The 115,343-nt window shown below is 63.0% G+C and carries 105 protein-coding genes and 2 tRNA genes (2 of these 107 only partly in view); 70 read left to right on the top strand and 37 right to left on the bottom strand.

Annotated elements, in window-relative coordinates; all coding sequences use genetic code 11:
• The 3 genes in view from P0M12_RS01170 to P0M12_RS01160 are tightly spaced (each overlapping or abutting the next) and all read right to left on the bottom strand, a layout consistent with a single transcriptional unit that may run on beyond the window.
• A protein-coding gene (locus P0M12_RS01170; protein WP_042446094.1) for a nitronate monooxygenase crosses the window boundary here: on the bottom strand, positions 1–335 show its 5' portion. Its footprint begins 796 nt before the window's first position; only the first 335 of its 1,131 coding nucleotides appear in the window; its start codon is at positions 333–335; its stop codon lies off the left edge, out of view.
• Complete coding sequence (locus P0M12_RS01165; protein ID WP_042446091.1) at positions 332–1,090, bottom strand: CoA-transferase; 759 nt, start codon at positions 1,088–1,090, stop codon at positions 332–334. Before P0M12_RS01165 ends, P0M12_RS01170 begins: the two co-directional genes overlap by 4 nt.
• Positions 1,087–1,935, bottom strand: coding sequence for a CoA-transferase (locus P0M12_RS01160; protein ID WP_277377902.1), 849 nt, complete (start codon positions 1,933–1,935; stop codon positions 1,087–1,089). Before P0M12_RS01160 ends, P0M12_RS01165 begins: the two co-directional genes overlap by 4 nt.
• A 175-nt stretch (positions 1,936–2,110) precedes the next feature.
• Here P0M12_RS01160 and P0M12_RS01155 point away from each other — a divergent pair, with 175 nt between their 5' ends.
• The 12 genes from P0M12_RS01155 to P0M12_RS01100 all read left to right on the top strand — a co-directional run bounded on the left by P0M12_RS01155 (position 2,111) and on the right by P0M12_RS01100 (position 15,363).
• Complete coding sequence (locus P0M12_RS01155) at positions 2,111–2,743, top strand: TetR/AcrR family transcriptional regulator (RefSeq protein ID WP_007733365.1); 633 nt, start codon at positions 2,111–2,113, stop codon at positions 2,741–2,743.
• Positions 2,740–3,786 carry a phosphotransferase family protein gene (locus P0M12_RS01150; protein WP_007733366.1) on the top strand — a complete coding sequence of 349 codons (1,047 nt, stop codon included), beginning with the start codon at positions 2,740–2,742 and terminating at the stop codon, positions 3,784–3,786. Before P0M12_RS01155 ends, P0M12_RS01150 begins: the two co-directional genes overlap by 4 nt.
• A 317-nt stretch (positions 3,787–4,103) precedes the next feature.
• Positions 4,104–4,898 carry an IclR family transcriptional regulator gene (locus P0M12_RS01145; RefSeq protein WP_007733367.1) on the top strand — a complete coding sequence of 265 codons (795 nt, stop codon included), beginning with the start codon at positions 4,104–4,106 and terminating at the stop codon, positions 4,896–4,898.
• Between the two features lie 6 nt (positions 4,899–4,904).
• Positions 4,905–5,309 carry a TetR family transcriptional regulator gene (locus tag P0M12_RS30410; RefSeq protein WP_346772260.1) on the top strand — a complete coding sequence of 135 codons (405 nt, stop codon included), beginning with the start codon at positions 4,905–4,907 and terminating at the stop codon, positions 5,307–5,309.
• Positions 5,306–5,509 carry a hypothetical protein gene (locus P0M12_RS01135; RefSeq protein WP_007733369.1) on the top strand — a complete coding sequence of 68 codons (204 nt, stop codon included), beginning with the start codon at positions 5,306–5,308 and terminating at the stop codon, positions 5,507–5,509. The genes P0M12_RS30410 and P0M12_RS01135 overlap by 4 nt, the downstream gene beginning before the upstream one ends.
• A complete protein-coding gene (locus tag P0M12_RS01130; RefSeq protein ID WP_277377377.1) occupies positions 5,506–5,667 on the top strand; it encodes a hypothetical protein in 162 nt (53 codons plus the stop codon). The genes P0M12_RS01135 and P0M12_RS01130 overlap by 4 nt, the downstream gene beginning before the upstream one ends.
• Before the next feature lie 205 nt (positions 5,668–5,872).
• The gene (locus tag P0M12_RS01125; RefSeq protein ID WP_042923855.1) at positions 5,873–7,051 is read left to right on the top strand and encodes an acyl-CoA dehydrogenase family protein; all 1,179 of its coding nucleotides are present in this window, start codon (positions 5,873–5,875) and stop codon (positions 7,049–7,051) included.
• A 166-nt stretch (positions 7,052–7,217) separates the two neighbouring features.
• On the top strand, positions 7,218–8,897 hold the full coding sequence (gene ettA, locus P0M12_RS01120) for an energy-dependent translational throttle protein EttA (protein WP_007730925.1): 1,680 nt from the start codon (positions 7,218–7,220) through the stop codon (positions 8,895–8,897).
• Positions 8,898–8,901: 4 nt separating this feature from the next.
• Positions 8,902–9,321 (top strand): acyl-CoA thioesterase, encoded by a 420-nt coding sequence (locus P0M12_RS01115; protein ID WP_003944475.1) that lies wholly within the window; start codon positions 8,902–8,904, stop codon positions 9,319–9,321.
• Between the two features lie 99 nt (positions 9,322–9,420).
• On the top strand, positions 9,421–14,268 hold the full coding sequence (locus tag P0M12_RS01110) for an NAD-glutamate dehydrogenase (protein WP_277377376.1): 4,848 nt from the start codon (positions 9,421–9,423) through the stop codon (positions 14,266–14,268).
• A complete protein-coding gene (locus tag P0M12_RS01105) occupies positions 14,265–14,684 on the top strand; it encodes a thioesterase family protein (RefSeq protein ID WP_277377375.1) in 420 nt (139 codons plus the stop codon). The genes P0M12_RS01110 and P0M12_RS01105 overlap by 4 nt, the downstream gene beginning before the upstream one ends.
• Positions 14,677–15,363 carry a hypothetical protein gene (locus P0M12_RS01100; protein WP_030536651.1) on the top strand — a complete coding sequence of 229 codons (687 nt, stop codon included), beginning with the start codon at positions 14,677–14,679 and terminating at the stop codon, positions 15,361–15,363. Before P0M12_RS01105 ends, P0M12_RS01100 begins: the two co-directional genes overlap by 8 nt.
• A 28-nt stretch (positions 15,364–15,391) precedes the next feature.
• Here P0M12_RS01100 and P0M12_RS01095 read toward each other — a convergent pair whose 3' ends face one another.
• On the bottom strand, positions 15,392–16,990 hold the full coding sequence (locus P0M12_RS01095; RefSeq protein WP_030536650.1) for a glycoside hydrolase family 13 protein: 1,599 nt from the start codon (positions 16,988–16,990) through the stop codon (positions 15,392–15,394).
• A gap of 164 nt (positions 16,991–17,154) precedes the next feature.
• On the opposite strand from P0M12_RS01095, the gene P0M12_RS01090 reads away from it, so the two are divergent.
• Positions 17,155–17,589, top strand: a complete 435-nt coding sequence (locus P0M12_RS01090) for a cupin domain-containing protein (RefSeq protein WP_192712948.1) — start codon at positions 17,155–17,157, stop codon at positions 17,587–17,589.
• A 4-nt stretch (positions 17,590–17,593) separates the two neighbouring features.
• Here P0M12_RS01090 and P0M12_RS01085 read toward each other — a convergent pair whose 3' ends face one another.
• Positions 17,594–18,001 carry a globin gene (locus P0M12_RS01085; RefSeq protein WP_003944464.1) on the bottom strand — a complete coding sequence of 136 codons (408 nt, stop codon included), beginning with the start codon at positions 17,999–18,001 and terminating at the stop codon, positions 17,594–17,596.
• Between the two features lie 182 nt (positions 18,002–18,183).
• On the opposite strand from P0M12_RS01085, the gene P0M12_RS01080 reads away from it, so the two are divergent.
• The 3 genes from P0M12_RS01080 to P0M12_RS01070 all read left to right on the top strand — a co-directional run bounded on the left by P0M12_RS01080 (position 18,184) and on the right by P0M12_RS01070 (position 19,758).
• Positions 18,184–18,882 carry an HNH endonuclease gene (locus P0M12_RS01080; protein WP_003944465.1) on the top strand — a complete coding sequence of 233 codons (699 nt, stop codon included), beginning with the start codon at positions 18,184–18,186 and terminating at the stop codon, positions 18,880–18,882.
• Between the two features lie 146 nt (positions 18,883–19,028).
• On the top strand, positions 19,029–19,292 hold the full coding sequence (locus P0M12_RS01075; RefSeq protein ID WP_007730943.1) for a hypothetical protein: 264 nt from the start codon (positions 19,029–19,031) through the stop codon (positions 19,290–19,292).
• Positions 19,279–19,758, top strand: coding sequence for a DUF5130 domain-containing protein (locus tag P0M12_RS01070; RefSeq protein WP_003944512.1), 480 nt, complete (start codon positions 19,279–19,281; stop codon positions 19,756–19,758). The genes P0M12_RS01075 and P0M12_RS01070 overlap by 14 nt, the downstream gene beginning before the upstream one ends.
• Positions 19,759–19,829: 71 nt before the next feature.
• Here P0M12_RS01070 and pepN read toward each other — a convergent pair whose 3' ends face one another.
• On the bottom strand, positions 19,830–22,409 hold the full coding sequence (gene pepN, locus P0M12_RS01065) for an aminopeptidase N (RefSeq protein ID WP_204855911.1): 2,580 nt from the start codon (positions 22,407–22,409) through the stop codon (positions 19,830–19,832).
• Between the two features lie 65 nt (positions 22,410–22,474).
• Positions 22,475–23,710, bottom strand: a complete 1,236-nt coding sequence (locus tag P0M12_RS01060; RefSeq protein ID WP_277377374.1) for an FAD-dependent oxidoreductase — start codon at positions 23,708–23,710, stop codon at positions 22,475–22,477.
• Positions 23,711–23,876: 166 nt separating this feature from the next.
• Here P0M12_RS01060 and P0M12_RS01055 point away from each other — a divergent pair, with 166 nt between their 5' ends.
• On the top strand, positions 23,877–24,500 hold the full coding sequence (locus P0M12_RS01055) for a DsbA family protein (RefSeq protein WP_042923843.1): 624 nt from the start codon (positions 23,877–23,879) through the stop codon (positions 24,498–24,500).
• Here P0M12_RS01055 and P0M12_RS01050 read toward each other — a convergent pair.
• Positions 24,488–25,324 carry a M48 family metallopeptidase gene (locus P0M12_RS01050; protein ID WP_228232720.1) on the bottom strand — a complete coding sequence of 279 codons (837 nt, stop codon included), beginning with the start codon at positions 25,322–25,324 and terminating at the stop codon, positions 24,488–24,490. The two genes, P0M12_RS01055 and P0M12_RS01050, sit on opposite strands and share 13 nt — an antisense overlap.
• 142 nt (positions 25,325–25,466) lie before the next feature.
• On the opposite strand from P0M12_RS01050, the gene P0M12_RS01045 reads away from it, so the two are divergent.
• Together P0M12_RS01045 and P0M12_RS01040 are read left to right on the top strand one after the other, a co-directional pair.
• Positions 25,467–25,940 (top strand): ribose-5-phosphate isomerase, encoded by a 474-nt coding sequence (locus P0M12_RS01045; protein WP_003944571.1) that lies wholly within the window; start codon positions 25,467–25,469, stop codon positions 25,938–25,940.
• Positions 25,941–25,955: 15 nt separating this feature from the next.
• A complete protein-coding gene (locus tag P0M12_RS01040; RefSeq protein ID WP_050654623.1) occupies positions 25,956–26,753 on the top strand; it encodes a DNA-formamidopyrimidine glycosylase family protein in 798 nt (265 codons plus the stop codon).
• Here P0M12_RS01040 and P0M12_RS01035 read toward each other — a convergent pair.
• The gene (locus tag P0M12_RS01035) at positions 26,750–27,526 is read right to left on the bottom strand and encodes a DUF1542 domain-containing protein (RefSeq protein ID WP_277377901.1); all 777 of its coding nucleotides are present in this window, start codon (positions 27,524–27,526) and stop codon (positions 26,750–26,752) included. The genes P0M12_RS01040 and P0M12_RS01035 overlap by 4 nt on opposite strands.
• Positions 27,527–27,719: 193 nt before the next feature.
• Positions 27,720–27,793, bottom strand: a tRNA-Gly gene (locus P0M12_RS01030).
• A gap of 396 nt (positions 27,794–28,189) precedes the next feature.
• On the opposite strand from P0M12_RS01030, the gene P0M12_RS01025 reads away from it, so the two are divergent.
• The 5 genes from P0M12_RS01025 (at position 28,190) to clpX (ending at position 32,880) form a co-directional block, all read left to right on the top strand.
• A tRNA-Pro gene (locus tag P0M12_RS01025) sits at positions 28,190–28,263 on the top strand.
• 115 nt (positions 28,264–28,378) lie between these two features.
• A complete protein-coding gene (gene tig, locus P0M12_RS01020; protein WP_007730958.1) occupies positions 28,379–29,752 on the top strand; it encodes a trigger factor in 1,374 nt (457 codons plus the stop codon).
• Positions 29,753–29,968: 216 nt separating this feature from the next.
• Complete coding sequence (locus P0M12_RS01015) at positions 29,969–30,556, top strand: ATP-dependent Clp protease proteolytic subunit (RefSeq protein ID WP_007730960.1); 588 nt, start codon at positions 29,969–29,971, stop codon at positions 30,554–30,556.
• Between the two features lie 48 nt (positions 30,557–30,604).
• Positions 30,605–31,267, top strand: a complete 663-nt coding sequence (locus P0M12_RS01010; RefSeq protein ID WP_003944539.1) for an ATP-dependent Clp protease proteolytic subunit — start codon at positions 30,605–30,607, stop codon at positions 31,265–31,267.
• A 332-nt stretch (positions 31,268–31,599) separates the two neighbouring features.
• Complete coding sequence (clpX, locus tag P0M12_RS01005; RefSeq protein WP_003944582.1) at positions 31,600–32,880, top strand: ATP-dependent Clp protease ATP-binding subunit ClpX; 1,281 nt, start codon at positions 31,600–31,602, stop codon at positions 32,878–32,880.
• A 134-nt stretch (positions 32,881–33,014) separates the two neighbouring features.
• Here the strand turns inward: clpX and P0M12_RS01000 are convergent, their stop codons facing one another.
• The 3 genes from P0M12_RS01000 to P0M12_RS00990 all read right to left on the bottom strand — a co-directional run bounded on the left by P0M12_RS01000 (position 33,015) and on the right by P0M12_RS00990 (position 37,511).
• Positions 33,015–34,352, bottom strand: a complete 1,338-nt coding sequence (locus tag P0M12_RS01000) for an MFS transporter (RefSeq protein ID WP_042450291.1) — start codon at positions 34,350–34,352, stop codon at positions 33,015–33,017.
• A 190-nt stretch (positions 34,353–34,542) separates the two neighbouring features.
• Entirely contained in the window at positions 34,543–36,765 is a 2,223-nt protein-coding gene (locus P0M12_RS00995; RefSeq protein WP_030536645.1) for a glycoside hydrolase family 3 C-terminal domain-containing protein, read from the bottom strand.
• 71 nt (positions 36,766–36,836) lie between these two features.
• Positions 36,837–37,511, bottom strand: coding sequence for a TetR family transcriptional regulator (locus P0M12_RS00990; protein WP_019749082.1), 675 nt, complete (start codon positions 37,509–37,511; stop codon positions 36,837–36,839).
• 127 nt (positions 37,512–37,638) lie between these two features.
• Between P0M12_RS00990 and aroQ the strand changes: the two genes are divergently transcribed.
• Genes aroQ through P0M12_RS00975 form a run of 3 tightly spaced genes read left to right on the top strand, consistent with a single transcriptional unit; the run spans position 37,639 to position 40,876 of the window.
• Positions 37,639–38,088, top strand: coding sequence for a type II 3-dehydroquinate dehydratase (aroQ, locus tag P0M12_RS00985; protein WP_277377373.1), 450 nt, complete (start codon positions 37,639–37,641; stop codon positions 38,086–38,088).
• Complete coding sequence (locus P0M12_RS00980; RefSeq protein ID WP_030536643.1) at positions 38,088–38,966, top strand: shikimate dehydrogenase; 879 nt, start codon at positions 38,088–38,090, stop codon at positions 38,964–38,966. Before aroQ ends, P0M12_RS00980 begins: the two co-directional genes overlap by 1 nt.
• Entirely contained in the window at positions 38,963–40,876 is a 1,914-nt protein-coding gene (locus P0M12_RS00975; protein ID WP_030536642.1) for a sugar phosphate isomerase/epimerase and 4-hydroxyphenylpyruvate domain-containing protein, read from the top strand. Before P0M12_RS00980 ends, P0M12_RS00975 begins: the two co-directional genes overlap by 4 nt.
• On the opposite strand, the gene fdhD is transcribed toward P0M12_RS00975, so the two are convergent.
• Both fdhD and P0M12_RS00965 read right to left on the bottom strand, forming a co-directional pair.
• On the bottom strand, positions 40,827–41,696 hold the full coding sequence (gene fdhD / locus P0M12_RS00970) for a formate dehydrogenase accessory sulfurtransferase FdhD (RefSeq protein WP_003944453.1): 870 nt from the start codon (positions 41,694–41,696) through the stop codon (positions 40,827–40,829). The two genes, P0M12_RS00975 and fdhD, sit on opposite strands and share 50 nt — an antisense overlap.
• Before the next feature lies 1 nt (position 41,697).
• Complete coding sequence (locus P0M12_RS00965; RefSeq protein WP_030536640.1) at positions 41,698–44,007, bottom strand: FdhF/YdeP family oxidoreductase; 2,310 nt, start codon at positions 44,005–44,007, stop codon at positions 41,698–41,700.
• A 121-nt stretch (positions 44,008–44,128) separates the two neighbouring features.
• On the opposite strand from P0M12_RS00965, the gene P0M12_RS00960 reads away from it, so the two are divergent.
• The 3 genes from P0M12_RS00960 to P0M12_RS00950 all read left to right on the top strand — a co-directional run bounded on the left by P0M12_RS00960 (position 44,129) and on the right by P0M12_RS00950 (position 47,860).
• The gene (locus P0M12_RS00960) at positions 44,129–45,136 is read left to right on the top strand and encodes an iron-siderophore ABC transporter substrate-binding protein (protein WP_064444106.1); all 1,008 of its coding nucleotides are present in this window, start codon (positions 44,129–44,131) and stop codon (positions 45,134–45,136) included.
• A 63-nt stretch (positions 45,137–45,199) separates the two neighbouring features.
• Positions 45,200–45,814: a GNAT family N-acetyltransferase gene (locus tag P0M12_RS00955; protein ID WP_030536638.1), complete on the top strand. Its 615-nt coding sequence runs from the start codon at positions 45,200–45,202 to the stop codon at positions 45,812–45,814.
• A gap of 12 nt (positions 45,815–45,826) precedes the next feature.
• Positions 45,827–47,860, top strand: a complete 2,034-nt coding sequence (locus P0M12_RS00950; protein WP_050654660.1) for a S9 family peptidase — start codon at positions 45,827–45,829, stop codon at positions 47,858–47,860.
• A 71-nt stretch (positions 47,861–47,931) separates the two neighbouring features.
• On the opposite strand, the gene P0M12_RS00945 is transcribed toward P0M12_RS00950, so the two are convergent.
• Complete coding sequence (locus P0M12_RS00945) at positions 47,932–48,633, bottom strand: hypothetical protein (RefSeq protein ID WP_277377371.1); 702 nt, start codon at positions 48,631–48,633, stop codon at positions 47,932–47,934.
• Between the two features lie 172 nt (positions 48,634–48,805).
• On the opposite strand from P0M12_RS00945, the gene P0M12_RS00940 reads away from it, so the two are divergent.
• The 9 genes from P0M12_RS00940 to proB all read left to right on the top strand — a co-directional run bounded on the left by P0M12_RS00940 (position 48,806) and on the right by proB (position 61,266).
• On the top strand, positions 48,806–51,487 hold the full coding sequence (locus P0M12_RS00940) for a valine--tRNA ligase (RefSeq protein ID WP_039973213.1): 2,682 nt from the start codon (positions 48,806–48,808) through the stop codon (positions 51,485–51,487).
• Positions 51,484–52,923, top strand: a complete 1,440-nt coding sequence (locus P0M12_RS00935) for a folylpolyglutamate synthase/dihydrofolate synthase family protein (protein WP_007730993.1) — start codon at positions 51,484–51,486, stop codon at positions 52,921–52,923. The genes P0M12_RS00940 and P0M12_RS00935 overlap by 4 nt, the downstream gene beginning before the upstream one ends.
• A complete protein-coding gene (locus P0M12_RS00930; RefSeq protein ID WP_003944448.1) occupies positions 52,920–53,360 on the top strand; it encodes a DUF4233 domain-containing protein in 441 nt (146 codons plus the stop codon). Before P0M12_RS00935 ends, P0M12_RS00930 begins: the two co-directional genes overlap by 4 nt.
• A gap of 18 nt (positions 53,361–53,378) precedes the next feature.
• Positions 53,379–53,798, top strand: a complete 420-nt coding sequence (gene ndk, locus P0M12_RS00925) for a nucleoside-diphosphate kinase (RefSeq protein ID WP_003944527.1) — start codon at positions 53,379–53,381, stop codon at positions 53,796–53,798.
• Positions 53,799–54,246: 448 nt separating this feature from the next.
• A complete protein-coding gene (locus tag P0M12_RS00920; RefSeq protein WP_277377369.1) occupies positions 54,247–57,492 on the top strand; it encodes a translation initiation factor IF-2 N-terminal domain-containing protein in 3,246 nt (1,081 codons plus the stop codon).
• 319 nt (positions 57,493–57,811) lie between these two features.
• Positions 57,812–58,123 (top strand): 50S ribosomal protein L21, encoded by a 312-nt coding sequence (rplU, locus tag P0M12_RS00915; RefSeq protein ID WP_003944533.1) that lies wholly within the window; start codon positions 57,812–57,814, stop codon positions 58,121–58,123.
• 42 nt (positions 58,124–58,165) lie between these two features.
• Positions 58,166–58,435: a 50S ribosomal protein L27 gene (gene rpmA, locus P0M12_RS00910; RefSeq protein WP_003944532.1), complete on the top strand. Its 270-nt coding sequence runs from the start codon at positions 58,166–58,168 to the stop codon at positions 58,433–58,435.
• A gap of 231 nt (positions 58,436–58,666) precedes the next feature.
• Positions 58,667–60,118: a GTPase ObgE gene (gene obgE / locus P0M12_RS00905; RefSeq protein WP_003944579.1), complete on the top strand. Its 1,452-nt coding sequence runs from the start codon at positions 58,667–58,669 to the stop codon at positions 60,116–60,118.
• A 44-nt stretch (positions 60,119–60,162) separates the two neighbouring features.
• Positions 60,163–61,266, top strand: coding sequence for a glutamate 5-kinase (proB, locus tag P0M12_RS00900; protein WP_003944552.1), 1,104 nt, complete (start codon positions 60,163–60,165; stop codon positions 61,264–61,266).
• Here the strand turns inward: proB and P0M12_RS00895 are convergent.
• Entirely contained in the window at positions 61,239–62,096 is an 858-nt protein-coding gene (locus P0M12_RS00895; protein ID WP_277377368.1) for an NAD-dependent protein deacetylase, read from the bottom strand. The two genes, proB and P0M12_RS00895, sit on opposite strands and share 28 nt — an antisense overlap.
• A 50-nt stretch (positions 62,097–62,146) precedes the next feature.
• On the opposite strand from P0M12_RS00895, the gene P0M12_RS00890 reads away from it, so the two are divergent.
• Positions 62,147–62,668: a VOC family protein gene (locus tag P0M12_RS00890; RefSeq protein WP_346772259.1), complete on the top strand. Its 522-nt coding sequence runs from the start codon at positions 62,147–62,149 to the stop codon at positions 62,666–62,668.
• Between the two features lie 44 nt (positions 62,669–62,712).
• Here P0M12_RS00890 and P0M12_RS00885 read toward each other — a convergent pair whose 3' ends face one another.
• The 9 genes from P0M12_RS00885 to P0M12_RS00845 all read right to left on the bottom strand — a co-directional run bounded on the left by P0M12_RS00885 (position 62,713) and on the right by P0M12_RS00845 (position 72,737).
• Positions 62,713–63,645 (bottom strand): D-isomer specific 2-hydroxyacid dehydrogenase family protein, encoded by a 933-nt coding sequence (locus tag P0M12_RS00885; protein WP_007731007.1) that lies wholly within the window; start codon positions 63,643–63,645, stop codon positions 62,713–62,715.
• Positions 63,646–63,654: 9 nt separating this feature from the next.
• On the bottom strand, positions 63,655–64,053 hold the full coding sequence (locus tag P0M12_RS00880; RefSeq protein ID WP_003944463.1) for an ectoine synthase: 399 nt from the start codon (positions 64,051–64,053) through the stop codon (positions 63,655–63,657).
• 15 nt (positions 64,054–64,068) lie between these two features.
• Positions 64,069–65,331, bottom strand: coding sequence for a diaminobutyrate--2-oxoglutarate transaminase (gene ectB / locus P0M12_RS00875; protein ID WP_007731008.1), 1,263 nt, complete (start codon positions 65,329–65,331; stop codon positions 64,069–64,071).
• A 48-nt stretch (positions 65,332–65,379) separates the two neighbouring features.
• Positions 65,380–65,895: a diaminobutyrate acetyltransferase gene (gene ectA / locus P0M12_RS00870; protein ID WP_003944572.1), complete on the bottom strand. Its 516-nt coding sequence runs from the start codon at positions 65,893–65,895 to the stop codon at positions 65,380–65,382.
• Between the two features lie 160 nt (positions 65,896–66,055).
• Complete coding sequence (locus tag P0M12_RS00865) at positions 66,056–68,155, bottom strand: DEAD/DEAH box helicase (RefSeq protein WP_030536630.1); 2,100 nt, start codon at positions 68,153–68,155, stop codon at positions 66,056–66,058.
• Between the two features lie 39 nt (positions 68,156–68,194).
• Positions 68,195–69,016 (bottom strand): MerR family transcriptional regulator, encoded by an 822-nt coding sequence (locus P0M12_RS00860; RefSeq protein ID WP_054187684.1) that lies wholly within the window; start codon positions 69,014–69,016, stop codon positions 68,195–68,197.
• 53 nt (positions 69,017–69,069) lie between these two features.
• Positions 69,070–69,951 (bottom strand): ribokinase, encoded by an 882-nt coding sequence (locus tag P0M12_RS00855; protein WP_277377365.1) that lies wholly within the window; start codon positions 69,949–69,951, stop codon positions 69,070–69,072.
• Complete coding sequence (locus P0M12_RS00850) at positions 69,948–71,390, bottom strand: MFS transporter (protein ID WP_277377364.1); 1,443 nt, start codon at positions 71,388–71,390, stop codon at positions 69,948–69,950. Before P0M12_RS00850 ends, P0M12_RS00855 begins: the two co-directional genes overlap by 4 nt.
• Positions 71,391–71,633: 243 nt before the next feature.
• Complete coding sequence (locus P0M12_RS00845) at positions 71,634–72,737, bottom strand: NADH:flavin oxidoreductase/NADH oxidase (RefSeq protein WP_277377362.1); 1,104 nt, start codon at positions 72,735–72,737, stop codon at positions 71,634–71,636.
• Positions 72,738–72,955: 218 nt separating this feature from the next.
• Between P0M12_RS00845 and P0M12_RS00840 the strand changes: the two genes are divergently transcribed.
• The 11 genes from P0M12_RS00840 (at position 72,956) to holA (ending at position 84,466) form a co-directional block, all read left to right on the top strand.
• Positions 72,956–74,242: a glutamate-5-semialdehyde dehydrogenase gene (locus P0M12_RS00840; RefSeq protein WP_007731018.1), complete on the top strand. Its 1,287-nt coding sequence runs from the start codon at positions 72,956–72,958 to the stop codon at positions 74,240–74,242.
• A gap of 40 nt (positions 74,243–74,282) precedes the next feature.
• Positions 74,283–75,185, top strand: a complete 903-nt coding sequence (locus P0M12_RS00835) for a MoxR family ATPase (RefSeq protein WP_054187683.1) — start codon at positions 74,283–74,285, stop codon at positions 75,183–75,185.
• 8 nt (positions 75,186–75,193) lie between these two features.
• Positions 75,194–76,657 carry a VWA domain-containing protein gene (locus P0M12_RS00830; RefSeq protein WP_007731020.1) on the top strand — a complete coding sequence of 488 codons (1,464 nt, stop codon included), beginning with the start codon at positions 75,194–75,196 and terminating at the stop codon, positions 76,655–76,657.
• 18 nt (positions 76,658–76,675) lie between these two features.
• Positions 76,676–77,392, top strand: a complete 717-nt coding sequence (gene nadD / locus P0M12_RS00825; protein WP_003944462.1) for a nicotinate-nucleotide adenylyltransferase — start codon at positions 76,676–76,678, stop codon at positions 77,390–77,392.
• A gap of 46 nt (positions 77,393–77,438) precedes the next feature.
• On the top strand, positions 77,439–77,885 hold the full coding sequence (rsfS, locus tag P0M12_RS00820) for a ribosome silencing factor (RefSeq protein ID WP_003944502.1): 447 nt from the start codon (positions 77,439–77,441) through the stop codon (positions 77,883–77,885).
• Entirely contained in the window at positions 77,882–78,556 is a 675-nt protein-coding gene (locus P0M12_RS00815; RefSeq protein WP_058039398.1) for a histidine phosphatase family protein, read from the top strand. The genes rsfS and P0M12_RS00815 overlap by 4 nt, the downstream gene beginning before the upstream one ends.
• On the top strand, positions 78,543–79,325 hold the full coding sequence (gene octT / locus P0M12_RS00810) for a diglucosylglycerate octanoyltransferase (RefSeq protein ID WP_277377361.1): 783 nt from the start codon (positions 78,543–78,545) through the stop codon (positions 79,323–79,325). Before P0M12_RS00815 ends, octT begins: the two co-directional genes overlap by 14 nt.
• Before the next feature lie 4 nt (positions 79,326–79,329).
• Positions 79,330–80,172, top strand: coding sequence for a DegV family protein (locus P0M12_RS00805; RefSeq protein WP_003944515.1), 843 nt, complete (start codon positions 79,330–79,332; stop codon positions 80,170–80,172).
• 81 nt (positions 80,173–80,253) lie between these two features.
• Entirely contained in the window at positions 80,254–81,135 is an 882-nt protein-coding gene (locus P0M12_RS00800) for a ComEA family DNA-binding protein (RefSeq protein WP_054187681.1), read from the top strand.
• The gene (locus P0M12_RS00795; protein WP_277377360.1) at positions 81,132–83,492 is read left to right on the top strand and encodes a ComEC/Rec2 family competence protein; all 2,361 of its coding nucleotides are present in this window, start codon (positions 81,132–81,134) and stop codon (positions 83,490–83,492) included. The genes P0M12_RS00800 and P0M12_RS00795 overlap by 4 nt, the downstream gene beginning before the upstream one ends.
• Positions 83,489–84,466, top strand: a complete 978-nt coding sequence (holA, locus tag P0M12_RS00790; RefSeq protein ID WP_003944476.1) for a DNA polymerase III subunit delta — start codon at positions 83,489–83,491, stop codon at positions 84,464–84,466. Before P0M12_RS00795 ends, holA begins: the two co-directional genes overlap by 4 nt.
• Before the next feature lie 672 nt (positions 84,467–85,138).
• Here the strand turns inward: holA and rpsT are convergent.
• Complete coding sequence (gene rpsT / locus P0M12_RS00785) at positions 85,139–85,399, bottom strand: 30S ribosomal protein S20 (RefSeq protein ID WP_003944567.1); 261 nt, start codon at positions 85,397–85,399, stop codon at positions 85,139–85,141.
• A gap of 197 nt (positions 85,400–85,596) precedes the next feature.
• Here rpsT and P0M12_RS00780 point away from each other — a divergent pair, with 197 nt between their 5' ends.
• Genes P0M12_RS00780 through P0M12_RS00765 form a run of 4 tightly spaced genes read left to right on the top strand, consistent with a single transcriptional unit; the run spans position 85,597 to position 89,922 of the window.
• Positions 85,597–87,222: a circularly permuted type 2 ATP-grasp protein gene (locus tag P0M12_RS00780; RefSeq protein ID WP_277377359.1), complete on the top strand. Its 1,626-nt coding sequence runs from the start codon at positions 85,597–85,599 to the stop codon at positions 87,220–87,222.
• Between the two features lie 56 nt (positions 87,223–87,278).
• Complete coding sequence (locus P0M12_RS00775) at positions 87,279–88,250, top strand: alpha-E domain-containing protein (protein ID WP_003944483.1); 972 nt, start codon at positions 87,279–87,281, stop codon at positions 88,248–88,250.
• 8 nt (positions 88,251–88,258) lie between these two features.
• On the top strand, positions 88,259–89,089 hold the full coding sequence (locus tag P0M12_RS00770; RefSeq protein ID WP_007731033.1) for a transglutaminase family protein: 831 nt from the start codon (positions 88,259–88,261) through the stop codon (positions 89,087–89,089).
• A gap of 59 nt (positions 89,090–89,148) precedes the next feature.
• A complete protein-coding gene (locus P0M12_RS00765) occupies positions 89,149–89,922 on the top strand; it encodes an aquaporin (protein WP_003944482.1) in 774 nt (257 codons plus the stop codon).
• Between the two features lie 30 nt (positions 89,923–89,952).
• On the opposite strand, the gene P0M12_RS00760 is transcribed toward P0M12_RS00765, so the two are convergent.
• Positions 89,953–90,486, bottom strand: a complete 534-nt coding sequence (locus P0M12_RS00760) for a type II toxin-antitoxin system PemK/MazF family toxin (RefSeq protein ID WP_007731034.1) — start codon at positions 90,484–90,486, stop codon at positions 89,953–89,955.
• Between the two features lie 72 nt (positions 90,487–90,558).
• Between P0M12_RS00760 and lepA the strand changes: the two genes are divergently transcribed.
• The 3 genes from lepA (at position 90,559) to P0M12_RS00745 (ending at position 94,448) form a co-directional block, all read left to right on the top strand.
• A complete protein-coding gene (gene lepA, locus P0M12_RS00755) occupies positions 90,559–92,451 on the top strand; it encodes a translation elongation factor 4 (RefSeq protein ID WP_003944564.1) in 1,893 nt (630 codons plus the stop codon).
• Between the two features lie 6 nt (positions 92,452–92,457).
• Entirely contained in the window at positions 92,458–93,387 is a 930-nt protein-coding gene (locus P0M12_RS00750; protein WP_277377358.1) for a nitronate monooxygenase, read from the top strand.
• An 80-nt stretch (positions 93,388–93,467) separates the two neighbouring features.
• A complete protein-coding gene (locus P0M12_RS00745) occupies positions 93,468–94,448 on the top strand; it encodes an ABC transporter substrate-binding protein (protein WP_231783562.1) in 981 nt (326 codons plus the stop codon).
• Between the two features lie 57 nt (positions 94,449–94,505).
• Here P0M12_RS00745 and P0M12_RS00740 read toward each other — a convergent pair whose 3' ends face one another.
• Positions 94,506–96,464 (bottom strand): glycoside hydrolase family 15 protein, encoded by a 1,959-nt coding sequence (locus tag P0M12_RS00740; RefSeq protein WP_063316226.1) that lies wholly within the window; start codon positions 96,462–96,464, stop codon positions 94,506–94,508.
• An 82-nt stretch (positions 96,465–96,546) separates the two neighbouring features.
• On the opposite strand from P0M12_RS00740, the gene P0M12_RS00735 reads away from it, so the two are divergent.
• The 6 genes from P0M12_RS00735 (at position 96,547) to P0M12_RS00715 (ending at position 100,899) form a co-directional block, all read left to right on the top strand.
• Positions 96,547–96,753 carry a hypothetical protein gene (locus tag P0M12_RS00735; protein ID WP_007731042.1) on the top strand — a complete coding sequence of 69 codons (207 nt, stop codon included), beginning with the start codon at positions 96,547–96,549 and terminating at the stop codon, positions 96,751–96,753.
• A 123-nt stretch (positions 96,754–96,876) separates the two neighbouring features.
• The gene (locus P0M12_RS30405) at positions 96,877–96,966 is read left to right on the top strand and encodes an Ms4533A family Cys-rich leader peptide (protein WP_309599318.1); all 90 of its coding nucleotides are present in this window, start codon (positions 96,877–96,879) and stop codon (positions 96,964–96,966) included.
• Positions 96,967–97,162: 196 nt separating this feature from the next.
• Positions 97,163–98,194 (top strand): sulfate ABC transporter substrate-binding protein, encoded by a 1,032-nt coding sequence (locus P0M12_RS00730; protein ID WP_003944569.1) that lies wholly within the window; start codon positions 97,163–97,165, stop codon positions 98,192–98,194.
• A gap of 7 nt (positions 98,195–98,201) precedes the next feature.
• Positions 98,202–99,050, top strand: a complete 849-nt coding sequence (cysT, locus tag P0M12_RS00725) for a sulfate ABC transporter permease subunit CysT (RefSeq protein WP_030536617.1) — start codon at positions 98,202–98,204, stop codon at positions 99,048–99,050.
• The gene (gene cysW / locus P0M12_RS00720) at positions 99,047–99,853 is read left to right on the top strand and encodes a sulfate ABC transporter permease subunit CysW (protein ID WP_003944503.1); all 807 of its coding nucleotides are present in this window, start codon (positions 99,047–99,049) and stop codon (positions 99,851–99,853) included. Before cysT ends, cysW begins: the two co-directional genes overlap by 4 nt.
• On the top strand, positions 99,850–100,899 hold the full coding sequence (locus P0M12_RS00715) for a sulfate ABC transporter ATP-binding protein (protein ID WP_063316225.1): 1,050 nt from the start codon (positions 99,850–99,852) through the stop codon (positions 100,897–100,899). Before cysW ends, P0M12_RS00715 begins: the two co-directional genes overlap by 4 nt.
• A 125-nt stretch (positions 100,900–101,024) precedes the next feature.
• Here the strand turns inward: P0M12_RS00715 and P0M12_RS00710 are convergent, their stop codons facing one another.
• From P0M12_RS00710 to P0M12_RS00680, 7 genes are all read right to left on the bottom strand, one after another.
• Positions 101,025–101,921 (bottom strand): universal stress protein, encoded by an 897-nt coding sequence (locus P0M12_RS00710; protein ID WP_003944544.1) that lies wholly within the window; start codon positions 101,919–101,921, stop codon positions 101,025–101,027.
• Positions 101,922–101,976: 55 nt separating this feature from the next.
• Positions 101,977–102,753 (bottom strand): DUF998 domain-containing protein, encoded by a 777-nt coding sequence (locus P0M12_RS00705; protein WP_030536614.1) that lies wholly within the window; start codon positions 102,751–102,753, stop codon positions 101,977–101,979.
• 94 nt (positions 102,754–102,847) lie between these two features.
• Positions 102,848–103,603 carry a sirohydrochlorin chelatase gene (locus P0M12_RS00700; protein ID WP_070161080.1) on the bottom strand — a complete coding sequence of 252 codons (756 nt, stop codon included), beginning with the start codon at positions 103,601–103,603 and terminating at the stop codon, positions 102,848–102,850.
• A 4-nt stretch (positions 103,604–103,607) separates the two neighbouring features.
• On the bottom strand, positions 103,608–104,894 hold the full coding sequence (locus P0M12_RS00695) for a GTP-binding protein (protein WP_058039406.1): 1,287 nt from the start codon (positions 104,892–104,894) through the stop codon (positions 103,608–103,610).
• Positions 104,894–105,829, bottom strand: a complete 936-nt coding sequence (gene cysD / locus P0M12_RS00690) for a sulfate adenylyltransferase subunit CysD (protein ID WP_007731054.1) — start codon at positions 105,827–105,829, stop codon at positions 104,894–104,896. The genes P0M12_RS00695 and cysD overlap by 1 nt, the downstream gene beginning before the upstream one ends.
• Positions 105,826–106,539, bottom strand: coding sequence for a phosphoadenylyl-sulfate reductase (locus P0M12_RS00685; RefSeq protein ID WP_042924073.1), 714 nt, complete (start codon positions 106,537–106,539; stop codon positions 105,826–105,828). The genes cysD and P0M12_RS00685 overlap by 4 nt, the downstream gene beginning before the upstream one ends.
• Positions 106,536–108,266: a nitrite/sulfite reductase gene (locus tag P0M12_RS00680; protein ID WP_042450188.1), complete on the bottom strand. Its 1,731-nt coding sequence runs from the start codon at positions 108,264–108,266 to the stop codon at positions 106,536–106,538. The genes P0M12_RS00685 and P0M12_RS00680 overlap by 4 nt, the downstream gene beginning before the upstream one ends.
• 502 nt (positions 108,267–108,768) lie before the next feature.
• On the opposite strand from P0M12_RS00680, the gene hemW reads away from it, so the two are divergent.
• Both hemW and P0M12_RS00670 read left to right on the top strand, forming a co-directional pair.
• Positions 108,769–109,995 carry a radical SAM family heme chaperone HemW gene (hemW, locus tag P0M12_RS00675; protein WP_277377355.1) on the top strand — a complete coding sequence of 409 codons (1,227 nt, stop codon included), beginning with the start codon at positions 108,769–108,771 and terminating at the stop codon, positions 109,993–109,995.
• Between the two features lie 35 nt (positions 109,996–110,030).
• Positions 110,031–110,651 (top strand): hypothetical protein, encoded by a 621-nt coding sequence (locus tag P0M12_RS00670; RefSeq protein ID WP_054187696.1) that lies wholly within the window; start codon positions 110,031–110,033, stop codon positions 110,649–110,651.
• Positions 110,652–110,677: 26 nt separating this feature from the next.
• Here P0M12_RS00670 and P0M12_RS00665 read toward each other — a convergent pair whose 3' ends face one another.
• Positions 110,678–111,001: a type II toxin-antitoxin system VapB family antitoxin gene (locus tag P0M12_RS00665; protein WP_003944521.1), complete on the bottom strand. Its 324-nt coding sequence runs from the start codon at positions 110,999–111,001 to the stop codon at positions 110,678–110,680.
• A gap of 157 nt (positions 111,002–111,158) precedes the next feature.
• Here P0M12_RS00665 and hrcA point away from each other — a divergent pair, with 157 nt between their 5' ends.
• The 4 genes from hrcA to P0M12_RS00645 form a co-directional block, all read left to right on the top strand.
• Positions 111,159–112,202 carry a heat-inducible transcriptional repressor HrcA gene (gene hrcA / locus P0M12_RS00660; protein WP_003944583.1) on the top strand — a complete coding sequence of 348 codons (1,044 nt, stop codon included), beginning with the start codon at positions 111,159–111,161 and terminating at the stop codon, positions 112,200–112,202.
• 80 nt (positions 112,203–112,282) lie between these two features.
• The gene (gene dnaJ / locus P0M12_RS00655; protein ID WP_003944460.1) at positions 112,283–113,434 is read left to right on the top strand and encodes a molecular chaperone DnaJ; all 1,152 of its coding nucleotides are present in this window, start codon (positions 112,283–112,285) and stop codon (positions 113,432–113,434) included.
• A gap of 2 nt (positions 113,435–113,436) precedes the next feature.
• The gene (locus P0M12_RS00650) at positions 113,437–114,198 is read left to right on the top strand and encodes a 16S rRNA (uracil(1498)-N(3))-methyltransferase (RefSeq protein WP_003944495.1); all 762 of its coding nucleotides are present in this window, start codon (positions 113,437–113,439) and stop codon (positions 114,196–114,198) included.
• A gap of 123 nt (positions 114,199–114,321) precedes the next feature.
• Positions 114,322–115,343 carry the 5' portion of an Ig-like domain-containing protein gene (locus tag P0M12_RS00645; protein WP_277377353.1) on the top strand. 217 nt of this gene lie beyond the right edge of the window, so the window shows 1,022 of its 1,239 coding nt (coding positions 1–1,022); its start codon is at positions 114,322–114,324; its stop codon lies beyond the right edge, outside the window.

The following is a 115,343-nucleotide window of genomic DNA, read 5'->3' as shown; positions in this document are numbered from 1 at the left end:
AGCGCCTGGTTCGGTGCGAGCGCAAAGGAGGCGATCTTGACCCCCGATCGAATGAGAAGTTTGATTCTGCGATCGATGTCGTCCTGGTTGGCTCGCAAGTTCACGCCGAATGGTTGGTCGGTGCGGTCTTTGACGTAATCGATGGCGCTGACGAGTTCGTCGTAGGTCAGCATCGCCCCGGCGATGATTCCCAAACCGCCGGCTTTGGTTGTGGCCGCCGTAAGTCGGGCGTCCGAGACGTACCCCATGCCGGTCTGCACAATCGGATACTTCACACCGAAGAGTTCGCAGATACGGGTGTGCAGTGGCCCGGTACCTGAGTTCAGCACGGTCATGCCGGTACTTCCTTGTCACGTAGGTTCCGTGGATCGATGACGTTGCGAATCAGGTCGAGTTCCTCGCTTGTGGGGGTTCGAGTAGTGGGTACGGCTTTGGGCAGGTGGAGTTCGAACCCGGTTGCGGCTACTACTTCGTCGACGGTTACGCCGGGGTGAGTCGACACCAGACGCAACTGTCCGCTATCCGGCTCGAAGTCCAGAACTGCGAGATTTGTGACAACTCGTCGTAACTCGTGGTATCGGCTGGCCGACGGTCCGGCCTTGCGTGCATTGTCGTTTCCGACACCGGAAACCATGTCGACCTGTGAAGTGAGGACGCGTGCACTGTGTTTCGGCACCCAGTAACTTGTCGGGTGATGCACGGTATTGCTCGGCGCTCCGCGGACTCCCAAGAGTTGCACTGTCGGCCGCGAATGATCACCTATCGCGGAGATGTTGCAGTTCCCATAGGAATCGAGCTGCGTGGGAATCATCATGATGTGCCGTTTGCCATTCCAGACGAGATTGAAGATCTGGTTGAAGGGCAACCACGATTCGACCTCGCCTGCCGGAGTTCGGTCGACGGCCCACGTGCCGCGCACGGCTGACGCTTCTCCGTCGGACAAAACGAGATCGGGTTCGAAAGTGTGACGCGCCAATCGCACACCGATTGCAGGTATCACGCCGAATGCGCTCGCGATCACTTCACCGTTGCCTCGGTACGCCTCGGCGCACGCGATCGCGCAGACCTCTGCCCGAGTGGCGTCACTCATGCCGGCACTCCTTCGAATTCCGCAGCGACGAGTCTCTGGTAGTCGGCCTCGGAGCCGGACAGATATCGGTCCACGAAGCGTTGCCAAGCTTCTGGATCTTTTGCTGCAGTGGCATATTCGAGTTGGAAAGCCTCGTCACGATCGTATTCGGGTACGCAGGATGTGAAATGCGCACCACCTGGAGCGTGAACGACTCCCGATACAAGCAACCGGGGAATTCGAATCGTCGACGGATGTGCATCCGCGGTCAACTCCGCAGTGGGAACCACTTGTTCGCAAGAGACATAGACCGATTCGGCAGCTAGGCAGAACAGGTCGTCGAAGTACAGGTCCGGCCCGAGGTATTGGGCATTGCCATGCATGTCCGCGCGGTTCATATGTACCAGCGCGGCATCGAGGGGGAGCGCCGGCATCGCAACCAATGATTCGCCCGCATAAGGATCGACGATCGTCTGCAGTTCCGGATTCACCCGGAGGACGTCGGAACCGAGTCCCGCGCGAGTCGGCAGGTAGGGCATACGGATCCCGGCCGCGTACAGGCCCCATTGGAGCATGCCTTCGTCGTATTCGCTGACCTCGATACGACCAGCCTGTCGGGCTGCTCTGAAGTGAGGGTCCAGGGGGATCGAGTCCAGCGAGACGAAACCGAACACAACCTTTCGAACCTTTTCGGCTGCGCACAACAACCCCACATCAACTCCGCCGTACGACACAACGGTCAGATCGGTCAGTTCTGACTTGAGGATCTCTCGGATGAGTGACATCGGCTTCCGGCGCGAACCCCACCCGCCGATTCCGATTGTCATTCCCGATCTCAGTCGACTTACGACATCTGCTTCCGACATTGTCTTGTCCGACACGCGTCCGTCCTCTCCTGGTATTTCACGAGCGCTCAAAGTCTCGTATCAAACGTTTGCTACGCGGTACGGAGCGACTGTAGCAAACGTTTGATTCGCGGTATAGAGTCAAAATTGCAACCTCGTCAGAGGTGACACGTGAAGACTCGTCAGGAGGACTTGAATGGAATGGTCGGATCGTCACGACTTGATACTCGAACAGGCTGCAGAACTGTTTGCCACCAAGGGGATCGCGGGCACCAAAGTTCGCGATATCGCTGATGCGGTGGGAATCCTGTCCGGAAGCCTTTATCACTACTTCCCATCGAAGGATGCAATCGCGAATACGATTGTCACACAATATCTTCAGGCGCTCACGAGCGCATACGGGTCGATCCTGGAATCTGCCGGTGACCCACGTACTCGCCTCGGTTCGCTGGTTCGAGCTTCGTTTCAGGTCAGTCAGGCGCACCCACACGCCTCCGAGATCTATCAGAACAACAGCACCTATCTCCGGAAACTTGACTCCTATCACGACATCCGTGAGGCCGCCCGTAGCACCAAGGACGCCTGGATCGCTGTTATCGAATCCGGAATGAGCGCAGGCGAGTTTCGATCGGACCTGCCGGCGGAGATTCTCTACGGACTGATTCGCGACGCTGTGTGGTTGTCGCTCCGATGGTTCAGCCCCACAGAGGAGTTCGGTCTTTCAGAGCTCGCCGATGCCGTCGTTTCGGTGTTTCTCGACGGCATCGATGCGCCGCTGAAATCAGCATCTGTCGGAAGTGGTCCCGCGCGAGAGGGTGTGAGGTCGTGAACCCGGCACCGCAGGGCGACAACGGTTTGTGTGAGCCCCTGGTGGCGGCGTGGTTCCGTGAGTATCTGCCCGATGCCACGCAAGGATTGCTCGAATTCGAACGGATCGCCGGTGGACGCTCGAACCTGACTTACTCGGTGAGCGACGAGGCAGGTTCTCGATGGGTGCTACGTCGACCCCCGCTCGGAATCAGGCATGCATCCGCCCATGATGTAATTCGCGAAGCTGACATTCTCGAGCGACTGCAGAACGTGCCGGTTCCGTCACCGATCGTTGTAGGCAAGTGCATTGACGAATCTGTGACTGGTGCTCCGTTCTTTGTCATGGACTTCATCGACGGCGCAGTCCTGCGTGATCCGGAGGTAGTACGCGCGAAAATCCCGTACGAAACGCGAGCCGGATTGGCCGCGGAACTGGTTCGCAATCTTGCCGCCCTGCACTCGGTCGACCCTCGTGAGATCGGATGGAATGCTCTGGCCGATCGGACGGACTACATCGATCGTCAGTTGAATCGGTGGTTGCGGAACTGGAAGGGTGATCGTGTGCGAGATAGCCTCGACCTCGAACGCACACATGCCAAGTTGTCTCGAAATATTCCCCCTCAGTGCAGTAGCAGCGTCGTGCACGGTGACTTTCGCCTTGACAACTGCATTGTCGGCGCCGACGGCGTGATCGCCGGAATACTGGATTGGGAACTGGCCACGGTGGGTGACCCCTTGGCAGACCTGGGCCAACTGTTGGTCTATTGGGCCGAACCCGATGACGATGTTTGTGCATTGGAGAATGCTCCGACTCGAATCGAAGGTTTTCCGTCGCGTGATGAGCTGTTGGACGTCTATATCTCTGCGGCCCAACAAGATGCGGACTTCAATATCGACTTCTACATTGCGTTCAACTGGTGGAAGATCGCATGCATTGTCGAGGGTGTGTACAGCCGCACGCTACGTGGCGCGATGGGCGAAATCGAGCGGTCGGCGGAATCGTTCGGCGCCCAGGCGGACAGGCTTGCGGCACAAGCGTGGCGAATGGCCCAACGGATTTGACGGAAATCTTCCGTGCGACTTTCTGGTCTAGTGGAATATGCTGCCGGGGCAACGTATTTCGCCCTTCTCTGTTCATGTTGCGGCGTTAACGTCCACCGTGAGCCTTCTGTGAATGCTCCTGAGGTTTTTCTCTTCACACCCGATGTCAACATGGCACAATTTGTCACACTGAGATCGTTCGAACATCCGACGGTGACGGACGGCCTGGTGTCGCGGTGCTGTTGCAGCGGGCCGTAACCAGTAAGCCCGGTAGCGCTTTTCGGCTCCACGTGCCCCACATGCACCATAAATTGTGGGAATGACTTCAAGGAATTCGCATGCAAGCTTCCGCTCGTGCAGACGCTACGACCCCGGCGGGGTTCCTGGATCGACTGGCGTCGGTCATGGATGCTTTCGAAGTGTCCGGACAGCTCACTCTCAGTCAAGTTTCGCGAATTACCGGCTTGCCTCGTTCGTCGGTGCATCGCATGCTCGAGCAGCTCGTCGCCAAGAAGTGGCTCCGGCGGGATGGCACTGATTACTGCCTTGGAATCAGATTGATGGAGCTGGGAAGCCTTGCAATACAACAGGATCGATTGTATTCGGTCGCTTTGCCCTTCCTCCGCGAGTTGCATCGAGTGACCGGACTGGTAGTGCAGTTCGGAGTGCTGGACGCGCCGGATGTCGTTTACCTCGACAAGATCGGCGGAATGCTGTCCGGTGTAGTTCCTACTCGTGTCGGCGAACGTTCTTCGGCCGACAGGTCGGCTCTTGGACGTGCGCTCCTTGCGTTCGGAGGCTCCCCTGTGGGTGCTGAAGCGCCGATGACTCTAAGGCAGGAACTCAGTCGAATACGTGATACCGGCGTAGCGTACGGCGCGGGGCTGTTGAGTCCCGGCCTCAATTGCGTTGCTGCACCGGTTGGGCCGCAAGGAAACGCGATTGCTGCCGTTGCTGTTTCCGGTCCGTCCGCGATGCTCAAACTCGACTACCGAAGTGCGGTACCTGTCCGCCTTGTAGCGTCATCGATTTGGGGGGCGGTTGGCCAAACTGCGACACATTTCGATGTTCAACGCACCATGCGTGAACTGCGAGCGTTGCCGTCGGCGGGACCCAGGCGTATGCGTTCGTGAACGTCGATGATCCGTAGACTTGGTCCTGCGCTGCCGCCTCGAATCGCGTCAAATGGCGATGGGGGTGAGACGAGGCTGGCCTGGCGTCTCGATGTCCAGTCGGTGGCGGAACTGATCGAAGGCGAAGTGGACGGTTCATGGCTTCCGCAGCCGATGCCAGGGTTCTTCCTGTTCGACTCCGAAGCACGGTGGCGCACCGTGCGATACTGGCATGAGCATGGTTCAGTGTCTAACTCCCCGTCGCTCACCCAACGGCGGAAGGAGCAGGCAAAGTTGGAGATATCACGTTGTGCTGCAGAGCTTTTTGTCCTTCGCGGCGAGAATCCGGTGACTGCCGAGGGCATTGCACGCGCAGCTGGAATCGGACTTCGCACGTTCTATCGATACTTCGGACGAAGGAAGATGCGGTGAGGCCGATACTCGCCAACGGGATCGACGAATGGCTCGGGTATATCGCGTCCAGTTCGCCGGGTACGCCTGTTGTTCAGGTGCTGGCATCCGCCGCCCGCGTCGCACTGAATTCACCTGCTGCAACACCCGATGCGATTGCGTTGATTCGCCGACTTCAAAGGATTGTTCCTGGCGATCCGGCGCTTCGGAACGCGTGGTGAGCTTGGTCAACGACACCGAGACTGCATTGGTGCCCGTACTGCGTGATTTGATGGGACCCGGCGCAGACCCACTGGAAGTGCGTTTGCTTGCAATTGCAGCGAACACGGCCCAGCGGATGGCCGTTGTCGCGTGGGTTGACGGGGACTCCCCGGCGTAGGGCGACGGCTCGCCTGCGGAAGTTGCGATGAGGTGTATTCGCATTCTGACCGCGGGACTGGGGCACGTGTCGACCTGAACGCCACTGGCCTTGTCGCATTCGTATTGATCGGCGCTGAACGAACTGGCCGTTCTACTTCCGCATTTTTCTAGAACGTGTTCTACTTTATTGAAGGTTGGCGGGCTATCAATGGAGGCGGAAGATCATGGGTCAGGTTCTGGACAACATCTCACAGTTCGCCGACGAGATCCGCGCCGACGGGGTCGAGGGCGACAAGCTGATGCGCTTGACGGACGGCAGCGCGAAGCGTTTGCGCGACGCCGGCGTCATCCGGATGTTGCAGCCGAAGGAGTTCGGAGGCCTCGAGGCGCATCCGCGTGAATTCGCCGAGACGGCAATGGCTATCGGTGCGATGGATGGTGCCACGGGCTGGGTCAGCGGCATCGTCGGTGTGCATCCGTGGGAGCTTGCGTTCTTCGACCGCAAGGCTCAGGAAGAGGTGTGGGGAACCGATCCTGATACGTGGATGGCGTCGCCGTATGCGCCGATGGGTGTGGCGAGGCCGGTCGAGGGTGGGTACATCCTCAACGGTCGTTGGTCGTTCTCGTCCGGTACCGATCATTGTGACTGGATCATGATCGGTGCGATGGTCGGTGACGAGTCCGGTAAGCCGTTGATGCCGCCGAAGATTCTGCACGTGTTGTTGCCGCGTTCGGATTACGACATCGACCAGGACAGCTGGAATGTCGTGGGTCTGCGCGGTACGGGGTCGAAGGATCTGATCGTCAAGGATGCGTTCTTGCCGACGTACCGCACGATCGACGCCGGAAAGGTTTTCGACGGGACGGCGTGGAAGGAAGCGGGTCGTACGGAGACGTTGTACAAGTTCCCGTTCTCGTGCATTTTCCCGTTGGGGATCACTTCGTCGTTGATCGGTATCGCCGAAGGTGCGTTGGCGTGCAACATGGCGGCGCAGCGTGAGCGTGTGACGGTCAGTGGTGTTCCGATCAAGGAAGATCCGTACGTGCTGTTCGCGATCGGTGAGGCTGCGGCCGAGATCGCTGCTTCTCGGGCTGCGATCTTGGAGACGGTGGATCGTTTCTGGGACATGACGGAGAAGGGGCAGGAAGTTTCGTTCGAGCTTCGTGCGATCGGTCGCCGTACGCAGACTGCTGCGGCGTGGCGGGCGGTGCGGGCGGTGGACGAGATCTTTGCTCGTTCCGGTGGTGGGGCTTTGCAGTTGAGCACGCCGATGCAGCGGTTCTGGCGTGATGCGCATGCCGGTTTGGCGCACGCGATCCATGTACCCGGTTCCATTTTCCATGCGTCGACGCTCTCGCAGCTCGGTGGCGAGCCGAAGGGCATCCACAGGGCAATGATCTGAGCCGTCCTGGGGACACCCGGAGGTGTCCCCATCGCGGTTTTCGTGGGGGTCGATGAGCATTTCGGTGAATCTGGTCGATGACCTCGGACTGTCCGCAGAACCCGCATCGGAGTGACGGCCAACGCGCAATGTGGGTTATAGGGCAAACACCGATAGGCTGGCGGTCATGGCTGAGTTCATTTACACGATGAAGAAGGTGCGCAAGGCGCACGGTGACAAGGTCATCCTCGATGACGTCACGATGAGCTTTTACCCCGGCGCGAAGATCGGTGTCGTCGGACCGAACGGCGCTGGTAAATCCAGCATCCTCAAGATCATGGCCGGACTGGACCAGCCGGGCAACGGCGAGGCATTCCTGGCTCCGGGCGCGACCGTCGGCATCCTCATGCAGGAGCCGGAGCTCGACGAGACCAAGACTGTTCGCGAGAACGTCGAGGACGGTCTCGGAGAGACGATGGTCCAGCTCAAGCGGTACAACGAGATCGCCGAGCTGATGGCTACGGATTACTCCGACGAGCTCATGGAAGAGATGGGCGAGCTGCAGGAGAAGCTCGATCACGCAGATGCGTGGGAGATCGACTCGCAGCTCGAGCAGGCTATGGACGCCCTGCGCTGCCCCCCGCCGGAAGAGATGGTCACCCACCTCTCCGGTGGTGAGAAGCGACGCGTTGCGCTCTGCAAGCTGCTGCTGAGCAAGCCCGACCTCCTGCTCCTCGATGAGCCCACCAACCACCTCGACGCCGAATCTGTCCTGTGGCTCGAGCAGCACCTCGCTGCTTACCCCGGCGCAATCCTCGCCGTGACTCACGATCGTTACTTCCTCGATCACGTCGCGCAGTGGATCTGTGAAGTAGACCGCGGACGCCTGTACCCGTACGAGGGCAACTACTCCACCTACCTGGAGCAGAAGGCTGCACGCCTCGAAGTTGCCGGCAAGAAGGATCAGAAGCTGCAGAAGCGCCTCAAGGACGAGCTCGCATGGGTTCGTTCCGGCGCCAAGGCCCGCCAGGCCAAGAACAAGGCTCGTCTCGATCGCTACGAGGAAATGGCGAACGAAGCAGAGAAGACGCGCAAGCTCGACTTCGACGAGATCCAGATCCCGGCACCGCCGCGCCTGGGTGACGTGGTCGTGGAGGTCTCGAACCTCGACAAGGGCTTCGACGGTCGCGTTCTGATCAAGGATCTCTCGTTCACGTTGCCGCGCAACGGAATTGTCGGCGTCATCGGCCCCAACGGCGTCGGTAAGACGACGCTGTTCAAGACCATCGTCGGTCTCGAGGAGCCTGACGCCGGTGAGGTCAAGATCGGTCAGACGGTCAAGCTGAGCTACGTCGACCAGAACCGTTCCGGAATCGACCCCAAGAAGACGGTCTGGGAGACCGTGTCCGACGGGCTCGATTTCATCGTCGTCGGCCAGACCGAGTTCCCCTCGCGCGCGTACATCAGCTCGTTCGGTTTCAAGGGCCACGATCAGCAGAAGCCGGCCGGCGTCCTCTCCGGTGGTGAGCGCAACCGCCTGAACCTGGCGATGACGCTCAAGCAGGGCGGCAACCTGATCCTGCTCGATGAGCCCACCAACGACCTCGACGTCGAAACCCTCGGCTCGCTGGAGAACGCTCTCGAAGAGTTCCCCGGCTGCGCCGTCGTGATCTCGCACGATCGCTGGTTCCTGGACCGGACTTGTACCCACATCCTCGCGTGGGAAGGTGGCTTCGGCGACAACGAGGCAGCTTGGTACTGGTACGAGGGCAACTTCGAGGGCTACGAGGCGAACAAGGTCGAGCGACTCGGCCCCGACGCCGCACGCCCGCACCGCGTGACTCACCGCAAGCTCACCAGGGACTGATCCGGTGTCCGACGTATACACAGCGCAGATCCAGGTCCGGTGGGGCGATTCCGACCGGTTGGGTCACGTCAACAACACGCGTTACGTCGAGTACATGCAGGAAGCGCGCATCCAGTTCCTGGAAGCGAAACTGGCGCCGCTCGGCGGCCGGCCGGGATACCTCGTGGTTCGAAAGATGACCGTCGAGTTCCTCAAGCCGGTCACCGATCGGTCCGGTCCCTTGAATGTGGAGATCTTCACGACTCACGTCGGGACTTCCTCGTTCACGGTTCGGCACGTCATCCGTGACAACGCGGGTGTCGAATGCGCTTTCGGCGACGCGTTGATGGTCGGATTCGACACGGTGTCCGAAAAGTCCAGACCGCTGGCGGACAGCGAACGCGCGGTGCTCGAAGCATCGCTTGTTCAGATGACGACATCGTAGATTTCGTTTCTCAGTTCACCCTAGGTACTGGTTGCCGCGGCTAGTCTCGAGTCAGAGATTGGTCGCGGCGATCAGAACCCACAAGGATGTGAGCCAGGAATGACAGACCGTGTACGGCAGCAGGGCACAGGCCTCGACGAAGCGACGTTGTTGACGCGTCTTCGCGAGGCCTTTTTCACGCATATCGACGAGGGTGACAGCGACGACGTCATCAACGGTCGATCGGATCGAGTCCTGCTCGCGCATCTTGCGCTCGGGAGGCAGCGGACCCCGGGCACGGCCGTATGGCGTGTGTACCGCCCGTCAGGATCCGAGGGTCTCGGCGCTGCCGTCCAGATCGTCACCGACGACATGTCGTTGCTCGTCGAGTCCGTTACCGCGATGCTCAACCGACAAGGTGTGGGAATCAGTCAATTCGCCCATCCGATCCTGACGGTTGAACGCGATGACTCGGGCAATCTGATGTCCTTGGGCGACAGCGGTATCCAAGAATCCTGGATGCACGTCCAGTTGGACTCCGAAGTCGAGGATTCCGCTCTCGACGCGATCGAAGCACACCTCGGCAAGGTGCTCGCGGACGTCCGCCAGGTGGTTGGTGACACCCCGGACATGAAGGCATTGCAACTGCGCGTTGCCGACGAGTTGGAGAGTGCTGCAGAAACTGCCTCCGGGAGGATCACCCCCGAAGAATTCTCCGATACCGCTCGGCTGCTGCGGTGGATGGCGGACGGAAACTATGCCGTGCTCGGATACCGGCGATTCGAGGGTACGAAGGACGGTTCACGCACGGTCGCCGGCAGCGGGCTCGGCGTGCTGCGCTCCGACGCGGTCACCGAAGGCCCGATGAGTTTGCCTCCCGTCGCAGATCTCCCGGATCGACCGCTTCTGGTCCTGACGCAGGGATCGTTCCCCGCCACGGTGCACCGCGCTGTCTACCCGTACTTCGTGGGTGTCTCGATCCTCGACGACGAGGGAAACATCGTGGGGGAGCACAGATTCCTGGGTGTGTTCACCGTGGTCGCACTCCACGAGAACGTCCTCGCGATTCCTCTGATCGAGCGCCGCGTTCGCGAAGTCATCGCGCGTGCCGGTGTCGACCTGCATTCGTACTCCGGTCAGGCGATGCTCGAGGTCATCCAGTCGTTCCCACGCACCGAGTTGTTCTCGAGCGACGCCGAGACCTTGTTCGAGACCGTCCACGCCGTGCACAGCATCGGGCTGCGTCGACAGGTGCGACTCTTTGTCCGCGAGGACACGTTCGGACGCTTCGTGTCCTGCTTGGTGTACCTACCCCGCGACCGGTACACGACGCGGGTGCGACTGGCGATGCAAAACCTGCTGTGGCGCGAATTCGGACCAGGCACAGTCGATTACACCGCCCGGGTTACCGAGAACGATCTTGCGCTGTTGCACGTGACGATCCGGCGCGATCCGGACAGTGAGCCGGTTCATCTGGATGTCTCCGAGGCCAACCGCGAGCGAGTTCAGGCTCTGTTGACCGAAGTCAGTCGTAGCTGGGACGACCGCATCAACGACCTTGTTCGTGAAAGTCCGGGTGTGGATCCGGAACTGGTGCAGCGGTATTCGCGGGTGCTTCCCGATGGATACAAGGAGGACTTCGAACCGTCACGCGCGTTGGCCGACATCGCCCGACTCGAGGCGTTGGCGCCAGGCGCGATCGACGTACTGCTCTATCGTGCTGTGGACTCCGCGCCCGGTGCCTGGCGCTTCACGCTCTTCGTCGGCGGCGACGGTATCTCGTTGAGCCAGGTGCTACCGGTGCTGCAGTCACTCGGCGTCGAAGTTCTCGACGAGCGGCCGCACGTCGTGCAGCGACTCGACGGCGTTCAGTGCTGGATCTACGATTTCGGATTGTCGGTACCGGCGGATCTTCGGGCGTCGGTCGAGATCGACCTCGATGCGCAGGTGCCGCTCGAGACCAGTACCGCCCCGCTGACCGAGGTCCAGAAGCGATTCACGGCTGCATTCGGTGCAGTCTGGTTCGGCCGGGCCGAAGCTGACCGATTCAACGAGTTGGTGCTGCGGGCCGGAATGTCCTGGCGGCAAGCCGTGGTGCTGCGTGCTTACGCAAAGTATCTGCGCCAGGCCACATTTCCGTACAGTCAGTTCCACATCGAAGGAATCGCGCTTACACACCCGCAGACCGCGTTTGCATTGGTGCAGTTGTTCGAGGCGATGTTCGACCCCGAGAAGCAGGACGACATTCGCGTCGCCGAATTGGACGAGCAGTTGCGTGCGTCCATCGACGAGGTACTCAGCTTGGATGCCGATCGCATTCTGCGTGGAATGTTCTCCTTGGTGAAGGCGACCTTGCGTACCAATTTCTACGTCGTCGACGCCGATGGCCGCTCTCGCGACTACCTGTCGGTCAAGCTCGATCCCTCACGGGTCAGCGAGTTGCCCAAGCCGCGGCCGGCTTTCGAGATCTACGTGTACTCACCCGAGGTCGAAGGCGTCCACCTGCGATTCGGCGCAGTCGCGCGCGGCGGGCTCCGCTGGTCCGACCGGCGCGAGGATTTCCGCACCGAGGTGCTCGGCTTGGTGAAGGCTCAGGCCGTCAAGAACGCGGTGATCGTGCCGGTCGGCGCCAAGGGCGGCTTCGTCGTGAAGAATCCGCCTCTGCCGACGGGTGATCCGGCCGTTGATCGAATGGCGACGCTGGAAACCGGCAAGGCCTGCTACACCACGTTCATCTCCGGATTGCTCGACATCACCGACAACGTGCACGCGGCTACCGGCGAAGTTGTGACGCCGGATCGAGTGGTGCGCAAGGACGATCAGGATCGCTACCTGGTGGTCGCCGCGGACAAGGGCACGGCGACGTTCTCGGATCTCGCCAATTCGGTTGCCGCCAAGTACGACTTCTGGCTCGGCGACGCGTTTGCCTCCGGTGGCTCCGTGGGATACGACCACAAGGGCATGGGTATCACCGCTCGCGGCGCCTGGGAAAGCGTCAAGCGGCACTTCCGCGAACTCGGGGTCGACACGCAGACCGAGGATTTCACGACGGTAGGCGTCGGCGACATGAGCGGAGACGTGTTCGGCAACGGAATGCTCCTCAGTCGGCACATCCGTCTGGTGGGCGCGTTCGACCATCGACACATCTTCCTCGATCCGAACCCGGATGCAGCGAGCTCGTTCGTCGAACGTCAACGACTTTTCGAGTTGCCACGGTCGTCATGGGCCGACTACGACAAGAGCCTGATCAGTGAAGGTGGCGGCGTCTGGGACCGCACGGTCAAGTCGGTTCCGATCGCCGAAAGCGTCCGGATCGCACTGGGTCTGGCCGAGGGGGTCACGAAGCTCTCGCCGCCGGAATTGATGCAGGCGATTCTGTCGGCACCGGTGGATCTGCTGTGGAACGGCGGAATCGGTACATACGTCAAAGCGTCGACCGAGACCAATGCGCAGGTTGGCGACAAGAGTAACGACGCCGTGCGTGTCGACGGTCAAGATCTGCGGGTCAAGGTGATCGGGGAGGGCGGCAACCTCGGCGTCACTGCTCTGGGAAGAATCGAGTTCAGCGCCAGCGGCGGTCACATCAACACCGACGCCATCGACAACTCGGCCGGCGTCGACTGCTCCGATCACGAAGTGAACATCAAGATTCTTCTCGATTCGCTCGTGCGTTCGCAGTTACTGCCCACGCAGGAACGGAATCCGTTGCTGGCGTCGATGACCGACGACGTGGCGGCGCTGGTGTTGGCGGACAACATTGCTCAGAACGCGCTGCTCGGAATCTCCCGCGTGACCGCTTCTCAGATGCTCGGTGTTCACCGCCGTCAGTTGACGGATCTGACCAAGGCACGTGGCCTTGACCGCAAGCTCGAGGCGTTGCCGACCGACAAGGAGATCGAGCGTCGACTCGAGGCCGGTGTGGGTCTGACGTCGCCGGAATTGGCGACGCTGACGGCGCACGTGAAGCTTTCACTCAAGGACGATCTGCTCGCAACCGAGTTGCCGGACAACGATTTCTTCGCCCAGCAGATCCCGCAGTACTTCCCGACCGCTGTTCGCGATCGGTTCGAAACGGAGATCAAGGCACACCCGTTGCGGCGGCAGATCGTCGCGACGATGCTCGTGAACGAAGTGATCGACAACGGCGGAATCACGTACGCCTACCGCTTGGCCGAGGAGACCGGAGCGAGCAGTACGGACTCGATCCGTGCCTACGCCGCTGTGCGAGAGGTGTTTGCGCTCGACGAGGTGTGGTCGCGAATCCGCTCGGCGGGCGTCAGTGCAGAGATCGAAAACGAGTTGATCGTGGAGTCGTGCCGCTTGCTCGACCGCGCGTCGCGGTGGTTCCTGGCCAATCGGCCCCAGCCGATCGCCGTCGGCGCCGAGGTTGCGCGTTACTCGGCGGCGTATCGGGCTACGGCACCTCTGGTCCCGGGGCTGCTTGCGGGCCATCAACTCGACGATCTGCTGGTGCGGGCTCAATCGGTGATCGATCGCGGGGCTCCGGAAGCGTTGGCGCTGGACGTGTTCCGACTGCTCGACGTCTACTGCCTGCTCGACATCGCGGATATCGCCGACATCGCAGATCACGACATCGCCGAAGTTGCGGAGCTGTACTACGCCTTGGACGCGCATCTGGGAATCGACTGGTTGCTGAGCGCGGTCTCGGGACTCGAGCGCGGCGATCGATGGCACTCGCTCGCGAGGCTCGCGTTGCGAGACGACCTCTACAGTTCGCTTCGGCAGCTGACGATGGAGGTTCTGGCCGGCGGCGAGCCGGGGGAGTCGCCGCAGGAGAAGATCGACGAATGGGAGTCGACCAACGCCTCGCGTCTGAGCCGGGCGAGGGCAGCTCTCGTCGAGATCTTCGAGTCTGGGACGCTTGACCTCGCGACGCTCTCGGTGGCGGCGCGTCAGGTTCGTAGCATGGTGCGCAGCATGGGCACCCGATCGGAGGTAGGACGTTGAGCGAAGGATTCCACGCCGAAGTTGTGGTTCGGTGGTCCGACATGGATGCCTTCCAACACATCAACCACGCACGGATGGTGACGTTGCTCGAAGAGGCGCGGATTCCTTGGTTGTTCGAAGACTCGCGCCCGACGGTCACCCTGCGTGACGGGGCCGTGATTGCCGATCTCCACGTGCGTTATCGCGGTCAACTGCGGCACGACGATTCGCCGCTCGACGTCTTCATGTGGGTGGAAAAGGTGCGCGCGGTGGACTTCACCATCGCGTACGAGGTTCGCCCCCGCGGTGCGGATCTCAGTGTCCCGCCGTCCATCGTGGCGTCGACTCAGATCGCGGCCTTCGATATCGACACTCAACGTTTGCGTCGCCTCAGCGGGCCCGAGCGCGAGTACTTGGAGAACTGGCAACGTGCATGAACGTGTACTGACCGTGCCCGAGGAGGCCGAGCGAAAGAACTTGGCCGGCTTCATCGGTCATGCCTTGCGTTTGGACGAGTCCACGGTCATCCGGATGCGTCGACGCGGAGATGCTCACCTGAGCGTCTGGGCGTCAACGGGTTTCGACGCACTCGCTACGCGAACCGTGGCGGGCACCATCAACCCTGACGACACCTCGGCTGCCGGCGATCAGTTGCTCTCGGCGGTGGAGCAGGCGACAAGTGAGCTGATCGATCCGGGGTTCGCCATGGATTCGGCGTGGCGTGGGGCGTTGCCGCCGATGGACGGCTTCGAGCACCTGGACGACGTACCCGCCCGGGTGCTGATCGAACTGGCGCAGCGGGGCAACGCCTTGGCGCTCGAGCATGGAAGTAGTCACGGTCCGCCGGCGTCGTTGCTCGATCAGGACGTGCTCGAGGTCAGTGGTCCGTCCGGCACGGTCGGGATCTCGATGCGGGTTGTTTTTGCCTTGACCGCAATGGGATTCGTTCCGCACGCCGGGTCCGAGGCGATGACCGCCGACATCGACCTCGAGCAGATCGACGCCTCGGAACTGGTTCGGGTGCGGGCGAGCAAATCCTGGGTGCGGCTCGATGCACGGTTCGGTTCGATCTACCGTCACCGCGGTGGTTCGATACCGCTGATGGTCGCACGATAGGAGTTCAGGTGGCGGGTGCGGTGTTCTCTCAGATCAGCCACGCCGCAGCGTTGACGGGTAGTTGACCGTCGACGAGTGGTGCGCTGCTCAACAGTAGCTGCCCGCTCGGCAGTGCGATCGGCACCTCCGTGGTGTTGAGAGCACAGATCAGACCACCGCGTCGACGGAAAGCGAGGCAGCCGGGGGGACTGCCGTACCAATCGATGTCGGCGCCGGAGAACTCCGGCCTGGCGCTACGAAGTTCGAGGGCGGCGCGATAAAGCGAGAGCATCGAGTCGACGTCCTCGATCTGCGCCTCCACCGTGAGTGTCGACCACTCGCGTGGCATCGGCAACCAGGTGCTCGCACCGGTGGTGAATCCGAACGGGGGTTCGCTTCCTTCCCACGGAAGGGGCACTCGGCAGCCGTCGCGTCCTCGCTCGGCATGTCCGGATCGTTCCCAGACCGGGTCCTGTAGTGCCTCGTCGGGCAGGTCGACGTTCGGCAGGCCGAGTTCGGCTCCGTTGTAGATGAAGCTCGCGCCCGGAAGCGCCAGTTCGACGAGGATCATCGCCCGTGCGCGTTGCGTTCCGATCTCACCCCCGCCGTAGCGCGTGACTTCACGTTCGACGTCGTGATTCGACAGCGTCCACGTGGGCACACCCCCGACCTCGGCGACGGCCGCAAGAGAGTTCTCCACGGCCTCCCGGACGGACTCGGCGGAGAATTCGGTTTCTGCAAGTCGGAAGTTGAATCCGAGATGCAGTTCGTCTGGCCGGATGTATTCGCCGAACTTCTGGTTGTCCTTCACCCAGATCTCGCCGACGGTCATCGCCTCCGGGAACTCGTCCATGACCTTGCGGATGCCGCGGTGGATTTCGTGAACTGCCGGGTTGTTGAACCGCGGGTCGTCGTCGGAATTGCGCATGAGCTCGTTGAGCTCCCAGTCGTGGTCCGGCAAACCGTCGGGCTTGGCCATTCCGTGGGCCACGTCGATGCGGAATCCGTCGATTCCGCGCTCGAGCCAGAACCGCAGAGTCTTGGCGAGGTCGTCGAAGACCTCGGGGTTGTCCCAGTTCAGGTCGGGCTGTTCCTTGGCGAAGATGTGCAGGTACCACTGGCCGGGTGTTCCGTCGGCTTCGGTGACGCGGGTCCACGCCGGGCCGCCGAAGATGCTCGGCCAGTTGTTCGGCGGTTCGTTGCCGTTCTCACCTTTGCCGTCGCGGAAGATGTAACGGGATCGCTCCGCAGAACCGGGCGCCGACGCCAGGGCTGCCTTGAACCACTCGTGCTGATCACTCGTGTGGTTCGGGACCAGGTCCATCGTGACCTTGATTCCGCGTTCGTGGGCTGACGTGATCAGTGAATCCATCGTCGCCAGATCGCCGAACAAGGGATCGATGTCGCGAGGATCCGAGACGTCGTAGCCGTGGTCTGCCATCGGTGACTTCATCACCGGGCTCAACCAGATTGCATCGATGCCGAGCAGTTCGAGGTAGCCGAGTTTCTCCTCGACTCCGCCGAGGTCGCCGATACCGTCGCTGCCCGAATCGGCAAAAGAACGCGGATAGATCTGATAGAAGACCGCCTCGTTCCACCACGGGGCTTCGGGCCGGCTTACAGAGGACGAATCCGCGGGGGTGCTCACAGCAGTTCATAGTGCCAAACGTCTGGCACTCTCACGACTTGGACACGGCAAAAGCGTGACTCTTTACCTAGCCTTGGTGTACTTTGCATTCACGCGGTGACACCATGTGGCAACTTTGGTGTTACTGCCGGGGGAGAAGTATTCGGGAATTCAACCAAGGGGGCTTGGCCTTGACTTTGTCGGCAATCGAAGCGGTCAGTTTGGATCATGTACTGCTCGAAGATGATCCGATCAACCGCGACTGGATAATCTTCGGCACACCGGTTGCACGGTCGGCGCAATGGTCGGCGAGTAAAGACGGGACCACGACTACACACGTCTGGGATTGCACGAAGGGGCGCTTCCGCTGGTACTTCCACGCGGACGAAATCGTGCACATCATCGAAGGGTCGGTCACCGTTCAGGCCGACGGAATCGCCGAGCGAACCCTGAGTGTCGGCGATGCCGCACTCTTCCGTGCGGGCAGTTGGTCGGAGTGGGAGGTCGAAGAGTACGTGCGCAAGCATGCAATCTTGAGTTCGCCCCTGCATCCCACGGTGTCGTTCGGGGTACGAGCAGCCCGCCGGGTCGCGCGCGTGTTCAGGCCGAAGGCTGAGTAGACGGTCAGATAGCGGAGTTCACCATGGACGCGGCAGCCATCTCCATGTAGTCGATCAACTGCTTGCGGTGCACCGGGCTAAGAGTCTTCTCGTCGATGGACGCGATGGCGACGTGCATGCACCGCAGCCACGCATCACGCTCGATCGGGCCGATCACGAATGGATTGTGGCGCATCCGCAGACGCGGGTGTCCACGCTCCTCCGAGTACGTGTGCGGTCCGCCCCAGTACTGCTCGAGGAACATCCGCATCCGCCGCTCGGCCGGGCCGAGGTCGGCCTCGGGGTAGAGCGGGCGTACAACCTCGTCCTTCGCGACTTCTTCGTAAAATCGCGCGGTGAGCTTGTGAAACGTCTCGGCTCCGCCGACGGCGTCGTAGAAGGTCTGCTGCACGTCGTGCTGTACGTCATTCATGGCAAGTTCCATTGTGCCTGACGGCCGTAGTGGTCGGTTTCCGGGTCGACGACGGTTGTATCGAGTCGGAGTGCGTACCCATTCACCGGAAATTCACCGGCCGTCCTGGCAATTTTGTTCGAAATGGGAGTGCGTAACGCGATCATCCGTGGTCAACTTGGGGGCAGTCTCCCGGAGGTCGTATGAAGAACCGACATGCTGCACGCAATCACCGACAACTCCAGCCCACTAGCGCGCGGAACGACCACGCGTTAGGGGCTGTTCTGGAAGTTGTTCCTGACGGGTTCGCGCACACTGCTGACCCACTCTTTTCCGACGAGCATTCTCACCTCGAGATGTTCCCTCCCGATCGCGTCGTCCCCGAGTGGGTGAAACGTCGGGTGCTACTGCTCAACGTCACGTACGAACCGCTGACCGCCCTTCCTGCCAGGCGCGCGGTCGTACTGATGGCCTGCGGCAAGGCCGATACCGTTCACGAGGACGAACAGGGCCCGGTAGTCCATTCCGCGGACTGGTCGGTGCAGGTTCCCTCGGTCATTCGATTGCGCACCTACGTGCGCGTTCCGTATCGCGCCCGCATCCCCATGACTCGTGCCGCGCTGATGCATCGTGACCACTTCCGATGTGCGTACTGCGGAGCCAAAGCCGAAACCATCGACCACGTCGTTCCTCGCAGCAGAGGTGGCGGGCATTCGTGGGAGAACTGCGTCGCGTGCTGTGCCCCCTGCAATCACCGCAAGGCCGACAAGATGCTCAGCGAACTCGGATGGACCCTCCGTGCGGAATTGGTCCCGCCGTCCGGACCTCACTGGCGTCTGCTCGCGGCGACCAAGGAATTGCATCCGGCGTGGATGCCTTATCTCGGCGTGGGCGCAGCCTGAGCTATGTGTCGGCGTGGGCGCAGCCTGAGCTATGTGTCGGCGTGGGCGCAGCCTGAATTGAGTTCTAGCGTCACCGAAACGAAATTGCCCGAGAATTTGTGGCCCTGACGCTTTCCTTCCTGGCGTTCTGGGCTACGTTATCTGGTGTGAGCATTCTCGAGGTAGTACTGATATACGTTGGGATTCCGGCCTTGATCACCGCGTTCTTCGCGGCTGCGTCCTTCCTCGGGAAGAAGACGCCGGGACCGGTTCCGCCGGCGTTCCATCTCGGTGAGTCGTGGGATCACGCTCCCGTGCTGTGGAGTGCTGTCGACGAGGTCACCGTTCGCGGTGGCCATCACGGCAGTGCACACGCAATCGAAGCCGGTTCGGCTGATCTGATCGGAGGGTCCGCAAGTGGCAAGTGGTGATCATTCGACCGCGCTCGCAGTAGCGCCCGAGGACCTGCCCGTCGGCAGCGTCGTCACGTCCAGTGGACGCGTATCCGGTGTGCATCGCATCGGCGAGCCGTTCACCGACGATCTTCCGTTCGAGACCATGGATCTGGTCGCGCTCGACGTCGCGATGACCGAAGCGACGCGGGCCACCAAGGTGCGGTTCAACGCGTACGTCGGTGATCTCGGTTCTGATCCGGCAGCGGGTGCCGACGCATTGTTCCCGACCACGCCCGAAGCCGAGCGTTCCGTCCTGATCGCCGTTTCGCCCAACCAGCGCACCGTCGAGGTTCGCAGCGGTCGGGCAATCGCCGATCGGGTCACCGATCGTGTTACCCAGCTCGGAGCAACGGCAGCTGTTGCATCCTTCAGTGAAGGCAATCTGATCGACGGACTGATCAGTGCCATCCGCGTTATGGCAGCCGCAATTTCAGCGCCGTAACTGTTTGTCAGACACAGGCCGGTGCCCGCGTCGATTCGTGAGAATCGACGCGGGCACCGGCCTTTCGCATGTCAGCTCGCGTCGAACTTTCGTGCTGCGAGTGAACGAACCACGCCGGCCTGGCCTTCGACGACCAGGCGACGCAACGCGGGAGGGATGTCGCCTTCGAGGAACCGGTCTGCTGCCGCTACGGATTCGTCCGAGATCGACCACGACGGGTACAGCCCGATGACGACGGTCTGTGCCACTTCGCTCGAGCGTCGTTCCCACACCGCCGCGATATCGGCGAAGTAGCGGGAGACGAAGGGCTCGAGCAATTCGTCCTGGCCTTCGCGAGCGAACCCGCCGATGATCGATCGCGCGGTGATGTTGGGCACGGAGTCGTCGCCGACGACCTTCGCCCAGACCTCTTCCTTGACAGCGGCCTGCGGACGTCCGGCCGCGGCCGCCGCGGCTTGACGAGCGCCCGCAGCGGTCGGGTCACGCTGAGCTTCGGCGTCGATGAACGGAGTTGTGGTTCCTTCGGCGTCGATCTCACCGGCGGCCGCGAGTGCCCCGACGATGCGCCAGCGCAGGTCCGTGTCGACGATCAGGCCGTCGAGCCCAACGGTGGAGGGATCGGCGTCGAGCAATTCGCGCAGTACCTCGGTGTGCCACGGGGAGAGTGCTGCGCCGGTGAGTGCGTTGACGAATGCCAGCTGGTGGTCGGACCCGGCCTCTGCCTCACGTGCGAGCTCGAGCAACCGATTGGCGAAGCTCGCCGCGCCTTCGGCCTCGGCCCAGGTCGGATCTGCGTAGGAGCCGATGGCGGTTTGGGCTTGGAGCAAGAGACGTTGCACCACACCGACTTCGGTCTCCGAACTGATGCCGCGCTCGACCAGCGCGACGAAGTCGCGTGCCTTCAGTTCGGCTTGACGGGTCATTTCCCACGCCGCCGACCAGACCAGGGTGCGGGGGAGTGAGTCGGTGATGTCGCCGACCCGCTCGATCGCCGTCGCCAACGATTCGGGATCGAGTCGCACGGAGCCGTAGGTGAGATCATCGTCGTTGACCAACACGAGTGCACCGCGGGCGACGCCGACAAGTTCGGGGACATCCGTGCTTTCCACAGCATCGAGGTCGAGTTCGACGCGATGGCTTCGTACCAACTTGCCGTCGACGTCGTCGTAGATGCCGATGGCGATCCGGTGGATTCGCCGCTCGCCGGCGCCTGGTGCAGCACCGTCCTGCAGGACGGCGAAGCGGGTGAACTTTCCGTCTGCGTCGACATCGAAGTAGGGGCGCAGGATGTTCAAACCGGTGGTCTTGAGCCACTGCCGACCCCAGTCGGAAAGGTCACGGCCCGAGGACTTTTCGAGTGAGCCCAGCAGATCGTCGAAGGTTGCGTTTCCGAATGCGTGCTCACGGAAGTACTCACGCAGTCCGGCGAGGAACGGCTCGAGTCCGACGTATGCCACCAACTGCTTGAGGACGCTGGCGCCCTTCGCGTACGTGATGCCGTCGAAGTTCACCTCGACGGCGGCCAGGTCCGGAATGTCCGCGGCAATCGGGTGCGTCGACGGCAACTGGTCCTGGCGGTACGCCCACGACTTCTCGACGTTGGCGAACGTCGTCCAGGCGTTCGTGTACTCCGTGGCCTCGGTCTGGCACAGGACCGAAGCGAAGGTCGCGAACGACTCGTTGAGCCACAGGTCGTCCCACCACGCCATCGTGACGAGGTCGCCGAACCACATGTGCGCCATTTCGTGCAGGACCGTTTCGGCACGACGTTCGTACGAGTAGCGGGTCACCTTGGAACGGAAGACGTAGTCCTCGAGGAATGTCACGGCGCCGGCATTCTCCATCGCGCCCGCATTGAATTCGGGGACGAAGAGCTGGTCGTACTTGCCGAAAGCATAGGGAACACCGAAGTTGCGGTGGTAGAAGTCGAATCCCTGCTTGGTCTCGGTGAACAGTCGCTCCTCGTCCATGAACTCGGCCAGCGAAGCGCGGCAGAAGATTCCGAGCGGGATGTCGCCGTGCTCGTCGGAGTAGTTGTCGGTCCACTGCGCGTAGGGACCGGCGATGAGCGCCACCAGGTACGTGCTCATCTTCGGGGTGGTCCGGAAAACGTGCTTGCCGGGATCGGCGGCAAGGGTCTCGACGACCGCGGAGTTGGAGATGACCTTCCACGACGTGGGAGCGGTGACGCGGACGTCGAACGTGGCCTTGAGATCAGGCTGATCGAAGCACGCGAACATGCGCTTGGCGTCGGCCGTCTCGAACTGTGAATAGAGGTAGACGGAGTCATCGGTCGGGTCGACGAATCGGTGCAGTCCCTCGCCGGTGTGGGAGTAGATGCAATCGGCCTCGATGACCAACTCGTTGTCGGCAGCGAGGTCGGGCAGGCTGATGCCCGTCGACTCGTCGTAGCCGGAGACGTCGAGCGCGGTGCCGTTGAGGACCGCGGAATGGACTCTGGCCGCGACGATGTCGATGAAGCTGCTTGCTCCGGCCGTGGCGGTGAACGTGACGGTGGTCTTCGAGGAGAACGTCTCCTCGCCGGGTGCGTCTTTGCCGTCGGTGAGATCGAGTTCGATCAGGTAGTTCTCGACGGTCAGGATTGCTGACCGTTGCGCTGCGGTTTCGCGTGTCAGGTTCGGTGCGACCACAAAGATCTCCTCGTAGATGGTGCGGATCTATTACGTCCATCCCATCACGAAGAGAACGACTTCACTCAAGCGGACACTTCTGCCAGCGGAATCTCCGGGTCGGCCAACCGCTCCGGATCGACGGGACGCGAAGACGCGACCAATTCCTTGATGGCGTCACCGGCATCCCAGATGTTCACGTTCATTCCGGCGAGCACCTTGTTCGCGGAATCCAGCCAGAATGCCAGGAACTCGCGCTGTTCGACGTCGCCGCGAGTGACGACACGGGAGTAGCCGCCGTGCGGTGCGTGACCTACGTATTCCATTCCGAGGTCGTACTGATCGGTGAAGAAATACGGCATGCGGACGTACTCGGCGGGCCGTCCCAACATGGTCTCTGCGGCCGTCTCGGGTTGGTTGAGTGCGTTTGCCCAGTGCTCCACCCGAATTCGTGCATTCAGAATCGGATGCTGTGCGGCCGCGATGTCACCCACTGCGACCACGTCGGGGTCGCTGCTCTGCAGACCGGCGTCGACGAGAACCCCGTTCTCGACGTCGATACCCGCCTCCGATGCCAACTCGGTGTTCGGCAATGCGCCGACAGCGATCAACACGGCGTCGGCCGGAATCACGGTTCCATCGCTCAAAGTGACGCCCGAGGCGTGACCGCCGTCGACAGAGATTGCAGTGACGTCCGTGCCGGTGCGTAAGTCCACCCCGTTCTGGCGGTGCAGCGCGGCGAAGACCTCACCCATTTCCGGGCCGAGGGTCGATTCGAGCGGAAGGCCGGCATGTTCGAGCACGGTGACCTCGACGTCGAAACCGCGGGCCGACGCGGCAATTTCGAGGCCGATCCAGCCGGCACCGACCACGACGAGCTTCTTGTCGGCGGCCAGGGTGCGCAGCAGCGCGGCGGCCTGATCGACTGTTCGCACGTAGTGAACGCCCTCGGCGTCGGATCCCGGGATGTCGAGGCGCCGCGACCGCGAACCGGTGGCCAAGGCGAGCTTGTCGTAGCTGATCGTGGAACCGTCCGGAAGTGACACGGTGTGCGCAGCGGGGTCGATGGTCGTTGCCGTCGTTCCCGGGCGAAGATCGACATGATGGTCGCGGAACCACTCGCCGTCGTGGACGGTGAATTCGGGGAGCGTCTTCTTGCCGGCGAAGAACTCTTTCGACAGCGGCGGACGCTCGTACGGGAGGTGGTCTTCTTCACTCAATACGGTGATCTCACCGTCGAAATCTCTGTCACGCAGGGCTTCTGCGATCTTTGCGCCCGCGAGCCCGCCGCCGACGATCACGAATCTCCGGTTGGTGCTCATTACTGAACCACTCCTTCGTACTCGTTTCTTTTCGACACTACTGCGATCGGGAGGTGGTTCGGGGGAAAGCGCGGGAAGGATTGCGGGTTCATGATTGTTGGCAGAACGGGAGTATGTCCCCGAACTGATATGACCTGACCGACATGAACTGATAGGGAGTTTCTTCGTGAGCGCAACCTCGAGCAAGACCACGGACACTGCTGACTTCTGGTTCGATCCGCTCTGCCCGTGGTGCTGGATCACCTCACGCTGGATTCTCGAGGCCCAGCAGGTACGCGACATCGAGGCCAAGTTCCACGTGATGAGCCTTGCGGTTCTCAACGAGGGCCGTGACCTTCCCGACGAGTACCGGGAGATGATGGCCAAGGCCTGGGGCCCGGTCCGTGTCGCCATCGCTGCAGCGCAGCTGAAGGGCGACGATATCCTCTTGCCGCTGTACACGGCGATGGGGACGAAGATTCACAACGAGGGAAACAAGGACTTCGCCGACGTCATCAAGTCGTCCCTTGCCGAGGTCGGCCTGCCACCTGAACTGGCCGAGGCCGCCGACACCGACAAGTACGACGAGGCTCTGCGCGAGAGCCACCACAAGGGCATGGACGCCGTCGGACCCGACGTCGGAACCCCGACGATCCATGTCAACGGTGTGGCGTTCTTCGGCCCCGTGCTCTCACGCATCCCGCGCGGCGAGGACGCAGGCAAGGTGTGGGACGGCGCAGTCGCGCTGGCCGGCTACCCCCATTTCTTCGAGCTCAAGCGGACCCGCAACGAGGATCCTCAGTTCGACTGAGCGGCAGTGAGCGCCGGATTTCGGTAGAGCTGACCCGGCCGGAAGAACAGATGCCCTGAGTGCGTGCGGTTGCGAAGCGCAGCCGCACGCCAGGTCAGCACCGGATGCGACGACAAGATGTTGACGAACCACGGGAAGAACCCGGATTCGAGTGTCGCCCGATCGGCCAGTTCGTCGAACCCGACCAGACCCACCAGATACTTTCCCGCGCCGAGGACGCCCATCGCGCCCGGTGCGCCCTGAGGGCGCATGTGAAAGCCGAAGTTGTCCGCCGTGTACTCCATGGAACGCGACAGCGAAGACCCGATCACCGGAATGTAGTTCGACGCGAACTGTCCCCACTGGCGCCAGTACGACGCATGCCCGGCAGCGATGTGGCCGACCTCGTGGCCGATGATGAATGCGAGCGCATCGGGCTCGCGTGCCTGCCCACCGACTTCGAACAGGTCGCTGTAGACGACGACGAAACGGCGAAATCCGTGCCCCGACGCGAACGCGTTGATCCGTCCGTTCCCCAGCACGACGTAGGCATCCGGCGGAGTTTTCATGCCGAATCGTGCCGCAGCCTCGGCAACCAGCTGATACCCCTCCGGAAACTGTGAAGGCGTCATCTTGATTCCGTTGACCTGTTGCGATCCGTACAGCTGACCTCGCGCGAGGAACAGCAGGATCGGAGCCGCGAGCACCACGAGGATCCACGTCGACAGATCACCCGCAGCGATCAGAACGATCGCCACCACATAAGTGACGACCGTCGTCAGTACCGCGAGCACGAGTAGCGGGATTTCCCACGGGTGGCGAACGGCGTCACTGCCCGGTGACATACGAAGGGCGGGTGCAGCGGCCTGGCCGTTGACGGGGTACATGGGCACCACGATAGGTGTGCTCGCGCGGCGATGCGTGTTCCTGAAAGTGTGACGTCGACCCGGGTGCGCCCGGCTGGTCGGGCCTGAGAGAATTGTCGCCATGCGCGTATACCTGGGTGCCGACCATGCCGGATTCGAACGTAAGAACGAGATCATCGAACACCTGAAAGCGAACGGCCACGAGGCCATCGACTGTGGTGCTCACGAGTACGACGCCGTGGACGACTACCCGGCTTTCTGCATCGAAGCCGCAAAGCGCGTCGTCGCCGACGAGGGCAGCCTGGGAATCGTCCTGGGTGGCAGTGGCAACGGCGAGCAGATCGCAGCGAACAAAGTTCCCGGCGCACGGTGCGCCCTCGCTTGGAGCGTCGAAACGGCGAAGCTGGCACGTGAGCACAACAACGCTCAGCTGATCGGCATCGGCGGACGTATGCATTCCCTCGAGGAATCGCTTGCCATCGTCGACGCTTTCCTCGCCACCGCATGGTCGGGTGAAGAGCGCCACCAGCGTCGTATCGACATCCTGTCCGAGTACGAGAAGACCGGCGTCGCACCGGCTCTGCCGCAAGCCTGATCCGAAAGTTGTTCCGTGCCTGAAGGTCATACCCTGCACCGGCTGGCACGGTTGCATGCCCGCAAGTTCGTCGGTTCACCGGTCCGCGTCCTCAGTCCGCAAGGCAGATTCGCCGAGGACGCGCGCCTGGTGGACGGACACGTACTCACGTCCTCGGATGCCTGGGGAAAGCACCTCTGGCACACGTACGACAACGGTCTGACAGTTCACGTACACCTCGGGTTGTACGGAAAGTTCACCGACGCCACCCTGCCGATGGAAGAACCGGTAGGCCAGGTCCGGATGCGAATGGTCGGTGCCGACTTCGGCACCGACCTTCGTGGTCCCACCGCCTGCGAAGTCCTGCTACCTCCTCAGGTCGCCGCGATCGAGGCCAGACTCGGGCCGGACCCACTGCGCCGCGACGCGGATCCAGAGAAGGCCTGGTTGCGAATCTCCAAGTCCAAGACGGCAATCGGCGCCCTGCTGATGGACCAGGCGGTCCTGGCGGGTGTCGGCAACGTCTATCGCGCCGAACTTCTCTTTCGTCACGGAATCAACCCTGAACGACCGGGGAATCTCGTCTCTCACGGCGAGTGGACCGCCATGTGGGCAGACCTAGTCGAATTGATGAAAGTCGGCGTCAGACGGGGGAAGATGCACGTCGTTCGCGCCGAGCACGACAACGGAGATCCGGCGTACGCGAAGGATCGTCCGCGTACCTATGTCTACAGAAGAGCAGGATCGCCGTGCCGCGTGTGCGGCACACCGATCCTGCATTCCGTCATGAAGGCACGAAACCTGTTCTGGTGCCCGGTGTGTCAGTCGGCTTAGAAGTCGAAGCCGCCGAAGTCCCCGCCGCCCCCGAAATCCATTCCGCCTCCGTCGCCACCAGACCAGTCGCTTCCGCCGTCAGCGGTGTAGTCCGTGTTGTCGATACTTCCTTGGTCGGCGCCGGGATCACCGGAGTCCATACCCTGATCTCCCGAGTCACCGGAGCCTGTATCGGCGCCGGAATCGCCGCCCTGTGCGAAAGCCTCTGCGCCGTAAGGAACCCCGGCCATGCCGGAGAACATGGTCGAAAACAGCATCATCGAACCCAGACCCCAGGCGCCGGCGACGAGTGCAGGCTTCCACCAGGGTTCGGAGTACCAGCCGGCCGGGACCGGGCGTCCGGCGACTCGGCCACCGGGGTAGTAGTTGGGTGTGTGCGACGACGGATTGGGTGATGCGGCGACCTTGCGGCCCTCGAATTCGACCTCACGGTCTTCGGTGACCGAACCGGCAGCCTTCTGTCCGTCGATGGAAGGAACTTCCGGTCCCGGATCCATGCCCATCGCCACCCGTGCCGCGCGGATGTAGTAAAGCCCTTCCAGTGCAGTCTGTTTCGCGAGACGTGCTTGGACCGGCGTTGCGGCCTGATCGATCTGCGAGCCTGCGGCGTTGTACCGTTCGGCCGCGTCGGCGAGGGCTTGGCGCGACGCGTCGTCACTGCCGGTCAGGTTGTAGACCTGACCGCCGAGGCGTTCGATCGCCTGCCGGGCATCGGCTTTCGCATCGTCGAGTTGTGTTGCGCTGTGGCCGGAACCGCGTTGCTGGCTTTTCATGACCAGAAATACGACTACGGCCAGAACGACGAGTATGAGAAGAATCGTGGTCACGAGTGGCCTCCCGAGCAGAATCGATCCGGACAACTCCAGGATACGGACCGCAGGGGGGTGGTCTGAGTGGACAAAGTCGGAATACAAAAAATCCGCACCGGCTGGGCCGGTGCGGATCTTTGTGGAGTTTCCCTCCTGATGGAGGGGATGACGGGAATCGAACCCGCGTGATCAGTTTGGAAGACTGAGGCTCTACCATTGAGCTACATCCCCGTGCATACGACAACTCGGGATCGCCGTGTTCGTCGTCTGCGATACGAAACTGTACCCAATGCCCCACCGGATTTCATAATCGGGGGGTCGGAGAAGTTCGAGACCGTCGTTCACCTGGGGAATTGGCGAATTGCTCGGCGAGTCGGGGTGTCTCGGCCGCAGGCGCGGCTTCTGATTCCGGCTCTGAATGGCAGTTGAGGCAAGGCTGTATGTGGCTGCCGTCGGATGACATACTGACGGGGTCGACAGCCGGGCCGTGTACAAATGGCGGTCGGGTTCGTGAGAGAGTAGTGAGCGCGATAGGGTTGTGCGCGGTCACCGATGGTGGCTGCCCTTGGTGGCCCGCTGTCTTAGTGGCCTCGGATGGCCGTATCGTGTGTTTCATGTGATCGGAAACGGGATGTAGCGCAGCTTGGTAGCGCATCCGCTTTGGGAGCGGAGGGTCGCAGGTTCAAATCCTGTCATCCCGACAAGTACGTACATGGCACTTCACCTCCAGTAAGTCCGGGAGTGAAGTGCCGCGCCAGACAGCAGTACCGATTCAACACAAGTTGTGAGCAAGACCAGACGAAGGAGCGAAGTTTCGTGAAGAGCACCGTCGAGCAGCTCAGCCCGACGCGAGTCCGTATCAACGTTGAGGTGCCCTTCGCGGAACTCAAGTCTGATTTCGACAAGGCCTACAAGGCCCTCGCGCAGCAGATTCGTCTCCCCGGCTTCCGTCCCGGCAAGGCTCCGGCCCGCCTCCTCGAAGCGCGTGTCGGTCGCGGCGCTGTGCTCGAGCAGGTCGTCAACGACGCTCTGCCGTCGCGTTACTCCGAGGCTGTCACCAGCGCCGGCGTGAAGGCCATCGGCCAGCCCGAGATCGAGGTCACCAAGATCGAAGACGGCGAGCTCCTCGAGTTCACCGCCGAGGTCGACGTGCGCCCCGAGATCGAGCTCCCTGACTTCAGCTCCATCAACGTCGAGGTCGATCCGATCGAGATCACCGACGAAGCCATCGAAGAGCAGCTGCTTTCGCTGCGTCAGCGTTTCGGCACCCTCACCGGCGTCGACCGCGCAGTCGAGGACGGCGACTTCGTCTCCATCGATCTGTCGGCCACCGTCGACGGCGAGAACGTTGCCGAGGCAACCGCGAGCGGACTGTCGCACGAGGTCGGTTCGGGCCAGCTCATCGAGGGCCTCGACGAAGCCATCATCGGCCTCAAGGCGGGGGAGTCCAAGGACTTCACGTCGACGCTGGTCGCCGGCGAGTACGCAGGCAAGGAAGCTGTTGTCACCGTGACCGTGCAGACGGTCAAGGAGCGCGAGCTTCCGGCTGAGGACGACGAGTTCGCTCAGCTCGCCAGCGAGTTCGACACCCTGGAAGAACTGAAGGCTGACCTCCGTGAGCGCGTCGCACGCGTCCGCAAGGTCGAGCAGGCCGGTCAGATCCGCGACAAGGTTCTCGAGCAGCTGCTCGAGACCGTCGAGGTTCCGTTGCCGGAGGCTGTCGTCAAGGCTGAGGTCGACGCTGCACTGCACGACGCCGTTCACGGTCTCGATCACGACGAAGAGGCACTGAACAAGCTCCTCGAAGAGCAGGGCAGCAGCCGCGAAGAGTTCGACAAGGATGCACAGGAAGCCGCTGAGCGCTCCGTCAAGACGCAGCTCTTGCTCGACTCGATTGCCGATGCGGGCAACGTCACCGTCGGTCAGGACGAGCTCACCGAGCGCATCCTGTTCCAGGCGCAGCGTTACGGCATGGCTCCTGAGCAGTTCATCCAGCAGATCCAGCAGGCCAACCAGCTCGGCGCCGTCTTCGCAGACGTCCGTCGTGGCAAGGCTCTCGCGTCCGTCGTCGAGTCGGCCGGTGTCAAGGACACCTCCGGCGCAGTTGTCGACACCGCAGAGCTGTTCGGCAGCAGTGAGGCCGAAACCGAAGCGGACGAGTCTGATTCCGCCGAGAGCGAAGACAAGTAAAAACGCAGGCGGACGGGTGTTTTCACCACGATCGACTGCACTGAGTTTTCCGCTTTGAGCGAAGTAGGGCGGCACCGGGACTCCGGTGCCGCCCTACTTCGTTACTGTCTGTGTCAGTAGAAGTGTTTCGCATAGACGATCCACCGCACAAGTAGATCCACATAGAAGGCAGGTACCGTGACTTCCAATCACCTGGAGACTTTGCAGAGTCCCGCCATGACTTCAGCGACCGCTGGGTTGAACCTCAGCGACTCGGTGTACGAGCGCTTGCTGCGAGAGCGCATCATTTTCCTCGGTACCCAGGTCGACGACGACATCGCCAACAAGCTGTGCGCACAGATCCTGCTGCTCTCGGCCGAGGACCCGACGCGAGACATCTCGCTCTACATCAACTCGCCCGGTGGATCCGTGACCGCAGGTATGGCGATCTTCGACACGATGCAGTTCGCCGAGTGCGACATCGCCACCTTCGGCATGGGCCTTGCGGCGTCGATGGGTCAGTTCCTGCTCTCGGCAGGCACCAAGGGCAAGCGCTACGCACTGCCTCACGCCCGCATCATGATGCACCAGCCGTCCGCCGGCATCGGTGGTTCCGCCAGTGACATCGCGATCATGGCCGAGCAGTTCAAGCACACCAAGCGCGAAATGGCCGAGCTGATTGCTCAGCACACCGGCCAGACGGTCGAGCAGATCACCGCGGACTCCGATCGTGACCGTTGGTTCACGGCGAAGGAAGCTCTCGAGTACGGCTTCGTCGACCACGTCGTCTCCCGTGCGAATCAGGCCGGCGGCACCGGCAACTGAGCCGGTTCGCCCATCCTTTCGCTGCCCAATTCATACTTTGGAGAACTGATGACCAATCTTTTCGGAGCTAACTCGCTGGGCGGCCAGGCGCCGTCGGGCCCCCAATCGCGTTACATCCTGCCCCAGTTCACGGAGCAGACCAGCTACGGCGTCAAGACGTCCGACCCGTACAACAAGCTGTTCGAGGAGCGCATCATCTTCCTCGGCTCGCAGGTCGACGACGTGTCCGCCAACGACCTCATGGCGCAGTTGCTCGTTCTCGAATCGCAGGATCCGGACCGCGACATCACGATGTACATCAACTCGCCCGGTGGTTCTTTCACCGCGCTGATGGCGATCTACGACACGATGCAGTACGTCCGTGCCGACATTTCCACCGTCTGCCTCGGTCAGGCTGCTTCGGCAGCTGCCGTGCTTCTGGCCGGCGGTACGCCGGGCAAGCGCTTCGCGCTCCCCAACTCGCGCATTCTGATCCACCAGCCGGCTACGGGCGGCATCCAGGGTCAGGTTTCCGATCTGGAGATCCAGGCTGCGGAGATCGAGCGTATGCGTCGGCTCATGGAGAGCACGCTGTCGCTGCACACGGGTAAGGATCCGGAGACCATCCGCGTCGACACCGATCGCGACAAGATCCTCACGGCCGAGCAGGCCAAGGAGTACGGCATCATCGACGACGTGCTGGCTTACCGGAAGCTCAGCGCACAGAAGTAGTCGATTTCCGCCTCGTGTCGAGGATCTGTATCCCGATTCCCGACACGAGGCGGACACGTCGAGAAGTGCCTGGTGGAGCGCTCGCCAGGCTGAAATCTCGACTCTTTTCTTTTTTATCCGCAGACGAAACGCCGAGAACAGGTCGACCCCGTTCGGGATCTGCGGGTACCGTCACTTCACGGGCTGGTTCTCGACCGGCGTTCTGCGATTGTTCGACCAGATTTGTTCGATCAGTTTGTCTGATCTGACAACTACCGAAGTACTGCGGAGCGTCTCGACCGATCGAGTGGCGGCGAGTGCACGTACATGATGGAAAGTAGGGACCTCACGAGATGGCACGCATCGGCGACGGCGGGGATCTGCTCAAGTGCTCTTTCTGCGGTAAGAGTCAGAAGCAGGTCAAAAAGCTCATTGCAGGACCCGGGGTGTACATCTGCGACGAGTGCATCGACCTCTGCAACGAGATCATCGAAGAGGAATTGGCCGAATCGAGCGAGGTCAAGCTCGACGAGCTTCCCAAGCCTGCGGAGATCCGAGAATTCCTCGAGAACTACGTCATCGGTCAGGACTCCGCCAAGCGGACGTTGGCCGTGGCCGTCTACAACCACTACAAGCGCATTCAGGCCGGCGACAAGGGCCGTGACGCGCGGGGTGAGACGGTTGAGCTCGCGAAATCCAACATCTTGATGCTCGGCCCCACCGGCTGTGGCAAGACGTATCTCGCTCAGACTCTCGCGAAGATGCTCAACGTCCCGTTCGCCATCGCTGACGCGACGGCGTTGACCGAGGCCGGTTACGTCGGTGAGGACGTCGAGAACATTCTGCTCAAACTGATTCAGGCTGCCGACTACGACGTCAAGCGCGCCGAGACCGGAATCATCTACATCGACGAGGTCGACAAGATCGCCCGTAAGAGCGAGAACCCGTCGATCACGCGTGACGTCTCCGGCGAAGGCGTTCAGCAGGCGTTGCTGAAGATCCTCGAAGGTACGCAGGCGAGCGTCCCGCCGCAGGGTGGCCGTAAGCATCCGCACCAGGAATTCATTCAGATCGACACCACGAACGTGCTGTTCATCGTCGCGGGCGCTTTCGCAGGTCTCGAGCGGATCGTCTCCGATCGTGTCGGCAAGCGCGGTATCGGTTTCGGCGCCGAGGTTCGGTCGAAGGCCGAACTGGATACGGTCGATCGTTTCGCCGAGGTCATGCCGGAGGATTTGATCAAGTTCGGTCTGATTCCCGAGTTCATCGGCCGTTTGCCGATGATCGCGTCGGTGACCAACCTCGACAAGGAATCGCTCGTTCAGATCTTGTCGGAGCCCAAGAACGCTCTCGTCAAGCAGTACCGTCGCCTGTTCGACATGGACGGCGTCGAGCTCGAGTTCACCGAAGAAGCGCTCGACGCTATCGCCGATCAGGCGATCTTGCGTGGAACCGGCGCTCGTGGCCTGCGCGCCATCATGGAAGAGGTTCTTCTTCCCGTGATGTACGACATTCCCAGCCGTGACGACGTCGAAAAGGTGGTCGTCACCGCGGAGACCGTCAACGACAACGTACTTCCGACCATCGTTCCGCGTAAGCCGGAACGTGGCGAGCGTCGCGACAAGACGGCGTAGAACTTCAAAACGACTGTGGCCCGGTATCTCTCGCGAGATGCCGGGCCACAGTGGTTCGTGCAACACAGTGGTTCGTGCAACACAGTGGTTCGTGCAACACAGTGGTTCGTGCAGGATGTCTGTCGGGTATTCGGCTAGATCGGGTTGCCGAGTTCCTTGAGGGGAGTGCGGAACGTCTCCTTGGCGGTGAACGCCGAGAGCGCGCAGATGACGCAGGCCACCGAAGTCAGAATGGCAACGGGCATCCAGTGTGTCTTGTCGCCGCCCATGAGGGCGTTGCCGATGGCGGGGGCAAAGCCTGCGAGGGCGAAGCCGACCTGGGTGCCGATCGCAATGCCCGAGTAGCGGACCTTGGTGTTGAACATCTCGGAGTAGAACGACGGCCAGATGGCATTCGGGGCAGCGTAGAAGACGGACATCAATCCGATTGCGGCGAGGAAGATCAGGGGAACGTTGCCGCTGGCGATTGCGCCGAAGTACACGTAGATGAACACCGCGCTACCGAGGGCGCCACCGATGAACAGCGGCCTGCGACCGATCCGGTCGGAGAGCATCGCCCAGGCGGGCTGACTGAGCAGGGCTACGGCGTTGGCTGCGATGGCAACCCAGAGCATGGTCGACTTCGGAATCCCCACTTCTTCGGTGGTGGCGAAAGCGAGACCGAAGACGGAGAAGATGGTCGAGACGACGGCGATGAAAGCGCAGCAGATCACGCGAATCAGATTTGCGCTGTGGGTGCGAAGAAGATCGGCAACAGGCAATTTGGCGACGGTCTTGGATTCCTGCTGCTCGGTGAACTCTTCGGGCTCTTCGAGCTTGAGACGCATGATGTATGCCGCGACCAGAACGATCAGGCTGCCCCAGAACGGGATTCGCCAGCCCCACGTGTAAAGGATGTCGTCGGGGAGCGCGGCGATGGGCAGGAATACGAGGCTGGCGAGGATGAAGCCGGCCTGGGTGCCGTTGAGGGTCCAACTGCAGAAGAACGCGCGTCGGCCTTCGGGGGCGTGTTCGAGCGTCAGTGAGCTGGCACCGCTCTGTTCACCGGCAGCGGAGATGCCCTGGGCGATTCTCATCAGGACGAGAAGGATCGGTGCAAGAACTCCGATCGAATCGGCGCTGGGAATACATCCGATGAGGAAGGTGGCTGCGCCCATCAGAATGAGCGTGAGCAGCATGATCTTCTTGCGGCCGACGCGGTCACCGAAATGGCCGAGGACTACAGCGCCGAGGGGACGCGCGACGTACGCGACACCGAAGGTGGCCAGCGAAAGTAGAGCCGCATGCCCGCTGTCCGGGAAGAACACCGTGGGGAAGATGAGCGCAGCGGCGGAGGCGTAGATGTAGAAGTCGTAGTACTCGAGCATGCTGCCGAGAAACGACGACGTTGCGGCGCGCTTGACCTTGGTCGTATCCGGCCTTGCCAAGGATCCCGCCTCGGGCCCGGACGGTGTAACCGTGCTAGCTGACATGCTCATCTCCTGGGTGGAAGCGTCGTGGAGGCTCTACATCCGCCGATTGTGTTCGTATCAAGAACGTCTGTGCGGAGAGCGATACAAGGAATGTAACCGACGCCACAGCAACTACACAAGATTATTAACCAAATAGTTCATAAAAATCTACTGGCGGTCACGCTGCTCGTCGAAACCGCAGTTCAGAGAGTTAGGAGGCCGGCTGTGCTGCGGCCGCCACCAACTGCTCCACCTGTTCCTCGGTGATCCCGAGGCCGAAGGTGGCGAGTTTTCCGAGCGGCATCGAGCCTGCGAGTGCCATCATCTCGGGGCTGACCGCCTGTGCACCGTCGCCCGCTGCGGCAGCCATGGCGGCGCCGAGAACTGCGCTGCCGACCGGATGGGCGAGCCATTCGCCGATGGTCGACATGGCGTCGAGCGTGCCGACGCCGACGTTCCCGGCCAGGGTGATCGTGTCGGTGGTTGCGATGTCCCGAGACGAGAAGCCGACGCGGATCTCGTAGTCGCCGGCCTCGATCGCCCAGTCCTTTTCCGTGACAGACCAATAGGCAAATGCCCTGCTGTCGAGCGTGATGGTCACAGTCGCGGATTCGTCGGGGTCGAGGTGGACCTTGGCAAAGCCTTTCAATTCCTGCGCGGGTCGATCGATGCTTGCCGAGGCGTCGTGGACGTAGACCTGAACGACGCTGCTGCCCGATCGGTCGCCGCTGTTGCGCACGGTGACGGTCACTTCGGCGGAGTTCTCACCGGCCTCGACGGAGGTATCGGTGATGTCGAAGGTGGTGTAGCTCAGCCCGAACCCGAACGGGTACGCCACTTCGCGCAGCGCGGAGTCGTAGTAGCGGTATCCCACGTACAGGCCTTCGCCGTAGCGGACGTGCTGCTGTGATCCCGGGAAATGCAGATACGACGGATTGTCTTGGAGGCGAAGCGGAATGGTCTCCGTCAGGCGGCCGGACGGACTCGTGATGCCGAACAGAAGATCGGCAATCGCCGAGCCGCCCGCCTGGCCGAGTAGCCAGCCCTCGAGGATTGCGGCGGCATGATCCTTCCAAGGCTCGATCGAAACCACACCGCCGTTGGCGAGCACGACGACCGTGTTCGGGTTCGCGCCGTGGACCGCTTCCAGCAGGGCGATCTGGTCAGCCGGCAGTTCGATGTCGGTTCGGTCGAATCCTTCGGATTCCGTGGCGGACGGTAGTCCGAGGAACAGCACCGCGACGTCGGCGCGGCGTGCGGCGTCGACAGCCTCGGTGACCATGTCGTCGTCCGGAGTGCCGTCGAAGGTGAAGCCCGGTGCGAAAGTGACGCGGTCGGCGCCTTCGAGGTCGAGGATCGCGTCCAAGGCATTGTCGAGCTTGGTCGGGACCACCTGTGAACTGCCGGCTCCCTGGTACCGCGGGCTGCACGCGAATTCGCCGATCACCGCGACGGTTTGCCCGCCGGGGGTCAGCGGCAGTAGTTCTCCGTCGTTGGCCAGCAAGACAGCGGACTCCGCTGCAGCGGTCCGTGCCAGTTCGTGGTGACGCTCGACGTCGTACGTGTGGCCTTCGGTGCGCGCGGCGGCGGTGCGTGCCACCAGCGTCGCCAGGCGCTCGGCGGCAGTGGTGAGCACTGATTCGTCCAGGTCGCCGCCGCGCACGGCGTCGACGATCTGGGTATCGGTTCCGGTCGGCGGCATTTCCAGGTCGAGGCCCGCGGCGAGTGCCGCCACGCGGTCGTTGACCGCTCCCCAGTCCGAAACGACGAGGCCGTCGAAGCCCCACTGTTCGCGGAGTACCTCGGTGAGCAGCCAATGGTTCTGGCTCGAGTACACACCGTTGATCTTGTTGTACGAGCACATGACCGTCGTCGGGGCCGCGGTCTTGACGGCGTATTCGAAGCCGGCCAGATAGATCTCGCGCAGTGTCCGTTCGTCGACGTCGGCACTGACTCTCATCCGGTCGTGTTCTTGGTTGTTGGCAGCGAAGTGCTTGAGCGAGGTTCCGACGCCGCGAGACTGGATGCCGGTGATCAGGGCTGCCGCGACGCGGCCGGAGAGGAATGGGTCCTCGGAGACGTATTCGAAATTCCTGCCACACAAGGGTGATCGTTTGATGTTGATGCCTGGGCCGAGGAGGACCGAGACCTGTTCGGCTTTGGCCTCGTCGCCCAGAGCCTCACCGACCTGGCGGATGAGGTCGAGGTTCCACGACGAGCCCAACCCGACCGCCGGTGGGAAACATGTCGCTGGAACGCTGTGGCCGAGTCCGAGTGCATCGCCGCCCTCGGGTTGTTTCCGGACTCCGTGCGGACCGTCGGTCAGGAGTATCGATTCGATTCCGGGAACGGACTGGCTGTGCCAGAAATCCGAGCCCGACGTCAACGACGCCTTCTCCTCGAGTGAAAGCCCGTCTACGTAATTCTCGGTCACGTCATTCCTCCCGGTGGCAGCTGTGAGTTCCACTCACCACCGTAGGGGGATTTTTCGGACTTCGGGGTGGGTCAGGACGGCGCCTTCGAGGTCAAGAACGCAACAACCATGTCGCCGAGCATTGTTCGAAGATGCTCACGATGCGTCGAGTCGGTCAGATCGCGGTCGAAGAGCGCTTTGAAGGTGTAACGATTGGCGATACGAAAGACGCAGTAACTGCTGATCAACATGTGAATATCGAGAGCATCTACGTCGGAGCGGAATGCTCCCGACTGCTGTCCGTCGTGGAGGATCTGCGAGACCAGGTCGGCGGCGGGGGCGCCGAGACCGCTGAGTAGCTCGGATTTCTCGATGTGCTCACCGCGGAGCATGTTCTCGTTGGCTACCAGCCGAATGAAGTTCGGGTGTTGTTCGTGGTGGTCGAAGGTGAGTTCGGCCAAGGCGCGGACCGCTGCGGTGGGGTTCAACCCCTCGAGGTCGAGTTCGCGTTCCTGTGCGCGAATGACGCTGTACGCATGCTCGAGGACGGACTTGTACAGCCCTTCCTTGTCGGTGAAGTAGTAGTAGATCATGCGCTTGGTGGTGTGAGTCTTGGTTGCGATCTCGTCCACTCGGGCGCCGGCAAAGCCTTTGTCGGCAAACTCCTCGGTGGCGACGGCGATGATGTTCACCCTGGTCAGATCGCTGTTTCGGCGTCGTTTCTCCGGCTTCGACACCACGGAGTTCACTGACTGCTCGGAAACCATGTGCTCACTCTATCTGTCAGCAGTTTGTCGACTTTGCTTGTCGAGTCCGCGTCGGGGGAGTAACGTCCAGTGAACTAACTCACTAGTTCGTACATTAGTTTCGAGCGTCAACCCCGAGGTGCCCCTGATGACTTCATCTCTACCGGTTCTGGTCCTCAACGGGCCCAACTTGAATTTGTTGGGCCAGCGCCAACCGGAGTTCTACGGGAGAGACACGCTGGACGACGTGGTTTCCCGCTGTGTAGCGGCGGCCGAGAAGTTCGGGGCGATGGTCGAGGCAAAGCAGTCGAACCACGAGGGCCAACTGATCGATTGGATCCACGAGGCCAGGGGAAACGTTGCGGGCATCGTCATCAATCCCGGTGGGTACTCGCACACCTCCGTTGCGTTGAGTGACGCTCTGGTCACACTCGATGCCCCTGTCGTGGAGGTGCACATCAGCAACATCCATGGCCGCGAAGAATTCCGTCACCACTCCTACGTGTCCGGGATCGCCGACGCTGTCATCTGCGGATTGGGAATCGACGGTTACAGCGCCGCAGTCGAATTCGTCTGCGTCCGAGAAGGGAAGAACTGATGAGTGATTCGATCCTCTGCGGTCTGATCGGCACCGGCATCGGAGCCTCCTTGACTCCGATCATGCACGAGGAGGAAGGGCGCAGACAGGGCCTGCCGTACGTTTACCGCATCCTCGATCTCGATGCGATGGGGATGGCGCCGTCGGACATCGGTGAACTTCTCACCTATGCACGACGTTTCGGGTTCCGCGGCCTCAACATCACTCACCCTTGCAAGCAGTTGGTGATCGAGCACCTCGACGAGCTCTCGCCGGATGCGAGCCGGCTCGGAGCGGTGAACACGGTCCTCTTCGACTCCGGCAAGGCGATCGGACACAACACCGATTGGTCGGGCTTCGGCCGAAATTTCGACGACGGACTTCCCGGAGCACAGCTCGATCGTGTCGTGCAGCTCGGTGCCGGCGGAGCTGGTGCGGCGGTTGCCTATGCCGCGCTCAACCGTGGCGTCGGGACACTGACGTTGGTCGATTCGAGCCTGCCTCGCGCGCAGGAACTTGCACAAACCTTCGCGCAGCAGTTTCCGGCGCAGGTTGTCGAGGCGCGGCACACGAGCGACCTCGCCGAAGTGCTCGGCAAGGCAAACGGATTGATCCACGCGACGCCGATGGGAATGGCGGCTCATCCCGGAATGGCATTCTCGCCGGATCTGCTTCGCCCTGATCTGTGGGTGGCCGAAATCGTCTACCGTCCACTCGAAACCGAACTGTTGCGTCAGGCAAGGTTGATCGGAGCCCCGACGCTCAGCGGAGGCGGAATGACTGTCTTCCAGGCCGTCGACGCGTTCCGGATCTTCACGGGCATCGAGCCCGACAGTAAGCGCATGCTCGCGCACATGACGGAACTCGTACGCGGCGAACAGACTGCGGCAGCGCTGTGAGTGCCCCGGTCCGGACGTCGATCGCGACGGTATCGCTCAGTGGCACTCTCGAGGAGAAGCTCGACGCCATCGCTGCTGCCGGCTTCGACGGCTTCGAGGTGTTCGAGCCGGATTTTGTTGCTTCGCCGTGGTCCCCGAAGGAATTACGAACGAGGGCTGCGGATCTGGGCTTGACCCTCGATCTGTATCAGCCGTTCCGTGACTTCGACACGGTGGACGAGGCCCAATTTGCTCGGAATCTTGTTCGAGTGCAACGCAAATTCGAGCTCATGGATCAACTGGGGTGCGAGACGCTCCTGGTGTGCTCCTCGCCCCTGCCGACCGCAAGTCACGATGACGGTCAGTTGACAGAGCAATTCGGAGCTCTCGCCGAACTGGCGTCCGAGCACGGCAAGAAGGTTGCCTATGAGGCGCTCGCGTGGGGTGCCCACGTCAACACGTACGGCCATGCGTGGCAGATCGTCGAGGGCGTCGACCATCCTTCGCTCGGTACCTGTCTGGACAGCTTTCACATCCTCTCGCGCGGTGACGATCCCGCCGGAATTCGCGAGATTCCCGGCGAGAAGATCTTCTTCCTCCAGTTGGCGGACGCTCCGTTCTTGGCGATGGACATCCTCCAGTGGAGCCGGCATCACCGAAACTTCCCGGGGCAGGGCAGCTTCGATCTCAATGCGTTCGCTCAGCATGTCTACGCCACCGGTTACGACGGACCGTGGTCGCTCGAGATCTTCAACGACGTATTCCGCCGCGCCGACACCCAGCGGACGGCAATCGACGCTCATCGGTCGCTCCTGCATCTGGAAGAACAGGTCGCCGCCGCGAACCCTGCCGCCGGTGGACCCACGCTGTTCACCGCCCCGGAGCGCACGCCGCTCGAAGGAATCGTGTCTCTGCGAATCGCTGCGGGTCCGGCGAAACAGGACCAGGTGCACTCGATGCTCTCCCGCGTCGGTTTTCATCTTGTCGGACGGCACCACGATCACGATTTGCAGTTGTGGCGGCACGGACCGCTCACCGTTGCCGTGGATGCGACTGCGGGCACGGTGTGGACGGCGCCCGGGCTGCCTGCGGATCTACCGGTTCTCACTCAGATCGGCATCCGGGCAACCGAACCCGAGGTGTGGGGAGAGCGCGCTCTGGCTCTCGAAGTGCCGGCGACGCGCGTGCAGTTGCCGGGGTCGAGCGACGAGAACTCCGAGGTACCGGACGTCGTACGCCTGAAGGTCACCGATGCGACATCGATCGACCTTCGTGGCCCCGGCAGCGCTGCAGCGTGGGAATCGGCATTCGAGATCTACCCGCTGCCCGCCGAGCGCAATCGTGAACAGGGCGCAGTGTTCACCGGGATCGACCACGTGGCACTGGCGGTTCCGGCCGAGAGCTGGGACGGCATCATGCTGCTCCTGCGGTCCGTGTTCGAGATGCAACCACACGAGGGGCAGGACGTCACCGATTCTGTCGGCCTCATGCGAAGCCAGGCGCTCACGCTCGTTCAAGGCGGTGACGGACATACCCTGCGCATCTCGCTGAACATGGTGGAGGGAAGTCGAAGCGGGCTGCCGACGGTCCGTCGCGGCGGCGTCAGCCACGTCGCCTTCGCGTGTGAGAACATCTTCGGTGCCGCTGCGTCCATGCAGGACTGGGGATTTGCTCCGCTACCCATTTCCCCGAACTACTACGACGATCTGGACGCGCGTTTCGGACTGAATCCGGAACTGCTCGACCGGATGCGCAGCACCGGAATTCTTTACGACGCAGACGCTCACGGCGAGTTCTTCCACCTGTTCACCCCGACCGTCGGGGGAGACCTGTTCTTCGAGGTCGTGCAGCGGGTGGGTGGATACGAGGGCTACGGGGAAGTCAACTCCGCTGTGCGACTGTCGGCTCAGTTGCGTGCGAGTTCGACGTGACCTCGACTCGGTGCGGGTGCGAGTAGACGTTCATCGAATCGCCGCGGATGAAACCGGCGAGAGTCAGCCCGGACTCCTGCGCTAGTTCCACGGCCAGCGACGACGGCGCGGAGACAGCACCGAGGATCGGAATGCCGGCCATGACGGCCTTCTGGACGAGTTCGAACGACGCCCGACCGCTGACGATCAAGATCGTGTCGTAGAGGGGCACTCGGCCGTCGGTGATGGCCCAACCGATCACCTTGTCGACGGCGTTGTGACGGCCGACATCCTCGCGCAGTGCCAGGAGTTCGCCGGTGGCGGTGAACAATCCGGCCGCGTGCAGGCCACCGGTGCGCTCGAAGATCCGTTGGCTCTCCCGCAGTGTGACAGGCATGGCCGACAGGATGGTCGAGGTGACGGAAGTCGTGTCACCGACCAGCGGATGTCGCGTCGTGGTTCGGACGGCGTCGAGCGAGGTCTTGCCGCACACGCCGCACGCGGAACTGACGACGGTGTTCCGATCGGTGGTGTGGTCGGGCAACGGCACTCCGGGAGCGAGAGCGATGTCGAGGACGTTGTACGTGTTCGCACCGGATTCGTCGACGCCGTCGCAGTAGCGGACGACGCTCACGTCGTCGCGGGTGGCGATGACACCTTCGCTGAGAAGGAATCCGTGCACGAGGTCGACGTCGTTGCCGGGGGTCCGCATCGTCACTGCCAGCACCTGACCGCCCACTCTCATTTCGAGTGGTTCCTCGACGGCCAGCGTGTCGGGGCGCGTGACGACCCGATCACCCGAGATTCGAACGACCGGTGTTCGTGCGGTGACTCGTCCCATCTCAGGCGCCCGATGCTTCGAGTCGAACGGTGACGGCCTTCGACACCGGCGTGTTCGACTTGGCCGCAACGTGTTCGAGGGGAACGAGCGGATTTGTCTCCGGGTAGTACGCCGCAGCATTGCCGCGCGGGGTGTCGTAGGAGACGATGCGGAATTCCGTGACCCGACGCTCTTCGAGTGTGCCGTCGGGTGTTGTCCACTCGGACACGATGTCGACGAGATCGCCGTCACGGAATCCGAGCGCGGTGATGTCTTCGGCGTTGACGAGGATGACTTTGCGTCCGCCCTTGATGCCGCGGTATCTGTCGTCGAGGCCGTAGATCGTGGTGTTGTACTGGTCGTGGCTGCGCATCGTCTGCAGAATCAGGCGCCCACTCGGAGTGGGTATCCAGTGCAGGTCGTTCACGCCGAAGTTGGCTTTGCCGGTGTGCGTGCGGAACTCACGCGAGTCACGCGGCGGGTGGGGGAGTTGGAATCCGTCTGGCTCTCGAACGCGGGAGTTGTAGTTTTCGCAGCCTGGCACTACCCGTGAGATGGAATCGCGGATCAGGTCGTAGTTGCCCTCGAAGGCCGACCAGCGGACGGAGTGATCGTTGCCGAGTAGTTCGCGGGCGAGTTGGCAGATGATGGCGACTTCGCTACGCAGGTAGGGGCTGACCGGTGTGAGGCGTCCGCGCGACAGGTGCACCATGGACATCGAATCCTCCACGGAGACAAGCTGCTTTCCGCCGGCTTGGACGTCGAGGTCGGTGCGTCCGAGGGTGGGGAGGATGATCGCGGTCTGCCCGTGGACCACGTGACTGCGGTTCAGCTTGGTGGACACCTGCACGGTGAGTTCGCATTGACGCAACGCTGTTTCGGTCGCTGCGGTGTCCGGGCTTGCCTGGATGAAGTTGCCGCCCATCGCCATGAAGAAGCTTGCCTTGCCTGCGTTCATGGCGCGGATTGCGTCGACGGTGTCCCATCCGTGCTTGCGGGGACTCGAGATCGAGAACTCGGTGTCGAGCGCGGCCAGGAACTCTTCCGGCATCTTTTCCCAGATGCCCATCGTGCGGTCACCCTGGACATTGGAGTGTCCTCGCACCGGACAAACGCCGGCACCGGGTTTGCCCATCATTCCACGCATGAGCAGCAGGTTGACTGCTTCTTCGATGGTGGCGACTCCGTGTGTGTGCTGAGTGATCCCCATGGCCCAGCAGGTGACGGTTCGCTCGGATCGGGCAAGTGCGGCCGCCGTTTCCTCGAGCTGTGCCATCGACAGACCCGTTGCCTCGAGTACCGTGTCGAGATCGACCGCGCGGATGTGCTTCTCGTATTCGTCCCAACCGGCGCAGTACCGGTCGACGAAGGCACGGTCGACGACCGTCCCGGGAGCGCGATCTTCCTGCTCGAGCAGCAGCTTCCCCAGGCCTTGGAACAGCGCCATGTCGCCGCCCAGCCGGATCTGCAGGAACTCGTCCGCGATGTCGACTCCGTGCCCGATCACGCCGGACACCTTCTGTGGATCCTTGAACCTGCGCAATCCCGCCTCGGGCAGAGGATTGATGGCAATGATCTTGGCGCCGTTGCTCTTTGCCTTCTCCAGCGTCGAGAGCATTCGAGGGTGGTTGGTGCCGGGGTTCTGTCCGGCGATGAGGATGAGATCGGCGTTCTCGAGGTCGGGAACCGTCACCGAGCCTTTGCCGATGCCGATGGATTCGGTCAGTGCGCTTCCGGACGACTCGTGACACATGTTGGAACAGTCGGGCATGTTGTTGGTGCCGTAGCTGCGAATCATCAACTGGTAGAGAAACGCGGCTTCGTTGGACGTGCGACCGGAGGTGTAGAACACCGCTTCGTCCGGCGATGCGAGGCCGTTCAGATGTTCGGCGATCAGTGCGTACGCGCCGTCCCAGTCGATCGGCCGGTAATGGGTTGCTCCCGGCGTCAGGACCATCGGGTGCGTCAGTCGCCCCTGCTGTCCGAGCCAGTAGTCGGTCTTGCCTTCGAGATCGGCGATCGAGTGCTCCGCGAAGAATTCGGGTGTGACGGTGCGAAGCGTTGCTTCCTCGGCAACAGCCTTCGCTCCGTTCTCGCAGAATTCGGCGGGCTTGCGATGTCCGGGAGTCTCCGGCCACGCACACCCCGGGCAGTCGAAGCCGTGTCGCTGGTTGAGTCTGGTGAGCGTTCGGGCGGTCCGCAAGGCTCCCATCTGCTCGATTCCTCGTTGCAGCGACACCAGAACGGCCGGAACTCCGGCGGCGTAGTCCTTGGGGTGCGTGACTTCGAGATCCGATTCGTCGATGTCCTTCGAGGGGCCCTGGCGCGTCATGTCTCCATAGTGGCCCGATCGGCGCGGTACTGCCATCGAATGGGCCGGTCGAACTAGTCGGAATGAAGCTTTCATCGGCTAGCCTTACCTACCGAACCAGCAGACTTTAAGGGGTAGGAACATGGATCGAACGGACGCAGGTCGGCTGACCCGGCGCGGATTTCTGATCGGCACGTCGGGAGCGTTGCTGGCATTCGCCGCAGCCTGCTCCAGTTCGAACGACGAGGACACACCTCCCAGCGGTGACTCTGCGGAATCGATCACCCACAAGTTCGGGGCTACGGAGTTGCCCAAGGATCCGCAGCGGATCGTCAGTGTCGGATACAACGATCAAGATGCGATCCTGGCGCTCGGTGGGACCTTGGTCGGAACCTTCGACTGGTACGGCGATTACCCCTACGGCGTGTGGCCCTGGGCGCAGCCGCTGCTGAACGGGGCGACTCCCGAGATCATCGGAACCGCGGGCACCACCATTCAGATGGAGAAGGTCGCTGCCACGACACCCGACCTGATTGTCGGCACCTACTCCGGGCTCACTCAGGCGCAATACGACAAACTCAGTGCCATTGCACCGACGGTGGCGCAGCCCAAGGAGTTCGCGGATTACGGAATCCCCTGGCAGAACCAGACGACCATCATCGGCGAAGCGTTGGGGCAGCAGGGTAAGGCCGCCGAGCTGATCGCCGGCGTCGACCAGAAGTTCGCCGACGTGAAGACGGCCAATCCGGCGTTTGCCGGCAAGACCGTTCTGGTCGGCGCGTTGAAGGGGCCGGGGCAGTTCGGGGTCTACGGACCGGAAGACCCGAAGGTGCGGTTCTTCACCGAACTCGGATTCGTGAATCCGCCTGTCACCGATCAGATCACGGGTAACTTCGCCGAGATCAGCACCGAGCAACTCTCGCTCGCGGACGTCGACGTACTCGTCTGGTACGCCGGTGGCGGCTACGGCGACAAGCTTCGCGCGGAGCTGGACAAGACCCCGATCTACCAGGAACTCGACGTCGTGAAGGACGGCCGCGCGATCATTCTGGAAGACGCTGCTGCCGAAGCCATGACGTGGAGCACCGTACTGAGCTTGCCGTACGCGCTCGAACAGATTCCGCCGCGGATTGCGGGCTTGCTCGTCTGATCGGTTCAAGGACAGCGCTGTTCAAAGTCCAGTGATTCGGACAGTCGGCGGTACTCTCGCCTCATGGGTGTACACGTACGGCCGGCTGTCCGATCCGATATTCCGGCACTGTCGGCAGTGTTGGCCGAGGCGTTCGAAGATGATCCCTTGATGGCGTGGATGTTGCCGGACGAGGCCACCAGGGCTGATCGCCTGACGAAACTGTTTGCCGCAGAAGCTCGTTACCACCACCTCGCCGGGGGCGGCGTCGAGGTGGCCACCGACGACAACGGCCTGATCGGCGGGGCAACTCTGTGGGATCCGCCGGGGCGGTGGAAGCAGTCGTGGATTTCCGGGCTCGTGAGCCTGCCCGCAATGGTGCGTGTCTTCGGCAGGGGGCTACGACACGCGGCCGAGGTCAGCTCCGTTCTCGAAGGAGCACACCCGAATTCGCCGCACTGGTATCTCGCGACCGTCGGGACCGGCAGCGCGGCGCGCGGTGGGGGATACGGCAAAGCGCTGCTGAACTCTCGGTTGGAGCGTTGTGACCGTGAACATGTCGACGCTTACCTCGAGAGCAGCAAGGAATCGAACATCCCGTACTACAACCGCTTCGGTTTCGAAGTGACCCGTGACATCGTCATGCCAGGCGGCGGGCCGACGATCTACGCAATGATGCGTCAACCGCGGGGCGCGTGATACGAACTAGTGGTGACCCAGATTCCCGAGCTCCACGCAGGCACACCGTTCGACGAACTCGACGACTACATCGCTCTGGCCAGGTTGTCCGGCCTGGTGTTGTCACCTGACGGCTCGCTGCTGATCTGCGCGCGCGCCGTTCTCGACGACAAGAGCGCCGAATACGTGTCCTCGTTGTGGGAGATCGACCCGGAAGGCCGGCGTCCTGCGCGTCGGTTGACCTGGGGTTCGACCAGCGAGTCCGGTGCTGCCTTCGCGTTCGACGGCGACGTGCTCTTCACTGCCACGCGAGCCGTGCCGGGCGAGAGTGATCCGCAACCAGCACTCTGGCGCCTACCAGCGGCGGGCGGAGAAGCTCAGCTGCTGATCTCGCGTCCCGGTGGTGTCTCGTCGGTATCAGCGGCGAAGGCGGCGCCGACGTTCGTGGCCCAGACGTCGGTCATGGCTTCGGCGATCAGCCTCGACCAGGACGATCAGGTGCGATCGGCGCGCAAGGACAAGAAAGTCACGGCGATGCTGCACACCGGTTATCCGGTGCGCCACTGGGACCACGACCTGGGCCCCGATCATCCGCATCTGGTTGTGGCCGAGACGGATTCGAAGGAATCCGTCGAGTTGCGGGACATCACACCGACGGCAGGCGCAGCGCTGCGGGAGACGTCGACCACGATTTCCGACGACGGTCTCTTCGTCGTGACCACGTGGACTGTCGGCGATGCGAGTGCCGCCCGCCGATCGACGTTGGTTCGGATCGACACGGTGACCGGTGACCGAGTCACGCTTGTCGACGAGGCCGACGCGGACGTCTACAACCCGGTGCTCTCGCCGGACGGAACCAAGCTCGCGTTCATCCGGGAGACACTCACCACACCGGAGTCCGCACCACGAATGACTCTGCAGCTCTACGACTTCGGATCCGGTGCCGTGACCGGCGTCGCCGACGGCTGGGATCGCTGGCCTACCTCACTTGCCTGGCTACCCGACGGATCCGGGCTGGTCGTCACCGCTGACGACGGCGGCCGCGGTCCGATCTTCACCATCGACCTGTGGGGCCAACCAGTGCGCCTGACAGCCGACGACGCGGCGTACACCGACCTTCGAGTGGCGCCGGACGGTGAGTCGATCTACGCGTTGCGAGCCTCGTACGAAGCGCCCCCGCACGTGGTGCGGGTCGATCTGCGATCAGGTGAGATCACCGCACTTCGTGGGCCCGACACTTTGCCGGAGCTGCCGGGAACACTGACCGAGATCACCGCGCGTGCCGAGGACGGTTCGACGGTGCGTAGCTGGTTGGCGCTGCCGACGGGCGCCGCGCCGCATGCACCGGTGCCATTGCTTCTCTGGGTCCACGGCGGCCCACTCGGTTCGTGGAACACCTGGTCCTGGCGGTGGAATCCGTGGCTGCTCGTCGCCAAGGGCTATGCAGTACTGCTACCAGATCCCGCGCTCTCGACCGGATACGGCCAGGACTTCGTCCAGCGGGGGTGGGGTCAGTGGGGCAAGGCGCCCTTCACCGATCTGATGGCGATCACCGATGCTGCTGTCGCCCAGCCCGAGATCGACCCCAAGCGAACCGGCGCGATGGGTGGTTCGTTCGGTGGTTACATGGCCAACTGGATTGCCGGACATACCAACCGTTTCGACGCCATCGTCACCCACGCGAGTCTGTGGGCACTCGATCAATTCGGCCCGACGACGGACGCTGCCTGGTACTGGCAGCGCGAGATGTCGCCTGAGATGGCCGTCGAGAATTCGCCGCATCTGTACGTCGCGGACATCACGACTCCGATGCTGGTCATCCATGGCGACAAGGACTACCGGGTTCCGATCGGTGAGGGCTTGCGACTCTGGTACGAACTGCTTGCCGAGTCAGGTCTGCCCGCCGACGACGACGGGAAAACGGACCATCGCTTCCTCTACTTCCCCGACGAGAATCATTGGGTGCTCAAGCCGCAGCACACCAAGATCTGGTACGAGGTGGTCACCGCGTTCCTCTCCGAGCACGTTCTCGGCGAAGATGTCGCGCTACCGGAGATTCTGGGCTGAACCCGCGCGTGCCTCGTTCGGATGAAACACCGAACGAGGCACGAGCGTCTTCGCGTGGATCCGGACCGGAATCAGGCGCCGGGGCAACGAACGGTGTACGACCACTCGGTGTGGTCAGGGCCCGTGACGCGAACCAGAACGGACGACGCCCCACCGCCGGGCACGTTGACGACAGCTGAACCAGTTCCCTCGTTGATGTTGTCGCCGATGTATCCGGTGCTGTGGATCAACCGACCTTCGTAGTACACCTCGATCAGGTCCGGGACGTTCTCGGTCTCGTAGCCGAGCACGAACGAGGTCGGGCCACCGCGGCCGAGTTCGTGCTTGGTGCTGGTGATTCCTGCGCCGCCCGAGACGGTCGAGGCGTCGCAGCGCTGCGTGGGCGCAAACGATCCGCCGCCGCCGCTGCCGCTGGCCAGGCCACTGAGAATGTCCCTGACGTTGCCACTGGCCAGGCCGTTGACGATGTCCGTCGCGCTGGTCGAGCCGGCGTTCAGGCCGCCGAGGACGTCGTTGAGGTTCCCAGTGGCGATCCCGCCGACGATGTCACCCACGCTGCCGCTGGCGATGCCGTTTGCGATGTCGTTCCCGATATCGCCGACGCTTCCGTTGATCGTGGCGCTGCCACTGTCGATGCTTCCTTGCACACTTTCTTCGATGCCGGGGGCAGCAGACGCAGTCGCCGGAAGCACGAGGGCAACCGCGGCTCCGATCGTCGCGGCCGCCGCCAAGGTTCGAACGCCGGGAGGGCGAGAACTCCAGTTGTTCAACATATTTGCTCCACAGGTCGTTGGTCGGTCGTCCTTCAGAGCGATCCTGTCAGCGGAGCGGATCGGTGAATATCGTTTGTTCGGCTGACCCCGGACTGCGGGGCAGTCGTTCGTGTGCGCTGCGGCGGCCGACGGGCGAATTCGTTCACGACGGGGGAGTCATTAGGATCAAGTGGTGACCAGTGCAGCTCCAGAGAACCCCCAGACCCCCGCCGACGCCCTACCCAAGAGCTGGGACCCCAGCGCGGTAGAGGCCGATCTGTATCAAGGCTGGGTAGACGCCGGGTACTTCCAGGCCGACGCGACCAGCGACAAGCCCGGCTACTCCATCGTGCTGCCGCCCCCGAACGTCACCGGCAGCCTGCACATGGGCCATGCCCTGGATCACACCCTCATGGACGTGCTCAGCCGTCGCAAGCGGATGCAGGGCTACGAGGTGCTGTGGCTGCCAGGCATGGACCACGCCGGTATCGCCACGCAGTCCGTCGTCGAGAAGCAACTCGCTGCCGACGGAAAGACCAAGGAAGATTTCGGCCGCGAGCTGTTCATCGACAAGGTCTGGGACTGGAAGCGCGAATCCGGTGGAACCATCGGTGGCCAGATGCGGCGCATCGGTGACGGCGTCGACTGGAGTCGTGATCGTTTCACGATGGACGAGGGCCTCTCCCGCGCCGTCCAGACCGTCTTCAAGCGCATGTTCGACGAGGGCCTGATCTACCGCGCCGAGCGTCTCGTGAACTGGTCGCCGGTGCTGCAGACCGCGATCTCCGACATCGAGGTGAAGTTCGAGGACGTCGAGGGTGAGCTGGTTTCCCTGCGCTACGGCTCGCTCGACGACAACGAGCCGCACGTCATCGTCGCGACCACTCGCGTCGAGACGATGCTCGGTGACACCGCAGTAGCGGTCCATCCCGAGGACGAGCGCTACAAGCACCTCATCGGCACCACTCTCGATCATCCGTTCACCGGGCGTCAGATCCCGATCATCGCCGACGACTACGTCGACCCCGAGTTCGGAACCGGCGCTGTGAAGATCACGCCGGCTCACGATCCCAACGACTTCGAGATGGGCCTGCGGCACAACCTGCCGATGCCCACCATCATGGACAAGACCGGCAAGATTGCCGACACCGGAACCGAATTCGACGGAATGGACCGCTTCGAGGCTCGCGTCAAGGTTCGCGAAGCTCTCGCCGAGCAGGGACGCGTCGTCGCCGAGAAGCGCCCGTACCTGCACAGCGTCGGGCACTCCGAGCGCAGTGGCGAGGCCATCGAGCCTCGTCTCTCGTTGCAGTGGTGGGTCAAGGTCGAGACGCTCGCCAAGGCTGCGGGTGACGCGGTTCGCAACGGGGACACCGTCATTCACCCGGCGAGCCAGGAGCCACGCTGGTTCGACTGGGTCGACAACATGCATGACTGGTGCATTTCCCGTCAGCTCTGGTGGGGTCACCGCATTCCGGTCTGGTACGGCCCCGAGGGTGAAGTTGCGTGCTTCGGTCCTGACGAAACGGCGCCGGAAGGCTGGGTCCAGGATCCTGACGTCCTCGATACCTGGTTCTCCTCCGGACTGTGGCCCTTCTCGACGATGGGCTGGCCGGACAACACGCCCGAACTCGAAAAGTTCTATCCCACCAGCGTTCTCGTCACCGGCTACGACATCCTGTTCTTCTGGGTCGCCCGCATGATGATGTTCGGCACCTACGTGTCCGAGGACGAGTCGATCACCGCCGGTCCGGGTAAGTCCGGCGCGCAGATGCCGTTCAAGGACGTGTTCCTGCACGGACTGGTCCGCGATCAGTACGGCAAGAAGATGTCGAAGTCTCGCGGCAACGGTATCGACCCACTCGACTGGGTCGATCGTTTCGGCGCCGACGCCCTGCGATTCACACTTGCACGCGGCGCCAACCCGGGCAGCGACCTGTCCGTCGGTGAGGATTCGGCGCAGTCCTCGCGCAACTTCGCGACCAAGTTGTTCAACGCGACCAAGTTCGCTCTGATGAACGGCGCTGCTCCCGCGCCGTTGCCCGCTCGAAGCGAACTGACCGACGCCGATCGTTGGATCCTCGACCGTCTCGACACGGTCCAGGCCGAGGCGGACGCCGCATTCGATCGCTACGAGTTCAGCAAGGCGTGCGAAGGCCTGTTCCACTTCGCGTGGGACGAGGTCTGTGACTGGTACCTCGAACTCGCCAAGGTGCAGTTCGCCGCCGACGAGGCCGTCGCCGCGAACACCCGCGCCGTGCTCGGCAACGTTCTCGATGCACTGCTCCGCCTCCTGCACCCGGTCATTCCGTTCGTGACCGAAACCCTGTGGAAGGTGCTCACCGGCGGCGAGTCCGTCGTCGTCGCCGAATGGCCCACGTTGTCCGGTGAGGCAGTCGACGCCCAGGCCGCAACCAGGATCGAAGACACGCAGAAGCTGATCACCGAGGTGCGACGATTCCGAAATGATCAGGGACTCAAGCCTTCCCAGAAGGTCCCGGCTCGTGCGTCCGGGCTATCGGAGGCCGGCATGGACGGCCAGTTCGCCTACGTGGCGGCGCTGGCCAAGCTGACCGAACCCGAAGAGGGATTCACCGCGTCGATCTCCGTCGAGGTGCGCCTGAGCCAGGGCACCGTCACTGTCGACATCGACACCTCGGGCACCATCGACCTCGGCGCGGAGAAGAAGCGGCTCGAAAAGGACCTCGCGGCAGCGCAGAAGGAGCTCGTCACCGCTGACAACAAGCTGGCGAACGAGGCCTTCCTGGCGAAGGCGCCCGACGCCGTCGTCGACAAGATCAAGACACGTCGCCAGATCGCCGTCGAAGAGATCGAGCGCATCACGGGACGTCTGAAGGAGCTGGCCGACAAGTGAGTTCGTACGAGCCGTCCCAATTCGACGCGCAGAGTTCGGTTCCGACTCCGGTCGACATCGCCGAACTGGCGCTGGTGGAAGCAGAACTCGACAAGCGTTGGCCCGAGACCAAGATCGAGCCGTCACTGACTCGTATCGAGGCGCTCATGGATGTCCTGGGCTCGCCTCAGCACAACTATCCGTCGGTGCACGTCACGGGAACCAACGGTAAGACGTCGGTGACGCGCATGATCGATTCGTTGATGACGGCTCTGCATCGTCGCACCGGGCGAACCACCAGCCCTCATCTGCAGATCGCGACCGAGCGGATCAGCATCGACGGTCATCCGATCTCGCCGCGGCTCTACGTGGACACGTTCCGCGAGATCGAGCCGTACGTGCAGATGATCGACGCACAGTCGGAGGAAGCCGGGGGACCGGCGATGAGCAAGTTCGAAGTGCTCACCGCCATGGCCTATGCGGCCTTCGCGGAGGCGCCGGTCGACGTCGCCGTGGTCGAGGTCGGCCTCGGCGGACGCTGGGACGCCACCAACGTGATCGACGGGCAGGTTGCGGTGATCACCCCGATCAGCCTCGATCACGCCGAGTACCTGGGCACCGACCTGGCCGGGATCGCGGAGGAGAAGGCCGGGATCATCAAGAAGGGCCGCGAGGACCTGGTTCCGGTGGACACCGTCGCGATCATCGCCGAGCAGACTCCCGAAGTCATGGAGGTATTGCTGCGGCGTGCTGTCGAGGTGGAGGCCGCGGTCGCTCGTGAAGGCTCGGAGTTCAAGGTGCTTGCTCGCCAGATCGCGGTGGGCGGACAGCAGCTCGAACTTCAAGGCTTGAGCGGTGTGTACACCGACATCTTCCTCCCCCTTCACGGTGAGCATCAGGCGCGCAACGCCGCGCTCGCGCTCGCTGCCGTAGAAGCGTTCTTCGGTGCCGGTCCGGATCGACAACTGGATCAGGATGCAATCCGCAACGGGTTCGCCTCGGTCGTCAATCCCGGTCGCCTCGAACGTGTTCGGAGTGCGCCGACGGTCTTTCTCGACGCCGCCCACAATCCAGACGGTGCTCGCGCTCTCGCGGCCGCACTGGCCGCCGAGTTCGACTTCCGCAAGCTCGTGGGAGTGGTCAGCGTCATGGCGGACAAGGACGTCGACGCCATCTTGACTGCATTCGAATCCGTCTTCGACGAGATCGTCGTCACCCACAACGGGTCACCCCGGGCGATGGACGTGGAAGAACTGGCGAACATCGCCGTCGCGAAGTTCGGCGACGAGCGCGTCGTCGTTGCGCCGGTGCTTGCCGACGCCTTGGAAGTCGCGATCGAAATCGCCGAGCAGGTCGCCGAACCCGGTGAGGCCGTATCAGGGGCGGGTGTGGTGGTGACGGGATCCGTCGTGACCGCAGGCGCCGCCCGCACGCTGTTCGGAAAGGACCCCGCGTGAGTACCCCGTCAGATGCCAATCCCGAGTCCGGAGACCACGAGCCCGGAGACACTGCCGGCGAGTTCGGGCCGCCGACCAAGGACCCGTGGAAAAGCTTCCGCGGAGTGATGGCCGGAACCCTGATCCTCGAGGCGATCGTCGTGCTGCTGGCTTTGCCGGTTGTCGCGGTCGTCGGCGGAGGCCTCACCGCGGCCTCCGCGGGATTCATCATCGGGTTGGCGGTACTGATGATTCTGGGTGCGGGCATCCAGGGCAAGCCGTGGGCGATGGGGTTCAACGTCGCGCTGCAGGTGATTCTTCTGTTCGGTTTCTTCGTCCACCCGTCGATCGCCGGTGTGGCGATCACCTTCGGGATCGTCTGGGGATACCTCGTCTACCTGCAGAGAGACATCAAGCGCCGAATGGACAAGGGCCTGCTTCCCGGTCAGCGGGACTGACCATTTAGGCTGTCCGCTGTGACTGAGCGCACCCTCGTACTGATCAAGCCCGACGCCGTTGCCCGTGGATACGTAGGAGAAATCCTCAGCCGTATCGAGCGCAAAGGCCTGACAATTGCAGCACTCGACCTCCGCGTAGCTTCCGAAGAGGTGGCTGGTAGCCACTACGCAGAACACGCCGAGCGTCCGTTCTACCCGAGCTTGTTGGAGTTCATCACCTCCGGTCCGCTGGTGGCCGCAGTGCTCGAAGGCCCCCGAGCCATCGCTGCTTTCCGTCAGTTGGCCGGCGGAACCGACCCGGTCGACAAGGCTCTTCCGGGTACGATCCGCGGCGACTTCGGACTCGAAGCGCAGCAGAACCTCGTTCACGGCAGCGACTCCGTGGAGTCGGCAGAGCGTGAAATCGCTCTGTGGTTCCCCGCGCTGTCGTCCATCTGAATCTCCGATCGGGCCTCTGGCCCACATGAACGGGCCTTCGGCCCACATCTCCACAGCGAATTCTCGGCACGTATCCCACATCGGTGCGCCCTTTGCAGTTGCAGGCGCGTTGGTGTGGGATACTGCTTTCAGTTGAACCGCAACTTGTTTTACGCACGTTCAACCGGATGACACCTAGGTTCGATGCCCTTTCATCGCTGCTCCAGGTCAACAGGAAATCCCTGGACCTCTGCACGCTGGATGATCAGGCGCTCGCGCACAGGACAACGGCCATCCAGCCAGGCACTTCATGTGCTCGCAGTGAATAACGGGCATTGCGGACCATGCGGAGCGAGACCTTACAATCTCGTACTCACTTCTGAGTGCGAGTACACACAGCACGCTCCCGCGTGGCCGCGTGACAACTCGACTTCTGGGTTGGACGCGCCCGGGGGCTGAGGAGACTTACGTGGCCGATCAATCCCCAACCGAATCAGATTCCAGCACCACCCCGGAATTTCCCGACAAGATGCGCGTACACGCGCTGGCGAAGTTGCTCGGCGTCACCAGCAAGCAGGTCCTTGCCGAAGCCGCAGCGCTCGGTACCGAATTGCGCAGCGCGCAGTCGAGTCTCCACCGTGACGTCGCTCAGCGGATTCATGCCTCGTTGGCTTCCGCGGCCGAGGCCATCGAGCCCGTCGTCGCCGAGCTCGACACCCTCATCGACCCGGTTGTCGAGGCGCCTGTTGTCGAGGAGCCTGCTGCAGAAGCTCCCGTGGAGGCTCCTGTTGCAGAGGCTCCGGCCGAGAAGCCTGTCAGGGCTCGTCGCACCCGCAAAAAGGTCGTCGTCGAAGAACCTGCAGCAGAAGAAGCAGTGGATCCGGCTGTCGCCGAGATCAGCGCTGGACTCGACGCCGCTGCTGCGCTGCAGAGCAAGGAAGCCGAGCAGTCCGATCTGTTCACTTCCTTCGAGGCGCCGCAGACCCATCAGCCCGAGGTGGCTCCCGCCGCGCCGCAGGTCCCGCTGTTCCTGCAGCCGGATCTCGAAGCCGCCGAGGTAGCTCCGCGTCGCCGTCGCGCACGCCGCGAGCCTGCTGCACCGGCGGTCGTCGAAGAGAAGCAGACAACCGCCGAAGCCGAAACCGTCGTTCCCGAGGCAGCGCCGGTTGCAGTTCCTGCCGTCGAAGAGCCGGCTGTGACCGCACCGCAAACCGAGGGCGAGAGCGCCGAGTCCGAGGACGAGGACGACGATCAGCCGCGTCGCCGTCGTCGTGGACGCCGTGGACGTGGACGTGGTCGCGGTGAACAGGGTGGCGAGCAGGGTTCGGACGAAGAGTCGGATACCGCTACCGAATCGGAGCAGGAATCTGCCCCTGCGGCAGTCGAGAAGCAAACCGACGACGCTGCCGGCGAAGAATCCGGTGATAAGTCCGAGTCCACCGCTGATGCGGATTCCGAGAATGCCGACGATTCCGATCTCGATGCCGACGGATCGAGCCGCCGTCGCCGTCGTCGTCGTCGTCGCAAGACCGGCACCGACGGCGCCACCGACGCGACTGCGACGTCCGAGGACGATCCGCCGAACACCGTCGTTCACGAGCGCGAGCCGCGCAACAAGACCCGCGTCAAGGACGAGGTCCAGGGCATCAGTGGTTCGACACGTCTGGAAGCGAAGCGTCAGCGTCGCCGCGACGGTCGTGACGCCGGTCGTCGTCGTCCGCCGATTCTGACCGAGTCGGAGTTCCTCGCGCGTCGTGAGGCCGTCGATCGCGTCATGGTCGTGCGCGATCGGGCAGACAGCGGTCAGCCGCATGCGACTACACAGGTAGCAGTCCTCGAAGACGGAGTGCTGGTCGAGCACTTCGTCACCAACTCGGCGTCCGCGTCGATGGTCGGCAACGTGTACCTCGGACGTGTCCAGAACGTGCTCCCCAGCATGGAAGCTGCGTTCATCGACATTGGACGTGGCCGCAACGGTGTTCTCTACGCCGGTGAGGTCAACTGGGAGGCTGCCGGTCTCGGTGGCAACTCGCGCAAGATCGAGCAGGCTCTCAAGCCTGGCGATCAGGTGCTCGTTCAGGTCAGCAAGGATCCGGTCGGCCACAAGGGTGCTCGACTGACGACACAGATTTCGCTTGCCGGTCGTTTCCTCGTCTACGTGCCTGGTGGTACGTCCACGGGTATCAGCCGCAAGCTTCCGGACACCGAGCGCAAGCGTCTCAAGGAAATCTTGCGCGACATCGTGCCCGCCGACGCGGGCGTGATCATTCGCACGGCGTCCGAGGGGGTCAGCGAAGAAGAGTTGGCGCGCGACGTGACTCGTCTGCAGGCTCAGTGGGCCGGCATCGAGGAGCAGGCCGCGGCTGCGGACACCGGCAAGTCCGGCAACCCGCAGGCGTTGTACGAAGAGCCTGACATGCTGGTCAAGGTCATTCGTGATCTGTTCAACGAGGACTTCTCCAAGCTGGTCATCGAGGGCGAGAAGGCGCACACGACGGTCGAGAACTACATCAACTCCGTTGCGCCCGACCTGCTTCCGCGGCTCGAGAAGTACACGCCGAACAACGGTATCGACGTCTTCGCGGCTCGCCGTATCGACGAGCAGTTGGCCAAGGCACTCGATCGCAAGGTGTGGCTGCCGTCCGGCGGCACCCTGGTGATCGACCGCACCGAGGCCATGACCGTCGTCGACGTCAACACCGGCAAGTTCACCGGAGCCGGCGGAAACCTCGAAGAGACCGTCACCCGTAACAACCTCGAAGCGGCCGAGGAGATCGTTCGCCAGATGCGCCTGCGGGACATCGGCGGAATGATCGTCGTCGACTTCATCGACATGGTTCTCGAATCGAACCGGGACCTGGTCCTGCGTCGGCTCACCGAATGCCTGGGTCGCGATCGCACGCGCCATCAGGTGTCGGAGGTCACGTCACTCGGGCTCGTGCAGATGACGCGCAAGAAGTTGGGCACCGGATTGGTCGAGGCCTTCTCGACCACCTGTGAGCACTGCCACGGCCGCGGCATCATCGTCCATTCCGAGCCCGTCGAGGTGAAGTCCTCGGACGACGGAGGATCGCGTTCGGGCTCGCAGCGCAGTGATTCCGGTACCTCGCGCAAGAACAAGCGTGGCCGCGGAGACAAGTCGGCTTCGACCGAGTCCAACGGACAGGAAGCTCCGGCGCCGGAGGTTCCGGCCGTCGACGCGACGGTCAAGCGGGCTCATCCGGTGGCATTGGCGATGGCCTCGCATCACCACGACGACGACGAGACCGTCGCGGCCGACTCGACCGAGTCTGATTCCGCCGGTGTGTCTTCGGGGGACGATGCATCCAAAAGTGCCGATCGGCAACAAGATCGGCCGATCGCTACTCCTGCTGCTGCTGAGCACCATGACGTTCCTGTTGTGGACTCTGCTGCGGAAGAAGTATCCGCAGTGGACAACGAGTCGGCCGCAGCTTCGACCGAAGCAGCTCCGCGCGGTCGTCGGCGTAGTCGCCGGGCGTCGCGGGCAGCGTCGGCACCGGTTGCCGAGGCAGCTCCCGAGGTGGGCACGGTCTTCGTGATTCCGACTCCGGAACCCGTGGTGGACGCGGTCGCGGAAAACGTTCCGGCTCCGGCCACCGAAGTTCCGGCCGAGGAAGAAGTTGTCGTCGTCAAGAGACCCCGTCGCAGGCGTGCAGCAGCACGTCCCGCAGGTCCTCCGGTAGACGGAGAGTAAGAACTACTGGCTTTCGGTCGGTTGGATGACTTCGCGATGAGCGAGGACATCCAACCGCTATCCGAAGTTTCAGCTGGTAGAAGCAGTACAGAGTAGTAAGCACCACCCCTCGGCGGGGCGGTTTGACCCTGACGGTTGCTTTCCCGTAACCTTGGAGGGTCGCCACCCGGCGGTAGAGATTCCGTGTGCCTAGAGTGCGCGTGAATGTCCCGGTACGTCAGTGCCGAGCCGAGGTGACATAAACCAGACCAGTCGCGATGCATTTGAAGCCTCAGGCAGCAGCGCGAGCAAGTTCGAAGAAGCAAGGGGTAGCCCTCCGATGGCAACGTACGCGATCGTCAAGACCGGCGGAAAGCAGTACAAGGTCGCTGTTGGTGACCTCGTCAAGGTCGAGAAGATCGAGGGTGAGCCCGGCACTGCTGTCTCGCTTGCTCCCGTTCTCGTGGTCGACGGATCTGACCTGACCACCGACGCGGCCAAGCTGGCCAAGGTCGCAGTCACCAGTGAGATCGTCGAGCACACCAAGGGCCCGAAGATCCGCATCCACAAGTTCAAGAACAAGACCGGTTACCACAAGCGTCAGGGCCACAGGCAGCCGATCACGGTGCTCAAGGTCACGGGCATCAAGTAACCAGTTCTTTCTAGCTAATTTCACCCGAGGAGGGTCAATAGCATGGCACATAAGAAGGGTGCATCCAGCTCCCGTAACGGTCGCGATTCAAACGCCCAGCGCCTCGGCGTGAAGCGCTTCGGCGGCCAGTCGGTCAGCGCAGGCGAAATCCTGGTTCGCCAGCGCGGCACGCACTTCCACCCCGGCGTCAACGTCGGCCGTGGCGGCGACGACACCCTGTTCGCTCTCGCTGCCGGTGCAGTCGAGTTCGGCCAGAAGCGTGGACGCAAGACCGTGAACATCGTTCCGGCCGTCGTTGCGGCTGAGGTCTAGTCTTTCTCGCTAGTTGTGCGTCATCGGTTCTACTTCGGTAAGCCGGTTCTGCTTTCGGTAAGAGAGTGACGCGTTCCAAGCTCCCGATAGGGGCGGACCAGGGTTGAAATAACCCGGTCCGCCCCTATCGTTTGTTTAAGCAGTACCCGTTTTGCCCCGAGCAACCCTGCTCACCAGAAGTTCAGCTCATCGCGTGAGACCCGCAATTGACTGAGGAAGGATCCGGCAGTCATGTCCCGATTCATTGACCGTGTTGTGCTGCACGTCAGCGCTGGAAAAGGCGGCAATGGTTGCGCCTCCGTACACCGCGAGAAGTTCAAACCGCTCGGCGGTCCGGACGGTGCCAACGGAGGTCGCGGTGGCGACGTCATCCTTGTGGTCGACGAGAACATCCACACCCTCCTCGACTTTCACTTCCATCCCAACGCGAAGGCGACCAACGGCAAGCAGGGCGCCGGCAGCAACCGCGAGGGTGCAAACGGTGAAGACCTCATCCTCAAGGTTCCGGATGGAACTGTGGTTCTCGATACCGACGGCAACGTGCTTGCCGACCTCGTGGGTGTCGGTTCACGCTTCGACGCCGCTCAGGGCGGTCGCGGCGGACTCGGCAACGCAGCACTGGCCTCGAAGGCTCGCAAAGCTCCCGGTTTCGCACTCCTCGGTGAGGACGGTGTCGAGCGTGACCTGGTTCTCGAACTCAAGTCGGTAGCCGACGTCGGTCTGCTCGGATTCCCCTCCGCCGGTAAGTCTTCGCTTGTGTCCGTTCTCTCTGCGGCCAAGCCGAAGATCGCCGACTACCCCTTCACCACTCTGGTCCCCAACCTCGGCGTCGTCTCGAGCGGTGACACCACCTTCACCGTCGCCGACGTGCCCGGGCTGATCCCCGGTGCCAGCGAAGGCCGCGGTTTGGGCCTGGACTTCCTGCGCCACATCGAACGCTGCGCCGTATTGGCGCACGTGATCGACTGCGCCACCCTCGATCCGGGACGTGACCCGATCTCCGACATCGACGCCTTGGAAGCAGAGCTGGCCGCGTACACGCCCGCGCTCTCCGGCGACTCGGGACTCGGTGACCTCGACAAGCGCCCGCGCGTCGTCATCCTCAACAAGACCGACGTTCCCGAGGCCGCCGAATTGGCCGAAATGGTCACGCCTGAGATCGAAGCTCGCGGATGGCCGGTCTTCACCATCTCGGCGGTGAGCCGAGAAGGATTGCGACCGTTGACATTCGCGCTGGCGAAGATGGTCCGCGACTACCGCGAAGCTCATCCGAAGCCCGAGCCGAAGCGCCAGGTCATTCGCCCGGTCAAGGTCAAGGATTCCAGCTTCACCATCGAGAAGGATCCCGATATTCCCGGTGGGTTCGTCGTCCGAGGCACCCGCCCGGAGCGGTGGATTCGTCAGACCGCCTTCGACAACGACGAGGCCGTTGGTTACCTCGCCGACCGTCTTGCTCGATTGGGCGTCGAGGACGCATTGGTCAAGAAGGGCGCTCAGCCAGGAGCTTCCGTCACCATCGGTGACGTCAGCTTCGAGTGGGAGCCGATGACGCCGGCCGGTATCGATCTGACCCGCACGGGCCGTGGAACCGACCCGCGTCTCGATCAGGTGGAGCGCATCGGCGCCGACGAGCGCAAGCACGCGCGTCGTGTCCGCCGCGGCTTGCTCGACGAAGACGCCTGACCCACGCGATTTCAGGACGAAAACCGAAGAGAGGGAACGGGACTGTGCTCGGGTCCACCAGGGAGTCGATAGCGTCGGCTCACAGTATCGTCGTGAAGATCGGGTCGTCTGCGCTCACCAGTCTGGTGGCGGGACTCGATACTCACCGACTCGATCTGTTGGCCGATGCCATCGAGGCTCGCATGCGTGCGGGTTCCGATGTCGTCGTCGTCTCGTCCGGTGCCGTCGGCGCCGGACTGGCGCCGCTGGGACTGACCAAGCGGCCTCGCGATCTCGCGACCAAGCAGGCTGCGGCCAGCGTCGGTCAGTTGGCTCTGGCTCACGCCTGGGGTACGTCGTTCGCCCGTTACGGCCGTACCGTCGGGCAGGTTCTACTCACGGCTGACGACATCGCTCGACGGACGCAGCACCGCAACGCCCAACGGACACTCGATCGTCTACGGGCATTGCACGCGGTGGCGATCGTGAACGAGAACGACACCGTTGCCACCACCGAACTTCGATTCGGTGACAACGATCGGCTGGCTGCTCTGGTTGCTCATCTGGTCGGCGCCGACGCGTTGATCCTGTTGTCGGATGTGGACGGACTGTACGACGGGGATCCCCGAAAGGGCGATGCCACACTGATTCCCGAGGTCAACAGTCCCGAGGATCTCGACGGTGTGGTTGCCGGTTCGGGTGGCGCCCTCGGTACCGGAGGCATGGCGTCGAAGCTCTCAGCAGCACGCCTGGCCGCTGATTCCGGCGTGCCAGTTCTGCTCGCGGCAGCATCGGACGCTGCGCAGGCACTCAGTGGTGCCGATGTCGGAACGGCATTTGCGCCCCGGCCGACGCGATTGTCGGCCCGCCGATTCTGGGTTCGTCACGCCGCTGACACATCGGGTGACCTCCACCTCGACGAAGGCGCCGTCCGCGCGGTCGTGTCCAAGCGTCGAAGCCTTCTGTCCGCTGGCATCGTCGGTGTATCCGGTGACTTCCACGCCGGCGACGTAGTGTCCCTGATGGGGCCGGGGGAGAAGCCCGTCGCCCGGGGTGTCGTTGCGTTCGACGCTGCGGAGATCGAGGAGATCCTGGGGCGCTCCACCACCGATCTACCGGCCGACATGCAGCGTCCTGTGGTTCACGCGGACGACTTGGTGGCGCTGTAGCTTTCGTGCTCGACGAGGGCGGAAAGTGCTTCAGCGCAACCGACTTCGAGCTTGAGGTCGGCGAATTCGTCGCCGCGAGTCGTGCCTCGATTTACGATGGCGATCGGCTTCCCGGTCTTGGCGGCATGCCGGACGAAACGTAGGCCGGACATCACGGTCAACGACGACCCGGCTACCAACAGTGCGTCGGATTGGTCGACGAGGCTGTACGCACGGGCGACGCGTTCCTTGGGGACGGATTCGCCGAAGTAGACGATGTCCGGTTTGAGTAAGCCACCGCACACGGCGCAATCCACGACGCGAAAGTGTGCGGTGGATTCGATCACGGCATCTGCGTCGGGTGCGATTTCGACTCCTGTTGCAGCAGCGACTGTTTCGGCGAATCCAGGATTGGCTTCTTCCAGTCTCTCCGCGAGAGTGGTACGGGAGATCAGCCGCTGGCAGCTCAGGCATCGAACCTGCGCGTAGGTGCCGTGGAGGTCGATGACGTTTCGCGCGCCGGCCTTGGTGTGCAGGAGGTCGACGTTCTGGGTGATCACGCCGACGGCTCGCCTTGTTCGTTCCAGTGCCGCGACGGCCCGGTGGCCCTGGTTGGGGCGGGAGCTGTCCATGTATCGCCAGCCGATGTGGTTGCGCGCCCAGTAGTGCCGCCGAAACGCCGGATCGCCGATGAACTGCTGGAACGTCATCGGATTGCGCGGGGGTGAATCAGGTCCGCGGTAGTCCGGGATTCCGGAGTCGGTGGAGATGCCGGCGCCCGTCAGAACTGCCAGGCGACGGCCGGCCAGGAGCTCGGGGAGGGCGTCGAGGCGGCTGTTGTCGGTAGGCACCGTTCCAGGATAGGCGCGTGTGCGAGACGGAGGCGCGGAGGAAGTCCGAAATGTTCAATAGAACACGTGCGCGATCGCCAATACTCGTACACATGAACACAGTGAACCCGATCCCTGCTGGTTACCGCACGATCACTCCCTACCTTGCGGTGCCGGACGGCCATGCCGCACTCGACTACTACAAACGAGCACTTGGAGCTGAGATAGTCGATGCGATGAACGCACCTGACGGCTCCCTCATGCATGCGGAGATCCGGATCGGCGATTCGATGCTGCAGCTTTCGCAGGAGATGCCGGACTTCGGTCTCAAATCACCGCAGGACGGCTGGGTGCATTCGTCGATCGTCGTCTACACCGAGGACACGGACGAGTTTGTCGCTCGGGCAGTCACCGAGGGAGGCACGCTGGTCACGGCTGTGGCCGATACATTTTCGGGCGACCGGCATGGAGTGTTTCTCGATCCGTTCGGCCACAGGTGGGCAGTATGCACGAAGGTCGAGGATGTACCTGCCGAAGAGGTCGCTCGCCGGGCGCGGGCGCTCTTCTTTCCGGAGACGCAGTCGCCACAGTAATTTGTGGCATCCGTGGTCCGAGCATTCGAGCTTCGACGGCGTGCTCAGTATCCGGCAACTGGGTCCACGAGGGCAGCCAGCGCCTCACCCTTCGCGAAGCGGGTCACGTTCTTGGAGACGTGATCCGCGAAGGCGGCGGGGCGAACGCCTGGCGGATTGGAATCGTGGGGTGTGATGATCGCATTCGTCAGATCCCACAGTGGGTGACCGTCCGGGAGGGGTTCGGGATCGGTGACGTCGAGACCGGCGCCGCCGATCTGTTCCGACTCGATGGCCTCGACCAGTGCGTCGGTGTCGACCAGTGATCCGCGCGCGACATTGATCACCCAGGAATGGGGTTGCATCGCCGCCAACTGCGCACGGCCCACGAGGTGACGGGTGGCCGGGGTGGCGGGCGCAGCAATCACGAAGTGATCTGCGCGAGAATAGATTTCATCCATTCTGGATGCGGGGTACGTGGAGATCGCCCCGGGGACCGGGCTACCGGAACGATTGACTGCGATGCTGTCCGCCCCCTGCGCGGCCAGCATCGGAATCAGCGCGCGGCCGATACCGCCCGCGCCGATGATCGCAACCGTCGAGCCACGAAGGGTGCCGATCTTGGGAAAGAACTCGAACTGACGCCACGTTCGAGCCTCGATGTGTGCAGGCAAGTGGCGAACTCCGGCCAAGAGAAGCATGAGTGCATGCTCGGCCACCGACGCCGAAAACGCACCGGCCGCCGAGGTCCACGTGATTTCTGTGTCCTTCGGAATCACACCGGAGTCGAACCAATCCTCGATTCCCGCCGACGGAAGCTGCACCCACCTGACCGACGCCGGTAACTCCGACGGAAAGGTCTCGGGTGAGCCCGCCCAGATCAGGGCGTCCGCAGTGTCGATCGGACTGATCAGACCACCGCCCCGAAGCACCGCGCTGTCGAGCAGTGCATCGGGGACGGGGCCGATCGCTACGCGTGGAGAGGTGTCAGTCGCCATGACTAGACGCTACGCGGGGACCTCCACCAGTGGGTAGACACCGTTCTCGTCGTGCACCTCACGCCCGGTGACCGGCGGATTGAACACGCACAGCATGCGCATCTGCGTGTCCGGCTCGACGCGGTGACGCTCGTGGCCGTTGAGCAGGTACATCGACCCCGGTGCGAGATCGTATTCCTTGTTGTTGTCGAGGTCGATCAGCTTGCCGGTGCCCTCGACGAGCCAGACAGCCTCGACGTGGTTGGCGTAATGGAACTCGTTGACCGAACCCGCCTTGATGGTGGTCTCGTGGAACGAGAACCCGACGCGGTCGCCGCCGAGGACGATGCGCTTGCTGCGCCAGTTTCCGTCCTCACTCGTGATGTCGCGGTCGGTGTCGGTGATCTCGGTGGTGGTGCGAACGATCATGGGAGAGTCCTTCCTCTAGCTGCAGACCTTGAGTGTCGCCTCGGCCAGGATGGAGAGGCCGTGCTCGAGCTCGTCGTCGGTAATCGTCAGTGCGGGAAGCAGTTTCACAACCTGGTCGGAGGGTCCGGAGGTCTCGGCGAGCAATCCCTCGTCGAATGCCAACTGGCAGACCTTGCCGGCGCGCTCGGGCTGTTCGAACACGAGGCCCTGAACCAAGCCACGCCCGCGGTGCGAGACCTCGCCGGGGAACTGATCGGAGAGGTTGGCGAAGCATTCGCTGATGCGTGCGCCCTTCTTCAACGTCGTCTTGGTGAGGGCGTCGTCGGACCAGTAGTGGTCGAGTGCCACCTTGGAGGTGACGAACGCCGGGTTGTTGCCGCGGAATGTGCCGTTGTGCTCGCCCGGTCCCCAGACGTCGAGTTCACGCTTGAACAGCGTGAGCGCCATCGGCATTCCGTAGCCGCTGATCGACTTGGACAACGTGACGATGTCGGGAACGATTCCGGCCTCTTCGAAGGAGAAGAACGGGCCGGTACGGCCGCAACCCATCTGGACGTCGTCGACGATCAACAGGATTCCGCGATCCGAGCACAGTGTTGCCAGCGCCCGAAGCCATTCGGGGCGAGCGACATTGACGCCACCTTCACCCTGCACGGTTTCGACGATCACTGCCGCGGGGCGGTTGATTCCACTGCCGGAATCATCGAGAACGCGGGAGAACCACTGGAAGTCCTCGGTGACGCCGTCGAAGTAGTTGTCGAAGGGCATCGGTGTCGTGTGCACGAGGGGGACACCGGCGCCCGCGCGCTTCATCGAGTTGCCGGTCACGGAGAGTGCACCAAGTGTCATTCCGTGAAATGCGTTGGTGAAGTTGATGACTGCCGAACGTCCGGTGACCTTGCGGGCCAGCTTCAGTGCAGCCTCGACGGTGTTCGATCCGGTCGGGCCGGGGAACTGGACCTTGTAGTCCAGGCCGCGCGGCTCGAGGATGTTGCGCTGAAAGGTCTCGAGGAATTCGCGTTTGGCGACTGTCGACATGTCGAGGCCGTGCGTGATGCCGTCGCTCATGATGTAGTCGACCAGTGCGGACTTGAGCACCGGGTTGTTGTGGCCGTAGTTGAGGGCGCCGGCACCGGCGAAGAAATCGAGGTAGTCGCGCCCGTTCTCGTCACGAATCCAGGATCCGGATGCGCTGGTGAACACTGCGGGCCAGTCACGGCAGTAGCTGCGAACCTCGGACTCGAGGGTTTCGAAAATGCTTGCTTCGTTGATATTCATATCTTCTTTGTTCCTCCGGGGCATGCTGTATGCCGAGCGCGAAGTGCGCTAGGCGCCGATCGTGTAAAGATCTTCGGCTTCGTGTCCATCGGGAAAATCGTTGGGCGAGAACAAGGTCTGCCTGGTTATCGGTACTTCGCGCCGACGTGCGAGCGCGGTGAAGAGTGCGATCGAAGCCTCGTTGTCGGGGCTGATCGTGGTCTCCAGATGTGTAACACCCAGTGGGGCAGTGCGATCCATCAAGTCGGACAGCATGCGGGCAGCAATTGCCTTGCCGCGCTGGTCTTCGTCGACCGCAACTTGCCACACGAACAGGGTTTCCTGCGCGCTGGGACGGGTATAACCGGAAACGAATCCGACTACGCGGCCGTCTACCTCCGCGACGATGGACGTCGCGCTGAAATCCCTGCACCACAACAGGTATGCATAACTCGAATTGAGGTCGAGCACCTTCGAATCACGTGCGATCTCCCAGAGCCGGACTCCGTCATCGATCTGTGGGCTTCTGAACAACACCGCGTCCGGCGCGGTGGTCGGGATAGCTCTCGTATCAACAGGCTTCATCGGTCATCTGAACGTAACAATCATTGCTGTCGAAGTCATGCAGATGTCCGTTTCGGGCCGTGTGGAACCCGTTGCGCCCCAGGTGAGGACATGAATGTGATGGTGCTCACATTATGTAACTTTTGCCGTTGTCGGAGCGACTATTTCGGGCAAAAACTCGCTATTTCGGGCTTGCGAGCGCCAACGGAAGTACAGAGTGAGCACCAGCCTGTCGAAGTGCGCGCGCGGCCATCGTGAAAGTCCAACCGGTATCGGCGATTGCGTCGACAAGAAGTATTGGTCCCTGATGGATACTCATGTCCGGGACTTCCCAAACATCGACCAGTCCGGACACGCGGTAGGCGGAGTTCGCTGCCGACACCGGAGGGTGGTCGGGTCGCAAGCGAAGGGTGCCCAGGTCGGTCAATCGCCCGACCTCGGCCAACTTGGCAGCCAGGCTCGACACCAACAAAGGATGCGTCGTGGATTCGAGGGCCATGACACCGGTGGGTCGCTCGGCCCAATTCCAGGCGGCCAGAACGCTGATACACGCGCTGACCACCGCATCGGGTACCTCGGCGTCGGGACCGTCGAAAAGCGCGCGGAGACGTTGACCCCAGCCCAGGTCCGACATCCGTCCGAGAATGCGCCCGGTTTCGGGCCCCTCGGTGATCTTCCCGGACAGCTTGACGCCCAGCTTGCTCAGGCCGGTCGGCCACATCTTGCGCGGCTCCAGGTCGAATCCGGGGCGCTGCAAGCGCGCCCGAGTCTCGTCGAGGGCGGCGGTGTCGACAGTGGTGTCGTAGCGATTGCCTGTGCAGTTGTCACAGCGACCGCACTGTGAGTTCTCCGAGGTCAGACCAGGATCGTCGAGTTGTTCACGCAGGAAGGTCATTCGACACGTCGTGATGCTCTGGTACTCGACCATTGCGGCCTGCTCGGCCTGGCGGGCGTCGTCGAGTCGGCCGTAGCGCTCGGCGTCGTACACCCAGGGTTCGCCGGTGCTGATCCACCCGCCCTTGACGCGTTTGACCGCGCCGTCGACGTCGAGGACTTTGAGGACCATCTCGAGACGCGTGCGATTGAGCTCCACCAGAGGTTCGAGTGCCGGTGTCGACGTGGCCTTTTCGGTGTCGAGGTGTTCGATGACGCTGCGGACCAGGTGCTCGCGGGGGAAGGCGACCGAGGCGAAGTAACTCCAGATCTGCTTGTCCTCGGCGCCAGGCAGGAGGATCACGTCTGCCCTGTCGGTGGAACGACCGGCGCGGCCCACCTGCTGGTAGTACGAGATCGGCGACGACGGTGCGCCGAGGTGGACGACGAACCCGAGATCAGGCTTGTCGAAGCCCATCCCGAGTGCCGAGGTGGCCACCAGAGCCTTGACGCGATTACCCAACAAGTCCTGCTCGAGAGATTCACGTTCAGTGGGATCGGTCTGGCCCGTGTAGGCGGCGACGGTATGGCCGCGCTCGGAGAGCAGGCTTGCGAGGTCGCGCGCGGCCGAAACCGTCAGCGTGTAGATGATGCCCGAACCCGGCAGCGTCTCGAGCATGTCGGCAAGCCAGGCAGCGCGCGCCGTCGCCTCCGGAATGTGGACTACAGAGAGGTGAAGCGACTCGCGTTCGAGCCCGCCGCGAAGGACGAGGGTTTCCTCACCGCCGACGCCGAGTTGGGCGGACACGTCCTCGACGACGCGGTTGTTGGCCGTCGCCGTGGTTGCGAGGACGGGAATGCCCTCGCCGAGTTCGGCGATCAAGGTCCTGATGCGGCGGTAGTCGGGACGGAAGTCGTGGCCCCAGTCGGAAACGCAGTGAGCCTCGTCGACTACGACCAGGCCGGCATCAGCTGCCAGGGCCGGGAGCACCTGATCGCGGAAGTCAGGGTTGTTCAGGCGCTCGGGGCTGACCAGAAGGACGTCGAGATCATTGGCTGCGACGCGGGCATGGATGTCGTCCCATTCGGTGACGTTGCCCGAATTGATGGTTGCGGCGCGCACTCCGGCACGTTCGGCAGAACTGACCTGGTTTCGCATCAGGGCCAACAACGGAGAGACGATGACGGTGGGGCCGTGGCCCGTTGCCCGGAGCAGCTTCGCCGAGATGAAGTAGACCGCAGATTTGCCCCAGCCGGTCCGCTGTACGACGAGCGCGCGTTTGCGCTGCACCACCAGCGCCTCGATGGCCGTCCACTGGTCCTCGCGTAGGCGGGCATCCGGCCCCGCGAGTTCGCGGAGCAGCCGCTCGGCTTCGTCGCGCATGGCTGGGGCAGTGGCGGTGGTCATGGACCCCATGGTGCACGACCCTGCCGACACGTGCGGGCTTCAGGCCTTGGCAACAGGTTCCTGCAGTTCGGTGACCCAGCCGTCGACATCCTCCGGGCACGCCAGCGTCACCTCACGGCTGGGGCCGGCATTGCGGTATCCCGCTGCGTCGATCCATTGGGCCAACGCCTGATAAGCGGGCAGGCAGTTGTCCATCGAACCCTTGTGCAGCAGCGAGGCCACGTGCTCTTCGGCCCGCAGGTCCACCACAGCGAACTCGTAGTCGCCATCGGGATTCGCGTCTACCGGTAGCGCCGCATGGACGACGACGTTCTCGTCGTCACCGGCATCCTCGTAGTAAGCGACAGCGGGTCCGATCGCGGCGATACCGGCACGATCCAAACCGGTACAAAGGCGCTCGTACAACCCGCGAACCACCGGGCCGATCGACGACGGATCCATCGTCTTGGCGCTACCGGTCAACTCCGCGACCCGCAGCGCCGGAACTGACTTGATCACAACCTCGTATGCGGACATCTGTCCCTCACTTTCGATGATCCGTAGGCGCGCCTGTACATGCGCCAGTCGCGCGGTGTCTTCCTGGATTCGGGTTTCGAGTTCTGCTCGGCGAAGCGTGAGCATCCCGCGGATCTCGTCGACGGTGACCGCTGACTCCACCACTTGCTGGACCTGGGCCAGAGTCAGGCCCAACTCCTTGAGAGCGACGATGCGGTTGAGCAGCGCCAACTGGCCCGCGGTGTACGAGCGATACCCGGTGGATGCGTCGACCCTCGCGGGTCTGAGCAGACCGATGGCGTCGTAGTGGCGGAGCATGCGCACCGACACACGACCTGCTCTCGCGAAGTCTCCGATGCTCAACATCCTTGCTCGCCCCGTTTCTCTCTCACAAACCCGATACCTACAGGTTTACGACCTCACACGGTGTCAGAGTCAAGCTGTCGGTTCAGGACTTTTTCGATCGCAGCGCGAGTGGGTGACGACACCGACGCGCCGCGGACCGTCGTCGCCAGACTTCCCGCCGTGGCAGCGAACTGCAGGGCGCGGTCCTGGCCCTGCACCCACTCCACGGCGAAGGCGCCGGTGAAAGCATCGCCTGCGCCAGTTGTATCCACGGGTGTCACGGCCGGGGAGTCGGCGTGGATTGTCTCCTCGCCCGACCGGAGATCCGCGCCGCCGGCCCCGAGCGTCGTGACGAGGTATCGGACGCGACCGGTGACCGCGGCCAACTGCTCCGACTCGGTCAGGTTGACGATCAGGATGTCGACAGACTCGATCAGGGCGCCCGGAAGGTCTTGTACCGGTGAAGGATTGAGGATGACAGTTGTTCCGTTGGCACGCGCGTGCCGGGCCGCTGTGGTGACCGCGTCGAGGGGTATTTCGAGTTGGCACAGGAGAACGTCGGCGTGTGCGATCGCGTCGAGGTCTACTTCGGACAATGAGGTGACCGAGGAATTGGCGCCCGGGACGACGATGATGTTGTTCTCCGCGTCCTCGCTCACGGTGATGGCGGCAACGCCGCTCGGGCCGTCGACACTACGAAGCAACGCGGTGTCGACCCCGGCGTCTTGCAGGGTCTCGCGCAATTGGGTGCCGAAACCGTCGTCGCCGACCGCGCCGACGAACGACACGTCCCCACCGGCCTTCGCGGCGGCGATGGCCTGGTTGCTGCCTTTGCCTCCCGCCGCGGTGGCAAAGGCAGTGCCGAGCAGCGTTTCTCCCGGAGCTGGGAATCTGGATACTGACGTGGTCAGATCCATGTTGATACTGCCGACGACGACGATTCGAGGCGTGCTCATACCTCGAGGTTATCGGCCTTCATTCTCTTTCGACGAACCTTGCGGATGATCCGACGTGCTTCCTCGTCGGTGGCGACGGAGGGCGGAGAGCCGTCGAGTGGCTTGCGTGCGGTCTCGGGGATCATCAGGACTGCGATACCGCCGATCACGGCGGCGATCATCATGTACATCGGTGCGACCAAGTTGCTGCCCGTTGCACTTTCGAGGGCGGTGAGCACCAGGGGAGTGGTCCCGCCGAAGATGGAGACCGCGAGGTTGTATCCGATTGCCAAGCCGCCGTACCTGATTCCGGTCGGAAAGAGTGCGGGAAGCACGGACGGGAACACTCCGACGAACAGCAGGAGCAAGCCGCCGAGAATTGCGAGTCCCAGGAAGACCGTCACGTAGTTGCCGACGCCGATCAGAAGGTAGGCAGGCAGGGACAGGACGAAGAATCCGATGAAACCGCTGAGCAGCAAGGGTTTACGCCCGACGCGGTCCGAGAACTTTCCGACGTAGCTGATTCCCATCATCATCACGATCATGACGATGATCATCAGAACGAGTCCGTGGGATTCGTCGTAACCCAACGTGTTGGTCAGATACGTCGGCATGTAGCTGAGCAGTCCGTAGTGAGCGATGTTGTACGTGGCCACCAGGACGATGCACAGAACAAGCGGACGCCAGTTGTCGACGAGAGTTTCGCGTAGTTTCTTGCCTGTGGATTCATCTGCGAGGGAGCGCTCTTCGGCCTGCTCCATCATCTGGAATGCGGGAGTTTCCTCCAAACGCAGACGGAGGTACAGGCCGATGAGACCCAGAGGTCCGGCAATGAGGAAGGGGATGCGCCAGCCCCACTGGAGTAGGTCCTCGGCACTGACGACGGTCTGGATGATCGTCACGATGCCCGCTGCCGCCACATATCCTGCCAGAGTCCCGAATTCGAGGAAGCTGGCGAAGAAACCGCGGCGCTTGTCCGGTGCGTATTCGGCGACGAACGTACTGGCTCCGCCGTATTCGCCGCCGGTGGAAAAGCCCTGCAGTAGGCGTAGGAGTACCAGCAGGATCGGGGCGGCGATACCGATGGATTCGTAGCTCGGGATGAGGCCGATGGCGAAGGTGCTGCCCGCCATCAGAATGATGGTGGTGGCCAGGACTATCTTGCGTCCGATGCGGTCACCGAGTGGACCGAAGAACAATCCGCCGAGTGGGCGGACGATGAAGGCTGCCGCAAAAATTGCAAAGGTAGAGAGGAGTTGAGCGCTGCCGCTCGCGTCCGGGAAGAACACTTTTCCTATAGTGGTAGCTAGATATGCGTAAACGCCGAAATCGAACCACTCCATGGCATTTCCGAGCATCGTTGCCTTGACAGCGCGCTTGACGGACGCATTGTCGGTGACGCAGACATCGGGTGATTCGGCCACTTCGAGAGCGCTGATCGAGTTCTCTGGTGTAGTCATGACATGCGCTCCCCAGCGCAATCATCGAACCGAGCGGGGCACGTACCTGATGCACGCATCTTTTCGTTGCCCACTCGCCGATGAGCCGGTCGGGAAATCGAGCGTCCGCGTGCCCTGTGGCTCGTTGCGACCCCCGTCGCACGGCTCTGGCCCGCGGCAGTGTCCGGAGCCCTCAGGGCTCCGGACTACCGGCAAGTAAGACGCTTACGCTATCAAAGTTGTGCGCGGGAGCCGATTTTCGGGCTAGAAGGCGCGGGCGTACTGCGACGGGATATGCGGTCCTACCTCGGCGTTCAGTTCCCGGGCCGCCCGGCGCGCCCAGTAGGGATCTCGCAACAGTTCGCGGCCGAGGAGCACCGCCACTGAGCTTCCGTCTTCGACGATCTTCTCGGCCTGCTCGGGTTCGGTGATGAGGCCGACGGCGGCGGCCGGTAGCAGGCTCTCGTTCTGCAGGCGACGGGCGAACGGAACCTGGTATCCCGGCTCCACCGGAATCTTGGCTGCCGGTGAATTACCGCCGGTGGACACGTCGACGAGATCGACGCCGTAGTCGGAGAGGATGCTGGCGAGGGCAACGGTCTGATCCGCGGTCCAGCTGTCGACCTCGAGCCCACGTTCTTCCGTGAGCCAATCGGTCGCCGAGACCCGGACGAAGAGCGGTAGCTCGGCCGGCCACACCTCGCGGACTGCGCTCAGGATTTCGAGGAGCAATCGGATGCGGTTCTCGAAGCTGCCTCCGTAGCGGTCCGTTCGCTTGTTGCTCTCGGGGGAGAGGAACTGATGGATCAGGTATCCGTGGGCCGCGTGAATCTCCACGACCTTGAATTCGGCCTTCAATGCGCGGGTAGCCGCCGCTGCGAAGTCCGCGACGACCTTCTCGATGCCCTCCGTGGTGAGCTCGACCGGATCGGCAAGGTGACCGAACGGAACCGCGCTCGGGGCAACCGTCTGCCACGAGAGTCGGTCGTCGGCGGGCAGACTCTTGCCGCCGCGCCACGGAACCTGCGTCGACGCTTTGCGTCCGGCGTGGGCCAGCTGAATTCCGGGCACTGCGCCGAAGTACGCGAGTTGCGCGTTGATCTCGGCGAAGGCTTGCGCCTGCGTGTCGTTCCAGATCCCCAGATCAGCTGCCGATATGCGGCCTTCGGGATTGACGGCCGTCGCCTCGGTGAGAATCAGGCCGGTGCCGCCGATTGCACGGCTCACCAGATGCGTGCGATGCCACTCGTTGGGCACTCCGACCTGGTCGCCGATGACGTCAGCGGAGTACTGGCACATCGGTGCCATCCAGACGCGGTTCGGGATGGTGACGCCGCGCAGGGTCAAAGGCTCGAACAACACACTCACGGATGGCTCCTGACTCGAAGAAGAAGGTCGGTGGGTGCAACAGTGTCGCGCGCCGGAATTGTTCCCCGGCGGTCCGCCGAAATGTTCGCAGGCGGTCCGCCGAAATGTTCGCAGGCGGTCCGCCTAAATGTTCGCAGGCGGTCCGCCGGAATGGTCCCGGGTGGTCACAGCCTCGTTCCGCCGAGCAGGCCGTCACGGTGGGTGGTTAATGTGTATTCATGACCGCTGTGACTTCCAACGCAGAAACCGTCGACTCGAACGCGTCCGACACCAAGTCCGTCGTGCACGACGCCGCACGCCGAGCCCGTAAGGCTTCGCGCGTCCTGGCTCTGCTGACCACCGCGCAGAAGGATGCTGCGCTCAACGCCGCAGCCGACGCGGTACTCGCGGCAAGTGATCGGATTCTCGCGGCCAACGCTCTCGATATCGACACCGCGAAGGCGGGCGGCACCGAGGAATCGCTGCTCGACCGTCTTCGTCTGACCGCTGACCGGATCGAGGGCATCGCGTCGGGTTTGCGTCAGGTTGCCGGACTACCCGATCCGATCGGTGAAGTGCTTCGTGGATCCACTCTGCCGAACGGTTTGGAACTACGTCAGCAGCGCGTTCCGCTCGGTGTCGTCGGCATGGTCTACGAGGCTCGCCCCAATGTTACCGTCGACGCTTTCGGGCTGACTCTCAAGTCGGGAAATGCTGCGCTGCTTCGTGGTTCGTCCTCGGCAGTCAAGTCCAACGAAGCGTTGGTGGAGGCGCTACGCGCGTCGTTGGTTGCTCAGGGGCTCCCCGAGGACTCCGTTCAACTTCTGCCGAGTGCGGATCGTTCGACGGTCACGCACCTCATCCAGGCCCGCGGCCTCGTCGACGTCGTCATCCCGCGCGGCGGTGCCGGCTTGATCAGCGCCGTCGTGCGTGATGCCACCGTGCCCACCATCGAGACCGGTGTCGGTAACTGCCACGTCTATGTTCACTCGGCCGCCGATCTACTGATGGCCGAGAAGATTCTTCTCAACTCCAAAACCCGTCGGCCCAGTGTCTGCAATACAGCCGAAACCGTCCTGGTCGACGCTGCGATCGCCGAGACTGCCGTGCCGAAGCTGCTCCAAGCGCTCCAGATGCACGACGTCGTCGTGCACGGTGATCTGCCGGGACTGGTTCCCGCGACCGAGGACGACTGGTCGAAGGAATACCTCACCCTCGACGTCGCCCTCAAGGTCGTCAAGGACCTGGACGCTGCCGTCGAGCACATCGACCAGTACGGGACCGGCCACACCGAAGCCATCGTGACGTCCGATCTCTCGGCTGCCCGCGAGTTCACCGCTCGAGTCGACGCTGCGGCAGTGATGGTCAATGCGTCGACTGCCTTCACCGACGGTGAGCAGTTCGGGTTCGGCGCCGAGATCGGCATCTCCACCCAGAAACTGCACGCGCGTGGCCCCATGGGGCTACCGGAACTGACGTCCACCAAGTGGATCGTCTGGGGCGACGGGCATACCCGACCCGCCTGAAAAGTTCACCAGACTTGCCCCACCTCTCAAGGAGTTAACCGTGGACCGAGCACTTCCCGACACGACGCCGTTCTTCTCGACCGTCGACGACGTGATCGAACGGCTGGCCGAAACCGGCTATCTGTCCGACAAGGCCACCGCGACGGCAGTCTTCCTGGCCGATCGTCTGGGCAAGCCGCTGCTCATCGAGGGCCCGGCCGGTGTCGGAAAGACGGAACTCGCCCGCGCAGTCGCCCAGACCACGGGCGCAGAACTGGTGCGTCTGCAGTGCTACGAGGGCGTCGACGAGGCTCGTGCGCTGTACGAGTGGAACCACGCGAAGCAGATTCTTCGGATTCAGTCGGGCGGAGCGAGGGGTGATGTCGCGGTCGACCACAGCTGGGATTCGACGAAGGCGGATGTGTTCTCGGAGGAGTTCCTGCTCGCTCGTCCACTGCTCAAGGCCATTCGCCGCGAGGACCCGACGGTGCTGTTGATCGACGAGACGGACAAGGCCGACGTCGAGATCGAAGGTCTGCTCCTCGAAGTGCTCAGCGACTTCGCGGTCACGATCCCCGAGCTCGGAACCATTACCGCCACCCGCAAGCCGTTCACGGTGTTGACCTCGAATGCCACTCGCGAACTCTCGGAGGCTCTGAAGCGTCGTTGCCTCTTCCTGCATCTCGACTTCCCGGACGCCGACCTCGAGCGTCGCATCCTCGCAAGCCGCGTGCCGGAGCTTCCTGAAGCGATTGCCGAGCAGCTGGTCAACACCATTCGTGTTCTTCGCGGAATGCAGCTCAAGAAGGTCCCTTCGGTATCCGAGACCATCGACTGGGGACGCACCCTTCTTGCTCTGGGCATGGACACTCTCGACGACGATGCCGTTCGCGCCACGCTCGGCGTGATCCTCAAGCACCAGTCGGACCAGGTGCGTGCCGCCGCTGAACTTCGGCTGAACTGAGGTCTGACATGGCTCCCGCAGCATCGACGTCGCCGCTCTCACCTGGCGGCCTGGCAGCGCCGCACGGGATTCCCGGTCACCTCGTCGATTTTGTCGAGGCTTTGCGACGACGCGGAATCATGGTCGGCCCGTCCGAGACAGTCGACGCCGGTCAGGTCATGTCTGTTCTCGACCTGCTCGATCGTGAAGCGCTTCGTGAAGGGCTGGCATGCTCGCTCCTGCGCAGGCCGACCCACCGGGCGACGTTCGACGCCGTCTTCGACCTGTGGTTCCCCAAGGCGATCGGTGACCGTGCGGTCGGCGACGTCGACGTCACACTGCCGCGCAAGCCAGACGGCTCGATCGACCTGCAGGCATTGCGTGAGCTGATCGCCGAACTGCTGACAGACGGCAGTGACGAGGCGATGGAGATGACCGAACTCCTGACCGCCGCGATGGTCGAGGAACTCGGGCAGTACCAGTCGAGCAACGGCCCGTCGTTCTCCGCCTATCAGGCGCTGCGTGACGTCGCCCCGGAGACGTTGCTCAACAAGATCCTGCAGGGCCTGCTCGGCAACCAGGAGGGTTCCGGGTCAGAGGGCAAGGACAACTCCGACTACCAGTCCGAGGTCGCCAAGCGCACGGCAGCGCAGCGCATCGCGGACTTCCGCAAGATGGTCGAGAAGGAAACGCGTCGACGCACAGCCGAGAATTTGGGCAAGGAGCGGGTCGCCACGTACGGCGTTCCGAAACTCGCCGAGGAAGTCGACTTCTTGCGAGCGTCCGATGCCGAACTCACCACGCTGAAGAAGAACGTCGCACCCCTGGCTCGCTTGTTGGCCAGTCGTCTCGCCGTGCGTCGTAGCCGATCTCGCGCGGGTTCGATCGACCTACGTCGTACGTTGCGCAAGTCCATGTCGACGGGCGGAGTGCCGATCGATCTGGTGCAGCGCAAGCCGAAGCGGGCGCGGCCCGAACTTGTGGTGATGTGCGACGTGTCCGGCTCGGTGGCGGGGTTCAGCCATTTCACTCTGCTGCTCGTGAACGCTTTGCGTGAGCAGTTCTCGCGCGTGCGGGTGTTCGCGTTCATCGACACGACCGACGAGGTCACGCGGTTCTTCGACTCGAACGCAGACCTCGGATCAGCGATGTCACGGATGGTGCGTGAGGCCGAACTGATCACCTACGACGGCCACTCAGACTACGGACACGCCTTCGGAGTGTTCCAGGAGAAGTTCGCGCAGTCGATCACCAGTCGCACGTCGCTACTGGTACTCGGCGACGGTCGCAACAACTACCGCGATCCCAACCTTCAGTCGCTGTCGCAGATGGTGGCAGTAGCCAAGCACGCGCACTGGCTCAACCCCGAGCCGAAGGGGCAATGGGGAACGGGTGACTCCGCGGCGAAGGTCTACAACGAGGTCATCAGCATGCACGAGTGCCGCTCGGCCCAGCAGCTTGCCGACGTCGTGTCCCGTCTGCTGCCGGTCTGACCCGTAAGCTCGACACTCGTGCAGAAGGGACTATCGGTGGAACGTGCTCGACGCCTAGGAGTGATGGGTGGCACCTTCGACCCCATTCACCATGGCCACCTCGTTGCGGCCAGTGAGGTCGCCGACCGGTTCGGACTCGACGAAGTGATCTTCGTCCCCACCGGGCGGCCCTGGCAGAAGCAGGGGAAGGGCGTCAGTCCTGCCGAGGACCGGTACCTCATGACGGTCATCGCCACCGCCTCCAACCCGCGGTTTTCCGTCTCTCGGGTCGACGTCGACCGTGAAAAAGTGACGTACACCGTGGACACGCTGCGAGACCTCCGGGCCTACCACCCTGACGCCGAACTCTTCTTCATCACCGGTGCCGATGCGCTGGCCAGCATCCTTTCCTGGCAAGATTGGGAAGAGTTGTTCGCATTGGCGAAGTTCGTCGGGGTATCGCGACCGGGTTTCGATCTCAATGCAGAGCACCTGGCCGGTCACCTCGACACCATGCCCGCCGACGCGGTCACGTTGATAGAGATTCCGGCACTTGCCATTTCGTCGACCGAATGTCGGCGTCGGGCGAGTGAAGACCGCCCCGTCTGGTACCTGGTGCCGGACGGAGTGGTGCAGTACATCTCGAAGCGGAACCTGTATCGACCTGTCGACGCGGAGCGCCGCGACGGAGCTACAACGATGTCGGAGCCCGCACCGGGGAAGTCGGAAGCCGTCCCGGGCGCCGAATCGAGCTAGCCGAGAACAACAAGTACTTTCTGAAGACGAAACTGGAGAACATCGAGTGAGCGCAAACACCGAAGCCATCGACATGGCACGCATCGCGGCCTTGGCAGCCGACGAGAAGCTGGCCACCGAAGTGGTGGTGCTCGATGTGTCCGAACAGCTGGTCATCACGGACTGCTTCGTCATCGCATCTGCGACGAACGAGCGTCAGGTCAACTCGATTGTCGAGAACATCGAAGACCGTCTCCGCGAAGCGGGACACAAGCCGGTCCGCCGTGAAGGCACCCGCGAGGGCCGCTGGGCACTGCTCGACTACGCCGACATCGTCGTCCACGTCCAGCATGACGAGGAGCGCAACTTCTACGCTCTCGATCGTCTGTGGAAGGACTGCCCGACGGTCGAGGTCGAAGGCCTCGGACAGAACCGTCCCGGCCCCGCCGACGCCAACACGGTGTTCGAGACCGACACGGTTTCCGAGCCGGACGCGCAGGATCCCTCGCTGTGACTTCGTCGGCGCCCAGTGCGGCGTCGAACCCTGTCCGCCGGCTCATCCTGCTGCGTCACGGACAGACCGAATACAACGCCGACTCTCGGATGCAGGGGCAACTCGACACCGACCTGTCGGAGTTGGGACGCACGCAGGCCAAGAGTGCAGGTCCGGTGATCGCCGATCGCAGGCCGTTGACGATCGTGTCCTCGGATCTGCGTCGCGCGTATTTCACAGCCGTCGCTGTCGGTGACGCCGCCGGACTGCCGGTCCTCACCGACACGCGTCTGCGTGAGACACACCTGGGCGAATGGCAAGGCCTGACTCATCACGACGTCGACGAGCGCACTCCCGGTGTGCGATCTGCGTGGCGAGCGGATGCCACGTTGGCGCCGCCCGGCGGCGAAAGCCGAATCGACGTCGCGAATCGCAGCCTCCCCGTAGTTCACGAATTGCTCGACACGCACCCGGACTGGGCCGAGCGGCCCGTGGTTCTGGTGGCGCACGGAGGCTTGATCGCGGCACTGACAGCGGCATTGCTCGACCTACCCATCGATCGCTGGGCCGTCCTCGGCGGATTGGGAAACACCAGTTGGGTGCAACTCAGTGGACATGGTGACGTCAAGTCGATCGAGTGGCGACTCGACGTATGGAATGCTTCTGCGAGTGTCGCAAATGACGTCCTCTGAAAGTGCCGACGGGCAGCGCCCCGTCCTCCTCGTACTCGCGGATTCGCTGTCGTATTTCGGCCCCAAAGGCGGCCTCGCGGCAGATCATCCACGCATCTGGCCCAACATCGTGGCCGACGAACTCGGCTGGGACGTCGAGTTGGTCGCCCGTATCGGATGGACGTGTCGCGACGCGTGGTGGGCACTGACTCAGGATCCTCGTGTGTGGGCGGCGGTGCCGCGGGCCGGCGCCGTCGTGTTCGCGGTCGGCGGGATGGACTCGCTGCCGTCCCCATTGCCTACCGCGCTCCGCGAGACCATCCGCTACGTTCGGCCACCCGCGCTTCGACGCGTGGTGCGCGAGGGTTATCAGTGGCTGCAGCCGCGGCTTGCACCTCTCGGCCGCCCGGTCGCACTTCCGCCCAAGCTGAGCGTCGAGTATCTGGAAAGCTCGCGAAATGCGTTGGAGTACATGCGGCCGGAACTGCCGATGATCGCGACCTTGCCGTCAGTGCATCGCAGCGATGCCTACGCGAGCGTGCATGCCGGCCGGCCGGCCGCCGTGTCCGCGATCACCGAGTGGGCTACGGAGAAAGACGTTCCCGTAGTCGACCTTGCAGATGCAGTGCGTGACAACGTCTTTTCCGAGAACGGCAATCCTGACGGCATTCACTGGGGTTGGGACGGTCACCTCGGCGTAGCCCGCGCGATGATCGCTGCGATTCGCGGGGTCGAGGCGCAGAAAGTGGTTTCGCCGGAACTGGTTTCACCGCCGAGCGAAGTCGGGTAGCAGAATGCCGGTCGTCGTCGTCACGGATTCCTCCGCCTGCATCCCGCAGGAGTCGGCCGACGCATGTGGCATTCAGGTTGTTCCGCTCCACGTGCTCCGTGACGGGTGCGACTTGCGAGAGGGCGTCGACGCAATGCCGAGCGACCTGTCGGGAGTGACAACGGCCGGAGCGTCGCCCGCCGAGTTGTCCGAAGCGTATGCCCGCGCCCTGGACATGAGCGACGGTGACGGCGTTCTCGCCGTTCACATTTCACGTCAACTGTCGGGAACGTGGGAAGCCGGACGAGTCGCAGCCCAGGAATTCGGTGGCGCCGTCCGGATCGTCGATTCACAGTCCGCCGGTATGGGTTTGGGCTATCCGGCTCTCGAAGCTGCACGCTTGGCCGAGAAGGGCGCTTCACTCGAAGAGGCGTACGGCCGGGCGGTCGACGTAGCGAGCCGTGGGCGCTGCTACATCGTCGTCGACAAACTTGATCAATTGCGTAGGGGAGGACGAATCGGAACCGCGGCCGCACTGCTGGGCACTGCATTGGCGATGAAGCCGATCCTGCATCTGGTGGACGGCAAGCTCGTGCTCGGCGAGAAGACACGTACCACCACCAAAGCTCTTGCACGGTTGGTGGATTCGGCAGTCGAACGCGCCGGTCTCGGTCGTGTGGCGATAGCCGTGCATCACATGCGCGCGCGAGAGCGTGCGGACGGGATAGCCGAACAGTTGGCCGAGCGCATTCCCGATGTAGCGGAATCCGTCGTCACCGACTTCAGTGCGGTTATCGGAGCGCACGTCGGTGTCGGCGCGATCGGTGTTGTGGTGTGCCCGTTGCCGGAGATCGACACGAGCGCCTGATCGTTTCTCCACAATCCGCGAGTTCTCCACAGATACAAATTGTTCGTCGTTGGCGGCGAGGTCTCTCGTTAGCGTCCAGTCATGAGGATCAGCGAGGAGCGCGAGCGGGCGCGTGATCGCCTCGCGGCGATGGACGGCAACTACCGGCGGCGACACGAGGACGTCGACGAATTCGAGGATTCAGGATCTTTCGAGAGGTCCCCCGAGTGGCTTCGGGACTTCGACGAGGACGACTACGACGCTCAGCCCGACTCGTCACGGTTCGACCGATTGCCCGAACACTGGCGCGGTACACGTTGGCGCCCGAGTCGGTCGGCGACCTGGGTGTTGGCGATCGTTGCAGTTCTGGCCACGGGAATCGGCTTGTTCGCCGTGTGGTGGGATTCTCCGAGCATGCAGGCAGTCCCACCGTTGCCCTCGCCCCAGAATGTCACGGAGAAGAATGTGACTGCCGGCGATGGTGAATCAGCCAGTCCTGTACCGACCGGCGTCGTGGCAGAGCAGCCGCCCGAGGCTGTGGTGGTCAGTGTCGTCGGGCTCGTGCGCACGCCTGGGCTTGTCAATCTTCATTCGGGCTCGCGCATCGCCGACGCGCTTGCTGCGGCAGGTGGCGTGCTCGACGGAGCGGAGACGGTGGGCCTGAATCTGGCTCAGAAACTTGTCGACGGCGATCAGATCGTGGTTGGTGCGGCCGATCAGTCCGGTGGTGTTTCTTCGAGTACCACTGCAGGAGGGACCAGCCCCGCAGCTACGGGGGAATCCGGCGGGGCTGGGCTGGTGAACCTCAATACCGCCACCGAGGCCGAACTGGACGAGCTTCCCGGGGTAGGGCCGGTAACGGCTGCGGCGATCATCTCCTGGCGCACATCCAACGGAAAATTCACGGACATAGAACAATTGGGGGAAGTCGACGGGATCGGCCCGGCAAGGTTGGCCAAATTGCGAGTGCTGGTGTCGGTGTGAACGAACCGGAAGCCTCGCCGGTCCTCGACGCTCGACTGCTTCCGTCTGCCGTCGCAGTGTGGGGGAGCAGTGCGGTGGGGATCCTGTTCGGCCCGGTCGCCGCGTGGGTACTGGCGGTGGCGTGTGCGGTTCCAGCGGCGCTCCTCATTTACGTGGTTGTGCGCCGGACATCAGCGGGGTGGGTACGAATCATGTTGGTTGCATTGCTGTTCGGTGCCGGGTGTAGTGCCGTCGGCGGGTGGCGGGCGTCCGAGGCGGAGAGGCACCCACTGACCCGAGCTTCTCTCGAGGGAGCTTGGGTGAGTGTCGAAGTGGACCCCTCGGAGGATCCGCACGCGGTCTCCGGCGCGGTGGGTCAAGGTCAGGTCGTCTTCAGGGCAACCGTCAATTCGGTGACTGCCCAGAACCGCAGGTACTCCGGAGGCGGCTTGGTCACCATCCGGGCGCCCAGTTCGTCGTGGCTCGAAGTTGTTCCAGGGCAGAGCCTCACGGTTCGTGGCCGGGCGAGTCAGCCATGGCGTAGCGATTCCACGCTCGCCGTGATCATGTCCGAAGGGCCTCCCGTCGCGGTGGGAGAAGTGCCCTGGTATCAGCGATGGGCAAGTGTGGTGCGCATTCGTTTCGCCGCTGCGTGCTCGGCTGCACTCCCGCCGGATCAGGCGGGTCTGCTGCCTGGCCTCGTCGTCGGAGACACGTCGGCGCTGTCGCCGGTGGTGAAGGACAACTTCACCGTTGCCGGACTTTCCCATCTCACCGCGGTGTCCGGCGCCAACATCAGCATTCTGCTCGGGGCCGTTCTGCTGTTGGTCAGAGCCGCGGCGCTCAGTCCACGGGTCGGCGCCGCTTTGGCGGTGGTAGCCCTCGTTGCCTTTGTTGTCGTCGCGAGGCCGTCGCCGAGTGTTCTACGCGCGTCGGTGATGGGCTTGGTAGGCCTGCTCAGTCTGGTCACTGGTCGGCGCAAACAGGCGCTGCCTGCGCTTGCCGCCGCCGTCATCGTTCTGGTAGTCGTGAGGCCCGAGCTGGCCGTCGACTGGGGATTTGCGCTGTCGACTACTGCGACGGGCGCGCTGGTGATCATTGCTCCGGTGTGGGTGGACGTGCTTCGCCGAAGAGGCTGGCCCCGTTGGTTTTCGGAGATGACAGCTGTCTCGGGTGCTGCGTTTGTCGTGACTGCACCGTTGGTGGGCGCGATGGCGGGAACCTTCAGCGTGGTCACGATTGCCGCGAACATGGCGGTGGCGCCGGTGATCGGAATCATCACGGTGTTCGGCGCGGTGATTGCCTTGTGTGCGCTGATCTGTCCACCGATCGCGGTGTTCGTCGCGCCATTGGTGCGGCCGCCGATGGGGTGGCTGCTGTGCGTGTCCGAGCGGGCGGCGGCGCTTCCCGGAGCGTCGGTGGTAGTGCCGTCAGGACTCATCGGTGCCCTCGTCGTCGTGGGAGTCCTACTGGCGACGGCCCTGACGCTGTGGAATCGGATTTCGAGACGGGTGCTCGGCGTTCTCGTTCTGGGAGTTGTTCTGGCCCTGATCTTTCAGCACGTGTTCGGGGGTGGCCGTATTGCTCCGGGGTGGGCACTGGTGATGTGCGACGTCGGTCAGGGGGACGGTCTTGTGCTCTCGACTGGAGACGGCAGGGTGATCGTGATCGATGTCGGTCCTGATCCCACGTCGATGGATCGTTGCCTGAACATGTTGGACGTCAACGACATCGCGTTGCTGATGATCAGTCATTTTCATGCCGATCACATCGGTGGATTGGAAGCAGTCCTGAGTGGGCGTTCGGTCGCTGCGGTCGGAGTCGGGTCGATGTTGTTGCCGGAGTCAGGTTTTCGAGCGGTGAAGGATGCCGCCGACTCGCAGGCCGTTCCGGTTGTCTCGTTGCTCGCAGGTATGGAGTTGACGCTGGGATCGGTGAACGTGGAGGTTCTCGGACCGTTGCTTCCGGCTCCCCGCGATACGGGGGACGGCGCGGACGCCGCGAACGATCAGTCGCTGGTGGTGATGGCGCACACGGGCGCGGGTCGAATTCTGTTGACGGGCGACGCCGAAGTTGCGGGGGAGGAGGCCATCCTCCGATCGGGTACGGATGTGAAGGCCGATGTGTTGAAGCTGCCCCATCACGGTTCTCGGACCACGTCGTCGGCATTTCTGGAAGCGGTGCGTCCGAGGTTGACGATGATCAGCGTCGGCGTCGGCAACAGTTTCGGGCACCCGAATGCGGAGGTTCTCGATGAACTGGATTCATTGGGCGGGGCGGTGGTTCGGACCGACGTCGACGGCACCGTCGCTGTGTACGGCGGGGGCGGCGGGTCTGTGTCGATCGTGTCGGTTCCTCGTGGGACCATCTTCGGGTGAGTAATCCGTCTGGAGTCGATCCGCTGCATCTTGTTCTCGGGGACGACGAGTTCCTGATCGACCGCACGGTATCGCAGCTCATCAGAGCTGTCCGCGGTGACCGCGGCCAGGGTATTTCGGATCTCCCGGTGACCAAGATGCGTGCGGGCGACACCAATGCTCCCGAGTTGGCCGAGTTGCTCAGCCCTTCTCTTTTTGCCGAAGACCGTGTGATCGTCTTGGAATCGGCTGCAGAAGCAGGCAAAGATGCCGTAGCGCTTGTCCTGGAGGCTGCACGCGAGCCGGCAGAAGGTGTGGTTCTGATCGTCGTGCACTCGGGCGGCGGTCGCGCGAAAGCGTTGGCGCCGGCCCTCGAGAAGCTCGGCGCGACGGTTCACAACTGCGGAAAACTGAACAAGAGTCAGCTTGTCGACTTCGTCCGGGGTGAGTTCCGGACCGCAGACGTCAGGGTTGCGCCAGATGCGATCGCCGCGATGATCGAAAGCGTCGGCTCCAACCTCCGCGAACTAGCGTCGGCCTGCTCGCAATTGGCGGCAGATACGGGCGGCAAGATCGACGTCGATGCGGTCCACAAGTATTACTCGGGCAAGGCCGAGGTTTCCGGATTCGACGTGGCCGACAAAGTCATCGTCGGCGATACCCGGGGTGCGCTCGAGGCGCTCCGATGGGCAGATCAGATCGGGACAGCCCATGTTCTGCTCGCGGATGCCCTCGCTGACGCAGTCCACACCATCGCGAAGGTCGGCCCGTTTGCACGGGGCGGTGACCCGTTCCGGTTGGCGTCGGATCTCGGAATGCCGCCGTGGAAGGTCAAGAAGGCGATCAAGGAGGTCGGCGGCTGGGATCCCACGTCGATCGGCGCTGCGATGCAGATCGTCGCCGCCCTCAATGCCGACGTGAAGGGTGCCGCAGTCGACTCGTCCTTCGCCCTGGAGATGGCAGTGCGGAAAGTGTGCGCGTTGCGGAAGAACTGAGTACAACGTGGCCTACTGCGCGTCCGGCCAGAAGCAGTCCGACGACAGTGGCGGCCGTGGCCTCACCCGCCCGGTAGTCGAGGCGTTTCACGCAGGCTTGCTCCAACTGAGTATGCGGAATGGCCTGAGGCCGTGTCGTTGGTTCACCTGTTCTGATGTCGGTCACCCGTAGTGAGTCGTGCGACACCGGATTCACCACACTGCCGCAGACAATGGTTTCTTGGCCGATGCTGTCCACCGGCACCTTCACGGTGGTGAGTAGCGCTCGTCCAACGGCGAGAAACGCCAGAATCGCAACGAGTGAACACATCACGCCGAAGAAGATCCGGAATTCGCTACGTTGCCTGCGCTTACACCATCCGTAGCTTGCGGCACCTCCGACGACTGCAACCGTCAATGATTCCCACCAACGAGGGATTCCCAGGGCGGCCACTACGCCGAAAGCGACGACCGCCCAGAAGACAGTCGTGAACAACCAGCTGCGAGGGCGCTTCCCGTGCCCGTTGATCGCCATCATCAGATGGTTGCAGCCCGCTCCACATATTCGCTGCAAGACATGGATGGCGGGTCTTCGCACTGACCCGATTGAATACGCAAAATAGCCGCCTGGTCTTTCGACCTGGCGGCTATCGAGACGAACCAGTGTGACGGCGAACCGTCACAGTGGAAACGTCAGAGCTTGTTGGCAGCCTGCGAGAGTGCAGACTTCTTGTTGGCAGCCTGGTTGGCGTGAATGACGCCCTTGCTGGCTGCCTTGTCGAGCTTGCGGCTGGTGGAGACGAGGAGCTCGTTGGCCTTGTCCTTGTCACCGGCTGCCGCAGCCTCGCGGAATGAACGGATCGCGGTACGCAGCGAGGACTTCACCGACTGGTTACGGAGTCGGGCCGCCTCGTTGGTACGGATTCGCTTCACCTGGGACTTGATGTTGGCCACGCGTAAAATCCTTGTCGTCTTTAGCTGGTTACGGTCGAGAAAGCTGTGGGCGCACTGATGCACCGACTGGCAAGATTACCAGCCGAGGGCCCAAGAACCCAAACCGTCGCACGTTGCGTCTGTCGAGAAGGGTACACCGAGCGCCCGATTTCTCGCCGCGCTGCCGAATAGCCCCACTTGTAGCAGCATGTTGCCCTATGACGCCGCCGCCTTCGAAAAGTTCGAGTAAAACAGGTTCGATCACCACCCGAGCGCGTCCTGCCGCAGTGTTCGACGGATATTCAGACATCGGTCGCTACGAGTTGGCTTTCGACGAGATGTTCGAGCCCGACGGCTCGGTGCGTGGTCCGTACAAGGGTGTGTACAAAGCCCTGGCGCCGACGAGCAGCGCCGACCTCGCCGCGCGTGCCGACGCACTCGGACGCGCATTCATCGACCAAGGTGTGACGTTCTCGCTGTCCGGTCAGGAACGACCCTTCCCGTTGGATCTGGTGCCACGCGTCATCGCCGCCCAGGAGTGGTCGCGGCTGGAAAAGGGCATCAAACAGCGGGTGAAGGCGCTCGAGTTGTTTCTCGCGGACATCTACGGCGAGCAGCGAATTCTGCGCGATCACGTGTTGCCGCGCCGCCTGGTCACCTCGTGCGAGCACTTCCACCGTGAAGCGGCAGGCATCGTGCCGCCCAACGGTGTGCGAATTCACGTCGCGGGTATCGACCTGGTCCGAGACGAGGCTGGAGAGTTCCGAGTTCTCGAGGACAATCTGCGATCTCCGTCCGGTGTCTCCTATGTGATGGAAAACCGTCGCACCATGACTCGGGTGTTCCCGGATCTGTTCATGTCCCACAAGGTGCGGGCGGTCGGTGATTACGCAACACACCTGCTGAGGGCGCTGCGTGCGGGTGCTGCACTCAACGAAGCGGACCCGACAGTGGTTGTTCTCACACCGGGTATCGCCAATTCCGCCTATTTCGAGCATTCGTTGCTCGCTCGTCAGATGGGTGTGGAACTCGTCGAAGGTCGCGACCTGTTCTGCCGCGACAACATGGTGTATATGCGCACGACGGAAGGCGAGCGCCAGGTCGACGTAATCTATCGCCGCATCGACGACGAGTATCTCGACCCGATGCACTTCCGTCCGGATTCGATTCTCGGCGTCGCAGGCCTACTGAATGCGGCGCGGGCGGGCAACGTGGTGATCTCGAGCGCCGTCGGCAACGGAGTCGGTGACGACAAACTCGTCTATACCTACGTTCCGCAGATCATCGACTACTACCTCGGTGAGAAGCCGCTCTTGCAGAACGTCGACACGTTCCGCTGTTGGTTGGACGAGGAGTGCGAGCAAGTCCTCGACCGCGTCGCCGAACTGGTGATCAAGCCGGTGGAAGGGTCCGGCGGCTACGGAATCGTCTTCGGACCCGACGCGAGCCCCAAGGAACTGGCCGCGATCACCCGCAAGATCAAGGCAGACCCGCGCGGGTGGATTGCGCAGCCACTCGTGCAGTTGTCCACGGTGCCGACCAAGATCGACGATGTTCTCTCGCCGCGCCACGTGGACTTGCGGCCCTTTGCCGTCAACGACGGTGAGGACGTGTGGGTGTTGCCCGGCGGCCTGACCCGGGTGGCACTTCCGGAAGGTTCGCTGGTGGTCAACTCCAGCCAGGGCGGCGGAAGCAAGGACACGTGGGTGCTTGCGAGTCGCACCTCTGACGAAGACCCAGAGTTGTCAGGCGAGGAACTGGTGTCCGAGCCCCCGGAATCCGCGGAGCCGGTGCAGGGTCCCGAACTGAGTACCTCGCAGCAACAACAGCAGCAGCAACAGTGAACACCTCGGAAGTGCCCAGCTACCAAGAACTATCAGTGAACGGAGCGTGGTGACCGATGCTTGCTCGCAACGCAGAGTCCCTCTACTGGATCGGCCGCTACGTCGAGCGCGCCGACGACACTGCTCGGATCCTCGACGTCGCCGTCCATCAATTGCTCGACGACGCCACCGTCGACCCGGACCGAACGTCGCGTCTGCTCCTGCGTGTCCTCGGCATCGAGGCGCCGGAGGGCAAGCTCGACGTGCGCTCGCTCACCGATCTGGTTGCGTTCAGCCGCAACCAGGTTGGTTCGATCGTGGACTCGCTGGCAAGTGCACGTGAGAATGCTCGCGGGGCGCGTGAGGTCACGTCGAGTGAGATGTGGGAGTGCCTGAACACCACGTACAACGGACTGGCCGAGCGTGAACGTGCCTCACGCAGGCTGGGGCCACACGAGTTCTTCCGCTATGTGGAGGAACGCGCAGCGATGTTCGCGGGCCTGGCGGATTCCACGCTCAGTCGCGACGACGGCTATCGGTTCCTTCTGCTGGGCAGGTCGATCGAACGTGTCGACATGATCGTGCGGATGCTTCTGGCGCGCGCCGGTGACCGCCCGTCGTCGCCGGCATGGGTCAGCGTTCTTCGCTCGGCGGGCGCACATGACACGTATCTGCGTACGTATCGCGGAGCACTCGACGCCAATCGCGTCGTCGAGTTCATCTTGTTGGACAGGCTCTTTCCGCGCTCGGTGTTCCACTCGATCAGGCAGGCCGAGAAGTGCCTGCAGGAGCTCGACCCGCAGCCGGGCAGTCGCGTCGGAATCCGGGCGGAGGCGCCGCGGCTTCTGGGCCGCGCACGCAGCGAACTCGAGTTCCTGCCGCAGGGCGTGTTGCTCGAGGATCTGCAGGGACGGTTGCTCGGTTGGCAGGAGACCTGCCGCGAACTGGGTGAGGCAATTGCATTGCAGTACTTCCACGCTGCGCCGTGGGTCGCGTGGACGGATGCCGGCGCCGCGTATGCGGAGTCGACGGTGGAGGGAGAGCTGTGAGCTGGCGGATGAGGGTCGTGCACACCACGGGATATGCGTACGACGCCCCGGTGACGTCGTCGTACAACGAAGCGCGATTGACACCTCGCGGCGACACCAGGCAGACGGTGATACTCACGCGCGTCGAAACCCAGCCGGCAACGCGTTCCTACCGATACACCGATTACTGGGGCACCGCGGTGACCGCCTTCGACTTGCACGCCCCGCATACGGAACTCGAAGTGACCGGACTGTCGGTGGTCGAGACGGAACCGTTCGTTCAGCCCGAGGAAACCGTCGACTGGGATGAATTGTCGGGAAACGCGATTAAAGATCGATTCAACGAACAACTGAGTTTCACGAGATATGTTCCGCGTGATCGTAAGCTGGCGACAATTGCCAAGGAATTGCGCAAAGATAAATCACCTGAAGATGCAGTAGTGGCTGCGTCGCAATGGGTTTACGGCGAAATGTCATATGTTCCGGGTACGACCGGAGTGCATACGTCGGCGGTCGAGGCGTGGTCGGCACGGAAAGGCGTCTGCCAGGACTATGCGCATCTGACCTTGGTATTGCTTCGAACGATGGGAATACCGTGTCGATACGTTTCCGGCTATCTCCACCCCAAACGTGATGCGGCAGTCGGGGACACGGTGGTCGGCGAATCGCACGCGTGGATCGAAGCGTGGACCGGCGCGTGGTGGGGATACGACCCGACCAATGCGATAGCTGTGAATGAACAGCATGTCTCGGTCGGAATAGGAAGGGACTATTCGGATGTGCCGCCATTGAAGGGAATCTTTTCCGGTGGACGCTCCACAGATCTCGAAGTTGTTGTGGAGATCACCAGGCTTGCGTAAAGTCCGGCAAATCTAGGCGCGTGAGCATTACTACCGTTCGATGAGAAGAAGGTGGGAATATGTCTCCAACTGCACAGGAATTGACTGAGATCGAACCGATCTCGGATGTGAAGAAGTATGCGGCCGAAGCGGTGGGAACATTCGTGCTCGTGTTCTCCGCAGTCGGAACTGCCGTCTTTGCAGGTGCGAAAGTCGGCAACCTCGGAGTTGCCTTCGCATTCGGCCTGACCCTGCTGTTCCTCGTATATGCGATCGGCCCGATTTCCGGTTGCCACGTCAACCCAGCCGTGACTCTCGGCCAATTCGTGATCGGGCGAATCTCAGCCGTCAATGCGGCGATTTACGTTGTCGCGCAAGTGATCGGCGGCTTGGTCGCAGGCGTCGTGATCTACACGGTGGCCAACAGTCTCCCGGCGTACAACCGTGCTGCTGACGGTTTGGGTGCAAACGGTTGGGGCGCACACAGTCCGTCTGCCGAGAAGAATCTTCTCGGAAACGTGGTTTCCGACGGCTACGGCATCGGTGCCGCCATGATCATCGAGATCCTGCTGACAGCACTGCTGGTATTCGTCGTTCTCGCGTCGACCGACCAGATCTCCGACGTGCCTCTCGCCGGGGTGTCCATCGGCTTCACCCTGGCCGTCATTCACCTGATCTCGATCCCGATCGACAACACCTCCGTCAACCCCGCTCGAAGCCTCGCTGTCGCGCCGTTCCAGGACGGTGCACTCGGCCAGGTGTGGTTGTTCATCGTGTTCCCGCTCATCGGCGGTGCGCTCGGTGCACTCATCTATCGAGCACTCTTCGGACGGTTCAACCGTATGGACAGCTGATCGACACTGTTTCCATCGTCCGGGTCGGCTTCAGCTCCAGCTGAAGTCGGCCCGAAGTTTTGCCGCGACCGCGTCGAACTTCTTGTGATCCATGACGGCGCCCTCGCGCCGGATCCCGCTCTCGGGAACGTCGAGCACCCGGTCGAGCCGGACCCAGCTGGGCCTTCCCTCGCCGTCCCATGGACCCGAACCGATTGCGAGCCAATCGCGCTCACCCTCGCGTTTACTCTGCGAAGACAACATCAGGCCGAGCAGCGTGTCGCCGTCGCGGCCGACAACCAGCACCGGGCGGTCTTTGCCCTGGGTCGGATCCTCCTCGTAGGCAACCCAGGTCCAGACGATCTCGCCCGGATCGGCCTTGCCGTCGAGGTCGGGGGAGTACTCGACCTTGCGGGCGCGATGTGCGGTCGGAGACGTTCGCGCGGCGATCGGGCGGCCGGTCGGACCCGGCTTCGAGGCAGACGACTGGGACGTGGACGACTGCAGCTGGCGCAGCAACGCAGGGCCCTTCTCCACCGCGAGGGCGCCGAGGGTTCTGCCGATCTGCTTCCACATGCTTGCCATAGCGTTCGAGCATAATCACCCACCCGTGGGAACCCCTGGTACGGCGGCGCCGAGACTTGGATATCCTGAGGGTTGACAGTGGCCCGGATCCGGGCCGGTGCCGGTCCGACTAAGGGGTCTCCCATCAGCAGCTTCGCCGACAAGACGTTCACGGATCCTGCGCAGATCCGGAACTTCTGCATCATCGCGCACATCGACCACGGTAAGTCGACGCTGGCAGATCGCATGCTTCAGCTCACCGGTGTGGTCGAAGAGCGGGCGATGCGTGCGCAGTACCTGGACCGCATGGACATCGAGCGTGAACGCGGCATCACCATCAAGGCTCAGAACGTTCGTCTGCCCTGGACCGTCGACGGCGAAGAGTTCGTCCTCCACCTCATCGACACACCCGGCCACGTCGACTTCACGTACGAGGTCTCCCGCGCGCTCGAAGCATGTGAGGGTGCAATTCTGCTGGTCGACGCTGCTCAGGGCATCGAAGCTCAGACGCTGGCGAACCTCTACCTGGCGATGGAGAAGGATCTCAAGATCATTCCCGTCCTCAACAAGATCGACCTCCCGGCCGCGGATCCCGACCGCTATGCCGAAGAGATCGCGCACATCACGGGCTGCGAGCCCGGTGATGTCCTGCGCGTCTCGGGTAAGACCGGCATGGGCGTCAAGGAACTGCTCGACGAGGTCATCAAGCAGGTACCTGCGCCTGTCGGCGATGCTGACGGTCCCGCCCGCGCGATGATCTTCGACTCCGTCTACGACGCCTACCGCGGCGTGGTCACCTACGTGCGTGTGGTCGACGGTCGGATCCGTCCCCGCGAGAAGATCACGATGATGTCCACGGGCACCACACACGAACTGCTCGAGGTCGGCATCATCTCGCCCGAGCCGAAGGCCAGTATCGGTCTGGGCGTCGGCGAGGTGGGCTACCTCATCACGGGTGTGAAGGATGTCCGCCAGTCGCGCGTCGGTGACACCGTCACCACCACCCGCAACGGCGCGACCGAACCGCTGGTCGGCTACCGCGATCCCAAGCCGATGGTCTACTCGGGCCTCTACCCGATGGACGGCTCGGACTACCCCGTGCTGCGCGATGCCCTCGACAAGCTCCGTCTCAACGACGCGGCGCTGGCGTATGAACCCGAGACGTCGGTTGCCCTCGGATTCGGCTTCCGCTGCGGCTTCCTCGGCCTGCTCCACATGGAGATCACCCGCGACCGCCTCGAGCGTGAGTTCGGCCTCGAACTGATTTCCACCGCGCCCAACGTCGTCTACCGCGTCGTGATGGAGGACGGGGCCGAGGTCATCGTCACCAACCCGTCGTACTGGCCGGAAGGCAAGGTTCGCGAGGTCTACGAGCCCGTCGCCAAATGCACCGTCATCGCCCCGAGTGAGTACGTCGGCGCCATCATGGAGCTGTGCCAGTCCCGTCGCGGTGAGCTCGGCGGCATGGACTACCTCTCCGAGACTCGCGTCGAACTGCGCTACGAACTGCCCATGGGCGAGATCATGTTCGACTTCTTCGACGCCCTCAAGTCCCGCACCAAGGGTTATGCCAGCCTCGATTACGAGGAGGCCGGTGAGCAGCAGGCCGATCTGGTGAAGGTCGACATCCTGCTGCAGGGCGAGGCCGTCGACGCGTTCTCCTCGATCGTGCACCGTTCCAACGCCGGCGCTTACGGCGGACGCATGACGTCGAAGCTTCGTGAGCTGATTCCTCGCCAGCAGTTCGAGGTTCCGATCCAGGCCGCGATCGGCGCGAAGATCATCTCGCGCGAGAACATTCGCGCAATCCGCAAGGACGTTCTTGCCAAGTGCTACGGCGGCGACATCAGCCGTAAGCGCAAGCTGCTCGAGAAGCAGAAGGAAGGCAAGAAGCGCATGAAGACCATCGGTCGCGTCGAGGTGCCGCAGGAAGCATTCGTGGCGGCCTTGACGTCGGAATCGGTCGGCGAGAAGCCCAAGAAGTAGGAGCGCATGGTCACCACCTGGTTGTCCCGAGAGTTCGGAATCGAAATCCCGGTTCTCGGGGCGCCCATGGGTGGTCGCGCGGGCGGCGCGCTCGCCGGAGCTGTATCGGCGGCCGGCGGGTTGGGGCTGCTCGGCGCGGCTCGGTACAACACACCGGAGTGGATCGAGGCCGAAGCCGAAGTGGCCCGCTCGATCGGCGGAAAGTTCGGCGTCGGCCTGATGACGTGGTCGCTGCCCGAGAACGAGTTGATGCTCGACGCCGCGATTGCCGTCGAGCCGACCATGATCACCTTGTCGTTCGGTGATCCCGCCTCGTATGTCGGACGAATCCACGATGCGGGCATTCCCGTTGTGTCACAGATCAATACGCTCGAAGACCTTCGCATTGTCGAGACCGCGGGTGTCGACGGCGTGATCGCGCAAGGCGGTGAGGCAGGCGGTCACACGGGCCGAATCGGAACCTTGCCGCTGCTGCAGGAGATCCTCGAAACGACATCACTTCCAGTACTGGCGGCCGGCGGAATCGGGACCGGCCGCGGTTTGGCCGCAGTCCTGGCAGCCGGCGGGGAAGGCGTGATGATCGGAACGGCGCTGCTCGCCAGCCCGGAGACGGTCGGGCCGGACTATGCCCGCGACCGCGTCGTCGAAGCCGGAAGTGCCGACACGATTTACACCTCGGTGTTCGACCGAGCGCGCAGTCAACCGTGGCCGCAGCGGTGGGGTGGCCGCGCGGTGGCCAACGAGTTCACTGCCGCCTGGCACGGAGTCGACGCCGATGAGGAAATGCTGGCAAAGGCGTACGACCCGTCGGATCCCCACAGCGGAGTCGTCTACGCCGGAGAAGCTGTCGGACTCGTACACGGAACCCATCCGGCCGGCGACGTGGTTCGACGCATCGGCGCCGATGCGGAGCGTCTGCTCTCTCGTTTCGCCTGAAAGCAAGGTCGGACACAACCGGGTCCCATATGAGAAGGTAAGCCTCTGCTAACTAGTGGAGGAGTATTTTCGTGCGTGCGATGAAGTTTTCGGCGGTGGCTCTCTTGGGAGCGCTGGTCGTAGGTATCAGCGGGTGTTCGTCCTCGGACGCCGACGAGATCGCGGGCGGTCGGGTCACCACGATCGACCACAAGTTCGGCGCCACCACGATCACCGGGACGCCGACGCGCATCGTCGCGGCCGACACCCAGTGGCTCGACGCTCTGCTCGAACTCGGAATCCAGCCGGTGGGGTACCTGGCTGCCGGCCCGATGGGCGACGAGCGTGGTCTGTTCCCGTGGGAGAGTGGCGTGGACGCGTCGGCGAAGGAACTCGATCGCTCGGCGATCCAGCAGTTCGGTGTCCCGCTCAAAGCTGAAGAAATTGCAGCCTTGGATCCCGATCTGATTCTCGGCGGGTTCTCCGTCGCCGATCAGAACGATTTCGACCAGTTGAGCAAGATCGCTCCGACAATTGCCGGTCTGTCCGACGTCCAGGTCGATCCGTGGCAGGACCAGGTGGAGATTCTCGGCCGGGTTCTCGACAAGGAGTCGCGAGCCGACGAGATCGTCGAGGCGACAAACGGGCAGATCGATGCGCTCGCACAGCGGTTGCCGGGGCTGAAGGGTAAGACCGCTCTTTTGTCGCAGTACGTCTTCCCGACGTCGCAGTTGGTGATCGTCGCTGATCCCAAGGACGGTGCTTCGGGACTGTTCACGCGTCTGGGAATGTCGTTGCCGCCCAAGCTGGTCGACGAGGCCGGTGTGACCGGTGGCCGGCTGATACTCAGCCCGGAACGGGTCGACGCTCTCAGCGCCGACGTCGTGGTGCTGCTGCCCAACGGCGGGTCGCTCGACGACATGATGAAGCTGCCGGGGTTTGCCGACCTGCCTGCAGTCAAGGGTGGCGGATTGGCCATCGTCGACTATCCGACTGTCGCCGGGTTGAACACTCCGTCGTCGCTGTCGCTGAAGTACTCGCTCGAATCGATCACGCCGCAGCTCGAAGCGGTGGCCGGCTAGACCTGCTGTGCGCCTTTATTAACCGCGGGCGGTTAATAAAGGCGCACAGCAGGGGGTCTAGGTCGCGTTGTGCGCGGGCTGGAAAGCTCCGGCTTCGGCAGCTTCCTCGGCGCGGATCACGTGGACCACGGCGTTGATCAGCGCCAGGTGTGTGAACGCCTGCGGGAAGTTACCCAGATGGCGACCGGTGTGCGCGTCGATCTCCTCCGCGTACAGCTTGAGCGGGCTCGCGAACCCGAGCAGACGCTCGCAGAGATGCTTTGCCCGATCCAGTTCGCCGATCTCGACGAGGGCGGAGACGAGCCAGAAGGAGCAGATGGTGAACGTGCCTTCTTCACCGCTCAATCCGTCGTCGGTGGTGTCGACGCGATAGCGCAGGACCAACCCCTCTTCGGTGAGCTCGTCGGCGATCGCCAGCACCGTTGCCCGGATGCGCGGATCGTCGGCCGGCAGGAAGCGCAGCAGCGGTGCCAACAAGAGCGACGCGTCGAGTGAATCGTGGCCGTACCGCTGTGTCAGAACTCCGCGCGAGTCGACACCGTGCGCGAGGATGTCGGCCTTGATGTCGTCGGCGATGGCGGTCCACTGCTGCGCGAAGCTCTTCTCGCCCTGCATCTCTGCCAGCTTGGCGCCGCGATCGAGAGCGACCCAGCACATGATCTTCGACGACGTGAAGTGCTGCGGTTCACCGCGCACCTCCCAGATCCCGCGGTCGGGTTGACGCCAATGCTTGATCGCTTCCTCGACCTGCTTCTTGAGCAGCGGCCACAACGCCTCGGGGACGCGCTCGCGGGTACGGATGTGGAGGTACACCGAGTCGAGCATGGTGCCCCAGATGTCGTGCTGCTGTTGATCGAACGCCCCGTTGCCGATACGCACCGGACGGGCGCCGTCGTAGCCGGACAGATGGTTGAGTTCGGATTCCTCGAGCGTGCGCTCGCCGCCGATGCCGTACATCACCTGCAAGGGATGCGGCTGACCGTTGTCCGAACTCGACACGTCGTAGATGAAGTTGAAGAAGTCGTTGGCCTCACGGTCCAACCCGAGCGTGTAGAGGCCCCACAGCGCGAAGGTGGAATCGCGAACCCACGCGTAGCGATAGTCCCAGTTGCGTTCTCCGCCTGGTGTTTCCGGTAGCGAGGTCGTCGAAGCCGCAAGCAGGGCTCCGGTCGGTGCGTAGGTGAGCCCCTTGAGGGTGAGCGCACTGCGCTGTAGGTATCCGCGCCACGGGTGATCGGGGAACTTGCCGATCGTCACCCACTCACGCCAGGACTTGGACGTCTGCCACATCTTGTCGGCGGCCTCGTCGAACGTCTGCGGCGCGGGAAGATCCGACCACGAGAGCGCGACGTACACGTTGTCGCCTTCGACCAGTCGCGTCCGCGCTCGTGCTTCACGACCTTCCAGACCCAGTCGTAGGTCGGTGGTCAAGCGCAGAGTGGGATGGTCTCCGGGCTTGGCGGAGCGACACGTTGCCGTTGCTTCCTCGTAGACCTTTCCGGTGTACTCCCAATTCGCCGTGCCACGGTGATAGTCGAACGCGGGCTCACAGCTCATCTCGAGTTCGACGGTGCCGCTGACGCATTTGACCGTACGGAGAAGGGTGTGTTCGGCATCCCAGTCGGTCGGTGTGCGCTTGTGCGTGTTCGATCGCTTGTCGACGTTGTGCCAGGGACCGAGAACCAGGGCGTCGCGGACGACGAGCCAGCCGGTCTCGGTCTGCCAGGTCGTCTCGAGAATGAGTCCACCCGGCAGATAGCGCCGAGCGGCCGGCACGTTCTGGCCGTAGGGGCCGATGCGGAAATGGCCTGCGCTGCGGTCGAGGATGGCACCGAACACGCTGGGGGAGTCGGGGCGGGGAACGCACATCCACTCGACAGATCCGTTACGGGCAATCAGGCACGAGGTTTCGCAATCGGAAAGAAACGCGTAGTCGTCGATAGGGGGAAAGTTGCTTCGATGGTGACCCGTGGAGGCGGGAGGAATCGTCTGCACCACTTCGTCGTCAGCACTCATTCGGCCATCATCCGGCCAGAATCGACACACGTCCAATCCACACGCTGTCGGGACCGTATCGTCCGAAGGATAGGGTGTTGGCGTGGATCGGATAGCGGATTGGTGGGACAGCTTCGAGCTGTGGATGGCGGGGCTCCCGTTCATCCCGCAGGTCGCGTTGGTCCTGATCGTCGTCGTTCCGCTGTGCCGCCTGGTGGCCATCGGTCTGGATCGCGTGTTGGCCGCTGTTCTCGCTCTGCCGCTCTTCGGCTGGTTGCGTAGGAATTCTCGAGAAGTAGAGGAAAGCTGATGCCCCGCTCACGGGTCACTCTCGCCCTGATCGCCCTGATTCTCCTCGTGATCGTCGCGTGGCTTCTCACCCGTTAGTTCTCTCGATTAGAGCGGGCGCCGGTGCTCTGCTAAAGTCCACCGCGTGTCCGAAGCAACAGCTCCCGTAATCCGCCACCAGTTGGCGTTGATTGCTGTCGGCATGCTCGACGTCGCTGACGTCGCCTGTTGTTGATTTCCTGAGTTCGACCTCTCCGGTGGTGCTGCGCACCCCATTCGAACTTCTCTGCGCGTAACTCGCGCCCCCGATTCAGGGCTCATCGCCCGTCGGCTCTCCATGTCTGAACATCCCGATGGAATCAGCCCCAGAGGTCTCGGACTTGTCGTTTGACCAACCCTCGTTTGTCAGTCCTTTCAGGAAGGTATCTGCAATGAAACGCCGTTCCCGCACACTTCTCACTGCTATCGCGACCATGGGGGCCGTGGTACTCACAGCGTGCAGTGGTGGCTCGAGCGACACCGTGGGTGGTGACAGCGCCGCCAGCGACGGTAGCGCCGGCACGATCAACCTGTTCGCCTACGCCGTGCCGAAGCCTGGCTTCGACAAGCTCACCGCAGCCTTCCAGGCGACCGACGAGGGCAAGAACGTCAACTTCAATCCTTCCTACGGCGCCTCGGGCGACCAGTCGCGCAAGGTGAAGGACGGTGCCGAGGCAGACTTCGTCAACTTCTCCGTCGAGCCCGACATCACCCGTCTGGTCGATGCCGGTCTGGTAGATCAGAACTGGAACCAGGACGCCTACAACGGAATTCCGTTCGGATCGGTAGTCACCATCGTGACGCGTCCGGGGAACCCGAAGGGCATCAAGGACTGGGACGACCTGCTTCAGCCCGGCCTCGAGGTCGTCACGCCGAACCCGTTCAGCTCCGGCTCGGCCAAGTGGAACCTCTTGGCGCCGTACGCCGCCAAGAGCGACGGTGGCAAAAACCCGCAGGCGGGGCTCGACTACGTCACCGCCTTGGTCAACGATCACGTCAAGATCCAGCCCAAGTCGGGACGCGAGGCTTCGGAAGCCTTCCTGCAGGGCAGCGGTGACGTTCTGATCAGTTACGAGAACGAGGCACTGTTCATCGAAGGCAACGGCGACCCGGTCGAGCACGTCACCCCGCCCACGACCTTCAAGATCGAGAACCCGGTTGCCGTGATCTCGAACAGCAAGGTCCTCGACAAGGCGACCGCGTTCAAGGACTACCTGTACACGACCGAGGGTCAGACGCTCTGGGCCGAAGCAGGATTCCGTCCCGTTGATCCCGCCGTCGCTGCCAAGTTCACGGACAAGTTCCCCGAGCCGACCAAGCTGTGGACCATTGCAGACCTCGGCGGCTGGAAGGCCGTTGACAGTGCTCTGTTCACCAAGGACACCGGTTCGATCGCAGTGATCTACGACAACGCGACCAAGTAAGACTGACGTGACTGACACTATTGACCCCACCCCCGTGGCTCGTCGGCGAAAACTCGCGCGGGTCACGGGGAGTGTGGGGCCGCTCGGAATCGGAGTGGCCACTCTGTGGCTCTCCGTGATCGTTCTGCTTCCGCTCGCCGCGTTGACCGCCACCGCGTTCGACGAGGGGATCTCCGGATTCTGGGACGCCGTCACCGCACCCGTCGCCTTGGCGTCGTTGCGCGTGACGTTGTTGGTCTCGGTGATCGTGGCATTGATCAACGTCGTGATGGGCACGATCATCGCGTGGGTGCTGGTCCGGGACGACTTCCCGGGCAAGCGCATCGTCAACTCGATGATCGATCTGCCGTTCGCGCTACCGACCATCGTGGCATCGATCGTGCTGCTGTCCCTCTACGGCCCGCAGTCACCGATCGACATCCATCTCAATGCAACCCAGCCCGGACTGATCGTGGCATTGGCCTTCGTGACCTTGCCGTTCGTCGTCCGTTCCGTGCAGCCGGTGCTGATGGAGGTCGACCGCGAAGTCGAGGAAGCCGCCGCGTCGTTGGGAGCTTCCAACTGGACGATCTTTCGCTCGGTTGTTCTCCCGACGTTGGCGCCTGCCGTCATCTCCGGTGCGGGCCTCGCGTTCGCCAGAGCGATCGGTGAATACGGCTCGGTCGTTCTGATCGGCGGCAACATCCCACGCGTGACACAGATGACGTCGCAGTACATTCAGCAGCAGATCGAGATCGATCGTCCGACCAACGCCGCTGCCGTCTCGGTAGCGTTGCTGGCCATCGCATTCGTGACGCTGTTCGTCCTGCGAATCTTCGCATCGCGGGGACAGCGACGTGAGGAGAGTTCCCGATGAACGTGTCCAGAGGATCGAAGATCGGTCTACGGACCATCGCTCTCGTCTACCTGTTCGTGTTGTTGGTCGTGCCGATCGGTGTGATCCTGACTCGAACGTTCGAGAACGGAATCGGCCCGTTTCTCGAATCGATCACGACACCGGCAGCGATCTCCGCGTTGAATCTTTCGCTGATCATCGTGGCGATCGTGGTCCCGATCAACGTCGTGTTCGGTGTGGTCACCGCTCTGGCACTCGTGCGTGGTCGGTTCCCGGGCCGCGGAGTTCTGCAGTCGGTGGTCGACCTGCCCTTCGCGGTCTCGCCCGTCGTCGTCGGTGTGTCGTTGATTCTCCTGTGGGGTGCCAACGGTTGGTTCGGCGGCATCGAATCGTTGGGGTTCAAAGTCATCTTCGGGTTGCCAGGCATGGTGATCGCGACGATTTTCGTGACGCTGCCCTTCGTCGTCCGGGAAGTCGAACCCGTACTTCACGAGATCGGCGACGAGCAGGAACAAGCAGCCGCGACGCTCGGTGCCTCGGGCTGGCAGACGTTCTGGCGGATCACCTTGCCCGCGATCCGTTGGGGCCTGACGTACGGAATCGTGTTGACGGTGGCGCGTTCGCTCGGTGAATTCGGCGCAGTCATCATGGTCTCTTCCGGCTTCCCGGGGGTATCCCAGACACTGACATTGCTGGTGCACTCGCGATACATCGACGACCACAACACCTTTGGTGCGTATTCGGCGGCAACGCTGCTGATGGGCATCGCCATCATTGTCCTGTTGCTGATGACGCTGCTGGACCGTAAGAGGAGCACCACATGATCACAGTGACCGGGGCCCGCAAGAACTACGGTGATTTCGCGGCGCTCGACGACGTGACGGTCAACATTCCCTCGGGTTCGTTGACGGCATTGCTCGGGCCCAGTGGCTCGGGAAAGTCGACGTTGCTGCGTTCGATCGCAGGGCTCGAAGAACTCGATTCGGGAACCATCACCATCGCAGGCAAGGACGTCACCGGCGTCTCGCCGCAGAAGCGTGACATCGGTTTCGTGTTCCAGCACTACGCGGCGTTCAAGCACATGACGGTGCGGGACAACGTGGCGTTCGGGCTCAAGATCCGCAAGCGCCCGAAGCCGGAGATCGAGAAGAAGGTCAACGAACTTCTCGAGATCGTCGGCCTCGACGGGTTTCAGCATCGGTACCCCGCGCAGCTCTCCGGCGGTCAGCGTCAGCGCATGGCGTTGGCGCGCGCTCTGGCTGTGGATCCACAGGTGCTCCTGCTCGACGAGCCCTTCGGCGCGCTCGACGCGAAGGTGCGTGCCGACCTGCGCACGTGGTTGCGTCGCCTGCACGACGAGGTGCACGTCACCACCGTCCTGGTCACCCACGACCAGGAAGAGGCTCTCGACGTCGCCGACCGCATCGCGGTGCTGAACAAGGGGCGGATCGAGCAGATCGGTGAACCTGCCGACCTGTACGACCGCCCGTCCAACGACTTCGTGATGTCCTTCCTCGGATCCGTCGCGAAGCTCAACGGGCAGTTGGTCCGTCCGCATGACATCCGTCTCGGCCGCGATCCGAGCATGGCTCTCGCGCAGGAATCCGGAACGGCCGAGTCGCTCGGCGTCACACGCGCAACAGTCGAGCGCGTCGTGTACCTCGGCTTCGAGGTTCGAGTGGACCTGCGCAACGAGGCAACCGGCGAGCTCTTCTCGGCTCAGGTCACGCGCGGTGACAGTGCAGCGCTGCACCTCGAGGCGGGGGAGACGGTGTACGCGCGGGCTACCCGGGTGCCGGATCTGCCGGAGACCCCGGTGTCGACGCCGGTGCAGGAGCCGGTCACGGTGAGCGTGGTCGGCCAGGTGTGACCCGCTCGCCCTGTTCGACCTGTTGCACCCCCACTCCTGTTTGAGCGAACGGCACTTTCGGACTCCTGATGGCGCCGAAAGTGCCGTTCGCTCAGAGGTGGGGGTCGGGCAACAGCGAGACGAGTTCAGCCCTCTCGGCAGACGAGGACCGGGCACTGGGCGTGGTGGATGAGGCTCTGACTGGTCGATCCGACTATCGACGCCATGAACGGGCTGCGGCCGTGGCTACCGACGACTACGAGTTGCGCTTCCGCCGAGTGCTCGAGCAGTGCCTTCATCGGTCCGCTGCGCTGGACACTCCGGGTGACTTCGACATCGGGGTACTTCTCCGTCCAGCCGGCGAGGCACTCGGACAGCAGTGCATGCTCATGCTGTTCGTACGGTCCCCAGTCGACGAAGCGCCTGGCTTCGGAGTACCCGCCCAGCGAGGCGTGCTCGTTCCACGTGTGGACCGCAACCAAAGGTGCGCCGAGGAACGCGGCAAATTCGAAGGCATGCGCGACGGCGAGTTCGCTGAGCTTGCTCCCGTCGACGCCGACGACGATGGGCCTGGTGTCGGCCATCGCGTGATCACCCGTACCGCGGAATACGGCCACGGGACAGTGCGCGCGGTTGACCACCCGAATGGTGTCGGATCCGAGAAACACGGACTGCATTTCGCTGGTGCCGGCCTGACCCAGTGCAACGATGCGAGCCGACTTCGAGAGTTCGACGAGTGTGGTTGCGGGAGTACCGGTCACGAGGCCACGTTCGACGGTGACGTCGGTGTGATCATCGCGGATGGCGTCCTCGGCCTCGTCGAGCAGTTTTGCACCCTCGACGCGAAGGTGGTGGTCGAACATCTCTTCGTCGGTGACGTTGGTACCGCCACCGGACTCGGGTTGTCCTGGCAGCACGTGGGTCAGGCGAAGTGGTTCGTCGAATCTCTTTGCAGCCGAAGCTGCCCACCTCGCGGCGTTGACCGCGCTTGCCGAGCCGTCGATACCGGCCACGATTCCGTGTCGAACAGATGCACTGGTCATGGAAGTCTCCTCGCGTCGCCTCCTTACCAGTGTGTCCCTGCTCACCCCCGGTTCGCTACAAACCGGTCAGCTCCCGTGGTGCGAGAACGTCGGTGGGCACTGCCGCGCGAGATCGACGCGGGCGCAACGACAACAGAGCGGTGATGAATCCGTTACCGGACAGTGTCAGTTCCACGTTCTTCAACACGGTTCGGCGCATCAACGCAAGCAGGGCCGCGACGCCGGTGACGGCCATCCACATAGGCAGCGGGTACAGCGTCAGGCGTTCACCAAGGCCGAAGGTCAGGGTTCGTCCGAGAAGCAGTACGGCACCTACGATTCCGGTAGCCGCGCACAGCCCCGACCACACTGCGATCCATTTGCTGTGCTTCCAGAATTGAATTGCCATGAGGACGAGAACGGCATGACGTGCGACGAAGCCGGGAAGTACGGCGGTCCAATGAACGAAGGTCCCGTCGTTCGCCGGGAAGAGGCCGGTGGCCGCGGTGCTCAATGCAACGACGACGGCAAGACCGAGAATCCACTTCTTCGCACGACCGTCCGGAATGTACTTGTGCAGCAAGGCTGCACCGAGGATGGTGAGCGCACCGAGGATCATGAAGGCCGCGTTCATCACGTCGTGCATCGGCGAACACGAATCCACGCTGCATGTCGTCACGCCCAGCGAACTGATGGAGTCGCGCGCGAAGCTGTACGGCGTCTTCCATGCTCCGGCTGTGAAGATTTCGACAAGCAGGTAGAGCACCGACAGGACCCATGCGATGCCGGCTGTGCCGAGGCGAAGATTGTGAGTGATGGTGTTCCCTCTCGCGGCGCTCTGAGGGGATTGCACCCAAAGATCTGTTTCGCAGGCGAAGGAGGTACCTTCGCGAGCTGGACAGATCCAACACTACGGTAACAATCTGATAACGGCCTGTGAAACCGGATCAGGCGGAGCGGACCAGACGGTCGGGTAGTGCATCAGCGACTTGTCGGTAACGGTCGATCATCGTTTCGATCAGTAGAGAGTGCCCACCGATCGTGTCGGCGAAACGCGCGCGCGGACATGCAGTTGCTGCGGCAGCGCTGAGTCGATCGGTCAGTAGGCCGGGAGCCAAGAACCACGGTGCGACGACAACACGTTCGGCGCCGTCCTGCTCGAGTGCGGAGATCGCCTGGGCAACTGTCGGTTCCGCGGATGTCGCGAAACAGATTCGAACGCCCGACCAGTTGGTTCCGCCGAGGAGAGTGGACGCCAATTCTGCGGTCGCGGCATTGGCGCGCGCGTCGGACGAGCCGACTGCCGCAAGAGCGACACCGACCGACGGATCGTCCGGCCGGGCACCCGCTTCGAGAATTCGCTCGCGTACTGCCTCGATCAGCCGAGCATCGCGACCCAGTACGTCTGCTTGGAACACGGTCAACTGGGGGTGGCGTGTCGCGGCAGCGGCCAAGAGTCCGGGCAGATCTACCCGGGCGTGGAAGGCATTGCCCAGCAGCATCGGAACAACAACGGCGTGAGTGTGGCCGTCGTGTGCAACTCCGTCCAGGACCTGATCGATGGACGGTGCATTGAGGTCGAGAAACGCCAGCCGGACATCGAGGTCTGGCCGGACTTCACGAAGAGCTGTCACAGCAGCCGCGATCACCCGAGCAGAGCGGGGATCACGGCTGCCGTGCGCAACAGCGATGAGCGGAACCATCGACTTAGACGCGCTCGCCCAATTCGACAGCGGAAATGACGTCGCCCACCAGGCCGGCTGCGAGAGTGTTTCCACCAGCGGGATCGATCAGCAGGAAGCTGCCGGTGTGGCGGTTGACGGCGTAGTCGTCAGCCACGATCGGCTCGGCCACCCGGATGGAGATCTTGCCGATCTCGTTGAGCTCGAGCGTTTCCGGGCCCTGATCCGTGGTGAGGTCCTGCTCGTTGAAGCGTTCCACCAAGCTGCCCACGATGGCCTGCGTCGTTCGCGTGCCGTGCTTGAGCAGCAGACGTGCACCGGGGCGCAGCGACTTCTCGGCCAGCCAGCAGACAGTGGCGTCGAATTCGCCGATCGGCTCGGGTGCGTCGGACGGCGATGCGATGGTGTCGCCGCGTGAGACGTCGACGTCGTCGGCCAGGATCAGCGTGACGCTGCGTCCGGCGTGGGCGACGTCCAGTTCGCCGTCGGCCGTGTCGATACGTGTGACGGTGGTGCGCGTACCCGAGGGCAGGATCACCACTTCGTCGCCGGGCACGACGGAACCGGCAGCGACCTGACCGGCGTAGCCGCGGTAGTCGAGGAACTCTGCGGTGCGGGGGCGGATCACGTACTGCACCGGGAAACGCAGACCGACGCGATGTGGCTCGGCGTCGACCGGAATCGACTCGAGGTGCTCGATCAGCGTGGGGCCGGTGTAGTACGGGGTCTTGTCGGAGCGGATGGCGACGTTGTCACCGTGCAGTGCCGACACCGGGATCTCGACGACGTCTTCGCTTGCCCAGCCAAGTGAGCTGGTGAGTTCGTTGAACTCGGCGGAGATCGAGGTGAAGACCTCTTCGGGGTTCTCGACGAGGTCGATCTTGTTCACGGCGAGAACGAGCTTCGGGACACCGAGCAACGCGAGAACCGCTGCGTGCCTGCGAGTCTGCGCGATGACGCCCTTGCGAGCATCGACCAGCAGGATCACGAGCTGAGCCGTCGAGGCACCGGAGACAGTGTTGCGGGTGTACTGCACGTGGCCCGGTGTATCGGCGAGCACGAAGGTGCGCTTGGGGGTCGCGAAGTAGCGGTACGCCACGTCGATGGTGATGCCCTGCTCACGCTCGGCGCGCAGTCCGTCCACCAGGAGCGAGAGGTCAGGGGTGTCGAGACCGCGGTCCACCGACGCACGGGTCACGGCGTCGATCTGGTCGGCGAGAACGGATTTCGTGTCGTACAACAGGCGGCCCACGAGGGTGGACTTTCCGTCGTCGACGCTGCCGGCAGTTGCCAGTCTGAGCAGATCGCTCATCAGAAGTAGCCCTCTCGCTTGCGGTCTTCCATGGCCGCTTCGGAAACTCGGTCGTCGCCACGGGTCGCGCCGCGCTCGGTCAAACGTGATGCCGCAACCTCGGCGAGGATCGCTTCGTTGTCGGCCGCATCGGAGAGAACAGCACCGGTGGTCGAACCGTCGCCGACGGTGCGGTATCGCACCGAAAGGGTCTGCAGCTCTTCGCCGTCAGCCGGCCCACCCCAGACTCCGGGGGTCATCCACATGCCGTCGCGCTGGTACACCGGACGCTGGTGGGCGTAGTAGATGCTGGCGAGCTCGACGTTGTCGCGGGCGATGTAACGCCAGATGTCCAGCTCGGTGAAGTTGCTGAGCGGGAAGACGCGTACCTGCTCGCCGGGGGAGTGGCGACCGTTGTACAGGTTCCACAGCTCCGGGCGCTGCTTCTTGGGATCCCACTGTCCGAAAGCGTTGCGCAGCGAGAAGATCCGCTCCTTGGCGCGGGCCCGCTCCTCGTCGCGGCGAGCGCCGCCGAAGACGGCGTCGAAACGATTCTCCGAGATCGCGTCCAGCAACGGCACGGTCTGCAGCGGGTTGCGGATACCGTCGGGGCGCTCGGTGAGGCGACCGTCCGCGATGTACTCCTCGACGCTGGCCACGTGCAGGCGCAGGTTGTACTTGGCTACCACGTGGTCGCGGAAGTCGAGGACTTCCTGCAGGTTGTGGCCGGTGTCGACGTGCAGCAGGGTGAACGGCAGCGGCGCAGGCCAGAAGGCCTTGATCGCCAGATGCAGCAGCACCGTGGAATCCTTACCGCCCGAGAAGAGAATGACCGGGCGTTCGAATTCGCCGGCTACCTCTCGGAAGATGTGGATCGCTTCGGACTCGAGGGCGTCGAGAGTATCGAACTGTGTGCCGTCGAGCTGAGGCCGTGAAGGTGTCAAGTCAACTGTCATGATGCGTGCAACCCGCATTCTGTCTTGGAGGCACCGGCCCAACGACCGCTACGCGGATCGCTGCCGGGGGCTGGCTTGCTGGTGCAGGGTGCGCAGCCGATGGACGGATATCCCTCGTCGACAAGGGGATTGACGAGGATGGAATTGGTGTCGATGTAGTTCTGCATCTCCTCGTCCGACCAGGGAGCGATCGGGTTGATCTTCACGAGTCCGAAGGCTTCGTCGAAGGAGATCAGGGGAGCGTTGGCGCGGGTGGGCGCTTCGACGCGGCGGATGCCGGTCACCCACGCGCTGTACCCGGACAGAGTCTGCTTGAGCGGCGCGACTTTGCGTAGTGCGCAGCAGCGGTTGGGATCACGGGCGAACAGATCCTTGCCCTCGGCGACATCCTGCTCGGCGACGCTTGCCAGCGCACGAGCGTTGATGACGTTGACGCCGTACACCTGCTCGACCGCGTCACGCGTGCCGATGGTTTCGGGGAAGTGATAGCCGGTGTCGAGGAAGAGTACGTCGACGCCCGGATGCACCTGTGCGGCAAGGTGAACCAGCACTCCATCCTGCATGTTCGACGCAACAATGTACGAGTCGCCGAACGTGTCCTCGGTCCACTGCAACAGTTCCTGCGCGCTGGCTCCGTCGAGTTCTACGGCACCGCGCTCGGCGATGGACCGAAGCTCGTCGGCAGTTGCTCGCGAAATGTCCACTGTCATCGCAAATCTCCTTCGTCTGCGCGCACTGCCCATTCGGCGAACCGTTCACCTTCGTTGCGGTTCTTGACGAACTGACGTACGACGCGGTCGATGTAGTCACCCATCTCGACGCTGGTGACCTTGTGCTGGCGCAGCTTGCGTCCGAAGGCGCTGTCGAATCCGAGGCTGCCTCCCAGATGAACCTGGAAACCCTCGACTTGATTCCCCTCACCGTCGTCGACGAGTTGGCCCTTGAAGCCGATGTCGGCGATCTGCGAGCGAGCGCAGGAGTTGGGGCAACCGTTGATGTTGATGGTGATCGGCACGTCGAGCTGGCTGTTGATGTCGGCAAGACGCTGTTCGAGTTCGGGCACGAGCACCTGCGAACGCTTGCGGGTCTCGGCGAACGAGAGCTTGCAGAACTCGATGCCGGAGCAGGCCATCAGGTTCTTGCGCCAGTGCGACGGACGGGCGGGAAGACCCAGCGCGTCGAGATCGGCGATGAGCGGCTCGAGCGTCTCGTCGGCGACGTCGAGGATGATCAGCTTCTGGTACGGAGTGAAGCGGATCCGGTCGCTGCCGGCCTTCTCGGCGGCGTCGGCGACCTGAGCCAGGATGTCTCCCGAGACGCGGCCGGCGATCGGAGCGAAACCGACTGCGTTGTGGCCGTTGCGGGTCTTCTGGATACCGACGTGATCGATCGGGCGCTTGGGCTTCTCGGGCGCGGGGCCGTCGATGAGCGGACGCTTCAGGTACTCGGTCTCGAGAACCTCGCGGAACTTCTCGATACCCCAGTCCTTGACGAGGAACTTGAGCCTGGCCTTCGCGCGCAGACGGCGGTAGCCGTAGTCACGGAAGATCGAGACGACGCCCTCCCAGACATCGGGGACCTCGTCGAGCGGAATCCAGGCGCCGACGCGCTGCGCCAGCATGGGGTTGGTGGACAGTCCGCCGCCGACCCAGAGGTCGAGGCCCGGGCCGTGCTCGGGGTGGTTCACGCCGATGAAGGCGATGTCGTTGATCTCGTGAACGACGTCCTGCTGGCCGGAGATGGCGGTCTTGAACTTGCGCGGCAGGTTGGAGTACTTGGGGTCGCCGATGTAGCGGCGCACGATCTCGTCGATCGCCGGGGTGGGATCGAGGACCTCGTCGAGCGATTCGCCGGCCAGGGGAGAACCGAGGACGACGCGGGGGCAGTCACCGCACGCTTCGGTGGTCTTGAGTCCGACGGCTTCGAGACGCTTCCAGATCTCCGGAACGTTCTCGACCTCGATCCAGTGGAACTGGACGTTTTCGCGGTCGGACAGGTCGGCGGTGTTCCGGCCGAATTCCTTCGAGATACCGGCGATGGTGCGCAGCTGCTCGACGTTGAGAGCGCCGGCGTCGCAACGCACGCGCATCATGAAGTACTTGGCCTCGAGCAGGTCGATGTTCTCGTCGCCGGTGAAGGTGCCGTCGTAGCCTTCTTCGCGCTGGGTGTAGAGACCCCACCAGCGGAAGCGGCCGCGAAGGTCGCCCTTGTCGATGCTGTCGAAGCCCTGCTTGGAGTAGATGTTCTCGATGCGGGCCCGAACGTTGAGCGGGTTGTCGTCCTTCTTGGCCTGCTCGTTGGCGTTGAGCGGCTCGCGGTAACCGAGGGCCCACTGACCTTCGGCGCGACGCTTGGCGGGACGCGCAGCGCGTGCAGGCCGGGCTTCGGCAGCTGCTGCCGAATCGGCGGGTGTGGCGGCGTCGGTGGTCGACGTCATCGATGAACTCCTGGATCTGGGCGGTTGATCGGCACGCGGCACGCACTATCGATGAACTGTGGCGGTGTCTGATCGGGACGCACCGGTCCGTGTCGGAAATCGAGGGGGCTGTCCTCGGTCTCGGAAAGCTCGCGGCCGGCAGGTGTGCTCACGAAAACGAACAGCTGGAGAAGCTGCGTCCCTGAAAAGGCATGTCTCTGCAGAGAGTGTTTCGGTGAAGCAGATGGAGATGAGCGGCAAAGGCTGGAAGATCAGTGAAAGATCAACAGCTACACAGGTGCAGACACGACGAGCTGCACACACGCTTGAAGTCGACATGGCGACGCGCCACAAGTCGCACTCCGAGTCCGGTCATGCGGACCATTGTGCCACGTCAACTCGATAATTCCGACTCGGGCGCATATTTCCACGAAAAACGGGGGAAATATCGAGTTCAAGCCGTACGCCGACCTGCATCGCAGGCTGAATAGGTGTGCGTTCCGGATGCTGGGACACTGGAGGCGTGAATGCCACCAGCACGACTCCCACTCGACAGAGCGAGGCGACGCCCTTCGCCTTGCCCGCGCGATCGCTCGAGGGTGTCGGGAAACGGCCGTTCGGGATCTACATCCACGTCCCGTTCTGTACCACCAGGTGTGGGTACTGCGATTTCAACACCTACACGGCCGGAGAGCTCGGAACTTCCGCCTCGCCGCAGTCGTGGTTGGAAGGTCTGCGGCGCGAACTCGATCTCGCGGCCGAGATGACGGGCGCCCCGGCGGCGGAGACCGTGTTCGTGGGCGGTGGAACGCCGTCGCTGCTCGGTGGTGACGGATTGGCCGACGTGCTGTCGGCGGTGCGGAGCAGCTTCGGCCTGGCGTCCGGCGCCGAAGTGACCACGGAATCGAACCCCGAATCGACGTCGCCGGAGTTCTTCGGTGCTCTCCGCAGCGCTGGATTCACCCGGATTTCCCTCGGCATGCAGTCGGCCGCCCAGCACGTTCTGAAGATCCTCGACCGCACGCACACCCCAGGTCGCGCCGTCGCTGCCGCGAAAGAGGCTCGCGCAGCTGGTTTTTCGCACGTGAATCTCGATTTGATCTATGGAACCCCGGGGGAGCGCGATCAAGACCTGGACGCCTCACTCGATGCGGTCCTCTCCGCCGATGTCGATCACGTCTCGGCCTACGCGTTGATCGTCGAGGACGGCACCGCCATGGCTCGCAAGGTCAGGCGCGGCGAGCTGCCCGCCCCGGACGACGACGTGCTGGCCTCGCGGTACGAACGAATCGATTCACGCCTGTCCGAGGCAGGCTTGCGGTGGTACGAGGTCTCCAACTGGGCAAAGGCGGAAACCGCGGACTCCGGTGACACCCGGTGCCGTCACAACCTCGGCTACTGGGACGGCGGTGACTGGTGGGGTGCCGGTCCGGGCGCGCACAGCCACGTCGGCGGAGTGCGGTGGTGGAACGTCAAGCACCCGGCGCGGTACGCGGAACAGTTGGCGCTCGGCGAACTTCCCGTCGGCGGCAGCGAAGAACTGACCGCCGAGGACGAACACATGGAGCGAGTCATGCTGACCGCACGGTTGCGTACGGGACTTCCGTTGTCGGAACTGTCTGCATCCGAACGTCTTTCGGCCGAACAGGTGGTAGTCGACGGGTTGGCCGTGATCGAGAACGATCACGTGGTTCTCACCGACCGTGGTCGCCTGCTCGCCGATGCGGTGATTCGCACGATCCTGACCTGACGCGCAACCATCCTTCGCCGCGTAATGTGGCCGTGGTGGCCATCATTCATCGTGCGCAGCTGAATCCGTCCAAGAACGACCTGCTCCGAGCGTGGGTGCCCAAGCAGCCGTGGCTCGGGTCGGTCGACTGTTCGACGCTCGAACGCGTCGACGCCTATCGTTTCGACGACCCGGACGGTGAGGTCGGAATCGAGACGCACCTGATGCGCTCTGCCGACGGTCGAATTCTTCAGGTCCCGCTCACTTATCGTGGTGCTCCGCTGGACGGGGCGGAGACCGCGCTGATCGCGACCATGGATCATTCGGTACTCGGCGAACGGTGGGTGTACGACGCATGCTGTGATCCGGTCTACGTCAGCGCGGTGGCGACCGCGATTCTGACGGGTGGGGCCGGAGTCGAACTGGTCTTCGCGGACACCGCCGATCACATCCCCGTGACGGCTCACGTAGTAGGCAGCGGTACGGCCGGCGCTTCCGTACCGGCAGTGGAATCCGTGACCTGCTCGACAGTCGGCACCGACACGATCATCCGCGCGGGAAGCCTGGAACTGACTGTGGCGAGAGTGATCGACGCAGATCGAGTGTCAGGCTCGGCAACGCTCACCGGAACCTGGCCGGGGCAGACGAATCCCGCACTGCTCGCGTTCGTCGGTTGAGTCTCGGTACCCGAGTCGCGTGAGCGTCAGCGGACTCCCTCGATGACACCGGGCATCGCGTCGAAGTCGAAGACACGCGCGTGCAGCACGACGCGGTTTCGCAGGGCCGAACGAACCGCTCGGTGCAGACCGTCCTCGAGGTAGAGAGTGCCGCGCCACTGCACTGCGTGCGGGAACAGATCGCCGTAGAAGGTCGAGTCCTCCGACAGCAGGCGATCGAGTTCGAGGACCTTCGTGGTGGTCACGATCTCGTCGAGTCGAACCTGACGTGGAGGGAACTTCGACCAGTCGCGTAGAGACAGTCCGTGATCGGGATACGGTTTGCCGTCCATCACGCCTTTGAAGATCATGTGCCGCCTTGTCCATGGTTGTGCGATCGACCTTTCGCCGATCTCACTCCACAGTAAGGGCAACAGCCGTCTCTGGCGCTCGGGCGATTAGACTGCCAGTGGAAACCGATGTGTAAATGTCGGCGTTCGTTCTTTTCAGGAAACGGAGGTGGCAACGATGTCGAGTACCGACGACAGGCGTTTCGAGGTCTTACGTGCAATCGTGGCCGATTACGTCTCCACCCAGGACCCGGTGGGATCCAAGGCACTGGTCGAGCGTCACAACCTCGGAGTGTCGAGCGCCACTGTGCGCAACGACATGGCATTCCTCGAGGCCGAGGGCTACATCGCCCAACCGCACACCAGTTCCGGCCGCGTCCCCACCGACAAGGGATACCGCGAATTCGTCGATCGCATCGCCGACGTCAAGCCCATGTCCGGGCCCGAGCGTCGAGCGATCCTCGAGTTCTTGGAGTCGGGTGTCGACCTCGACGACGTTCTGCGTCGTGGTGTGCGACTGCTCGCGCAACTGACCCGTCAGGTCGCGGTTGTCCAGTACCCGTCGCTGTCCGCGTCGTCGGTTCGCCACCTCGAGGTGGTCGCTTTGACGCCGGCGCGCCTGCTTCTCGTTCTCATCACCGATTCCGGCCGCGTCGATCAGCGAATCGTCGAACTCGGAGACGTCCTCGAAGACGAAGACCTTTCCCGGTTGCGCACGCTTCTCGGCGGAGCACTGGAAGGAAAGCGCCTGGCCGCCGCGTCGATTGCCGTGGCGGAACTGGCCGACGAGTCTCCGGCCGACCTTCGCGACGCCGTGATCCGCTCGGCAACGGTTCTGGTCGAGACCCTGGTCGAGCATCCGGAAGATCGCCTCGTTCTGGGCGGAACCTCGAATCTCACGCGCAACGCCGCCGATTTCTCCGGTCTGGCCGGCTTCCCCGGTTCGCTGCGCGCAGTGCTCGAAGCACTGGAAGAGCAGGTAGTGGTCCTCAAACTGCTCGCTGCGACGCAGAACTCCGGCACGGTCACCGTTCAGATCGGTGAAGAGACGCAGGTCGAACAGATGCGCGGAACCTCCGTGATTTCGACTGGCTACGGCGCGGCCGGTACCGTTTTCGGTGGTGTCGGTGTGCTCGGACCCACTCGGATGGACTATCCGGGAACAATTGCATCGGTTGCCGCCGTTGCCAGATACATCGGCGAAGTTCTCTCCGAGCGATGACGGACGTCGACATTCGTCGGCACGCCTCCTCGCGAGGACTGAGGAAAACCTAGAAGTAAGAGAAGGACGAGAGACTCAACGTGGCACGGGATTACTACGGATTGCTCGGCGTCGACAAGAACGCGACAGACCAGGAGCTCAAGCGCGCTTACCGCAAGCTGGCACGCGAACTGCACCCGGACGTCAACCCTGACGAGGCGGCGCAGGCCAAGTTCAAGGAGATCTCGACGGCCTACGAGGTCCTGACCGACCCGGAGAAGCGTCGCATCGTCGATCTCGGCGGAGACCCGCTCGAGTCCGGTGGTGGCGGCGGTGGTGGCTTCGGCGGCGGATTCGGTGGCGGCGGCCTCGGCGACGTCTTCGAAGCATTCTTCGGCGGCGGTGGCGGCGCAGGTCGTGGGCCGCGCGGTCGCGTTCAGCCCGGAGCCGACTCGTTGCTTCGCACCAAGCTGACCCTCGCAGAATGTGCGACGGGAGTCAGCAAGCACGTGACCGTCGAGACGGCCATTCTGTGCGACAGCTGCACCGGAGCCGGAACCAACGGCGACTCCAAGCCTGTCCGCTGTGAGACCTGCAACGGTGCCGGCGAAGTTCAATCCATCCAGCGCTCGTTCCTCGGTCAGGTCATGACCTCGCGTCCCTGCCCGACGTGCCGCGGTGCCGGTGAGACCATCCCGGATCCCTGCCACAAGTGTGGCGGCGACGGCCGAGTTCGGGCCAAGCGTGACATCACCGTGAAGGTTCCCGCGGGCGTCGCCGGTGGCATGCGTATCCGTTTGACCGCGCAGGGTGAAGTGGGCCCGGGCGGCGGACACCCCGGCGACCTCTACGTCGAGATCGTCGAGCAGCAGCACGACGTCTTCGTTCGAGACGGTGAAGACCTGCACTGCACGATCCGCGTTCCGATGGTCGACGCAGCGCTCGGTACGACTGTCACCGTCGACACCATCATCGACGGCCCCAAGGAAATCACCATCGAGCCAGGCACCCAGCCCGGACACGTTGCTGTTCTTCGCGGTCATGGCATGCCGAAACTGCGGTCGGGAGTGCGCGGCGACGTGCACGCTCACCTCGAGGTGGTCATCCCGAGCCGTCTCGATCACAAGCAGTCCAAGCTGCTCAAGGAATTCAAGCTGCTCCGCGATCGTGACGAGGCCGAGGTTGTCTCGACGGCCTCGCAGAACAGCGGTGGATTGTTCTCGCGTCTTCGCGAAGCATTCAGCGGCCGCTGACGGTGGCCGCAACGGTCTTCTTTCTCGACCCGGTTCCCGGCGTCGGTGAAATCGCAGTTCTGGACGGACAGGAGGGTCGCCACGCGGCCACTGTCCGCCGGATCGGCGTCGGCGAGCGATTGGTGTTGGCTGACGGCCGTGGCCGGGTGGCCGACGCCGAGGTGACGAGCGTCGGCAAGGACCGCCTGGAACTGTTGGTCAGTGACGTTCAGGTTCTCGAGCAGCCCAAGCCGTTGGTGACCCTCGTTCAGGCACTTCCCAAGGCCGAGCGTTCCGAGTTGGCCGTCGAACTGGCGACCGAGGCGGGGATCGACGCGGTGATCCCGTGGCAGTCCTTGCGTTGTGTCGCCAAGTGGGAGGGCCCCAAGCTCGCCAAGGGCGTCGCACGCTGGCGAAGTGCGGCAGTGTCTGCGGCAAAGCAGTCCAGACGCGCGTTCGTCCCGGAAATTGCGGAACTGCACAAGACGCCGGCGGTGATCGCGTTGGTTCGTGACGCCGTTGCCCGTGGCGCTGTGGTTGCGGTGCTTCACGAATCGGCGACGACGCCGTTGGCCGGTTTGCCGCTGGCGAGCGCGGACGAGGTATTTCTGGTTGTCGGTCCCGAAGGTGGGCTCGACGATTCGGAGATCAGCGCGTTGTCGGAGGCCGGGGCCACTCCGGTGCTTCTCGGCCCGACGGTCCTGCGCACGTCGACCGCCGGGGCTGTTGCTCTGGGCGCGATCGGAGTGCTGACCGATCGCTGGGGACCACGGCCACTGCACTGATCTTGTTGTGATCCCGAGCTGAATCGGATCCGGCGCTCAGCGAAGTGTCAGATTTGCGCACTATCGTAAGGACGTCGGGGGTCGCCTTCGGCGTGAGTTGGTTCGGGGATTTCAGGAGGCCAGATGTTGTCACGTGCGCATATGCGAATCGTTGGAGCGGTGTGTGCCGCGGCGGCGTTGATGCTCGTCGCGGGGTGCACGGTCTCCACCGGAGACAACACGGGTTCCTCCAGCAGCGCCGTCACCACTACCACGACCAGCGAGGCGCTCGTCACCGTCACACCGGCGGACGGCGGAACTCCGGTGAGTCCACTCGACCCCATCGAGGTCCAGGTCGCGAAGGGAACACTGACGACCGTCGCGCTGACCAATCCCGAGGGTAAGGAAGTCGCCGGTATCACCACGCCGGACAAGACGTCCTGGAAACCGAGCGAACCACTCGGATACGGCAAGACCTACAAGCTGGTCGTCGACGCCGTCGACGCGAATGGTGTTGCCACGACCAAGAACACGACGCTGACCACCGTCGCGCCGAGTAACCAGACCCGGGCGTACATCAACACCACCGGTGGCGCCTCGATATCGGACGGTGGCACGTACGGTGTCGGCACCGTCGTCGCCGTTCATTTCGACGAGTTGATCGGTGACAAGGCCGCGGCCGAGAAGTCTCTGCTGGTCACAACCAATCCGCCCGTACAGGGATCGTGGTACTGGGTCGACGGTCAGAACGTTCACTGGCGACCGCAGAATTACTACGCACCAGGCACGACGGTCTCGGTGAACGCGAACATCTACGGCAAGCAACTCGGCAACGGACTGTACGGCCAACAGGACGACACCGTGTCCTTCAAGATCGGCGACTCCCACGTCTCGGTCGCCGACGACAACACCAAGATGGTGACCGTCTACGAAAACGGTCAGGTGATCAAGGAAATGCCGACCTCGATGGGAATGGGCGGCACCGAAACGATCGGCGGCACGACGCTCTCGTTCTGGACCCAGCCCGGCACGTACACCGTGATGGACAAGGCCAATCCCGTCATCATGGATTCGTCGACCTACGGTCTGCCGATCAACTCGCGCCTCGGCTACAAGGAATCCATCAACTGGGCCACCCGCATCAGCACCGACGGTATCTATCTTCA

It is taken from the genome of Rhodococcus sp. RCBS9 (assembly GCF_029457415.1).
In the GTDB taxonomy this organism is placed as follows: domain Bacteria; phylum Actinomycetota; class Actinomycetes; order Mycobacteriales; family Mycobacteriaceae; genus Rhodococcus_F; species Rhodococcus_F qingshengii.
The sequence above is the reverse complement of the archived record's forward strand: the minus strand, read 5'-3'. Positions and strand labels throughout refer to the sequence as shown.

Bases quoted from the DNA above. Each gene is read 5' to 3' on its own strand.
- P0M12_RS01165 (WP_042446091.1), bottom strand. From the start codon at position 1,090: ATGAGTGACGCCACTCGGGCAGAGGTCTGCGCGATCGCGTGCGCCGAG.
- P0M12_RS01160 (WP_277377902.1), bottom strand. From the start codon at position 1,935: ATGTCGGAAGCAGATGTCGTAAGTCGACTGAGATCGGGAATGACAATC.
- P0M12_RS01155 (WP_007733365.1), top strand. From the start codon at position 2,111: ATGGAATGGTCGGATCGTCACGACTTGATACTCGAACAGGCTGCAGAA.
- P0M12_RS01145 (WP_007733367.1), top strand. From the start codon at position 4,104: ATGCAAGCTTCCGCTCGTGCAGACGCTACGACCCCGGCGGGGTTCCTG.
- P0M12_RS30410 (WP_346772260.1), top strand. From the start codon at position 4,905: ATGATCCGTAGACTTGGTCCTGCGCTGCCGCCTCGAATCGCGTCAAAT.
- P0M12_RS01125 (WP_042923855.1), top strand. From the start codon at position 5,873: ATGGGTCAGGTTCTGGACAACATCTCACAGTTCGCCGACGAGATCCGC.
- ettA (WP_007730925.1), top strand. From the start codon at position 7,218: ATGGCTGAGTTCATTTACACGATGAAGAAGGTGCGCAAGGCGCACGGT.
- P0M12_RS01110 (WP_277377376.1), top strand. From the start codon at position 9,421: ATGACAGACCGTGTACGGCAGCAGGGCACAGGCCTCGACGAAGCGACG.
- P0M12_RS01085 (WP_003944464.1), bottom strand. From the start codon at position 18,001: ATGAATGACGTACAGCACGACGTGCAGCAGACCTTCTACGACGCCGTC.
- P0M12_RS01080 (WP_003944465.1), top strand. From the start codon at position 18,184: ATGAAGAACCGACATGCTGCACGCAATCACCGACAACTCCAGCCCACT.
- P0M12_RS01060 (WP_277377374.1), bottom strand. From the start codon at position 23,710: ATGAGCACCAACCGGAGATTCGTGATCGTCGGCGGCGGGCTCGCGGGC.
- P0M12_RS01050 (WP_228232720.1), bottom strand. From the start codon at position 25,324: ATGTCACCGGGCAGTGACGCCGTTCGCCACCCGTGGGAAATCCCGCTA.
- P0M12_RS01045 (WP_003944571.1), top strand. From the start codon at position 25,467: ATGCGCGTATACCTGGGTGCCGACCATGCCGGATTCGAACGTAAGAAC.
- P0M12_RS01035 (WP_277377901.1), bottom strand. From the start codon at position 27,526: ATGAAAAGCCAGCAACGCGGTTCCGGCCACAGCGCAACACAACTCGAC.
- P0M12_RS01015 (WP_007730960.1), top strand. From the start codon at position 29,969: ATGACTTCAGCGACCGCTGGGTTGAACCTCAGCGACTCGGTGTACGAG.
- P0M12_RS01010 (WP_003944539.1), top strand. From the start codon at position 30,605: ATGACCAATCTTTTCGGAGCTAACTCGCTGGGCGGCCAGGCGCCGTCG.
- clpX (WP_003944582.1), top strand. From the start codon at position 31,600: ATGGCACGCATCGGCGACGGCGGGGATCTGCTCAAGTGCTCTTTCTGC.
- P0M12_RS01000 (WP_042450291.1), bottom strand. From the start codon at position 34,352: ATGTCAGCTAGCACGGTTACACCGTCCGGGCCCGAGGCGGGATCCTTG.
- P0M12_RS00990 (WP_019749082.1), bottom strand. From the start codon at position 37,511: ATGGTTTCCGAGCAGTCAGTGAACTCCGTGGTGTCGAAGCCGGAGAAA.
- aroQ (WP_277377373.1), top strand. From the start codon at position 37,639: ATGACTTCATCTCTACCGGTTCTGGTCCTCAACGGGCCCAACTTGAAT.
- P0M12_RS00980 (WP_030536643.1), top strand. From the start codon at position 38,088: ATGAGTGATTCGATCCTCTGCGGTCTGATCGGCACCGGCATCGGAGCC.
- fdhD (WP_003944453.1), bottom strand. From the start codon at position 41,696: ATGGGACGAGTCACCGCACGAACACCGGTCGTTCGAATCTCGGGTGAT.
- P0M12_RS00965 (WP_030536640.1), bottom strand. From the start codon at position 44,007: ATGACGCGCCAGGGCCCCTCGAAGGACATCGACGAATCGGATCTCGAA.
- P0M12_RS00960 (WP_064444106.1), top strand. From the start codon at position 44,129: ATGGATCGAACGGACGCAGGTCGGCTGACCCGGCGCGGATTTCTGATC.
- P0M12_RS00955 (WP_030536638.1), top strand. From the start codon at position 45,200: ATGGGTGTACACGTACGGCCGGCTGTCCGATCCGATATTCCGGCACTG.
- P0M12_RS00945 (WP_277377371.1), bottom strand. From the start codon at position 48,633: ATGTTGAACAACTGGAGTTCTCGCCCTCCCGGCGTTCGAACCTTGGCG.
- rplU (WP_003944533.1), top strand. From the start codon at position 57,812: ATGGCAACGTACGCGATCGTCAAGACCGGCGGAAAGCAGTACAAGGTC.
- rpmA (WP_003944532.1), top strand. From the start codon at position 58,166: ATGGCACATAAGAAGGGTGCATCCAGCTCCCGTAACGGTCGCGATTCA.
- obgE (WP_003944579.1), top strand. From the start codon at position 58,667: ATGTCCCGATTCATTGACCGTGTTGTGCTGCACGTCAGCGCTGGAAAA.
- P0M12_RS00890 (WP_346772259.1), top strand. From the start codon at position 62,147: ATGTTCAATAGAACACGTGCGCGATCGCCAATACTCGTACACATGAAC.
- P0M12_RS00885 (WP_007731007.1), bottom strand. From the start codon at position 63,645: ATGGCGACTGACACCTCTCCACGCGTAGCGATCGGCCCCGTCCCCGAT.
- P0M12_RS00880 (WP_003944463.1), bottom strand. From the start codon at position 64,053: ATGATCGTTCGCACCACCACCGAGATCACCGACACCGACCGCGACATC.
- ectB (WP_007731008.1), bottom strand. From the start codon at position 65,331: ATGAATATCAACGAAGCAAGCATTTTCGAAACCCTCGAGTCCGAGGTT.
- ectA (WP_003944572.1), bottom strand. From the start codon at position 65,895: ATGAAGCCTGTTGATACGAGAGCTATCCCGACCACCGCGCCGGACGCG.
- P0M12_RS00865 (WP_030536630.1), bottom strand. From the start codon at position 68,155: ATGACCACCGCCACTGCCCCAGCCATGCGCGACGAAGCCGAGCGGCTG.
- P0M12_RS00860 (WP_054187684.1), bottom strand. From the start codon at position 69,016: ATGTTGAGCATCGGAGACTTCGCGAGAGCAGGTCGTGTGTCGGTGCGC.
- P0M12_RS00855 (WP_277377365.1), bottom strand. From the start codon at position 69,951: ATGAGCACGCCTCGAATCGTCGTCGTCGGCAGTATCAACATGGATCTG.
- P0M12_RS00850 (WP_277377364.1), bottom strand. From the start codon at position 71,390: ATGACTACACCAGAGAACTCGATCAGCGCTCTCGAAGTGGCCGAATCA.
- P0M12_RS00840 (WP_007731018.1), top strand. From the start codon at position 72,956: ATGACCGCTGTGACTTCCAACGCAGAAACCGTCGACTCGAACGCGTCC.
- P0M12_RS00830 (WP_007731020.1), top strand. From the start codon at position 75,194: ATGGCTCCCGCAGCATCGACGTCGCCGCTCTCACCTGGCGGCCTGGCA.
- octT (WP_277377361.1), top strand. From the start codon at position 78,543: ATGACGTCCTCTGAAAGTGCCGACGGGCAGCGCCCCGTCCTCCTCGTA.
- P0M12_RS00805 (WP_003944515.1), top strand. From the start codon at position 79,330: ATGCCGGTCGTCGTCGTCACGGATTCCTCCGCCTGCATCCCGCAGGAG.
- P0M12_RS00800 (WP_054187681.1), top strand. From the start codon at position 80,254: ATGAGGATCAGCGAGGAGCGCGAGCGGGCGCGTGATCGCCTCGCGGCG.
- P0M12_RS00780 (WP_277377359.1), top strand. From the start codon at position 85,597: ATGACGCCGCCGCCTTCGAAAAGTTCGAGTAAAACAGGTTCGATCACC.
- P0M12_RS00775 (WP_003944483.1), top strand. From the start codon at position 87,279: ATGCTTGCTCGCAACGCAGAGTCCCTCTACTGGATCGGCCGCTACGTC.
- P0M12_RS00770 (WP_007731033.1), top strand. From the start codon at position 88,259: ATGAGGGTCGTGCACACCACGGGATATGCGTACGACGCCCCGGTGACG.
- P0M12_RS00765 (WP_003944482.1), top strand. From the start codon at position 89,149: ATGTCTCCAACTGCACAGGAATTGACTGAGATCGAACCGATCTCGGAT.
- P0M12_RS00760 (WP_007731034.1), bottom strand. From the start codon at position 90,486: ATGGCAAGCATGTGGAAGCAGATCGGCAGAACCCTCGGCGCCCTCGCG.
- P0M12_RS00750 (WP_277377358.1), top strand. From the start codon at position 92,458: ATGGTCACCACCTGGTTGTCCCGAGAGTTCGGAATCGAAATCCCGGTT.
- P0M12_RS00745 (WP_231783562.1), top strand. From the start codon at position 93,468: ATGAAGTTTTCGGCGGTGGCTCTCTTGGGAGCGCTGGTCGTAGGTATC.
- P0M12_RS00740 (WP_063316226.1), bottom strand. From the start codon at position 96,464: ATGAGTGCTGACGACGAAGTGGTGCAGACGATTCCTCCCGCCTCCACG.
- P0M12_RS00730 (WP_003944569.1), top strand. From the start codon at position 97,163: ATGAAACGCCGTTCCCGCACACTTCTCACTGCTATCGCGACCATGGGG.
- cysW (WP_003944503.1), top strand. From the start codon at position 99,047: ATGAACGTGTCCAGAGGATCGAAGATCGGTCTACGGACCATCGCTCTC.
- P0M12_RS00715 (WP_063316225.1), top strand. From the start codon at position 99,850: ATGATCACAGTGACCGGGGCCCGCAAGAACTACGGTGATTTCGCGGCG.
- P0M12_RS00710 (WP_003944544.1), bottom strand. From the start codon at position 101,921: ATGACCAGTGCATCTGTTCGACACGGAATCGTGGCCGGTATCGACGGC.
- P0M12_RS00700 (WP_070161080.1), bottom strand. From the start codon at position 103,603: ATGGTTCCGCTCATCGCTGTTGCGCACGGCAGCCGTGATCCCCGCTCT.
- P0M12_RS00695 (WP_058039406.1), bottom strand. From the start codon at position 104,894: ATGAGCGATCTGCTCAGACTGGCAACTGCCGGCAGCGTCGACGACGGA.
- cysD (WP_007731054.1), bottom strand. From the start codon at position 105,829: ATGACAGTTGACTTGACACCTTCACGGCCTCAGCTCGACGGCACACAG.
- P0M12_RS00685 (WP_042924073.1), bottom strand. From the start codon at position 106,539: ATGACAGTGGACATTTCGCGAGCAACTGCCGACGAGCTTCGGTCCATC.
- P0M12_RS00680 (WP_042450188.1), bottom strand. From the start codon at position 108,266: ATGACGTCGACCACCGACGCCGCCACACCCGCCGATTCGGCAGCAGCT.
- P0M12_RS00665 (WP_003944521.1), bottom strand. From the start codon at position 111,001: ATGATCTTCAAAGGCGTGATGGACGGCAAACCGTATCCCGATCACGGA.
- hrcA (WP_003944583.1), top strand. From the start codon at position 111,159: ATGTCGAGTACCGACGACAGGCGTTTCGAGGTCTTACGTGCAATCGTG.